General features: G+C 44.4%; 90 protein-coding genes, 1 other RNA gene and 2 other annotated features. Of the genes, 74 read left to right on the plus strand and 17 right to left on the minus strand.

Annotated features, from left to right (window positions below):
• Window positions 1–291 (plus strand): hypothetical protein (locus AE2B122_RS01370; protein WP_217468063.1); only part of this gene is annotated, 291 nt, incomplete at its 5' end.
• Window positions 292–330: 39 nt separating this feature from the next.
• Here the strand turns inward: AE2B122_RS01370 and AE2B122_RS01375 are convergent.
• Window positions 331–540: a hypothetical protein gene (locus AE2B122_RS01375; RefSeq protein WP_095218199.1), complete on the minus strand. Its 210-nt coding sequence runs from the start codon at window positions 538–540 to the stop codon at window positions 331–333.
• A 164-nt stretch (window positions 541–704) separates the two neighbouring features.
• Between AE2B122_RS01375 and AE2B122_RS01380 the strand changes: the two genes are divergently transcribed.
• From AE2B122_RS01380 to yajC, 7 genes are all read left to right on the plus strand, one after another.
• A complete protein-coding gene (locus tag AE2B122_RS01380; RefSeq protein ID WP_095218198.1) occupies window positions 705–1,190 on the plus strand; it encodes a BofC C-terminal domain-containing protein in 486 nt (161 codons plus the stop codon).
• 125 nt (window positions 1,191–1,315) lie between these two features.
• Entirely contained in the window at window positions 1,316–1,930 is a 615-nt protein-coding gene (gene ruvA / locus AE2B122_RS01385; RefSeq protein WP_038561628.1) for a Holliday junction branch migration protein RuvA, read from the plus strand.
• Between the two features lie 12 nt (window positions 1,931–1,942).
• Complete coding sequence (ruvB, locus tag AE2B122_RS01390; protein ID WP_095218197.1) at window positions 1,943–2,944, plus strand: Holliday junction branch migration DNA helicase RuvB; 1,002 nt, start codon at window positions 1,943–1,945, stop codon at window positions 2,942–2,944.
• The gene (locus AE2B122_RS01395) at window positions 2,941–3,141 is read left to right on the plus strand and encodes a DUF2905 domain-containing protein (protein ID WP_095218196.1); all 201 of its coding nucleotides are present in this window, start codon (window positions 2,941–2,943) and stop codon (window positions 3,139–3,141) included. The genes ruvB and AE2B122_RS01395 overlap by 4 nt, the downstream gene beginning before the upstream one ends.
• A 22-nt stretch (window positions 3,142–3,163) precedes the next feature.
• Complete coding sequence (gene queA, locus AE2B122_RS01400) at window positions 3,164–4,192, plus strand: tRNA preQ1(34) S-adenosylmethionine ribosyltransferase-isomerase QueA (protein ID WP_175072909.1); 1,029 nt, start codon at window positions 3,164–3,166, stop codon at window positions 4,190–4,192.
• A 29-nt stretch (window positions 4,193–4,221) separates the two neighbouring features.
• The gene (gene tgt, locus AE2B122_RS01405; protein ID WP_093879536.1) at window positions 4,222–5,358 is read left to right on the plus strand and encodes a tRNA guanosine(34) transglycosylase Tgt; all 1,137 of its coding nucleotides are present in this window, start codon (window positions 4,222–4,224) and stop codon (window positions 5,356–5,358) included.
• 16 nt (window positions 5,359–5,374) lie between these two features.
• Complete coding sequence (yajC, locus tag AE2B122_RS01410) at window positions 5,375–5,638, plus strand: preprotein translocase subunit YajC (protein ID WP_095218194.1); 264 nt, start codon at window positions 5,375–5,377, stop codon at window positions 5,636–5,638.
• Between the two features lie 34 nt (window positions 5,639–5,672).
• Here yajC and AE2B122_RS01415 read toward each other — a convergent pair whose 3' ends face one another.
• The gene (locus AE2B122_RS01415) at window positions 5,673–6,044 is read right to left on the minus strand and encodes a TIGR04086 family membrane protein (protein ID WP_095268658.1); all 372 of its coding nucleotides are present in this window, start codon (window positions 6,042–6,044) and stop codon (window positions 5,673–5,675) included.
• 113 nt (window positions 6,045–6,157) lie between these two features.
• On the opposite strand from AE2B122_RS01415, the gene AE2B122_RS01420 reads away from it, so the two are divergent.
• Window positions 6,158–6,817, plus strand: a complete 660-nt coding sequence (locus tag AE2B122_RS01420; RefSeq protein WP_245840315.1) for a DUF421 domain-containing protein — start codon at window positions 6,158–6,160, stop codon at window positions 6,815–6,817.
• A gap of 6 nt (window positions 6,818–6,823) precedes the next feature.
• Here the strand turns inward: AE2B122_RS01420 and spoVB are convergent, their stop codons facing one another.
• Window positions 6,824–8,371: a stage V sporulation protein B gene (gene spoVB / locus AE2B122_RS01425; RefSeq protein ID WP_095218192.1), complete on the minus strand. Its 1,548-nt coding sequence runs from the start codon at window positions 8,369–8,371 to the stop codon at window positions 6,824–6,826.
• Window positions 8,372–8,490: 119 nt separating this feature from the next.
• Between spoVB and AE2B122_RS01430 the strand changes: the two genes are divergently transcribed.
• The 11 genes from AE2B122_RS01430 to ssrS all read left to right on the plus strand — a co-directional run bounded on the left by AE2B122_RS01430 (window position 8,491) and on the right by ssrS (window position 21,345).
• Window positions 8,491–8,787 carry a post-transcriptional regulator gene (locus AE2B122_RS01430; RefSeq protein WP_245840314.1) on the plus strand — a complete coding sequence of 99 codons (297 nt, stop codon included), beginning with the start codon at window positions 8,491–8,493 and terminating at the stop codon, window positions 8,785–8,787.
• Window positions 8,788–8,941: 154 nt separating this feature from the next.
• Window positions 8,942–11,200 (plus strand): protein translocase subunit SecDF, encoded by a 2,259-nt coding sequence (gene secDF, locus AE2B122_RS01435; protein WP_175072910.1) that lies wholly within the window; start codon window positions 8,942–8,944, stop codon window positions 11,198–11,200.
• A gap of 86 nt (window positions 11,201–11,286) precedes the next feature.
• Window positions 11,287–11,670 (plus strand): lipopolysaccharide assembly LapA domain-containing protein, encoded by a 384-nt coding sequence (locus tag AE2B122_RS01440; protein ID WP_175072911.1) that lies wholly within the window; start codon window positions 11,287–11,289, stop codon window positions 11,668–11,670.
• Window positions 11,671–11,727: 57 nt separating this feature from the next.
• Window positions 11,728–14,073, plus strand: a complete 2,346-nt coding sequence (gene recJ, locus AE2B122_RS01445; RefSeq protein WP_175072912.1) for a single-stranded-DNA-specific exonuclease RecJ — start codon at window positions 11,728–11,730, stop codon at window positions 14,071–14,073.
• Complete coding sequence (locus AE2B122_RS01450) at window positions 14,063–14,578, plus strand: adenine phosphoribosyltransferase (protein ID WP_095218187.1); 516 nt, start codon at window positions 14,063–14,065, stop codon at window positions 14,576–14,578. Before recJ ends, AE2B122_RS01450 begins: the two co-directional genes overlap by 11 nt.
• A gap of 166 nt (window positions 14,579–14,744) precedes the next feature.
• Entirely contained in the window at window positions 14,745–16,961 is a 2,217-nt protein-coding gene (locus tag AE2B122_RS01455) for a bifunctional (p)ppGpp synthetase/guanosine-3',5'-bis(diphosphate) 3'-pyrophosphohydrolase (RefSeq protein WP_095218186.1), read from the plus strand.
• 18 nt (window positions 16,962–16,979) lie between these two features.
• Window positions 16,980–17,441 carry a D-aminoacyl-tRNA deacylase gene (dtd, locus tag AE2B122_RS01460; protein ID WP_095268663.1) on the plus strand — a complete coding sequence of 154 codons (462 nt, stop codon included), beginning with the start codon at window positions 16,980–16,982 and terminating at the stop codon, window positions 17,439–17,441.
• Window positions 17,442–17,522: 81 nt separating this feature from the next.
• Window positions 17,523–17,693: a hypothetical protein gene (locus AE2B122_RS01465; RefSeq protein ID WP_175072913.1), complete on the plus strand. Its 171-nt coding sequence runs from the start codon at window positions 17,523–17,525 to the stop codon at window positions 17,691–17,693.
• 46 nt (window positions 17,694–17,739) lie between these two features.
• Window positions 17,740–17,958, plus strand: a binding site (T-box leader).
• A gap of 76 nt (window positions 17,959–18,034) precedes the next feature.
• On the plus strand, window positions 18,035–19,327 hold the full coding sequence (gene hisS / locus AE2B122_RS01470) for a histidine--tRNA ligase (protein WP_175072914.1): 1,293 nt from the start codon (window positions 18,035–18,037) through the stop codon (window positions 19,325–19,327).
• Window positions 19,320–21,104 carry an aspartate--tRNA ligase gene (gene aspS, locus AE2B122_RS01475; protein WP_175072915.1) on the plus strand — a complete coding sequence of 595 codons (1,785 nt, stop codon included), beginning with the start codon at window positions 19,320–19,322 and terminating at the stop codon, window positions 21,102–21,104. The genes hisS and aspS overlap by 8 nt, the downstream gene beginning before the upstream one ends.
• Before the next feature lie 62 nt (window positions 21,105–21,166).
• Window positions 21,167–21,345, plus strand: a non-coding RNA gene (gene ssrS / locus AE2B122_RS01480) — 6S RNA.
• Between the two features lie 57 nt (window positions 21,346–21,402).
• On the opposite strand, the gene AE2B122_RS01485 is transcribed toward ssrS, so the two are convergent.
• Together AE2B122_RS01485 and AE2B122_RS01490 are read right to left on the minus strand one after the other, a co-directional pair.
• The gene (locus AE2B122_RS01485) at window positions 21,403–22,143 is read right to left on the minus strand and encodes an RsfA family transcriptional regulator (protein ID WP_175072916.1); all 741 of its coding nucleotides are present in this window, start codon (window positions 22,141–22,143) and stop codon (window positions 21,403–21,405) included.
• 105 nt (window positions 22,144–22,248) lie between these two features.
• Complete coding sequence (locus AE2B122_RS01490) at window positions 22,249–23,517, minus strand: replication-associated recombination protein A (protein WP_175072917.1); 1,269 nt, start codon at window positions 23,515–23,517, stop codon at window positions 22,249–22,251.
• Between the two features lie 158 nt (window positions 23,518–23,675).
• Here AE2B122_RS01490 and cymR point away from each other — a divergent pair, with 158 nt between their 5' ends.
• The 15 genes from cymR (at window position 23,676) to greA (ending at window position 37,969) form a co-directional block, all read left to right on the plus strand.
• On the plus strand, window positions 23,676–24,095 hold the full coding sequence (gene cymR / locus AE2B122_RS01495; protein ID WP_095268668.1) for a cysteine metabolism transcriptional regulator CymR: 420 nt from the start codon (window positions 23,676–23,678) through the stop codon (window positions 24,093–24,095).
• 15 nt (window positions 24,096–24,110) lie between these two features.
• Window positions 24,111–25,259, plus strand: a complete 1,149-nt coding sequence (locus tag AE2B122_RS01500) for a cysteine desulfurase family protein (RefSeq protein ID WP_175072918.1) — start codon at window positions 24,111–24,113, stop codon at window positions 25,257–25,259.
• A 5-nt stretch (window positions 25,260–25,264) separates the two neighbouring features.
• Window positions 25,265–26,377, plus strand: coding sequence for a tRNA 2-thiouridine(34) synthase MnmA (mnmA, locus tag AE2B122_RS01505; RefSeq protein WP_175072919.1), 1,113 nt, complete (start codon window positions 25,265–25,267; stop codon window positions 26,375–26,377).
• A 54-nt stretch (window positions 26,378–26,431) separates the two neighbouring features.
• Window positions 26,432–27,106 (plus strand): lipopolysaccharide assembly protein LapB, encoded by a 675-nt coding sequence (locus tag AE2B122_RS01510; protein ID WP_175072920.1) that lies wholly within the window; start codon window positions 26,432–26,434, stop codon window positions 27,104–27,106.
• Window positions 27,107–27,119: 13 nt separating this feature from the next.
• A complete protein-coding gene (locus AE2B122_RS01515) occupies window positions 27,120–29,456 on the plus strand; it encodes an ATP-dependent RecD-like DNA helicase (RefSeq protein ID WP_175072921.1) in 2,337 nt (778 codons plus the stop codon).
• 59 nt (window positions 29,457–29,515) lie between these two features.
• Window positions 29,516–29,716, plus strand: coding sequence for a hypothetical protein (locus AE2B122_RS01520; RefSeq protein WP_175072922.1), 201 nt, complete (start codon window positions 29,516–29,518; stop codon window positions 29,714–29,716).
• Window positions 29,682–30,782, plus strand: a complete 1,101-nt coding sequence (locus tag AE2B122_RS01525; protein ID WP_175072923.1) for an AI-2E family transporter — start codon at window positions 29,682–29,684, stop codon at window positions 30,780–30,782. Before AE2B122_RS01520 ends, AE2B122_RS01525 begins: the two co-directional genes overlap by 35 nt.
• A gap of 42 nt (window positions 30,783–30,824) precedes the next feature.
• Window positions 30,825–31,037: a binding site (T-box leader), on the plus strand.
• 53 nt (window positions 31,038–31,090) lie between these two features.
• A complete protein-coding gene (alaS, locus tag AE2B122_RS01530) occupies window positions 31,091–33,727 on the plus strand; it encodes an alanine--tRNA ligase (RefSeq protein WP_175072924.1) in 2,637 nt (878 codons plus the stop codon).
• A 67-nt stretch (window positions 33,728–33,794) separates the two neighbouring features.
• A complete protein-coding gene (locus tag AE2B122_RS01535) occupies window positions 33,795–34,058 on the plus strand; it encodes an IreB family regulatory phosphoprotein (protein WP_038561551.1) in 264 nt (87 codons plus the stop codon).
• The gene (ruvX, locus tag AE2B122_RS01540) at window positions 34,055–34,483 is read left to right on the plus strand and encodes a Holliday junction resolvase RuvX (RefSeq protein WP_095218173.1); all 429 of its coding nucleotides are present in this window, start codon (window positions 34,055–34,057) and stop codon (window positions 34,481–34,483) included. The genes AE2B122_RS01535 and ruvX overlap by 4 nt, the downstream gene beginning before the upstream one ends.
• 13 nt (window positions 34,484–34,496) lie before the next feature.
• Complete coding sequence (locus tag AE2B122_RS01545) at window positions 34,497–34,784, plus strand: DUF1292 domain-containing protein (protein ID WP_038561545.1); 288 nt, start codon at window positions 34,497–34,499, stop codon at window positions 34,782–34,784.
• Window positions 34,785–34,922: 138 nt separating this feature from the next.
• Window positions 34,923–36,050 carry an endolytic transglycosylase MltG gene (gene mltG / locus AE2B122_RS01550; protein WP_254593388.1) on the plus strand — a complete coding sequence of 376 codons (1,128 nt, stop codon included), beginning with the start codon at window positions 34,923–34,925 and terminating at the stop codon, window positions 36,048–36,050.
• 22 nt (window positions 36,051–36,072) lie between these two features.
• On the plus strand, window positions 36,073–36,711 hold the full coding sequence (locus AE2B122_RS01555; protein WP_175072925.1) for an O-methyltransferase: 639 nt from the start codon (window positions 36,073–36,075) through the stop codon (window positions 36,709–36,711).
• Between the two features lie 29 nt (window positions 36,712–36,740).
• Complete coding sequence (gene udk, locus AE2B122_RS01560; protein ID WP_175072926.1) at window positions 36,741–37,373, plus strand: uridine kinase; 633 nt, start codon at window positions 36,741–36,743, stop codon at window positions 37,371–37,373.
• A 119-nt stretch (window positions 37,374–37,492) separates the two neighbouring features.
• The gene (gene greA / locus AE2B122_RS01565; RefSeq protein WP_095218169.1) at window positions 37,493–37,969 is read left to right on the plus strand and encodes a transcription elongation factor GreA; all 477 of its coding nucleotides are present in this window, start codon (window positions 37,493–37,495) and stop codon (window positions 37,967–37,969) included.
• A gap of 45 nt (window positions 37,970–38,014) precedes the next feature.
• On the opposite strand, the gene AE2B122_RS01570 is transcribed toward greA, so the two are convergent.
• Window positions 38,015–38,269 (minus strand): hypothetical protein, encoded by a 255-nt coding sequence (locus tag AE2B122_RS01570; protein ID WP_123921897.1) that lies wholly within the window; start codon window positions 38,267–38,269, stop codon window positions 38,015–38,017.
• Window positions 38,270–38,488: 219 nt separating this feature from the next.
• On the opposite strand from AE2B122_RS01570, the gene AE2B122_RS01575 reads away from it, so the two are divergent.
• The 3 genes from AE2B122_RS01575 (at window position 38,489) to AE2B122_RS01585 (ending at window position 40,135) form a co-directional block, all read left to right on the plus strand.
• Window positions 38,489–39,121, plus strand: a complete 633-nt coding sequence (locus AE2B122_RS01575) for a YrrS family protein (RefSeq protein WP_175072927.1) — start codon at window positions 38,489–38,491, stop codon at window positions 39,119–39,121.
• A gap of 13 nt (window positions 39,122–39,134) precedes the next feature.
• Entirely contained in the window at window positions 39,135–39,827 is a 693-nt protein-coding gene (gene mtnN, locus AE2B122_RS01580) for a 5'-methylthioadenosine/S-adenosylhomocysteine nucleosidase (protein WP_175072928.1), read from the plus strand.
• A gap of 80 nt (window positions 39,828–39,907) precedes the next feature.
• Complete coding sequence (locus AE2B122_RS01585; protein WP_095218166.1) at window positions 39,908–40,135, plus strand: YrhC family protein; 228 nt, start codon at window positions 39,908–39,910, stop codon at window positions 40,133–40,135.
• A 27-nt stretch (window positions 40,136–40,162) separates the two neighbouring features.
• Here the strand turns inward: AE2B122_RS01585 and AE2B122_RS19350 are convergent, their stop codons facing one another.
• The 9 genes from AE2B122_RS19350 to AE2B122_RS01625 form a co-directional block, all read right to left on the minus strand.
• A complete protein-coding gene (locus tag AE2B122_RS19350; protein WP_256366454.1) occupies window positions 40,163–40,288 on the minus strand; it encodes a hypothetical protein in 126 nt (41 codons plus the stop codon).
• Between the two features lie 48 nt (window positions 40,289–40,336).
• Window positions 40,337–41,035 (minus strand): RNA polymerase sporulation sigma factor SigK, encoded by a 699-nt coding sequence (gene sigK / locus AE2B122_RS01590; protein ID WP_095218165.1) that lies wholly within the window; start codon window positions 41,033–41,035, stop codon window positions 40,337–40,339.
• Between the two features lie 113 nt (window positions 41,036–41,148).
• Complete coding sequence (mnhG, locus tag AE2B122_RS01595) at window positions 41,149–41,541, minus strand: monovalent cation/H(+) antiporter subunit G (RefSeq protein WP_245840312.1); 393 nt, start codon at window positions 41,539–41,541, stop codon at window positions 41,149–41,151.
• Window positions 41,522–41,833: a Na(+)/H(+) antiporter subunit F1 gene (locus AE2B122_RS01600; RefSeq protein WP_095218164.1), complete on the minus strand. Its 312-nt coding sequence runs from the start codon at window positions 41,831–41,833 to the stop codon at window positions 41,522–41,524. Before AE2B122_RS01600 ends, mnhG begins: the two co-directional genes overlap by 20 nt.
• Window positions 41,830–42,306: a Na+/H+ antiporter subunit E gene (locus AE2B122_RS01605; RefSeq protein ID WP_095218163.1), complete on the minus strand. Its 477-nt coding sequence runs from the start codon at window positions 42,304–42,306 to the stop codon at window positions 41,830–41,832. Before AE2B122_RS01605 ends, AE2B122_RS01600 begins: the two co-directional genes overlap by 4 nt.
• Entirely contained in the window at window positions 42,307–43,791 is a 1,485-nt protein-coding gene (locus AE2B122_RS01610; RefSeq protein WP_175072929.1) for a Na+/H+ antiporter subunit D, read from the minus strand.
• On the minus strand, window positions 43,784–44,122 hold the full coding sequence (locus AE2B122_RS01615; protein WP_175072930.1) for a Na(+)/H(+) antiporter subunit C: 339 nt from the start codon (window positions 44,120–44,122) through the stop codon (window positions 43,784–43,786). The genes AE2B122_RS01610 and AE2B122_RS01615 overlap by 8 nt, the downstream gene beginning before the upstream one ends.
• Window positions 44,122–46,479, minus strand: a complete 2,358-nt coding sequence (gene mbhE / locus AE2B122_RS01620) for a hydrogen gas-evolving membrane-bound hydrogenase subunit E (protein ID WP_175072931.1) — start codon at window positions 46,477–46,479, stop codon at window positions 44,122–44,124. Before mbhE ends, AE2B122_RS01615 begins: the two co-directional genes overlap by 1 nt.
• A 173-nt stretch (window positions 46,480–46,652) precedes the next feature.
• The gene (locus tag AE2B122_RS01625; protein WP_038561505.1) at window positions 46,653–46,793 is read right to left on the minus strand and encodes a sporulation histidine kinase inhibitor Sda; all 141 of its coding nucleotides are present in this window, start codon (window positions 46,791–46,793) and stop codon (window positions 46,653–46,655) included.
• A gap of 389 nt (window positions 46,794–47,182) precedes the next feature.
• Between AE2B122_RS01625 and AE2B122_RS01630 the strand changes: the two genes are divergently transcribed.
• Genes AE2B122_RS01630 through AE2B122_RS01665 form a run of 8 tightly spaced genes read left to right on the plus strand, consistent with a single transcriptional unit; the run spans window position 47,183 to window position 52,202 of the window.
• Window positions 47,183–47,698 (plus strand): YqeG family HAD IIIA-type phosphatase, encoded by a 516-nt coding sequence (locus tag AE2B122_RS01630; protein WP_038561502.1) that lies wholly within the window; start codon window positions 47,183–47,185, stop codon window positions 47,696–47,698.
• A 2-nt stretch (window positions 47,699–47,700) separates the two neighbouring features.
• Window positions 47,701–48,804 (plus strand): ribosome biogenesis GTPase YqeH, encoded by a 1,104-nt coding sequence (gene yqeH, locus AE2B122_RS01635; protein WP_095268704.1) that lies wholly within the window; start codon window positions 47,701–47,703, stop codon window positions 48,802–48,804.
• A 14-nt stretch (window positions 48,805–48,818) separates the two neighbouring features.
• Window positions 48,819–49,655, plus strand: a complete 837-nt coding sequence (gene aroE / locus AE2B122_RS01640; protein WP_095268677.1) for a shikimate dehydrogenase — start codon at window positions 48,819–48,821, stop codon at window positions 49,653–49,655.
• 1 nt (window position 49,656) lies between these two features.
• Entirely contained in the window at window positions 49,657–49,947 is a 291-nt protein-coding gene (yhbY, locus tag AE2B122_RS01645; protein WP_095218158.1) for a ribosome assembly RNA-binding protein YhbY, read from the plus strand.
• Between the two features lie 11 nt (window positions 49,948–49,958).
• Window positions 49,959–50,528 carry a nicotinate-nucleotide adenylyltransferase gene (locus tag AE2B122_RS01650; protein WP_175072932.1) on the plus strand — a complete coding sequence of 190 codons (570 nt, stop codon included), beginning with the start codon at window positions 49,959–49,961 and terminating at the stop codon, window positions 50,526–50,528.
• Window positions 50,515–51,087: a bis(5'-nucleosyl)-tetraphosphatase (symmetrical) YqeK gene (gene yqeK / locus AE2B122_RS01655; RefSeq protein WP_175072933.1), complete on the plus strand. Its 573-nt coding sequence runs from the start codon at window positions 50,515–50,517 to the stop codon at window positions 51,085–51,087. The genes AE2B122_RS01650 and yqeK overlap by 14 nt, the downstream gene beginning before the upstream one ends.
• On the plus strand, window positions 51,088–51,444 hold the full coding sequence (rsfS, locus tag AE2B122_RS01660; protein ID WP_175072934.1) for a ribosome silencing factor: 357 nt from the start codon (window positions 51,088–51,090) through the stop codon (window positions 51,442–51,444).
• Window positions 51,444–52,202 carry a class I SAM-dependent methyltransferase gene (locus AE2B122_RS01665; RefSeq protein WP_175072935.1) on the plus strand — a complete coding sequence of 253 codons (759 nt, stop codon included), beginning with the start codon at window positions 51,444–51,446 and terminating at the stop codon, window positions 52,200–52,202. The genes rsfS and AE2B122_RS01665 overlap by 1 nt, the downstream gene beginning before the upstream one ends.
• A gap of 50 nt (window positions 52,203–52,252) precedes the next feature.
• Here the strand turns inward: AE2B122_RS01665 and comER are convergent, their stop codons facing one another.
• Complete coding sequence (gene comER, locus AE2B122_RS01670) at window positions 52,253–53,077, minus strand: late competence protein ComER (protein ID WP_095218153.1); 825 nt, start codon at window positions 53,075–53,077, stop codon at window positions 52,253–52,255.
• Window positions 53,078–53,173: 96 nt separating this feature from the next.
• On the opposite strand from comER, the gene AE2B122_RS01675 reads away from it, so the two are divergent.
• The 4 genes from AE2B122_RS01675 (at window position 53,174) to holA (ending at window position 57,979) form a co-directional block, all read left to right on the plus strand.
• Window positions 53,174–53,782 (plus strand): ComEA family DNA-binding protein, encoded by a 609-nt coding sequence (locus AE2B122_RS01675; RefSeq protein WP_175072936.1) that lies wholly within the window; start codon window positions 53,174–53,176, stop codon window positions 53,780–53,782.
• A 66-nt stretch (window positions 53,783–53,848) separates the two neighbouring features.
• Window positions 53,849–54,424, plus strand: a complete 576-nt coding sequence (locus tag AE2B122_RS01680; RefSeq protein WP_095218151.1) for a ComE operon protein 2 — start codon at window positions 53,849–53,851, stop codon at window positions 54,422–54,424.
• Complete coding sequence (locus AE2B122_RS01685) at window positions 54,421–56,673, plus strand: DNA internalization-related competence protein ComEC/Rec2 (RefSeq protein ID WP_175072937.1); 2,253 nt, start codon at window positions 54,421–54,423, stop codon at window positions 56,671–56,673. The genes AE2B122_RS01680 and AE2B122_RS01685 overlap by 4 nt, the downstream gene beginning before the upstream one ends.
• 268 nt (window positions 56,674–56,941) lie before the next feature.
• Window positions 56,942–57,979 carry a DNA polymerase III subunit delta gene (holA, locus tag AE2B122_RS01690; protein ID WP_095218149.1) on the plus strand — a complete coding sequence of 346 codons (1,038 nt, stop codon included), beginning with the start codon at window positions 56,942–56,944 and terminating at the stop codon, window positions 57,977–57,979.
• A 65-nt stretch (window positions 57,980–58,044) separates the two neighbouring features.
• Here holA and rpsT read toward each other — a convergent pair whose 3' ends face one another.
• Window positions 58,045–58,311: a 30S ribosomal protein S20 gene (gene rpsT / locus AE2B122_RS01695; protein ID WP_095218148.1), complete on the minus strand. Its 267-nt coding sequence runs from the start codon at window positions 58,309–58,311 to the stop codon at window positions 58,045–58,047.
• A gap of 158 nt (window positions 58,312–58,469) precedes the next feature.
• On the opposite strand from rpsT, the gene gpr reads away from it, so the two are divergent.
• From gpr to AE2B122_RS01815, 24 genes are all read left to right on the plus strand, one after another.
• Window positions 58,470–59,561: a GPR endopeptidase gene (gene gpr / locus AE2B122_RS01700; RefSeq protein ID WP_095218147.1), complete on the plus strand. Its 1,092-nt coding sequence runs from the start codon at window positions 58,470–58,472 to the stop codon at window positions 59,559–59,561.
• An 85-nt stretch (window positions 59,562–59,646) separates the two neighbouring features.
• Window positions 59,647–60,852 (plus strand): stage II sporulation protein P, encoded by a 1,206-nt coding sequence (gene spoIIP, locus AE2B122_RS01705; RefSeq protein ID WP_175072938.1) that lies wholly within the window; start codon window positions 59,647–59,649, stop codon window positions 60,850–60,852.
• Window positions 60,849–61,166: a hypothetical protein gene (locus AE2B122_RS01710; protein ID WP_095218145.1), complete on the plus strand. Its 318-nt coding sequence runs from the start codon at window positions 60,849–60,851 to the stop codon at window positions 61,164–61,166. Before spoIIP ends, AE2B122_RS01710 begins: the two co-directional genes overlap by 4 nt.
• Window positions 61,167–61,281: 115 nt before the next feature.
• A complete protein-coding gene (lepA, locus tag AE2B122_RS01715) occupies window positions 61,282–63,102 on the plus strand; it encodes a translation elongation factor 4 (protein ID WP_095268684.1) in 1,821 nt (606 codons plus the stop codon).
• A 62-nt stretch (window positions 63,103–63,164) separates the two neighbouring features.
• Window positions 63,165–64,325 (plus strand): radical SAM family heme chaperone HemW, encoded by a 1,161-nt coding sequence (hemW, locus tag AE2B122_RS01720; protein ID WP_095268685.1) that lies wholly within the window; start codon window positions 63,165–63,167, stop codon window positions 64,323–64,325.
• A gap of 76 nt (window positions 64,326–64,401) precedes the next feature.
• Entirely contained in the window at window positions 64,402–65,430 is a 1,029-nt protein-coding gene (gene hrcA / locus AE2B122_RS01725) for a heat-inducible transcriptional repressor HrcA (RefSeq protein ID WP_095218142.1), read from the plus strand.
• 65 nt (window positions 65,431–65,495) lie between these two features.
• The gene (grpE, locus tag AE2B122_RS01730) at window positions 65,496–66,056 is read left to right on the plus strand and encodes a nucleotide exchange factor GrpE (RefSeq protein ID WP_095218141.1); all 561 of its coding nucleotides are present in this window, start codon (window positions 65,496–65,498) and stop codon (window positions 66,054–66,056) included.
• A gap of 36 nt (window positions 66,057–66,092) precedes the next feature.
• On the plus strand, window positions 66,093–67,922 hold the full coding sequence (dnaK, locus tag AE2B122_RS01735) for a molecular chaperone DnaK (RefSeq protein ID WP_095218140.1): 1,830 nt from the start codon (window positions 66,093–66,095) through the stop codon (window positions 67,920–67,922).
• Window positions 67,923–68,071: 149 nt separating this feature from the next.
• Window positions 68,072–69,196, plus strand: a complete 1,125-nt coding sequence (gene dnaJ, locus AE2B122_RS01740; protein WP_095218139.1) for a molecular chaperone DnaJ — start codon at window positions 68,072–68,074, stop codon at window positions 69,194–69,196.
• Between the two features lie 19 nt (window positions 69,197–69,215).
• Window positions 69,216–70,154, plus strand: a complete 939-nt coding sequence (prmA, locus tag AE2B122_RS01745; RefSeq protein ID WP_095218138.1) for a 50S ribosomal protein L11 methyltransferase — start codon at window positions 69,216–69,218, stop codon at window positions 70,152–70,154.
• Between the two features lie 15 nt (window positions 70,155–70,169).
• Window positions 70,170–70,916, plus strand: coding sequence for a 16S rRNA (uracil(1498)-N(3))-methyltransferase (locus AE2B122_RS01750; RefSeq protein ID WP_095268686.1), 747 nt, complete (start codon window positions 70,170–70,172; stop codon window positions 70,914–70,916).
• Between the two features lie 11 nt (window positions 70,917–70,927).
• Window positions 70,928–72,274, plus strand: coding sequence for a tRNA (N(6)-L-threonylcarbamoyladenosine(37)-C(2))-methylthiotransferase MtaB (mtaB, locus tag AE2B122_RS01755; RefSeq protein ID WP_095218136.1), 1,347 nt, complete (start codon window positions 70,928–70,930; stop codon window positions 72,272–72,274).
• Window positions 72,275–72,300: 26 nt separating this feature from the next.
• A complete protein-coding gene (deoC, locus tag AE2B122_RS01760) occupies window positions 72,301–72,966 on the plus strand; it encodes a deoxyribose-phosphate aldolase (protein WP_095268687.1) in 666 nt (221 codons plus the stop codon).
• A 139-nt stretch (window positions 72,967–73,105) separates the two neighbouring features.
• Window positions 73,106–73,279: a 30S ribosomal protein S21 gene (gene rpsU, locus AE2B122_RS01765; RefSeq protein ID WP_077308578.1), complete on the plus strand. Its 174-nt coding sequence runs from the start codon at window positions 73,106–73,108 to the stop codon at window positions 73,277–73,279.
• Window positions 73,280–73,300: 21 nt separating this feature from the next.
• Complete coding sequence (locus AE2B122_RS01770) at window positions 73,301–73,747, plus strand: GatB/YqeY domain-containing protein (protein ID WP_038561434.1); 447 nt, start codon at window positions 73,301–73,303, stop codon at window positions 73,745–73,747.
• A gap of 165 nt (window positions 73,748–73,912) precedes the next feature.
• Complete coding sequence (locus AE2B122_RS01775) at window positions 73,913–74,614, plus strand: NfeD family protein (protein ID WP_095268688.1); 702 nt, start codon at window positions 73,913–73,915, stop codon at window positions 74,612–74,614.
• Window positions 74,611–75,597: a flotillin-like protein FloA gene (gene floA, locus AE2B122_RS01780; RefSeq protein WP_095218133.1), complete on the plus strand. Its 987-nt coding sequence runs from the start codon at window positions 74,611–74,613 to the stop codon at window positions 75,595–75,597. Before AE2B122_RS01775 ends, floA begins: the two co-directional genes overlap by 4 nt.
• Window positions 75,598–75,619: 22 nt before the next feature.
• Window positions 75,620–76,060, plus strand: coding sequence for a hypothetical protein (locus AE2B122_RS01785; RefSeq protein WP_095218132.1), 441 nt, complete (start codon window positions 75,620–75,622; stop codon window positions 76,058–76,060).
• Between the two features lie 81 nt (window positions 76,061–76,141).
• Complete coding sequence (gene yqfC, locus AE2B122_RS01790; RefSeq protein WP_038561424.1) at window positions 76,142–76,423, plus strand: sporulation protein YqfC; 282 nt, start codon at window positions 76,142–76,144, stop codon at window positions 76,421–76,423.
• A 24-nt stretch (window positions 76,424–76,447) separates the two neighbouring features.
• Entirely contained in the window at window positions 76,448–77,686 is a 1,239-nt protein-coding gene (gene yqfD, locus AE2B122_RS01795; RefSeq protein WP_175072939.1) for a sporulation protein YqfD, read from the plus strand.
• Window positions 77,687–77,688: 2 nt separating this feature from the next.
• Window positions 77,689–78,645, plus strand: coding sequence for a PhoH family protein (locus AE2B122_RS01800; RefSeq protein ID WP_038561419.1), 957 nt, complete (start codon window positions 77,689–77,691; stop codon window positions 78,643–78,645).
• Window positions 78,646–78,701: 56 nt separating this feature from the next.
• A complete protein-coding gene (locus AE2B122_RS01805; RefSeq protein ID WP_095268691.1) occupies window positions 78,702–80,816 on the plus strand; it encodes an HD family phosphohydrolase in 2,115 nt (704 codons plus the stop codon).
• A complete protein-coding gene (gene ybeY, locus AE2B122_RS01810; RefSeq protein ID WP_095218129.1) occupies window positions 80,816–81,289 on the plus strand; it encodes an rRNA maturation RNase YbeY in 474 nt (157 codons plus the stop codon). Before AE2B122_RS01805 ends, ybeY begins: the two co-directional genes overlap by 1 nt.
• Window positions 81,258–81,638 carry a diacylglycerol kinase family protein gene (locus tag AE2B122_RS01815; RefSeq protein WP_095218128.1) on the plus strand — a complete coding sequence of 127 codons (381 nt, stop codon included), beginning with the start codon at window positions 81,258–81,260 and terminating at the stop codon, window positions 81,636–81,638. Before ybeY ends, AE2B122_RS01815 begins: the two co-directional genes overlap by 32 nt.
• Window positions 81,639–81,830: the final 192 nt, after the last annotated feature.

The following is an 81,830-nucleotide window of genomic DNA, read 5'->3' on the forward strand; positions in this document are numbered from 1 at the left end:
TCAGGTCAGCAGATGCAAGGAGATTGGGGTATGCAAGGAAGCCAGCCAGGTCAGCCGAACCAGCAAAGGGACGTACCTTTTAACCCTCAAAATCAAGCAGCGCCTTATTCCTACCCGCCTACGACGATGCGCTCTTGTTGCGGTCCAGACATTCCTTTTCCAGCGGCACCAGAATTTACGCAAGCACTGCCGGAATATAGAGATCCTTACGGCGTGCAACAGCCGCTTGCCGATTTCTATGAGCCTTCACCTGCCCAAGATCTGCCAGGAGATGAACAAGAAAATAAGTGAAACAAAAAAAGCCCCTTTTTCCGTTGAAGGGGCTTTCATTTATAATATACCATGCTCTTCGAAAATGCGGTGCATATCCTGGCGATACTTATCTTCCATAGCAAGTACTTCTGCTTTGGACAAACCGGCGTGCTGAATGTGATCTCTAAGTATCAAGGTTGCTCTTTCTTCTGAGAAAACGTTCGCCATGTTTGCTTCGCTTTTCGCTTCCACGTAGTGGAGGTACTTTTGCTGCGTAGTGTTTCTCACTATTATCCCGCCTTTGTTTTCAACTTTCTAATCCTTTACCACATATAATCGAAAAGAAAACCAAAAAAGTGTCGGTCAAATCAATATTTTTTCAAAAAAAACGGATAAAGAAGCGCTAACAGGAAAAAATGAAGGCAAAAGCAACGGAATAGGGGTGGAAGATCATGAGGCGTTTCTTAGGCTTTTGTTTGCTTTTCCTTTTAGTAGTTCCAAGTATAACAGCGGAAGCTGCGGATCCAGTTGAAGTGAAGGTCGTACTGCAGCGTCAATATATTGATGGCAAGCAGACAGAAGTAACCCATCAAGAGAAAATCTATGCAATGGAAGATTTCTGGTCAACCTATCATGATTGGCAGCTTGTTTCCCAGAAAGAAGGTTTGGTTGTATTCAAACAGGAAGTAATGGATATTTCACCCTCGTTAAAGAAGAATGGCTATTTCGGTATTTACAAAGGGAAGCTGACCATATTCGAAGGTCGTCCAATAGATCAGCAGGCAATCCAATCGTTCTATCAGATAAATAAAGGCAAGTTGGAAAGTCATCAAGCGGAAGAGCTCGAAGAAGGGATCAAGATCCAATCAAGAGAAGTTTATGAAGATGTCCTGGAAGCGCTCCGCTCCAAAAACGATGTAGCACCACTGCCAAGCTAAAAAGGATCGTTCCTCAGGAGAGGGAGGTCCTTTTCCTGTTTTTCACCTTTTACCTTATACGAACATACGCTTGTGTGGTAAAATAGATAGAAGGAAGTTATTGATTCAGGTAGGAGAGAAACAGCATGATAGCGTATGTTAAAGGCAAGATTACAGGAATTACAGAAGAAGCGGTGCTTGTAGAGGCACATGGTGTAGGTTATGAAATCATTTGCCCGAATCCTTTTCAATTCCAAATGGAAGAAGGCAAGGAGGCGCTTGTCCATACATATCATTATGTTAGGGAAGATGCCCAGACTTTGTTCGGGTTTAAAAATACAGAGGACAAGTTTTTGTTCCAAAAACTGCTAGGGGTTTCAGGTATCGGGCCGAAAAACGCCTTGCAGATCCTAGCAGGTGTCAACGTCGAGGAATTTGTCGCAGCAATCGAGCGAGAAGATGATAAGTTCCTGACAAGCTTCCAGGGTGTTGGGAAGAAGACTGCTCGTCAAATGGTGCTCGATTTGAAAGGTAAGCTCGTTTATATGGTATCGCTTACTGCAATCGAAGCATCTGCAGGTACAGAAAGCAACACTTCTAAGAAACGTCTTGCATTAGCAGATGCAGAAGATGCAATGCGGGCTCTAGGATATCAGGAGCGGGAAATCAAAGCTGTCTTGCCTCAGCTGAAAAAAGAAGACAGTGACAGTGCTGATCACCTGATCAAGAAAGGCTTGGCTTTATTAAGTCAAAAGAAATAAAGGAGTGCGAAGATGGAAGATCGCATGATTACGAACGAATTGAAACAGGAAGACGAAGTGATCGAGCTCAGTCTGCGCCCGTCCACCTTAAAGCAGTACATCGGCCAGCATAAAGCAAAGGAAAATCTGGCTATCTTCATAGAGGCAGCAAAGATGCGTGATGAGCCGCTTGACCATGTATTGCTTTACGGACCACCAGGATTAGGAAAAACAACGATGGCATCGATCATTGCCAATGAAATGGGTGTGTCATTCCGGGCAACGAGCGGACCCGCAATTGAAAAAGCAGGGGATTTGGCAGCGATTTTAAGCTCTCTGGAAGCAGGCGATGTGTTGTTCATCGATGAAATTCATCGATTGCCAAGAGCTGTTGAAGAGATACTGTATCCAGCTATGGAAGATTTCTTTCTGGACATTGTCATTGGAACCGGACCTAGCGCGCGCAGCGTCCGTCTTGATTTGCCGCCATTCACATTGGTTGGCGCGACAACGAGAGCTGGATTGCTATCTGCACCTCTAAGAGACCGGTTTGGTGTGCTGAGTCGACTTGAATTTTATAATACAGAAGATTTGGCCAGCATCGTCGAGCGGACAGCAGTCATTTTCGATGTCGAGATTGAACCTTCTGCTGCAAACGAGGTAGCATTACGTTCGAGGGGAACACCCCGTATTGCCAATCGGCTCCTTAAACGGGTACGCGATATATCCCAGGTCAGAGGGGAAGACTACATTACGCAGGAGACAACTCATGCGGCACTTAATCAGCTGCAAGTAGATGAAAAAGGCCTTGATCATATCGATCATAAGCTGCTGACAACTATCATGGACCAATTCCGAGGAGGTCCGGTCGGACTTGATACAATCAGTGCGACAATCGGGGAAGAGTCCCAGACGATTGAGGATGTATATGAACCGTATTTGCTGCAGATTGGTTTCATACAACGAACACCTCGCGGTCGGGTTGTGACACATCTTGCCTATGCCCATTTCAACCGGGAGGTGCCAGGGGCTTGACCGGCATTGGAAAAATCTTTATTCTTATAGGCGTTGTGTGTATTATAATCGGTATTATTATGTCGTTTATTGGCAGACTGCCAGGAGATATCGTTTTTAAGAAGGGGAACACGACAGTCTACTTTCCGATCGTAACATCGATTGTAGTAAGTATTGTACTGTCGCTCATTTTGTTCCTCTTCAACAAATTTCGCTGATACAGACTAGGAGTTAACAGGTATGGATATACAGGACTACGATTTTCATTTACCAGAAGAACTAATTGCCCAGACGCCGCTTCAGGATCGGACTGCGTCAAGGCTGCTTGTGTTAAATAAAGAAGAGAAGACAATGGAACACTGTCATTTCGCTGATATCGGTGACTATTTTAAATCCGGCGATTGTCTTGTCCTGAATGATACACGTGTGCTTCCGGCACGGTTATATGGTATTAAGAAGGACACACAGGCAAAAGTAGAGATTCTCTTACTGAAGCAAGTGGAAGGTGACAGCTGGGAAGTATTAGTTAAACCAGCCAAGAAAGTAAAAGTCGGTACAGAGCTTAGCTTTGGTGACGGAAAACTAACTGCTGTATGTAAGGAATTGCTTGAGCATGGCGGTCGGATTGTAGAGTTCCGTTATGACGGCATTTTCTATGAGGTGCTCGAGCAGCTAGGTGAAATGCCTTTGCCACCTTATATTAAGGAACAGCTGCCTGATCAAGAGCGTTATCAGACTGTTTATGCCAAGGAACAAGGATCGGCTGCAGCACCTACAGCAGGACTGCACTTTACGAAGGAGCTGCTTGCTAGTCTCCAGGAAAAAGGTGTGGAAATCGCATTCATCACACTTCATGTTGGATTGGGAACATTTCGCCCTGTTAGTGTGGATTCAATAGAGGAACATGAAATGCATGCTGAATTCTATCAAATGTCACAGGAAACAGCAGATCAGCTGACTCGGATCCGTGAAAACGGCGGACGGATCATCTCAGTTGGAACGACATCCACACGTACGTTGGAAACAATCACACGTGACCATGATGGGAAATTTGTGGCAGCAAGCGGTTGGACGGATATTTTCATATATCCAGGCTTCACCTATCGAGCTATAGATGGCTTGATCACTAATTTCCATTTGCCGAAATCCACATTGATTATGCTAGTCAGTGCATTTGCAGGACGGGACTTCATCCTGGATGCGTACCGGACAGCTGTAGAAGAACGCTATCGTTTCTTCAGCTTCGGCGATGCAATGCTGCTGGTATAGATTGATAATAGAAAGGGAACTACTATAATATGGCAATTCGTTATGAATTCATTAAACAAGATAAGCAGACAGGCGCTAGGCTCGGTATCGTACATACACCTCACGGGAGCTTTGAGACGCCGACATTCATGCCGGTAGGAACACTGGCAACGGTAAAGACGATGAGTCCGGAGGAATTAACCGAACTTAACGCGAATATTATTCTATCAAACACCTATCACCTTTGGCTCCGTCCAGGACATGAAATTATCCGCGAAGCGGGCGGCTTGCATAAATTCATGAACTGGGATGGTGCTATTCTGACAGATTCAGGCGGCTTCCAGGTTTTCAGTCTGAGTGATCTTCGTGATATTCAGGAAGAAGGCGTGCATTTCCGTAATCATATAAGTGGGGAAAAGTTATTCCTTTCACCTGAAAAAGCGATGGATATCCAGAACGCGCTTGGCAGTGACATTATGATGGCATTTGATGAATGTCCGCCTTATCCAGCAACATATGATTATATGAAGGCATCGGTAGAGCGGACAAGCCGTTGGGCGGAGCGCTGCTTAACAGCTCATGCTCGTCCGGATGTACAAGGGCTATTCGGAATTGTACAAGGCGGCGAGTTTGAAGACCTTCGTAAACAGAGTGCGCAGGATCTTGTTAGTATGGACTTCCCTGGCTACGCTGTCGGCGGTCTGTCTGTAGGCGAACCGAAGGATGTCATGAACCGAGTGCTGGAATTCACCACTCCATGGCTTCCACAGGATAAACCACGTTACTTGATGGGTGTTGGCTCACCAGATTCCTTGATTGACGGTGCAATCCGAGGGATTGATATGTTTGATTGTGTGCTTCCGACTCGAATTGCGCGTAATGGAACATGTATGACATCCAAGGGCCGTCTTGTTGTCCGTAATGCACAATACGCCCGTGACTTCGGTCCGATTGATGAGAACTGTGATTGTAAGGTGTGCAAAAATTATTCACGCGCTTACATTCGTCACCTTATCAAATGTAATGAAACTTTCGGATTTAGGCTTACTACTTACCATAACTTGCATTTTCTGATAGAATTGATGAGGAAAGTCAGAGAAGCGATCAAAGAGGATCGACTTGGCGATTTTCGAGATGAATTCTTCGAAAGTTATGGATTCAACAAGCCGAACGCGAAGAATTTCTAGAAAGGGGGAGCAGTGAATGAATATTCAAAGTTTAATACTGATCGTATTAATGTTTGTTATCTTCTACTTCCTGTTGATTCGTCCGCAGCAGAAGCGTCAGAAACAGGTTAGACAAATGCAGTCTAACTTGAAAAAAGGAGACAGCATCGTTACCATCGGTGGTTTACATGGGAAGGTGCATGCTATAGACGAGGCATCTGTAGTCCTGACTACGGATGACGGCAGTAAATTGACGTTCGATCGTAACGCGATCCGTGACGTTAAACCTTTAGAAGCGTAAAGATAAAAGACAGGAGATTTCTCTCCTGTCTTTTTTATGTGCTCGTTTTAATGTTGACACCGATCATGCCCCCGACTAGCGCAGCTGCTAGAAAACCGCCATGCGTCAGTAGCTGTGTTCCAGAGAATCCTACTTGATAACCTAGATACTGATAGAGAAGAATGAAAAGGGAAAATCCGATTGCGGTCATACCGCCGAGCATCCAACCTTTATCTTCGCCTTTCACCCCGGCAATGAAACCACCGATGAATAAACTGAGGACTCCAGCTCCGAGGGTTGTCCAGTCCAGCATACCTTTCCCCATCTCCGAGAAGCGAAGCAATAAAGCCAGTGTGAAGCTGATGAATAACAGCAGTGCAAAGACAGTAATCCAGCCATACAATATCGCTTGTACATTCTTTTTCACAAAGATCCCTCCAGCAAGTCTATATGGCTACTGTATGCTCGTCCATCCAAATTAAGAACGAATAGAACGATTACTCTTACACAAAATAAACAAAAAAGGAGGCGGGCATTTTGCTGGATACACTGGAATGGTCGATTATAGGAAGAACGATTCTTTCTTATATTGTCATCGTCATTATTTTCCGCCTTATGGGAAAACGTGAGATTGGTGAACTGAGTATCATCGATTTAGTTGTTTATTTGATGTTAGCTGAAATAGCTGTGTTTTCCATCGAAGACCCTAGCAGTCATTTGCTTCACTTTATCGTGCCGATGGTAATACTCCTGATAATACAGAGAGGTACAGCATTAATTTCCTTAAAGTTTCCTAAGATGCGTGATTTTATGGAAGGAAAACCATCAGTCATTATTTCACGCGGTAAGATAGATGAGCATGAAATGCGCAAGCAGCGTTACAGCTTTTCTGATCTTCAGCAGCAGCTGAGAGAAAAGGGTACGAAAAGTGTACAGGATGTCGATTTTGCGATCTTAGAGACATCCGGTGAATTGTCTGTATTTGAAAAGCAGGATACAGAAGATGGCAGCAGCGGGTTTGTCCAGCCATTGATCATCGACGGCGAGATTCAGCAAGAGGCGTTAGATAATATCGATAAATCTGATTCTTGGCTTCGCGGTGAGATGAAGCGTCATGGCCATCCTAATATTGCGCGTATCTCGTATTGCACACTCGACCAAGACCATAATTGGTATATTGACCGAAAAGATGAACGTTAACAGTGATTAACGTTTCTTTCTGGACAGAAACTGCTCCACTTCCGCTCTCGTTATAAACCCGAAACTGAGCATGAACAATAGATAGAGGACAGTTAGAATTAAAAGTAATAATAGAAAAGCTGGAAGGTTATATAGCGAACTGGCGAATATACCCTTCAACAGATGGGCAGAAAATACTGTTAACCCCAGCAAACCAAGCATTTGACCGAGTTCCTTCCACGATAGTCTGAAACCAGCAACGCGTGCTAGTGAGATCAAATGCAATAAAGTGATTAAAACTACTGTGACAATCATACTGATGGCAACTCCGATAATTCCAAACTTCGCATTGGAAGCTAGTGAAACGAGCAAAATTATTTTTACGCCTGCACCGATGATCGTATTCCACATCGCAGATTTGGCTGCGTCGAGCGCTTGCAGTGCAGTGCTGAGCGGCATTTGAATATACATCATAAGATAGAAAGGTGCCATGAGCAGTATGAATCGCTCCGCGCTCTCGCTTCCGTACATATAATGAAGAATCGGACCTGCAAATACTGTTAGAATTACCGTTGCTATTGCACCTGAGGCAAAACTTAGCCGGATTGCCTGGTGAATTCGATAATGAACGAACTGGTGTCTATTCTGTTCATTTGCCTCGCTGATAGAGGGCAGTAAAGCCGTTGCGAGAGAATTCGTAATGAAAGTCGGCAGGAACAAAAGAGGCAGTGCATAGCCTGTAAGTTCACCGTATTGCCTTGTTGCCATTGCCGTTCCGACCCCGGCTAGAGCAAGACTTTGAGCAGTAAGTATTGGCTCCAGGAAATGAGTGCCGCTAGCAACCAGCCTGCTGCCAGTGGCGGGTAAGGCAATCGAGAACAGACGATCTAATGTTTGTTTGCCCCCCTTTAAGGCTGTAACGAATTGAGATCGTATTTTTACGGTCTTTTTTCGTTTAAATTGATAGAACATATAAAGCAAAGAAATAAATTCTCCGATTAAAACCGAAATCATCGCCCCTAAAGCAGCGAATTCCACTCCGTAAGGCAGAAAGAATTTTACGAGGAAGACTGTACAGCTAATCCGGACGATCTGTTCGATCACTTGGGAAAAGCTCTGCGGCTTCATATTCTGTTTCCCTTGGAAATACCCCCGAAGTACTGCTGCAACTGCCAAAATCGGTATGACTGGTCCGATTGCCAGCAATGGATAGATGACACGCGCATCTTTCAGGAGCTTGTCCGCAAGAAACGGAGCTGCCAGATAAAGAACTCCGACAAAAACGATGCTGATGCTCAGTGTTACCGTTAGAGAAACAACAACGATTTTTTTGATTTGGTCGTTGTCTCCACGCACATCTGCTTCTGCTACCCGTTTGGAAATAGCGGTGGGCAGACCGAACTGGGTGATGGCAGTCGCCAGGAATAATGTCGGCATGGCCATCATGTATAGACCAATCCCTTCTTCCCCCATGACACGTGCAACGACAATTCGGTTCACGAATCCTAGGAAGCGGGTGATCAAGCTGGCAGCAATCAGAATGAGTGCCCCTTTTAGGAAAGTCTGCTTCGTCACATCGACAACCTGCCTTCTCAAATATTAGTTTTTCGGCTACAATTATATGTATGCATGAGATATGGCCAAGCATGACTAGCCTGAACAGAACAAGGCAAGTTGTTTTAGGAGGTAAAAACGTGTACGAAACAAAGACAGTAAATGAATGGAAGTCGGAAGTGATGCCTGCAGTGATCAGCAAGAAGGAAGAATTTCACCTGCTTGGATATAATAAAGCTTCTGCTGCAGATATTTGGAGCTGTATGGAGAAAAAGGTATGGAAAAAAGAGAAAGACAAACAAAAACGATTATATGAAGTAGTAGCTGATATTATGTCGCTGAATGTATCGGTTTATATGGGCTACTTGACAATGTCAGTGTATGAGGAAGATGAGGATCTGATGGCTTCCATCGCCGCCATCAATGGTCAATCCTGATCAGGGTAATGTTGACAGTGCTTGCTCATGTTTTCTATACTATGTGAGTATTTGACGGACGAGCACAGCATGTACATACATGTGATTTTATTGCAGACAAAGTCTGCAGCATATTAGGTTTCCGTTTGAACGGAAAATGGGAGGCAGTTGCATCATGGTGAAAAGAGGCAGAATAGTTGCCTTCTTCTTGATCGTCCTATTGCTTTTGGGAGCGATGGGAACGACAGTTAAAGGAATCGCAAATGATTTAAATTTAGGACTCGATCTGCAGGGCGGATTCGAAGTACTTTATGAAGTAAGCCCGCTCGAGGAAGGGGACAAGGTGGATACGGCAACGCTGAATGCTACTGCACAAGCATTGAATGAGCGCGTCGATTCCCTTGGTGTTAGTGAGACAAGCATAGACATTGAGCAGCCGAATCGAATCCGCGTCCAGCTTGCTGGAGTTAAAGATCAGGATCAAGCTCGTGAGATGCTATCGACGACTGCCAATCTATCATTCCGTGACACAGCAGATAAAGAGTATTTGAACGGTACAGATATCGAGGCAGGCAGTGCGAAGCAGGCATTCGATCCGCAAACAAATCAGCCACTCGTTACAGTGGAGATGAAAGATGCTTCCAAATTCGGTGAAGTGACGAGTGAACTCTCCCAGCGAGCATACCCAGAAAACAGACTGGTTATCTGGCTGGATTATGAGGATGGAGAATCCTTTGAAGAGGAATCACAAAAGCCTGAGGATGAACAAAAGTTTATTTCTGCACCTGCTGTTTCTCAGACTATCAACAGTAAATCAGTTCAGATTGAAGGTAACTTCACAGTAGAAAGTGCACAAGAGCTTGCAGATCTCCTGAATGCTGGATCACTCCCAGTGAAAATGGATGAAGTGTATTCAAACTCAGTTGGAGCTCAATTCGGACAGGAAGCCCTGGATCAGACGATGCTTGCAGGGTATATTGCATTCGCGCTTATTCTGTTGTTCATGATTGTATATTATAGACTTCCAGGTTTCATTGCTGCCATAACATTAGCAGTTTTTGCTTATTTGAACATACTTGTATTCGATTTGCTTGGTGTTGTTCTGACACTTCCTGGCATTGCAGCACTAATTCTAGGTGTGGGGATGGCAGTTGACGCCAACATCATCACATATGAACGGATAAAAGATGAACTAAAAACAGGTAAGTCACTCAAAGCTGCTTATAAAGCTGGTAATAAAAACTCATTGGCAACTATTACCGATGCCAACGTGACTACGATGATTGCAGGGATTGTCCTGTTCATTTTCGGTACGAGCTCTATTAAAGGTTTCGCAACGACGCTAATCATCAGTATTCTATTGAGCTTCATCACAGCTGTATATGGATCACGTGCCTTGCTTAGTTTGATGGTGAAAAGCCGTGCGTTCGATAAGAAGCCAGGCTGGTTCGGTGTATCGAAGAAAAATATCCGCAAACTGAGTGACAAAGAAGAACGTGACGTCACTTTCTATGGTTTGAAGCTGAACCTAGTCAAGCACAGAAAAGCTTATTTCGCTTTCTCTATCGCGCTTACAATTGCCGGGATCATCTGCTTGAGTGTATTTAAGCTGAACCTTGGTATCGACTTTACCAGTGGATCTCGTGTTGAATTCGATTCCAACCAAGCTCTAACGACAGAACAAGTAGAGCAGAAGATAGATGATTTCGGGTTCGAGTCGAGAGAAACACAGCTTTCAGCTGATGGCACACATGCCTCCGTCCGACTTGAAAGCACGCTCACAAATAACCAAGAAAATGAGTTGAAGAGCAGTATTCAAGATGAATATGGAGATGCCCCTAGTATCAGTACCGTATCGCCAATAATCGGAAAAGAACTAGCTAAAAATGCTTTGTATGCTGTCATTTTTGCTTCTATTGGTATCATATTGTACGCGACGATCCGGTTTGAATTCAAATTTGCAGTTACAGCCATAGTGGCCTTGTTACATGACGCCTTCTTCATTCTGGCAGTATTCAGTATTACCAGACTGGAATTCGACATTACGATCATTGCCGCAATCCTGACGATAATCGGTTATTCGATCAATGATACGATAGTCACCTTTGACCGGATTAAAGAGAATATTCGAATCAAACGGAAAGTCAAAACGTTCGATGAGCTGGCCAAGATTGTGAATGACAGCTTGCTGCAAACACTTGTACGAAGTGTGAACACAGTACTAACAGTAATAGCAGCAGCGATTATTCTCTGGATCTTCGGTGCTTCATCGATTGCTAACTTCTCAATCGCGCTTGTGATTGGTTTAGCAGCAGGGACATATTCATCCCTATTCATTGCTTCTCAGCTGTGGCTCGTTTGGCGCGGCAGAAATATTGAAAAAAACCCAATCATCCATGAAGAGAAAAAGAAAGTAGAAGGACCGCAAGTCTGATTGGAGAACCCTCGTAATAATTACGGGGGTTATTTTTTTTAGAATGGGGAATGTATAGAGTAGCCGCATTAGAAAGGAGCCAGCAAATGAAGGCACAATGGTATATCATTCTAGCAGTCATCTTTGCAGTACTTATTGCAATATTCGCAGTTATTAACGTAGACAGCGTACAGGTGGACTATTTATTCGGAACAGGTTCCGCCCCGCTAATCCTGATCATTCTGTTCTCCGTTTTGATGGGCGTCTTGATTACAGCATCTGTAGGAGGGTTGCGTATGTTCAAGTTAAATAGGGAAGTACGCGCTTTACGTAAGGATAGCGATAAAAAAGCAGCTGAAATTACTGAACTACAAGAGAAACGTGCGGAACAGGGACAGGAAGAACTGGAGAGGCCAACGACAAATATATCCGATCCGACTACGAATACGTACCCTACATCCGAACGGATAAGAGATGAATACAGACAATAACCGATTGCTCCCTTGACCAGGCTCTAGTATAATAGCTTGGTTAGGGGGTCTTTTTTTATGTTGGAAAGTAGAATGAGATGGAAGGATAATAGCAGCCGCCATTCAGCTCAAGAGCCGATGGGATTAGGTGTTTCTCCGCTTGTGGAGCAGTTGCTCATACAGCGTGGAATCACGTCAGAAGAGGCTGCAAAACGGTTCCTTCATCCGTCTCTTGAGGACCTACACAGCCCGGAACTTATTTCTGATATAGATGTTGCAGCGCAACGGATCCATGCTGCAGTGGAGCAGGGTGAAAAAATTCTGGTTTTCGGAGATTATGATGCAGATGGAGTTTCATCCACTGTTGTTTTATTAGAAGCATTACGGGAGCTTGGGGCGGACTGTGATTATTATATTCCGAATCGGTTTACGGAAGGATACGGACCAAATGAGGCAGCTTTCCGAGCTGCAAAGGACAACGGCTATCAACTGATTGTAACAGTAGATACCGGTATTGCTGCAAACCACGAAGCGGAAGTAGCAAAACAAATCGGAATCGATCTTATCATCACTGATCACCATGAAGTCCAGGAAGCAGTCCCGGAAGCTCTCGCAGTTGTACATCCAAAATGTTCGCCAAATTATCCTTTCCATGAGCTTGCTGGAGTAGGAGTCGCTTTCAAGCTGGCTCATTATTTACTTGGTTATTTCCCAAAACAGCTGCTTGATCTTGTTGTGATCGGAACGATTGCTGATTTGGTCCCGCTTGTTGATGAGAACAGGATACTTGCTGCAGAAGGATTAAAGGCAATTGCGTCGTCGACAAGACCTGGTATTCGCGCGCTGAGAGATAGCTGTGGACTAGATGGAATCGTAACGGAAGAGGATATTGGCTTTAAGATCGGTCCGCGTATCAACGCTGTCGGACGATTGCAAGATGCCAACCTTGCTGTCGAGCTGCTGCTTGCAGCTTCGTATGAGGAAGCAGCAGAAATGGCAGAGGAAATACAATCACTCAATACAGAAAGACAGAATATCGTAGCTAAAATAGCTAAAGAAGCAGAAGCAATGGTTAGAGAACAGTCTGAGGAAGACAGCAGTCATGTCATCATTGTTGCAAAGGAAGGCTGGAACGAAGGGGTACTTGGAATTGTGGCCTCTAAATTGGTGCGTACCTTCGACCGTCCGGCAATTGTGCTGGCAATTCATCCAGAAAAAGGCACGGCTAAAGGTTCAGCCCGCAGCATTGATGCTTTTGATTTATTCCATCATTGTATGCAGGTTCGTGATCATTTCGTCTCTTTCGGCGGACATGCCCAAGCAGCTGGGATGACATTGGAATTGGAACAATTGGAAACCTTGAGAAAAACATTGAATCAAATGGCAGCAGAATCGCTTTCAGCCGAAGATTTCAAGCAAACTCTTGCTATCGACTTGTCGGTTACCGTTGGTGATGTATCAATCGATTTGATCCGAGACATGGCCCAGCTCTCGCCTTTTGGAATGCAAAATCCAAAACCGCTCGTTAAGCTGACGTCACAAATGCGGGAAGTGAAGCTCATCGGAGCAAATAAAAACCATCTTAAGTTTGTATTCACAGAGGATAGCGTACAATTAGATGGTGTATGTTTCGGTCAGGGAGAGCTTTACCCATTCCTCACCCCGGCAGATAATTTGGAAGTTGTTGGAGAATTGTCTATCAATGAATGGAACGGCAGGCAAAAACCGCAGATTTTAATTGACGATGTAGCAATTCGTTCCTGGCAGCTATTCGATCATAGGGGAAGCAAACAGCTTCAAAAAGTCGTGCAAGTCAAAGAGGAAGAAGAAACAGCTGTCGTGCGGTTCAGACCTAATACAGATCTAAGCTGGCTGTCAGATGAAATTCGCGTTCTTGATTTTGAAACAGAAGGTCTTGCAAATGCGGCCGGTAATATTAAGGCAGTCATACTTGCCGATCTGCCCCGCCGTATGACGGATATCACGTATGTATTGCAGCATATACAGCCAGATTTAATATATGCGTGCTATGACGTCAAGGAGAACGCCTATCTGCAAGGTTTCCCGGATCGTGACCAATTTAAGCTATTCTATGCGATTGTGCTGAAGCAAAAGACGATTAATTATCGCCAGCTCGAAGATTATCTGAAAAACAGCCGTGGCTGGAGTCCGGAAAGGACCAAGTTTATTTCCGACGTGTTTTTTGAGCTGGAATTTGTTAAACTAGATAAGGATCAAATTTCAATCAACCAAAATCCTTCCAAACGTGATCTGGCTGACTCTGAAGTCTACCAGGGATTGAAGGAAGCGATAGAAGTCGAGAAGATCTTATATTATTCCGGCTATAAGGAATTGAGAGCGTGGCTGGAACGCGTACTTGAACGCGGGGAAGTTATCGAGGAGGAAGCAGTAAATGGATTATAAAAAATATATTACAGTCGTAGAGGACTGGCCGAAACCAGGTATCAGATTCAAGGATATCACTACATTGATGGATAATGGTCCGGCATATAAATCAGCGGTAAATGAAATCGTGGAATTCGCTAAAGATAAAAATGTGGACTTGATCGTCGGTCCTGAAGCCCGCGGCTTCATCGTTGGCTGCCCAGTATCTTATGCGCTGGATATCGGCTTTGCCCCTGTCCGTAAGGAAGGCAAGCTTCCTCGTGAAGTTATCAAAGTCGCTTATGGACTTGAATACGGCGAGAATGTTTTGACAATCCATAAAGATGCAATCAAACCAGGACAGCGTGTCCTTATTACGGATGACTTGCTGGCAACTGGTGGTACAATCGAAGCGACAATCAATCTTGTTGAACAGCTAGGTGGTATTGTTGTCGGATGTGCGTTCTTCGTTGAACTGTCATATCTTGACGGCAGAGACAAGCTGGACGGATATGACGTGCTTACTCTGACTAGCTACGAATAATATTGAACATAACTAGAGTGCCTCTTTTGGGGCACTCTTTGTTTCATTTTAAGAAACAGATACTTGTCGAATAGATTGGATATTTGTTAAGCTTATAAAAATAACATGTGACAGTTTAGAACCCTCGTCGCTTATGCAGACGATGAGAAGGAGTTTAACTAAAGAGATGCCAAAGGAAAAAGTTCTCACGGCCGAAGAGGTCATACAAGAAGCAACCCGATATCTGTCGGACGAGCATATAGATTTTATCCGGAAAGCGTATGAGTTCGCCGAAAAAGCGCATGAAGGACAATTCCGCCGTTCCGGGGAAGCTTATATAATCCACCCTGTTCAAGTGGCTGGAATTCTTGTTCATCTGGAACTCGATGCTGAAACAATCGCAGGCGGCTTCCTGCACGATGTAGTGGAGGATACACCTGTTACAGTCGAAGAATTGGAAGCAGCTTTTAATGCCGAAGTAGCCATGCTAGTCGACGGTGTTTCCAAGCTTGGGAAAATTAAATATAAATCTAAACAGGCGCAGCAGGCTGAAAATCACCGGAAGATGTTCGTTGCAATGGCAAAGGATATACGGGTTATTTTAATTAAGCTTGCTGACCGGTTGCATAATATGCGTACGCTGAAGCATCTGTCACCTGAAAAGCAACGCCGAATTTCCAATGAGACACTGGAAATCTTTGCGCCACTAGCGCACAGACTCGGAATCAGCACGATCAAGTGGGAACTAGAGGATACGGCTCTTCGCTACATGAATCCGCAGCAATATTACCGTATTGTCCACTTGATGAAGCAAAAGCGCGATGAACGGGAAAGCTATATTGGTGACGTGATGGACCAAATTCGAAATCAGCTTAGCGATATTCATATCGATGCCGATATATTCGGACGGCCAAAGCACTTGTACAGCATTTACCGAAAGATGGAGTATCAGCATAAGCAGTTCAATGAAATTTACGACCTGCTTGCAGTTCGGGTGATTGTGAAAAGCATCAAAGACTGTTATGCCGTTCTTGGTGTGATTCATACTTGCTGGAAACCGATGCCTGGCAGATTCAAGGATTATATTGCGATGCCGAAGCTTAACCTATACCAATCCCTGCATACAACTGTCATCGGACCAAAGGGCGATCCGCTTGAAGTGCAAATTCGTACAGAAGAAATGCATGAGATCGCTGAATATGGTATCGCAGCCCATTGGGCGTATAAGGAAGGTAAACAGCTTAATACTAGCACGCAGAAAAAATCATTTGAAGAGAAGCTGACGTGGTTCCGAGAGATACTTGATTTCCAGAATGAATCCGAGAATGCGGAGGAGTTCATGGAATCTCTTAAGCTTGACCTTTTCAGTGACATGGTTTATGTGTTCACACCAAAAGGCGATGTTATCGAACTTCCTTCTGGTTCCGTTCCGATTGATTTCGCTTATCGCGTCCATACAGAAGTGGGGAATCATACGGTCGGAGCGAAGATAAACGGCAAGATGGAGCCGCTTGAGTATAAACTGAAGAATGGCGATATTGTCGAGATGATGACTTCCAAGCATTCCTATGGACCATCTCAGGACTGGGTTAAGCTTGCACAGACAACTCATGCACGTAATAAGATCAAACAGTTCTTCAAGAAACAGCGCCGCGAAGAGAATGTAGCCAAAGGCAAGGAGCTTGTGGAAGAAGAAGTGAAACAGTCTGGCTTCGATTTGAAGCTTGTATTTACGCCGGACAACCTTCGCAAAGTAGTCGAGAAGTTTAACTTCACGTCAGAGGAAGATATGTATGCAGCTGTAGGCTATCAAGGTATCACAGCAGCACAGATCACGACTAGACTGACCGAGAGCCTGCGTCGTCAGTATGAAAAAGAAGAAGTGATGGAGAAGACGATTGAAACAGCGAAGATGGCAAGTGCGTCTAAATCCGCTGCCTCAAGCCGCAAGCGGGATTCCGGTGTGCGCGTCGAGGGTGTCGATAATATGCTTGTTCGCCTTTCTAAATGCTGCAACCCTGTACCGGGCGACGAAATTGTCGGTTATATAACAAAGGGAAGAGGAGTCTCTGTCCATCGTTCCGACTGTCCTAATATGCAGACGGAAGACGCTCAAACGCGTAAGCTTCAAGTCGACTGGGAAAACAATGCAACCATTTCCAAGCAATATCATGTGGATCTGGAAATCACTGCTTTTGACAGACATGGATTGATGAATGAAGTGCTGCAGGCAGTCAATGAGACTCGCACGCAGATTACTGCTGTCGATGGCAAGTCTGATCGGAATAAGCTTGCAACAATCCATTTGACCATTTTAATTCACAATACCGGCCATCTTCGGAAGATTGTAGAGCGGATCAAACAAATAAAAGATATTTATACCGTTACGAGAATGCTGCAATAGAGAAATGAGGCGCAAGAGATGAAAGTAGTAGCACAGCTTTCAAAAGAAGCCTCCGTCACTGTACGTGAAGAGGTTATCGGAAAAATTGGCAAAGGATTTATGCTGCTTGTTGGCATCACACATGATGATACAGAAGCGGATCTTGATTATATCGTGAATAAGCTGATTCACCTCCGCGTCTTTGAAGATGCTGACGGTAAGATGAATGAGTCGCTCCTTCAAATCGGCGGGGAAATTCTGTCCATTTCCCAATTTACACTGTATGCTGATACTCGGAAAGGACGCCGGCCCAGCTTCACTGACGCTGCTAAGCCGGATGTGGCTAGTAAGCTTTATGAACAATTCAATCAAAAGCTTACCGAAGCTGGCATTCACGTGGAAACTGGAGAATTCGGTGCACATATGGACGTACAGCTCATCAATGAAGGTCCAATTACTATTATCCTAGACAGCGCGGATCGACCGAACAAGGAAGCATGATGCTTTCTTGTTTTTTTGTATAAAAAACGGATGAATCGTCGAGAATACTAGTGATGAATAATCCGTAAAGGTGTGATCAGCTTGCGAGGCAGTGATGCACAGCAGCATGTATTCGCCGCAGCTCGGCTGGATGCTATCCGGCTTAGAAGTGAACCGGCTTCTCTTATCGACGATCCGTTTGTACCGGACTTCATAGGATCGCCAAACAGTATTGAACGAAAAAAATTACAAGAACGGCTAAAACAATCTTGACAATCTTTCTTACAAACATGTACTATTATTACAATCTAAAGAAACCGGAAATCCGATGAGGGAAAGAGTAAGTCGAAATCACTGTGAACAGAGATCAGGCGTCATTGGCTGTAAGCGCCTGGCACAGCTTCGAACTGAAAGACATTCCTTAGGATCACTGTCGAACAACGCAGTAGACAGTGACGTAGCAGGCGTTAACTGACCAAGGTGGGATACAGCTGTATCCAACTAGGGTGGCAACGCGGGAAAAACTCCCGTCCCTTGTGTTATAAGGGACGGGGGTTTTTTGTCGTTATTTTTAGGAATCCGGGGATTGGGTCATTAGTCGAGGAGGTTATCTCATGGAGATGAAAGCGCCAAGAGGTACACAGGATATCTTACCTGGTACATCAGAAAAGTGGCAGTACGTAGAAAAAGTATTGACAGATTTGGCAAGTAAATTCAACTACAAAGAAATCAGGGTGCCGATTTTTGAACACACAGAGTTGTTCCTTCGCGGTGTAGGGGAAACAACCGATATTGTGCAAAAAGAAATGTACACATTCAAGGACAAAGGTGACCGCAGTTTGACTCTGAGACCAGAAGGAACAGCTTCTGTCGTTCGCGCATATGTGCAAAACAAGCTCTATGGGCTGCCGGAGCAGCCGACGAAGCTGTTTTATTACGGACCGATGTTCCGCTATGAGCGACCGCAGCAAGGACGCATGCGCCAGTTCGTTCAATTCGGTGTAGAAGCTTTGGGTAGTGAAGATCCAGCAATCGATGCGGAAGTAATCAGCTTGGCGATGAGCGGTTATCAGCAGTTAGGCTTGAAATCATTGAAACTGATTATCAACACACTTGGAGATAAAGAAAGCCGTGAAGCACACCGAACAGCTCTGATCGAACACTTCACACCTGTCAAAGATGAGCTATGCAGTGACTGTCAGAATCGTCTGGAAAAGAACCCATTGCGCATACTTGATTGTAAGAAGGACCGAGAGCATCCGAAAGTCAAGAGCGCACCATCCATCCATGATTATCTCAATGACGAATCCAAAGCATACTTCGACGGAGTTAAAGCGAATCTGGATGCAATCGGTATTCCTTATGAAGTAGATCCGAATCTTGTCAGAGGCTTGGATTATTACAATCACACAGCATTTGAGATCATGAGTAATGCAGAAGGTTTCGGTGCTCTTACGACTCTCACAGGCGGGGGACGTTATAACGGTCTTGTCGAAGAAATTGGCGGACCATCCACACCAGGTATCGGTTATGCACTGAGCATAGAACGTCTATTATTTGCTTTAGAAGCAGAAGGTATTGAACTGCCTGTTGAAGCTGGAACTGATGTTTATGTGGTTGCACTTGGTGACGAAGCTGTCCAAAAAGAAGCCGCAAAGCTGACATATCAGCTGCGCTTAGCTGGAGTAACAGCCGATAAGGATTACCTTGGTAAGAAAATGAAGGGCCAATTCAAAGCAGCCGATCGTCAGCAGGCGAAGTTTGTTGTTGTACTCGGTGAAGATGAGCTGGAAAAAGGTGTCATTTCCTTGCGTAATATGCAAGATGGACAGCAGAACGAAGTAGCAATCAAAGAAGCTGTTGATACAATCAAACAAAAGCTGGATGGAGGAAAAGCGGATGAGTGAAAGACAAAAGGCGGGGCTGCTGCGAACGAGCCATGCAGGCGAGACAGTAACAATCAAAGGATGGGTACAGAAAAGACGTGATTTAGGCGGATTGATTTTTGCTGATATTCGGGATCGTTCCGGAATCGTACAAGTCGTCTTTAATCCTGATGTATCCAAAGAAGCATTAGAAACTGCTGAACAAATCCGCTCTGAATTCGTCGTTAGTGTGACTGGTAAAGTTGTGGAGCGTGAAGATGCAACTAAAAATCCAAACATGGCAACTGGTGAAATCGAAGTTGTCGCAGAAGAAATTGGTATCTTGAACAAAGCGAAGAGTCCAGCATTTCAAATCGAGGATGATGTAGATGCATCCGAGGATGTCCGCTTGAAATACCGCTATCTTGATTTGCGCAGAAAACCGCTGCAGGAGACATTCCGTCTTCGCCATCAAGCAACGCAAGCAATCCGCAACTTCTTGAACGAGGAAGAATTTTACGAGATGGAAACGCCGATGCTGACGAAAAGCACACCAGAAGGAGCACGCGACTATCTAGTACCGAGCCGGGTGCATCCAGGTGAGTTCTATGCGCTTCCGCAATCTCCGCAGCTTTTCAAACAGCTGCTGATGATTTCAGGCTTCGAGAAGTATTATCAGATTGCCCGCTGTTTCCGTGATGAAGATCTGCGTGCCGACCGTCAGCCAGAGTTCACTCAAATCGATATCGAGACATCTTTCATGTCTACAGAAGATATCATCGGCATGACAGAACGTATGATGAAGCGTGTCATGAAAGAAGTGAAGGACGTTGAAGTTCAAGTCCCATTCCCGCGTCTGCCTTATGCAGAAGCAATGGAGCGTTTCGGTTCTGATAAGCCAGATACACGTTTCGGACTCGAATTGGTAGATGTGAGAGAAGCGGTGAAATCTGCTGACTTCAAAGTATTCCAAGATGCAATACAGAACGGTGGCCGCGTCAGCGCGATTAATGTGAAAGGTCAAGCAGCGAATTTCTCTCGTAAGGATATCGATGCATTGACTGATTTCGTTAAAATTTACGGTGCAAAAGGACTTGCATGGGTCAAAGCAGAAGCTGATGGTAGTTTGAAAGGGCCAATTGCGAAATTCCTTGATGAAACTGTCCAGAGCCAGCTGAAAGAGGTTCTTTCTGCAGAAGCGGGTGACTTGTTAGTGTTTGTTGCAGATAAGACAAAAGTGGTCTTTGATAGCTTAGGAGCATTACGGAATAAACTTGGCCGTGAGCTTGGACTGATTGATGAAACCAAATTCAACTTCCTTTGGGTGACGGATTGGCCATTATTCGAATATGACGAAGAAGAAGGCCGCTATTACGCAGCTCATCATCCATTTACGATGCCGGCAGCAGCAGATATCGATAAGCTGGAAACAGATCCTTCCGCTGTCAAAGCAGAAGCGTATGACATTGTTCTTAATGGTTATGAGCTAGGAGGCGGTTCACAGCGTATCTACCAAATGGATCTGCAAAACCGGATGTTCGAAGTTCTTGGCTTCACGAAGGAAGAAGCACAGGAGCAATTTGGCTTCCTATTGGATGCATTAGAATCAGGAGCTCCTCCACACGGCGGAATTGCACTTGGCTACGACCGTTTCATCATGCTATTGTCAAACAGTACAAACCTTCGGGATACAATACTGTTCCCGAAAACTGCATCTGCGACGGATCCATTGACAGATGCTCCGGATCCTGTAAGCAAAAAGCAGCTGGATGAGCTGTATTTAGATATTCAAAAAAAATCAGCAGGGCAGGAAGCATAATAGACAGAGTTACCAGTTGAAATCTCTGTTTATCCATGCTAATATAGTTCCATAAACAAATAGTAATCCTGATGTGTACGTTCTTCATATGTTTTGACCGATTACAGTGAAGTACGGGAGCCCGAAAGTCTTCGCGCGGCGTGCAAGCCTCCATGGAGTGGACGCATAAAGTGCGAATCAGGGCACCCACCTGCGGAGAGCGGGTTCAAAACTTCAATAGGACGGCACGATCGGGATTGCTATTTTTCCGTTAAAATTAACAAAGCAGCACACACCCTACTAGGGTATGTGCTGCTTTTTATTTTGCGACTTGTTCTAGGTTTCCATTTTTGTCCATCCGGAAAGCTGGGGGTGCAAAGGCATCCTGGTCGTCGAAGATAACCATTTTCCTAGCACGATCCATGATCTGGATGAGCACTTGATAATCAGCTTTCATCGTTTTCAGCTGATTTTTTAAGCTCTCGCATTCTTCTGTAAGCTGTTCGTTTACATGGCGGAGGTTATGGTTCTCAGCTTCCAGCTGATGAATGGTATGCCGGCTCGTTTCACTAGTTTGATAACCTTGCTCCAATGATTGCAAGTAGCCGATTACTTGAGACATGTTCAGCTCATCCGCTTGCATATCGCTATCTGTTTTAGTTTCAGTATGTTCACCAACAATGAATGTCTCTTGTGCAATCTCTGCTTCGAAACGGGCTGTTTCTTCATCCATTGTAATCGGGAAAGCTTGTTGTGTTTCCATCACGGACATTACCGGTACTGGCTGATGAACGGGTGCAGCAACGGGTTTTTGTGCTCTTTGTTCTGCGCGTTTTTTCTCCTTGCGCTGTCGTTTGGCAATTGCAACGGCCTGTTCGTAGCGGTTGCGAATTTCTGCGTTCCAGCGGAAGCCGCAAGCTGCAGAGGTGCGATTCAGTTTGTCGCCGACTTCATCGAAGGCTCTCAGCTGGGTGCTTCCTTCCCGAATATGCCGAAGCACGGTTTCGGCCAGCAATAAGTCGTCTTCATGACTCCATGCATCTTGTCTTACTTTAACCATATGGGCTAACACTCCATTTCTTATCTGTTAATCTACAAACATAGAAAGTAATAAAAACTGTTAGCCCTATTGTTACCGCAGACTGCTGCTTGTATACCTATAACCTCATTTTCTTTTTGTCACGCGTTCATAGACTTGTTTGAGAGCTTGTTCAAATTTGCCAGTGTCTACTGGTTCATAATATCGTCTGTTCTTAAGCAGGTCGGGCAGGTATTGCTGCTCCACCCAAGCACCTGGATAATCATGCGGATATTGATAGTTAACGCCGCGTCCCAAATCTTTTGCCCCTTGATAATGGGCATCCTTAAGATGAGCAGGCACTTCGCCGACTTTGCCTGAACGGATATCCGACAGCGCAGCATTAATACCCATATAAGCGCTGTTTGATTTAGGAGATAAACAGAGTTCTACGATTGCGTTAGCCAAAGGAATACGTGCCTCAGGGAAACCTACACGTTCAGCTGCTTCTATTGCAGCTAAAGCCCGAGGTCCGGCTTGCGGATTGGCAAGCCCAATATCTTCGTAGGCACACACAATCATGCGGCGACCAATACTGTCAAGGTCACCTGCTTCTATTAAACGAGCCAGATAATGTAAGGCTGCATTTACGTCGCTGCCGCGTATCGATTTTTGGAAAGCGCTCAGTACATCATAATGGGCGTCGCCGTCTTTATCATGAGAAAAGCTTTTCTTTTGCATACAAGCTTCTGCTACTTCCAAATCAATTTGGACATTTCCATCTTGTGCTGGGGTAGAATAGGCGGCAAGTTCTAGACCGTTCAATGCTGCCCGCAAATCGCCGCCTGATGCACTTGCAAAATGCTCCAATGCATCTTTCGTTATGTCCAGCTGCATTGCGCCCAGTCCTTGGTCAGAATTATCTACTGCGCGTTGGAGTGCTTCTTTTACATCCGCTGGTTCCAGGCTATTCAACTCGAACAAATGGCATCGACTCCGAATTGCCGGATTTATAGAATGATAGGGATTGCTCGTTGTGCAACCAATCAATGTTATCAAATTGCTCTCAACATGCGGAAGAAGGAAATCCTGCTTCGCTTTATCCAGACGATGCACCTCATCTAGTATAAGAACGAGCTGACCGCTCATCTTCGCTTCTTCTACCGCAATCTCCATATCCTTTTTCTTGTCCACTACTGCATTCAGCAGTTTGTACCGAATCTGAACACTGGAAGCAAGCGCGATGGCCATCGACGTTTTCCCCGTCCCCGGCGGGCCGTAAAGAATCATCGAGCTCAATCGATCTGCCTCCACCATCCGTCTGATCATTTTACCTTCTCCTACGAGATGTTTTTGGCCGATGATCTGGCTGATATCCTTCGGCCGCATGCGGTAAGCTAATGGTTGTCTGGCCATAATTATTCCTCCATCCTGTTTCTGCTTGTCTTAGCGTATCCAGCGACCGGGGAAAATGCAAGCCACTTGCTATCCATGGTATAATAATTTCTGGTATAATAATCGTTATTGTTTTGAAAACCGAACATTATTGAGGCAGTTATGAGGAGTTTTAAGAGATGAAAATATCGACTAAAGGACGATATGGATTGACTATCATGATCGCATTAGGAAAGCATTATGGAGAAGGACCAGTCTCCTTGAAGACTATTGCGACAGAAAATAAATTGTCCGAGCATTATTTGGAGCAGCTCGCTGCACCGCTCAGGAATGCCTGTCTGGTCAAGAGTATCCGCGGCGCCAAGGGAGGCTACATGTTAGCATCACCGCCATCAGAGATTACGGCTGGAGATATCATCCGTACGCTCGAAGGCCCGATTACACCTGTCGAGGGAATCGAAGAGGAGGAGCCGGCTAAGCAGCAGCTTTGGCTACGCATCCGTGATGCCGTCAGGGACGTATTGGATACGACAACTTTAGAGGATCTTTGCCGTCATGGAGATGATGAGAGCACGGATCCGTATATGTTTTATATTTAATGGAGGCAAGCAGTTATGAAACCAATCTATCTTGATCACGCCGCAACATCTCCAATGCACCCGGACGTCATTCAGGCGATGATTCCGGTGATGGAGGGCACGTTCGGCAATCCATCCAGTGTTCATGCATTCGGCAGGGAAGCACGGCATATCGTGGATGTTGCACGTGAGAAGGTTGCAGCAAGCATCGGTGCAACGGATAAACAGATCATTTTCACGAGCGGAGGCACAGAAGCCGATAATATGGCACTCATTGGTGTGGCGAATGCTTGCCGTGAACAAGGTAAGCATATTATTACGACTGCAATCGAGCATCATGCTACACTACATGCAGCCAACTATCTGGAAAGCCAAGGCTTTGAGGTGACGTACCTGCAAGCAGATGCGTCAGGAGCAATTAAGCTTGCTGATCTGCAAGCAGCACTTCGACCGGACACGGTACTTGTATCTGTGATGATGATCAATAACGAAACAGGTATCATGCAGCCGATCCAAGCAATTGGGGACCTGCTTCAATCCCATCCTGCATATTTCCATACTGATGCTGTCCAAGCTTATGGAACCGAGGAGATTGATGTCAATACACTTGGAGTCGACCTTTTGAGTGTATCAGCACATAAAATCAACGGTCCAAAAGGAATTGGCGCTTTGTATCTAGCTGATGGTGTGCGTATAAAACCGATCACTTACGGCGGGGAACAGGAGCGCAAACGCCGTGCAGGAACAGAAAATGTTGCCTCTATTGCAGGTTTTGGCAAAGCAGCAGAACTTGCGATGCAAAAACGGACAGAACATAAAGCAACGTATCAGTTGCTTCAGGATACTTTCATTTCTGAGCTTAAGATTGCTGGAATCGACTTTTCCATTAATGGAGAATCAGGTCAGCGTTCTTCTGGAATAGTGAATATCAGTTTTCCGGGCACGAATGTAGAATCTCTGCTGATGAATTTTGATTTATCCGGTGTTACTGTATCCAGCGGCAGTGCCTGTACAGCAGGTTCCGTTGATCCATCACATGTATTGAAAACAATGTATGGTGATGATGAACGTGTAACGAACAGTATCCGTTTCAGTTTCGGATATGGCAACACAGCTGAATCCGTCACAGAGGCTGCCCAGACAGTCGCTGCTATTATAAAACGTCTAACAAAAGGAAAGGAGTGACAAAGATGAAAGAAAACAAAGATATTCGTGTTGTCGTCGGTATGAGCGGCGGTGTCGATTCTTCCGTTGCTGCCCTATTGCTTAAACAGCAAGGGTACGACGTAGTCGGCATCTTCATGAAAAACTGGGATGATACGGATGAAAATGGCTTCTGTACCGCTACAGAAGATTATGAAGATGTTAAAAAAGTTGCAAACCAAATCGGTATTCCATATTACGGGGTGAACTTCGAAAAGCAGTATTGGGATAAAGTATTCACATACTTCCTTGACGAATACAAAGCTGGACGCACACCGAACCCGGACGTAATGTGCAACAAAGAAATCAAATTCAAAGCTTTCATGGACCACGCTATGTCTCTTGGAGCCGACTATTTGGCAACAGGACATTATGCACAAGTTGAAGAGCGTGATGGCAAGACAGTTATGCTGCGCGGTCTGGATGAAAATAAGGATCAAACATATTTCCTAAACCAGCTGACAGAATCAACTCTTTCTAAAGTTATGTTCCCACTAGGCGGAATGGACAAGAAAGAAGTACGCCGTATCGCAGCTGAAAACAATCTTGCTACTGCAACGAAAAAAGATTCCACTGGTATCTGCTTCATCGGAGAGCGCAATTTCAAGAGCTTCCTAAGCGAGTACCTGCCAGCACAGCCTGGCGTCATGGCCACGCTGGACGGAGTGGTAAAAGGTAAACACGACGGTCTTATGTATTATACAATCGGACAGCGTCAAGGACTTGGTATTGGCGGAGAAGGCGAACCATGGTTCGTTGTCGGGAAAAACCTGAAGGAAAACATCCTGTATGTAGAACAAGGCTTTAATCATGACAGTTTGTATTCTGATGCGCTAATTGCTGCGGATATGAGCTGGGTTTCCGAAACAGAACTGACTGAACCGATTACCGTAACTGCTAAATTCCGTTACCGTCAAAAAGACAGTAAAGTGACAGTTACACCAATCGGTGATAACAAAGTACGAGTCGATTTCCATGAACCGCAGCGCGCGATAACACCAGGACAAGCTGTCGTCTTCTATGACGATGATGTATGTCTTGGCGGCGGTACAATCGATGATATCATCAAGAACGAACAACAGCTTGAATACGTCGGTTAAAACAGAAACCCTTGTCTTATGGCAAGGGTTTCCCTTACATAGAGGAGTGGAAAGATGGATCATATTAAATCAGGAATAGAAGCATTGCAGAAACAGGATCTTGAGGAAGCTGCCAAGCATTTTAATATAGCTATCGAAGAAAATCCAAACGATCCAGTTGGATATGTCAATTTCGGTAATCTGCTGATGCGGATGAATGAATTGGAAAAAGCAGAGCGCTTCTTCCAGCGTGCCATCGAGCTTGATGAGAAAGCTGCGACAGCTTATTACGGTCTCGGAAGTATGTATTACACGGGAGAAATGTATGAGAAAGCCATTCAGCAGCTGATGGAAGCAGTTAAACTTGGTTTGGATGAAGGAGACGTCCACTATCTGCTTGGTATGTCGTTACAGCAAACTGGACAAGAAAAGCTTGCACTTCCTTATTTGCAGCGTGCTGCGGAGCTAGAGGACCGCGATGCAGCTATCGTTTTCCAATATGGTTTGGCATTAGCGAACGCAGGAGAAGTCGATACAGCGCAGCAGGTGCTGCTTGACCTTCTGGAATGGAGTCCAAATCATAGTGATGCTCTTTATAATATAGGTGTCGCTTACCTGTACCAGCAGCAGTTTGAAAAAGCGCTCGCTTATATGGATAAAGCGCTTGAAGCACAGCCTGATCATGAAATGGCCATGCATGGAAAGGCGCAAATTGAACTAATCATGGAGCAAATCGAGAACGAAGAGTAAGGAGCACAGGCGTATGGAATATGGGGAGACTGCCGAAAGCCCAAAAGGCTTTGTGAAAGGTGAATTATTGCATACGATTTTCCGGAAAGAAGAAGAACAGTTTTCCATTATCCGGATCAAGGTATTGGAAACCAATGAGACGATCGAGGAAAAAGATATCGTCATCAAAGGGTATATCGGGGAACTGGACCAAGGCGAACCTTATCTGTTTTATGGTTCGATGGTCAATCATAAACGATTCGGTGAACAGTATGAAGTAACGGAATACAAGCGGTATGTACCAGAAACGAAGGATGGGCTCATTCAGTATCTTTCCGGTGATCTGTTCTATGGTATCGGAAAACGGATTGCGGAAAGAATTGTAGCGAAGCTGGGCGAGAATGCGATAGCGGATGTTCTATCGAATGCAGAATTGCTGGATGGTATTCAAGGATTAAACGATGAGAAGAAAGAACGGTTCCTTCACGATCTCCGTACGCATCAGGGCTTCGATCACGTGATGGTGCATCTATCGAAGTACGGTATCGGGCTGAAGCTTGCACAGAAAATCTATAAAGTGTACCGGGATGAAGCAATCCAAGTATTGGAGAAGGATCCGTACCAATATGTATTTGATATTGAGGGATTTGGTTTCCATCGGGCAGATGAAGCTGCCCGTCAGAATAACCTGGCAATGGACCATGACAGTCGGCTTCAAGCCGCGTGCTTGATGGTGCTGCAAGATAGCATGCAGGCAGGTCATGTTTATTTGCCGAATGAAGAAGTGCTAAAACAAGCAGCTGCTCTTTTGCGCAGTGCACAATTTGGAATCGGGACAGACCAGATTGAAGAACAGCTTGGTGTGTTGCATGCTCAGAAAAAGGTTGTTAAACAGGAAGACCGGGTTTACCATCCGATGCTTTACTTTGCAGAGACTGGCTTTTGCAGTCATATGCAGCGGTTAACCGAGAAAGAAACCGAGACCGAAATTGTCCAGGCAGAGCTTCTGAAGATAATCGGTAAGCTAGAGGAAGCGGAGACGATCAGCTACGGGAAAGAACAATTCGAAGCAATCGAGCAGGCGCTGCAATCAAAGGTAATGATTTTGACCGGGGGACCGGGAACTGGTAAAACGACGGTTATCAAAGGATTTATCAAAGCGTATGCGGAAATACATGAACTTTCCCTCGATCCAAAAGACTATAAAGATAAAGATGAGAGTTATCCATTCGTCTTGACAGCTCCAACTGGAAGGGCAGCCAAGCGCATGAATGAATCAACGAATATACCAGCCAGCACAATCCATCGTTTGTTAGGATGGGACGGTAACGACTCATTCGAGCGGGATGAAGATAATCCGCTAGCTGGAAAGCTGCTGATCGTTGATGAATTTTCGATGGTTGATATTTGGCTTGCAAACCGATTATTCAAAGCCATTCCAGATGATATGCAAGTACTGCTTGTCGGTGATGAGGATCAATTGCCTTCTGTCGGTCCTGGACAGGTGCTGTCGGACTTACTTCGTTCAGAGGCTGTACCCCGTGTGATGCTGAAAGATGTGTATCGACAAAAAGAAGGATCAAAAATAATCACGATTGCCCATGCTATCAAGAATGGGACACTATCACAAAACGAACTCGAAAAGGACAAAGATTTCAACTTTATTCCTTGCCGGGAGCATCAAGTAGTCGATGTGATCACGCAGATTGTTGGCAGGGCCGTCGAAAAAGGCTGGGATTTGCGCGATGTGCAGCTACTGGCTCCGATGTATCGCTCACAAGCTGGTATTCATGAATTGAATAAGCAGCTCCAGCAGCTGGTCAATCCAAAGGACAAGCAGAAGCGAGAGATGGCAGCAAAAGATGTTATCTTCCGTAAGGGTGACAAAGTCATTCAGCTAGTCAATGACCCGGAGGAAGGCGTCTTCAATGGAGACATCGGTGAAGTAGTCGCTTTGTTTCGTGAAGAAGAGAATATTGAGCAGAAGGAGCAGCTTGTCGTTGCCTTTGAGGAAAAGGAAGTTGTCTATGAAAGCAAGGATTTATCGAATTTGATGCATGCGTATTGTATCTCGATCCATAAATCCCAGGGCAGTGAATTTCCAATCGTTATCTTGCCTGTCGTGCCAGGTTATCGCAGGATGCTTCGTAAAAATCTGCTGTACACCGGCATAACGAGAGCACAGCGTTCCTTGATCCTTGTCGGGGAAAAACAGGCATTTCTTCAAGGTATTCAAACGGAAGATACGAACCAGCGCTATACTTCCCTTGTGGAGCATCTTGGTTTCCATGAAGAGGGAGATGACATCGATCAGATGCTGCGTGAGGCAGAAGCCGAGCAGGAAGATATCTCTCCATACGATTTCATGTAGTATATACGAGGGAATAATTGGACATTCTAACATGTAAAAAGGATTTGGAGTGATCCAACATGTTGAAATGTCCGAACTGCAGCAGTAAGGATATCGGAAAAATAGGACCTGAACAGTATTATTGCTGGGGCTGTTTTATCGAACTGTCGTATAAAGATGAGATGCTCTCCCTGCATCAAGTAGAGGAAGATGGCTCGTTGAGTTCCCTTGATGATTTGTTCACAGATGAAGAACGGAATTGCGACGGCGCATCTTTCTAGTAATATGAAAGAGGCATCCCGTCTTTATCGTGTTCTCCTATGGATGGTGACGATTGTTGTCGCCTTGCTGCTCTGTTTTCTGCTGATAAAGCTATACCCATATTATCGTTCGTTTCTGCTATTTTTAGGCGGACTATTCCTGCCTTTCATCATTGCAGGCTTGATTGCATATTTGCTTCATCCTGTCATCGATTTTCTTGCTGCGTGGCGACTGCCGCGCTGGCTGTCAATCCTGATTATATATACGCTGTTTTTCGGTCTTACCGGGTTCCTGCTTTACAAAGGCTTTCCGGTTCTGATCAGTCAGGTAAAGGAATTCAGCCATAATCTGCCGGCGTTGACACAACGTTATGATCATTATGTGCAATTCATGTATGAACGGACAGCGTTCCTGCCGGAAACAGTGCATGATCAAATGGATAGCATACTGCATGGCTTAGAACAGCGCGCAGAAGGATTTCTAAAAGATCTCTTGCATATATGGAACAAGCTGCCGCAAGTAGTCATTTTTCTTGTCGTTACGCCAGTTATCGTCTTTTATATGCTGAAAGATACGGATAAAATCGGCAATGCAGGTCTCATGTTGCTGCCTCGGCGTTTTCGGAGCAGGATCAAAAGCTTAGTGCTTCGGATTGATAGTAATCTAGGCTACTATATTCGCGGCGTGCTGCTTGTTAGCAGCATTGTCAGTCTTCTGACTTGGACAGCGTTCACGCTTATTAAGCTACCGTATTCTTTGGTTTTAGCTTTACTGGTAGGGGCAACGAATATCATTCCTTATTTCGGTCCGATCATCGGGGCCGTTCCTGCTATTCTCGTTGGAATAACTATCAGCCCGAAAACGGCTCTCCTTGCAGGAATCATGGTTTTTATTATTCAATTGATCGAAGGGAACCTGCTTTCTCCCTTTATCGTCGGGAAAAGCATCCATATCCATCCGCTTCTGATCATTTTCGCCTTGCTTGTAGGCGGGGAACTTGGGGGTATTATTGGTATGATCGCAGCTGTTCCGTGTCTGACGATTATCAAAGCCTGCTTGGATACAGCAAAGGAGGCGGATGTTTGACAAAATCCGCTTTTTTATCTATACTAACGCTTAGATTTATAGCTAGAAGCGATGAAGGTACAAGTACATGACGTCCTTTTATTAAGAGAGGAGATTCCTTGGCTGGAAGAATCTCCATAAAAGTGTGATGGAAAGCTACACCGGAGCTCTGAGTTAATCCTTATCGGCTGCGCACCGTTATCCGCGCCTAAAGGTGATAGACCAATTTCCGGTCTATAATCAGGGTGGTACCGCGATCATACTCTCGTCCCTGCATATGGCAGGATCGGGAGTTTTTTGTGTGTTTACATAATAAAGGAGGCATTTTTATGGAAAGATTAACGTCTGCTGAAGTAAGACAGAAATTCCTCGATTTCTTCAAGGAGAAAGGACATAGCGTCGAGCCAAGTGCTTCACTTGTGCCGATTGAAGATCCTTCCTTGCTATGGATCAACAGTGGCGTTGCAACGCTGAAGAAATATTTTGACGGACGAGTTGTGCCTGAGAACCCACGCATCGTGAATGCACAAAAAAGCATCCGTACAAATGATATTGAAAATGTAGGCTTTACTGCCCGCCATCATACGTTTTTCGAAATGCTTGGAAACTTCTCTATTGGGGACTATTTCAAAAAAGAAGCTATCCTTTGGGCATGGGAGTTCCTAACAGATAAAAAATGGATCGGTTTTGATCCGGAACGATTATCCGTAACGGTTCACCCAGAAGATGAAGAAGCCTATCAGATGTGGCGTGATCTAGTTAAATTGCCAGAAGAGCGAATCATTCGTACGGAAGAAAACTTCTGGGATATCGGTGAAGGCCCGAGTGGTCCAAACTCTGAAATTTTCTATGATCGCGGAGAAGAATACGGTAATGATTCATCTGATCCAGAACTTTACCCAGGTGGTGAGAACGAGCGCTATCTGGAGATTTGGAACCTTGTATTCAGCGAGTTCAACCATAATCCAGATCACACATATACACCGCTTCCGAAACAGAACATTGATACAGGGATGGGTCTGGAGCGAATGGTATGTGTTATTCAGGACACGAAAACCAACTTCGAAACAGATCTATTCATGCCGATCATTGAGAAGACGGCTACGTTTGCGAAAAAAGCATATGGTGAAACAGCAGCAGATGATACGGCATTCAAAGTTATTGCCGATCATATCCGTACTGTATCATTCGCCATCAGTGATGGAGCGCTTCCTTCCAATGAAGGTCGAGGCTATGTACTCCGTCGTCTGATTCGTCGCGCAGTACGTTATGCGAAGAATATTGGCATCGAAAAGGCGTTCATGAAGGAGCTTGTGCCGGTTGTAGGTGAAATTATGGATGCTTTCTACCCGCAAATCCTTGAAAAACGTGAATTCATCGAGACAGTCATTCAGACAGAGGAAGAACGTTTCCATGAAACACTTGCAGATGGGCTGACTATCCTGAACCGGATCGTAGCAGAAGAAAAGGAGAAAGGAAGTAATGTCTTCCCTGGAACAGAAGTATTCCGTCTTTATGATACGTATGGTTTCCCGAAAGAACTGACAGAGGAATATGTCAGTGAAGAAGGCTTCACGATTGATGAAGCAGGTTTTGAGGAAGAAATGAAGCAGCAGCGTGAACGTGCTCGTGATGCACGCCAGAAAGTGAACAGTATGCACGTACAGGATAGCGTTCTGCAGGAAGTGGAAGCAGAAAGCACGTATGTCGGTTATGACCGTACAGAAACAGATACAGCGATCCTTGCAATTGTAAAAGATAAGCAGCTTGCTGATGTTGCCGTTGAGGGAGACGAAATCTTCTTCATCCTGGAAGAAACGCCATTCTACGCAGAAAGCGGCGGACAAGTAGCAGACGAGGGCTGGGTGACGACAGAGACAGCGGCAGTCTTCGTTCAAGCAGTCAAGAAAGCTCCAAAAGGTCAAAATCTGCATCAAGCAGTAGTGAAGCAAGGGCAGATTCAAGTGAAGGAAATTGTCCGTGCTAAAGTTGATACAAGCAGACGTCAGCATGTAGTCAAGAACCATACAGCGACGCATCTATTGCATCAAGCATTGAAGGACGTACTAGGTACACATGTCAATCAGGCTGGTTCTTTAGTTGCTCCAGATCGACTTCGATTCGACTTCTCTCATTTCAGTGCAGTAACAAAAGAAGAATTGGAGAAGATAGAAGAAATCGTTAATAAAAAAATCTGGGATGAGCTTGCTGTCAGCACTTCCTATCAAAGCCTAAGTGATGCGAAAGAAATGGGGGCTATGGCGTTATTCGGAGAGAAATACGGCGATGTTGTACGTGTGGTTCAAATCGGTGACTACAGCCTGGAGCTATGTGGCGGTGTGCATGTTCGAAACACATCCCAAATCGGCCTATTCAAAATTGTTTCCGAAAGCGGCATTGGTGCTGGTACACGCCGAATTGAAGCAGTCACTTCTAAAGAAGCTTATCGATTCACGATTCAGCAGCAGCAGATTCTTTCTCAAGCTGCAGCTGAACTGAAAACAACTAACGAGCAAGTGCCTTCCCGAATCGAAGCAGTATTTGCGGATATGAAGGAAGTGCAGCGGGAACGTGATAGCCTGCGCAGCAAACTGTCTCAGCTAGAAGCGGGCAATATCCTTGATAAGGTGAAAGAAGTGAAGGGTGTTAAAGTTCTTGCAGAACAAGTTGATGTAGCAGACATGAACCAGCTTCGCGGTATGGTCGATGATTTGAAACAGAAGCTTGAAAGCGGCGTTATCCTTTTGGCAGCAACAGCTGAAGGCAAGGTACAGCTTGCAGCTGGAGTATCCAAAGACTTAATCGGTCGCGGACTGCATGCTGGTAACCTTATTAAAGAAACTGCGAAACGCTGCGGAGGCGGCGGAGGCGGCCGACCAGATATGGCGCAGGCTGGTGGTAAAAATCCAGAGCAGGTGCCGGATGCACTCGCATATGCGGCAGTATATGTAGAAGAACAGCTATGATTTTCCAAATCCGACAGAAAAGTATATACTGAAAAAAAGACTGGCAAATAAAGCGAGGTGGCTTCACTTGAGTTCGATGGATAAAACGATGAAATTCAACTTTCCGGAAGAACCTATGGACGAGAATGTCCGGGAAGTACTAATGTCCGTATACGAAGCATTGCGGGAAAAAGGATACAATCCGATTAATCAGATTGTCGGCTATTTACTGTCTGGAGACCCAGCTTATATTCCCCGTCACAAGGATGCTAGAAATCTGATCCGCCGTATGGAGCGGGATGAGATTGTGGAACAACTGGTAAAATTTTATTTGGAACAGAACAAATCATGACTGACATACTAAAGACGATTGGATTGGATGTCGGATCCAAAACGATCGGCGTGGCAATCAGCGATGGACTTGGCTGGACTGCCCAAGGTCTGACTACGATTCATTGGAATGAAGAAGATTATGAAACAGCAAGAAATGAACTGGAGCAGATCATTCAGCAGCATGATGTACAGAGAGCTGTCATTGGCTTGCCAAAGAATATGAATGGTACAATTGGTCCGAGGGGAGAAGCTTCACAGGTTTTCTCCCAATGGATCAAAGATGAATTTAAGCTCGAGACCGTGCTTTGGGACGAGCGTCTGACTACGATGGCAGCTGAACGAGTGCTGCTTGAAGCGGACCTCAGCCGTAAGAAACGAAAAAAAGTAATCGATAAGATGGCAGCAGTCATGATTCTGCAAGGCTTTCTGAATTCGAAACAATAAGGAGTGTAGCCATATGGCATTGGAAGAAAAAGAACGTATCATCATCCCAGACGAAAACGGAGAAGAACATTTATTTGAGGTCTTGTTCAATTTCGACGTGGATGAAACAGGACACTCATATATCGCTGTTGTACCGGCTGAACAAGCTGATGCGGATGATGAAGTTGAAGTGTTCGCTTTCCGCTATGAAGAAAAAGGCGATGACAAAGATCTTACATTATTCCAGATCGACAGTGAGGAAGAATGGGAAATGGTCGAAGAAATGCTTAATACACTTACTGATGAGGAAGACGGCATCTAATTTTGTAAAGGCAGTCCTCTCTTTCCGATAAGGCAGAGAGGATTTTTTCTTGTAGCTTTATCCGCATAAATTGTCGGACGGGTGGAGACCTGCTTGACGTTTGTTGTATAATAAGGCGGATAAAGGAGGAAAGATAGCTTGACTGCCTCGAATGAAGATCTTTTTCAACAGAATCGGGACAGAAGAATGGAGGAAGCAAGCGTCGTGCGGAAAATAGTTTTGATGATCATATCCGTAATAATCGTACTTCTATTGATTGGTGCACTCGGAACCTTTATCTACGTGAATGCCAGTATGAAAGCTGTCGATTCAGACAATGATACGACACAAGTTGTCGAAGTTCCTATGGGAGCTACTGCTAGCTCAATTGGTCAATCCCTGGAGGAGCAAGGTCTGATTAAAAATGCTTTCATTTTCAGGCTGTATGTGAAGTTTTCTGGTGAAGCCAACTTCCGCGCGGGGAATTATGAGCTTTCTCCTTCTATGTCCATGCAGCAGGTCGTCGATGAACTGAACGATCCAGAGGCGGGGAATACCCCCTCTGAATCTGCTGCTGTTCCGGAAGGATCTGATATTGAGGAAATAGGCGTAATACTGTCTGGGTCACTGGGTATAGACCAGCAGGCTTTCCTGGATAAAATGAAAGATGAAGATTATATCAAACAGTTGATTGATGAATATCCGGATATTCTGACTGAGGATATCTTAAATAAAGATATACGTTATCCGCTCGAAGGCTACTTATTTGCGGCCACTTATAACTTTACATCCTCAGATGATATCACTGTAGATAAGGTTGTTCATATGATGCTGGATAAGTCCCAGCAAATTATTTCACCATATTTGGATGGATTTAAACAGAAGGAATTGAGCGTGCATGAAGCACTAACATTCGCTTCGCTCGTCGAGAACGAAGCAAGGAATGAAGATGAGCGCAAGAAGATTGCCGGAATCTTTTATAACCGTTTGGCAGATGATATGAGGCTGCAGACGGATCCTACTGTGCTGTATGCATTAGGAGAGCATAAACCTCGCGTGTATTACAAGGATCTAGAAGTGGATTCTCCTTACAATACATATCGTAACAAGGGGCTTCCTGTCGGCCCGATTAGCAACTTCTCAGAGAATGCGCTTGAAGCCGTCATCCAGCCGGAAGAATCCGATTATTTGTATTTCCTTGCCGGAGATGATGGAGAAATTTATTATGCGCGGACATTCGATGAACATGAAGAACTGATTGAGAAGCATATGCACTTGGATGAGTAAGCAGGTAAAGTGAGGAAATGATATGTTACAAGCAATAATGGGATACTTGGAGGAGCATGTTGAGTCTTCTCCAGAATGGGCAAAGAAATTGGAAGAGCTTGCTGCAGAGAATCGTGTACCGATAATGGAGCCGCTTGGTATCCAGTTTTTGATGCAGCTTATTCGGCTGCAACAGCCAGATAATATATTAGAGATCGGGACAGCAATCGGCTATTCAGCACTTATGATGCGCCATGCAAAACCAGATGTCAGTATCGTGACCGTCGAACGTGATGATATCCGCTATGATCAGGCAGTTACACATATCCAAGCGCAAGGAGCTCAGGATGATATCTTGATTCTAAAAGGCGATGCATTCGATTTAGAAGAGACAATCAGAGCGCATGCTCCATACGATTTCGTCTTTATTGATGCAGCAAAAGGTCAATATCAGCGTTTCTTCGAATCTTATAGCGAGATGCTGAGTGAGCGCGGAGTCATAGTTAGTGACAACGTTCTGTTTAAAGGTTATGTGGCTGACGACAGTGAGGCAACACCACGCAAAGCTAATATCGCAAAGAAAATCCGTAAATATAACGACTGGTTATTCGAGCATAAAGCGTTCCACACGACGATCTTGCCGGTAGGCGATGGAGTGGCTGTCAGTGTGAAGAAGAAATGAACGAGGCAGTAGGAAGAGGAGTAGGAGCAATGGCAAAGAAACCTATCATTATCGGTGTTGCAGGAGGATCGGGATCAGGGAAGACGTCTGTCACAAGATCCATCTACAAACGGTTTACAGATAAGACAATTCTAGTGATCGAGCAGGACTCGTATTACAAAGACCAATCTCATCTTCCGTTCGAAAAACGACTCAATACGAACTATGATCATCCATTCGCCTTCGATAATGAATTGTTAATGCAGCATTTACAGGCGCTTGGCGAACAGAAGTCTATTGAGAAGCCGATTTATGATTACAAAATCCATACGCGTTCTGAAGAGACAATACCAGTCGAACCAAAAGACGTTATTATTCTGGAAGGAATACTGATTCTCGAGGACGAACGACTGCGTGATATGATGGATATAAAGGTATTCGTCGATACAGATGCAGATCTTCGGATTATCCGCCGTTTGCTGCGTGACATTAAGGAACGCGGACGGACAATTGATTCCGTGATTGAGCAGTATGTGAATGTAGTACGTCCGATGCATTTGCAATTCATTGAACCAACGAAGCGGTATGCAGACATTATCATTCCAGAAGGCGGAGAAAATCACGTAGCCATCGATTTGATGTCTGCGAAGATTGAAACGATCCTCTCTGGCCGCACAACATGACTTGTACAGATAAGTATTGAATTTTCGGCGGGAATCTGCCATAGTATGGAATATGCATGAAAACGCTATAGAAGTTAGGCAATGGGAAAGAATCTTTTAGAGCTCAAGGGGTGGTTGAATTGGCTACAGAAAAACAATATTACATGACGAATGAAGGTTTGGCGAAGCTGGAGGAGGAGTTGGAGTATCTGAAGACAACTCGTCGTCAAGAAGTTGTCGAGCGTATTAAAATCGCACGAGGCTTCGGTGACTTGTCCGAGAACTCCGAATATGATGCGGCGAAGGATGAGCAAGCATTCGTCGAGTCCAAAATCGCTACAACAGAAAACATGATCCGCAATGCAGTGATCATTGAAAGTGATACAGATAATCCTGATATGGTAGGAATGGGTAAAACAGTTACCTTCATTGAGTTGCCGGACGGAGAAGAAGAAAGTTATACTATCGTCGGAAGTGCAGAAGCAGATCCGTTCGAAGGCAAAATTTCAAACGATTCTCCGATAGCTAAAAGCCTGATTGGCCATGAAGTCGGTGAAGAATTGAGTGTCTCCACACCAGGTGGCGACATCCAGGTCAAAATTACTAAAGTAGAATAGACATAAAACAAAAGCTGCTTCCGAATGCTATGGAAGCAGCTTGTTTTATTGAGCCTGATGAAATGACTGTGCAGAAGATTTCTCAAACGGGAAAAAGGGTATAAGTTTTTGCAGGATAAAACTTTCTTTGTCGAGTGCAAGCAGAAATGAAAAGACGACTTGTTCTTTCACACTAGTAAAAGATAAACAGCATTCTTCCGGTAAGAAGATAGAGAAGGTCTCGGCTTCCTTGTCGTAGCCGACATACTCGAACGATTCGTGCCCCCAAAGGTTCGTATCCATTCTTGTCACTTTCATCACGTTTATCTTCCTCCCCTTCCACAGGAACCATGATGACTGATCAAAGTAGTCCTACCTGCTTTTCTAATTTATATAGTTAGATATATATGCAAAGAATCCTTCCAGTATGTCAAAATTAGAGATGCTTCAACAAAATCATCGAAAGAAAAAGACCTTATAATATGACTTTGGCTTCGCTCCAGTTCATAGTATAATAGAGACCAATGAGGAGGGATGAGCATGGCGGATGATAATCAGGATTTTTCCAGATTGAATAATAGAAACAGACGCAGAAAACCTAGGAAGTGGCTTAGTTTAGTCCTGGCAATTGCGGGTGTCGCCCTAGTCGTCGTGCTGCTCGTAGCAGTTTTGAATGATAAACCGACAATGGAGAATCAGACAGCTGACGAACAGAACCAAAAATCCATCGCAGAGCAACTTCAAGGCAATAATGATTCCAGCAATGGCGAAGATACAGAGCAAGCTGACGAAGAGAAGCAGGATGACGACGAAAAAGAAAAGGAAGACAAAAAAGAAGCCGAACCTTCAGATGATAATGTGAAGGAAGCATACTCGAAGGACTGGGAGCCGGTAGGTACCGATCAGTCTGGAACACATACAACAACTTTTGAAAAAGGCACGCAGGACTGGAATGAAATGATGCAGGCAGTCGGAGGAGCTGTTGGATTGGATCCAACCTCAATGACAGCTTGGTGGGTAGAGAATAATGGCAATGGCGGCAATGATGTTATTGCAACGGTCTCTGCACCTGATGCAGATGAGACATTCCGAGTATTTGCAAGCTGGGTTGAGGGAGAAGGCTGGCAGGCAACAAAAGTGGAAGTACTGAAAGAAAACGACAGGAAGAGTTAAAGGAGCATACAGAATGACAATCGGCATCATTGGAGCAATGGACGAAGAAGTAGCATTATTGAAAGAAACTATGGCAAACAAAAAGGAAGTAGTTGTAGCAGGTTATGAAATTACAGAAGGCACACTGTCCGATAAACAGGTTGTCCTGCTAAAATCAGGAATCGGTAAAGTGAATGCAGCACTCGCTACAGCCATGCTGATTGAACGATACGCACCAGAAGCGATCATCAATACTGGATCTGCTGGCGGCTTTGCAGCGAATTTGGAAGTAGGGGATATCGTCATCTCTGATTCTGTTGTTCATCATGACGTGGATGTTACAGCTTTTGATTATGCTTATGGTCAGGTACCGCAGATGCCACCAGCTTTCCAAGCGGATCAGGAGCTAGTACAGCTAGCTAAGAGTGTTATTGACCAGTTCCCTGATACAAACGCAGAAATCGGTCTTATTGCGACTGGCGATAGCTTTATGTCTGATCCTGAACGGGTTGCATTTGTCCGCGACAAGTTCCCTGCCATGCTGGCAGCGGAGATGGAGGCAGCTGCAGTGGCTCAAGTTGCGTATCACTACGGAACACCTTTCGTTATTGTACGGGCATTGTCCGATATAGCAGGTAAGGAATCTTCGGTTTCATTTGATGCTTTCCTTGACCAAGCTGCTCGTAATGCAGCTACACTGATCATGAAAATGGTTGAACGCCACTAATAAAAAAGACAGCAATTACCAGGTAATTGCTGTCTTTTTTTATGTTACAATATTGCTAGATTAGAAGAGGAGGCGACAAGATGAATAAAAGACAACAGCAGTTGATTGACAAGATTGCAGATTACCGTCGATTTGCATTGGCGCTTCTGATTCTTGGCAGTTATTTATACATCGGTTCGGTTATTAATGTTTATTTAGCACCTACAGATAAAGCAGATATTCTGTTTGCAATGACTGGCGGATGCGTAATTACAAGCATACTTATCTGGTTTGCGATAGAACGGTGGAAAAAACAACTAGAAAGCTAAAAACTCCGGTATAATACCGGAGTTTTTTTAATTCCATATATTCTCCCAAGCATAAGCTCCTCCTACAAAAAGCAGGACAAGGAAGGCAGCAATAAGCACGCCGGTGCTGGTTCGCTGCTGATAGTGACTAGGTGAATAGCTGTTTGCATACATATTGGTAACCTCCTTTTAAAAAGCATACTATAGTAATTAATTCATATATTAAGTGCGATGCTGGCGGTAATATTCATGGAAGATCTTCATTAAAGCCCGTTTTTCAATGCGGGAAACATAACTGCGGGAGATGTTTAACTTTTTCGCAATTTCACGCTGTGTCATATCTTCTTCGTTATTTAGCCCATAACGACTTATGATTACTTCTTTTTCACGTCCGTCCAGGATGTCAATGTATTCCTTGATTTTTTCCACTTCCATATTCAACTGGATATATTCAATGATATCTTCATTATCTGCTTGAAGAATGTCAATGAGACTGATTTCGTTTCCTTCCTTATCTTGACCAATGGGATCATGAAGAGAAATATCTTTTTTGGTCTTCTTAAGGGCCCGCAAATGCATAAGAATTTCATTTTCGATACACCTAGCTGCGTATGTAGCGAGTTTGGTGCCTTTATCACTCGAGTAACTTTCGATTCCTTTAATTAGCCCGATTGTACCGATAGAAATGAGATCCTCCGCATCTTCACCAGTATTTTCGAATTTCTTTACGATGTGAGCAACCAGACGCAGGTTATGTTCGATTAACTTGTTACGGCTCGTTTCGTCCCCCTGCTGCATTCTTTCGATATGCAATGCTTCTTCCTCGGGAGGGAGAGGCTGAGGGAATGCATGATTCTTTACATAGGAAACAAAAAACATTGCTTCCTTTACTAGAAGTCCTATAGCACCAATAATACTCATTTCATTGCACCTCCTGTACACTCTCAAAGATCGCCTATACACTAACTTTATGTGAAGGAGACTCTGAACGTGTCTGTCCAGCAGAAAAAGAAAAAGTGAATGCCAGATGGCATTCACTTTGATTTTTGTTGTTGTTTTTGTCTTCGCTTTTCTTTATCAATCGCTTCTTGGTATTGATCCTTCAATGTTCCATATGGCTTTGCACCCCGAAGGTGAGCCGCTCTGGATATTAGATGACTGGCAACAGGGGCAGTAAGAAAGATGAACAGAACACCAAGGATTAGTTTTCCGCTTATGATTCCATATTGTGTGTAATGGAAGATAAAAGCACCGATGAGGATCCCGGCGACACCAAGCGTTGAGCCTTTACTTGCTGCGTGAAGCCTTGTATAGATATCCGGAAACCGCAGGACGCCAACAGATGCAGTGAACATGATGAATGCACCTCCTGCCAAGAATATGATTACAAGTATATCCAGGATGATTTCAATCGCGTTCTGTATCAATTAAATCACCCTTTTCCAAATAGATTGCGATTGCTACTGTTCCGATAAATAACAGGATACCGATCAACAGTACGATATCATTGAAATTCGGTGTAATCAGGATGATGGCAAGCAGGGCAGCAAATGCCATTATATTCACACCTATGGCATCCAAAGCAACTGCTCGGTCAGCATTAGTCGGTCCTTTCATTACACGGATGATCAATAAGAGAATGGAGACACTCAGTACAATCAGGCAAATGATGGAGACAATCTGGACAATCGCAGCAAAATTATCTTGCAAAGCACTCATCTTGTCACCTCCATAATGTGTTTCTCAAAGCTATCTTTGATAGAGTGAACTGCTTCTTTCATGTCTACGATATCCATGGCGTGAATATAGAGCTCCTTCTTATCGGGGGAAACAGCAATGGTGACAGTTCCAGGTGTCAGTGTAATCAAGCTTGCTAATAATGTGATTTCCCAATCTGATTCCAATTCTGTTTCCAGTGTGAAAATGCCAGGATTGATATCCAGCCGCCTTGCATAGACAAGCTTTGTGATTTCTAAATTAGAAAGTAATAGCTCTTTGATAAATATCAACGCCAAAACCAGAATCTTGTAAACTCTACGTAAGTAGAACGGACCTTTCAGGAATCTGCGCAGCAGGAATAATAAGACGATACCGACAATATAACCGGTTACGAAGCCGGAAATGGTATATGATTCTCCGAGGAACATCCACATAAAGGCAATCAATACGTTTATACAAACTTGAAAAGCCATCTAACGTCCCCCTTTCAATACAAGATCGATATATTCCTGCGGATTAAGAAGATAGTCGGAAATCTGCTGAACAGTCGGCAGGATTGCTTCTGCACCGATCCCGAGAAATACAGTGAACAGCATCAGGAGTCCAGCTGGTAAAAGACTGCGTGCACTGTGACGTGTTTGTTGTTTTATTGCTTCTCCTTCTCCCCAGAAGATGCGGATAAAAGCTCTCACGATGGAAAGCAATATGAGTAAACTCGTTAGCAGCATAATGATGACTGTAGTTGTTTCACCTTTTTCAAAAGCACCTCGCACTAGGAGCAGCTTTCCGATAAAACCGCTGAACGGCGGCACACCTGCAAGCACAAGACCGGCTATGAAGAACATCCAGCCAAGGACAGGGTGTGAGCGTATCATGCCGCCCATTTTATTGATATCCGACGTGCCGGCGACAGCTGCAATAGTGCCAGCCAGCAGGAAGAGCGCTGCCTTTACGATCATATCCTGGAGCAGATAATAGATGCTTCCGCTAAGTCCATCATGATTGAAAATCCCGATTCCAACCAGCATGAAACCGATAGCAGGTATGATATTATAAGCGACTATTAATTTTATATTACGGGATGCCAAGGCGCCAATTACACCGAATAGCATGGTAAGATTACCGACCCAGATGAACAACTGATTCATAATTTCAGGCTGCTGATGGAAGATAAGTGTAAATGTTCGAATGAGAGAATATACACCTACCTTAGTCAAAAGTGCGCCGAATAAAGCAGAAACAACTGGATTCGGTACGATGTAGGAGTGCGGCATCCAGTAATAAAGCGGAAATGCGGCACCCTTGGTCGCAAAGACAAAGAATAGCAGTATGGCGACTGTCGTGATAATGCCTGTCTGATCCGTGGCTGCTGCCCGTTCTGCCAGCTGTGCCATATTAACTGTTCCTAGTACAGCATATATGTAGGAGACAGCAGTTACGAATAACATGGAAGAAAACAGATTGATCAATACATACTTAATTGATTCACGCAGCTGCACTTTCTTTCCACCATGAGTGATCAAGGCATAGGATGCCATCAGCAGTACTTCGAAGAATACGAACAGGTTGAACAAATCTCCTGTTATAAAAGCACCCGATACACCAGTTACAAGTAAAAATACGAATGTATAAAAATAGAAGCCTTCCTGTTCTTCTGAAACTGATGCTGGTGCGTACCAGACGACAGCCAGAAGAATGATAGAAGAAGTTAAAACAAGTAAAGTACTCAAAGGATCCAGTACAAGGATGATACCGTACGGAGCGCTCCAATCTCCAGCCTCCAATACTATGCTGCCGTCAACAAGGACTTTGTATAGAAGGAATGCCATTGTCATCAAATGGACAATGGCAAACAGCATTGCCAACCGTCTCGTAAGCAAGATCCGGTTATGGGTGAAAGCCAGTAATATACCAGCTATGAATGGAATCAGTATTGGTAAAATAGCAAAATTAGTCATGATCATTACCTCTTAATTCTTCCATATTATCTGTGCCGTTCGTTTTGACTGCCCGATAAGCCAGCACAAGAAGCAAACTGGTGACACCAAAGCTGATAACGATGGATGTCAGGATCAGTGCTTGGGGCAGCGGATCACTATAATTCTCTGTGCCTTCTGTTAGAACGGGAGAAGAGCCGCGTTTTAATTTCCCCATCGTCAAGATGAACAAATGTGCTGCGTGTGACAAAAGAGCTGTGCCAATGATAATTCGCAGTAGTTGTTTTTGCAAAATATTATAAACGGCAAACCCGAAGAGGATACCTGCTAGTACGATCATGATGATTTCCATTAGCGATCCCCCCCTTTTTGGCGCAGTTTGATAAGAGAATAAATTCCAAGAGCAGCAATTGCTAATACAGTGATTTCAAATAATGTATCCAGACCCCGGAAGTCGACAAGGATGACATTGACGATATTATCTCCGCCTCCCAGTTTGTAGGAATACTTGACAAAGTAATCTGAGATGGAAGGGAATAGACGCTGACTGTAAGCAGCTAAGCCGACCAGCATCATCATTAGACCGCAAAGAGAGGCGATGATGATATTGGTTATTTTTTTGGAAAGTTTCTCTTTCCTTTCTCTTTTTATTTCCGGCAGATGTCGGAAGCATAGCAGGAACAGGACGACGGTGATTGTCTCGATACTAAGCTGCGTCAAAGCCAGATCGGGTGCGCGGAACAGGACAAACAAAATGGATAGCCCATACCCAACAACGCCCAAAATGATGACTGCTGTAAGCTTCTTCTGTGATACTGTGCTTCCGAATGCTGCAGCGATCATGATCAGTGCTACGGCAAGCTCCGGAAGGCTTTGAGGGAGTGAGACTGGTGAAGTATCAATGTTCCTCAAATCGAAAGAGTTTGTCCCGAATAAGATCAGCAAGGTCACAATCGAGATAACACTAATGATGATTGCATTGTACTGCCGGATAGAGCCACTGACGATACGGTCATTGAGTCTCTTAGTCTGATTTTCACTAGCTGATAGAAGCGAAGCATAAACAATATTTCCAGATAGCTTTCCAGGCAATACGTTGTATAGCCCTATCCAATATTTTCGAGTGATATAAAATAAAACACCTAAAACTACGACGATCAGAGACATAATCAATGCTGGTACGAAACCATGCCAGAAATGGATGGTATGCTCTTTCATTGCGTCCCCATAAACAGCATTTGCTGCCGGCTGAAGCAAATGGCGGCTGAACCAGTTAGGGAAGATACTGATTAATAAGACTCCTGACACGAGCAGGACAGGTGCTGCTAACATCCCGAATTTTGGATCATGGGCTTTTTCAGCAGTAGTTTTCTCTGCTTTCCCTGTAAATGTACGGAAGTAAAAGTACATGCTGTACACAAATGTGAAGATGCTGCCAGCAACTGCTGCATACGGTACGATATTGGCTAGTAAAGCTGCAAAATCTGATCCGAATGCACGATCGGCTGACAAATCCCAGGAGCTTGAGAAGAATTCCTCTTTACTATAAAATCCGTTCAAAATTGGTAGCGGCACACCCGCCATAGAGAAAGATGCAAGTATGCTGATTATGCCAGTGACCGGCATGAGCTTCCAAAGTCCGCCGAGCTTTCGGATATTGCGAGTTCCTGTTTCGTGGTCGATGATGCCCACCGCCATGAACAAACTTCCTTTGAATGTTGCGTGGTTAAGAATATGGAACATAGCAGCGAAGATAGCAGCTTCGGTTCCGTAACCAATCATGGCCATAATCATACCAAGCTGACTGATCGTGGAGTAAGCTAATATGCCCTTGAGATCTGTCTGCCTTACTGCCATATAAGATCCCCAGAACAAAGTGACCAGACCGATTATAGATACAGCAATGAAAAATGCTTCGCTTTCTTTAAATACAGGTGTGAAGCGGAGCAGCAGGAAAAGGCCGGCTTTAACCATTGTAGCGGAATGCAAGTATGCACTTACTGGTGTCGGAGCTTCCATTGCGTCTGGCAGCCAGATGTGGAAAGGGAACTGAGCAGATTTCGTACAGGCTGCTAGTAGTAACAGCACGACAATCAGCGGGAACCAATCACTTGCTAGTATAAGGTCACCTTGTGTTAGTATTTCCCGAATGCTCGTAGAACCGGTTACCAGGTGGAGAAGCACCAATCCACCGAGTAACGAGAAACCACCAAGAAAAGTGATTAGCATTGATTTGAGAGCGCCGTCTGTGGAAGCTTTTCTAGTGAACCAGAAACTGATCAAAAGGAAAGAAGATACAGAAGTGAGCTCCCAGAAGGTGTAAAGGGCATAAATATTATCAGAAGTGACAATACCGAGCATAGCTCCCATGAACAACAGCAAATAAACATAGAAGGAGCCTAGCCGTTCCTCAAGATTAAGATAAAAGATGGAATAAAATGCTACAAGAGCGCCGATTCCGCTAATTAGCAAGGCAAAGAAAAGTGCCAATCCATCAGTATAGAATGTTAAATCCAATCCAAGTGACGGTATCCAACTGTAACGATATAGTGTTTCGGTTTCCCCGCTAATCAGCAGAACGAGAAAATATAGAAAGATGGAGAGCGATGTAGCAAACACCGCATATCCGGTATGTATTCTGTATTTGAATTTGGCGATGAATGGGATGCACATTGCGATTAAAAATGGCATCAGAATGGCAACGATCATATTATGGCAGTCCTCCTCTTTAATATAAGGTTTAAATAGTTTCTACTATTTTATGCAATCACTAAAAATTCCTATACCCAATTGTAAAGTAATATAACCATACACTGCAACAAACATAGTTTACTTTAAGAAAAAAAGCCTTGCCGGAGCGGCAAGACTGAGGGAGACGATGTTTAGCTGGTATAACGGATCTTATGCGATAAGCCCCGTGACTGGATTTCTTTCTCTATTAGATGAATAAACTCTTGACTCAAGTGGAGTTCGTTCGCCTTGTGGTAAGATTCGATCAGCAATTCATCAGACAGATGTTCCATCTTGCATTCCTCCTGATTGGAGTTATCTTACTATCTTGCAGATCTTCTATGCGTGGGTTGGGGAGTTGATAAGTTATTAATAATGTATCACGAAAAAAATAGAGGGACAAGACGAGAGTTATCTACAGAAAACTGTTCATAACCTGTAGATAAAGTGTTTATAAATGTGCAAAATTGTTTCATGTTGCGGTTAATAATGTGGACATAGTTATCCACAGAAAAAAGTATGTAGAGATTTGTCGAAAGGTTTTGCTTCTGATTTCACGTCTAATGCATAAAAGATAGTCGAAAAAAAGAAGAACAATGAAAGATTTTTTTGAAACCGTAGCAAAAATGTCTTATGATGGGTAAGTAACTGTTGAAGTGTACGAGATCGGAGGAAATCCACAATGCTAAAGAAGTTCTTGCCGAACGAGCATGTGAAAAGCATTTTTGATATAAAGCCAGAGAAATTGAAAGCGCAAGGAATCAAAGGTATCATTACGGATCTGGATAATACCCTGGTTGCATGGGATGTTGCAGATGCTACGCCGGAAGTGACCAATTGGTTCAAGGAAATGCGCGCACATGATATTAAAATTACGATTATATCTAATAATAATGAGCAACGAGTGAAACTGTTTTCTGAACCTTTAGAGATTCCTTTCGTCTATAGCGCAAGAAAGCCGCTGGGACGTGCCTTCAAGCAGGCTGTCAAGCAGATGAACCTTCAGAAGGATCAGATTGTTATGATTGGTGATCAGCTCCTTACAGATGTATTAGGGGGCAATCTGGCCGGTTTCTATACGATCGTTGTGGTGCCAATCGTTAAAACAGACGGAAAAATCACCAGAATCAATCGGATGATCGAACGACGGATACTCAACTATTTCAGAAGAAAAGGAAAGATTACATGGGAGGAATGAATGTGGAAGAATTGATTTGCCAAGGCTGCGGAGCGCCGATTCAAACAGAGGACGCATCCTTGCCGGGCTATATCCCTGCATCAGCATTAGGGAAAAGCGATGAGGTCATCTGTAAGCGCTGCTTCCGGCTCAAGCATTACAATGAGGTCCAGGATGTTGCAGTGACTGACGATGACTTCTTTACGTTGATTAGTGAAATCAATAACAAAGATGGTATTGTCATCAAGCTCGTGGATATATTTGATTTTAACGGCAGTTTCATTTCCAGCATCAAACGGCTTGTCGGAGACAAACCGATTATTCTTGTTGGGAACAAAGTGGACTTGCTTCCAAAATCGACGAACCACGAACGTGTTAAACAGTGGCTGCGCGGAGCGGCTAAAGAATATGGTATTCAAGTGGCGGATGTACATTTGATTTCTGCAAAACGGGGAATCGGAATGTCGGAGCTTGAAGATAGCATTCAAGAATTGCGTGATGGACAGGATGTATACGTTGTCGGCAGTACAAACGTCGGCAAATCAACATTCATTAACGCCTTGATCAAGCATTCAACAGGTATAAACGATGCTATCACTACTTCTTATTTTCCTGGTACGACGCTTGGATTCATTGATATTCCGCTTGATGATACAAGCTCCCTTTATGATACACCGGGGATTGTCAACCGCCAGCAGATTGCCCATTATGTGACGGATAAGGACTTGAAAACCATCACTCCGAATAAAGAAATTAAAGCACGCATCTTCCAATTGAACGATAAGCAAACGTTGTTCATCGGTGGTTTAGCGCGTATCGATTTCGAAAAAGGGGAACGCCAGTCATTTGTCTGCTATTTCTCCAACGCGCTCGATATCCATCGTACGAAGCTTGAGAATGCGGATTCGCTGTACGACCGCCAAAAAGGAGAATTACTTACACCGCCATATCAGGAGCAGCTTGAGCACTTTCCACCTTTAAAGAAGGCAGCATTCAGGATAAAAGATCAAAAAACGGATATTGTCATTCCAGGATTAGGTTGGATAACGCTGTCAGGTGAGCCTGCTTCGGTTACAGTCCATACACCAGAAGGAGTGCCGGCAACTATCCGCAGATCATTAATCTAAGGGGGAGCGAGAAGATGAAAATATTGAAGTTAGGCCTGATCGGCCATCCAGTGGAGCACTCTTTATCACCATGGATACACACACAATTCATGGAACAGTCTGGAGTCGAAGGGGAGTACAAGCTATATCCTATCGAACCAGATGTTTTTGATGAAAAAATTACAGCATTACTGCAAAGCGGGATTGATGGCTTCAATATTACGGTTCCATATAAACAGCGCATCATCCCATTTCTTGATGAGCTCGATCCAGACGCATCGAAAATCGGAGCTGTGAATACCGCAGTACGAAAGAACGGCAAATGGATCGGGTATAATACGGATGGATCTGGCTATGTGCGTGCATTGGAACAGGTGATTCCCTCGCAAGAATCCTTGCATGTGCTCATGCTTGGCGCAGGAGGAGCAGCTCGCGGAATATATCGTGCGCTGGTTGCAAATGGTTTCCGCTATGTTGATATCGCCAATCGTACAGTTTCTAAAGCAGAACAGCTGCTGCAGATACAGGAACCAGAAACGATTACGGAGATTTTGTCATATGAGGAAGCGCAACAGAAATTGGATAGCTATGATATCATCATACACACGTCAAGTGTTGGGATGAGTCCGTGTGATTGTGAGCAAATCATCCCGTTAGCCAATTTAAAATCTAATGCAGTGGTTAGCGATATCGTCTATAAACCGATTGAAACGATGCTGCTAAGGTCTGCCAAGCAGCAAGGAGCTACCATTCATCATGGCCATAGCATGCTTTTATATCAAGCACAGTACGCATTTGAAATCTGGTCAGGCGAACAAGTCGTGATCGGTGAATTATTGAATCAGCTGGAACAAAGATTAACGGAGGCATAATATGTTAACAGGTAAACAAAAAAGATATCTTCGCGCTCAAGCGCATCATTTGAAACCAATTTTCCAGGTAGGAAAAATCGGTGTGAACGATAACATGCTCGTACAGATTGGCGAAGCATTGGAAAAACGGGAACTAATCAAAGTGAGTTTGCTTCAGAATTGTTTGGATGAGAAAGAGGATGTTGCTGTAACAATTGAAGAGGGTACAGGTGCATCTGTCGTCCAAATCATCGGAAGTACGATCATCCTTTATCGAGAATCAGAAGATAATAAACAGATCAAGCTGCCGTAAAGGAGTAAGACATGAGAAAAGTCGGATTATTGGGAGGGACATTCGATCCGCCCCATCTCGGACATTTGTTTATTGCGCAGGAAGTCCAGCACAGACTTGGATTGGATGAAGTCTGGTTCATTCCTGCCCATGAAGCACCGCATAAACAGAAGTCTCAAACAGATGCGGTTCTTCGTCTCGAGATGGTGCAGGCGGCAATTGCGGAAAATCCTATTTTCCGTATGAATCCGATTGAGGTGGATCGTTTAGGCAAATCCTATACATTTGATACAATAAAGCTGTTGCAGGAAATGCATCCGAATACTGCATTCCATTTCATCATTGGTGCTGATCTGGTGGAGAGTCTGCACACATGGCATCGTATTGATGATTTGATTGAAATGCTGACATTCGTAGGTGTCGGCCGGCCTGGATATGATCTGGAGACAACATACCCTGTCACTTATGTGGATATCCCGGAGCTTGAGATATCCTCGAGCATGATCCGGGAACGCGTTGAACAGGGAGCTCCTGTACACTATCTTATTTCAGGCGCAGTGTTCGATATTATAAAGGAGCAAAAGCTGTATGCAGAGAGATAAGGCATTGGCGATCGTTGAAAAACAATTAAAGAAACCTCGGTATGAACATACTATCCGTGTAATGGATACTAGCATCAGACTGGCAAAACAGTATGGTGCAGATGAAAAGAAAGCTGAGCTGGCTGCTATTTTTCATGACTATGCGAAGTATCGGCCACTCGAGGAAATGAAACGCTGGATCGAATCGGAACGGCTGCCGAAAGACTTGCTGGATTATCACCATGAATTATGGCATGGTCCAGTAGGAGCGCTTATGGTAAAACGTGAAGTCGGCATTAGCGACCCGGAGATACTGCATGCAATCACTGTACACACCACTGGATGTGTTGGTATGTCTGTACTTGATAAAGTCGTATTTCTTGCAGATTATATTGAACCAGGCCGTGCTTTTCCCGGCGTGGATGATGTACGAAAAGTAAGTGAGAACAATTTGGATAAGGCGTGCTGGATGGCTTCCCGGAATACGATCAATATGCTCATTTCGTTAAACCGGAAAGTATACCCGGACACTTTCCATGCTTATAATGATTTATTAAACTCTACTGGAGGTAACAAATAAATGGAAACTATTGATATAGCACAAATAGCAGCAAATGCCGCAGATGCGGTAAGAGGGGAAGACGTTGTCCTATTGGAAATGAAGGAAGTCTCCTTGATTGCTGATTACTTCATGATTTGTCATGGAACGAGTGAGCGTCAAGTGCAAGCTATCGCTAGACGAATTAAAGAGAAAGCTGAAGAAGCTGGTGTAGAAGTGAAGCGCCTGGAAGGAATGGAGCAGTCAAGATGGGTTCTTGTCGATCTTGGAGATGTTGTTTGCCATGTATTCCATATCGATGAACGCAGATATTATAATTTAGAACGCCTGTGGGGAGACGCGCCGCAAGTGGAACCGGTATTCTCCCAAGAAAGCTGATGGCCGCATACGAGCGGCTTGCCGCCGTATATGAACGTTTGATGCAGGATGCGCCTTATGAGCCATGGCAGCAGTTCATGCAGGGAATTTTTCATAAACATGCTCAAATCGAGATCAAAGAGATTGCCGATTTGGGTTGCGGAACGGGATATGTCACCAGGCAGCTGGCAAAGGCAGGATATCATATGACAGGTATTGATCAATCTGAAAATATGCTTGCTTATGCTGCTTCCCGCGATACAAAACAGCAAGTGCGCTGGGTACAACAGGATCTGCGGAAGCTGGAGACAATTAAAGCAGATGCTGCAATTAGTATGTTTGATGTAATCAACTATATTACGTCACCAGATGATGTGCAGCAAGCTTTCACCCGGATATGGCAGATGCTTGCTCCTGGTGGAGTGTTCCTGTTCGATGTCCATAGCATACGGCATATTGAAGAGGACTTGGCTGGTGAGGTTTTTGCTGAAATTCATGACGACCTTTCTTATACATGGTTCTGTGAGGCCGGCGAGGAAAAGGGAGAAGTATTTCACGACCTTACTTTCTTTACGAAAGAAACAGACTCGGATAAATACGATCGTTTTGATGAATATCATCATCAGCGTACATATTCAGTTGATACGTATATCTCCTGGCTTGAAGAAGCAGGCTTTCGCGTGTGCGGAGTATACGGTGATTTTGATATAGAACGGACGGAGCACTTGGAACAAGCAGATAGGCTGTTCTTTGCATGTGTGAAAAACCAGGAGGCATAATCTGCTACCTGGTTTTTTTATGCAGGAAAAGCTAAGTATGTGTCGAATTTTTAGTTGTACAATCCCTTTTGAATTGCTTCCTTTTCCTCCCCGAACTTCCGGTGTGTTGCTTGAAACACCTGTGAAAACATCTCAGTTGTTTCCTTTTCGAGCACTGCAATACCTTCTCCTGTAATACCGCCCTTTACACAAACCTTTTTTATCAATTCATCCAACGTATAATGGCCATTTGCTAACAAAGTCCCGAGTCCAATTAGCATCTCTGAAGTTAAATGAGTGGCTTGTTCTTTACTGATTGCTGTTTCTGCCACTGCACCATCGATAAAGCGCTGCGCGAGGTAGCTGAAGAAAGCTGGTCCGCAGGAAACGATATCTGAGGCTACCCTCGTTATATCCTCTGGTATATAAAGCGGATTTGAATAGCTGCTAACTAAATCGATAAGTGCAGCTTTATTACGATTTGACAGGCTCGTTCCGAATGTCAGGAGAGTCGTGCCTGCTGCAGCTCTGTTCGTAATACTTGGAATTGCCCGAGCAACCTGACAAGGTACAAGTACTTCGAGGTCTTCGATTGAATACGGACTAGTGATGGAGACTAATACTTGGTCCGGCTGCAATAGAGAGTGGAGCTCGTGACATACGCCTGGCAAATGCGGCGGCCGTACACACAGAAACAATATATCAGCGTAATCCGCAATTCGGCTGGTGGAATCTGCTACATGTATTGAAGGGAATTTTTTCTTCAATTGTACAGCTTTATCAGCAGAACGGTTCAAAATCATAATATCTTCTTGAGAGATCGATCCGGAGTTTACCCATGTTTCCAGTAGCATGCCTCCCATATTGCCAACTCCGATTATTCCCCATTTCGTCATTCTAAACTCCTCCTCTGCTCATTTTCTGCTTGTTTCCCAGTTACGCTGTTACCCATTTTATGTTTAAAGGATATGAAATATGAAAGGAGGTTCAAGGTGCAAATAATTAAACAATATAGCTGGGCTATCATACTGGCTGCTGTAGCATGTGTTTTTTTAGTCATGTGGATTAGGGAGCCTAAAGGTGATGCTGCAGTGCAGCAGCTGGAAGAAGCTGAAATTCCTTCTGAGACGCAGTTGCTCACAGAAACACCAGCTGAAAATGAGTCTGTATCGGCTAATGCGTTGGTCATGGTAGATATAAAAGGAGAGGTACAGAATCCCGGTGTATACGAGCTTGCTCCAGACAGTAGAGTGGAAGAGGCGTTAGATGCAGCGGGCGGACTAACAGAGAATGCAGAGGAGCGAAGTATTAATCTTGCTCAGCGAGTGGCAGATGAACAGGTTATCTATGTTGCGGCTATCGGTGAAGAGGATGTACCTGTTCAAACAGCGGGTTCGAGTACTTCTTCAGCGAAAATAAATATTAATCAAGCAGACAGCAATGAACTTACAGAACTGAACGGCATTGGGGAAGCAAAGGCACAGGCTATCATTACCTTCCGTGAGGAAAATGGTCCTTTCACTTCTATCGAGCAGCTTACAGAAGTACCTGGCATTGGGGAGAAATCGTTAGAGAATATGAAGGAGCAGATCAGCTTGTAGAGCTGGTTGACGGATTAGAAGGGGGATTGTACACTAACTTTAGAAAAGGAAAGGTGGCGAAGCGTCATGGAACGAATCGCATGGAATCAATATTTTATGGCGCAAAGCCACTTACTGGCGCTGCGCAGCACCTGCCAGCGGCTGATGGTCGGTGCGACTGTTGTCCGCGATAAACGTATTATCGCCGGCGGTTACAATGGCAGTGTCACAGGCAGCAAGCACTGTGTTGATGAAGGATGTTATGTAATCGATGGTCATTGCGTACGAACAGTGCACGCAGAAATGAATGCTCTTTTGCAATGTGCGAAATTCGGTGTGCCGACCGAAGGGGCTGAAATTTACGTGACGCATTTTCCGTGTCTGCAATGCTGTAAAGCTCTGATACAAGCTGGCATCAGAACGGTTTATTATGCAAGTGATTATAAAAATCATCCATATGCTGTTGATCTCTTTGCTGAAGCTGGTGTCACAACAGAACAGGTGGAGCTTGATGCAGTCGTAGTGGATACGAAGCCACAAGAGACACGCAGTCTGATGGAAAAAGTCGTGGACAAGCTCAAGCAGTTGGACGATACAGAAAGTCAACAGCTCGCTGAAGAAGCTGCGTCTCGTTATCAACTCCCAAACAAAGAACAAATATGATTGGTAGATGGCATATTGTTGCGCTGGCAGCCCTTGGCGGGATGCTGGCGCATTCCTTACATTTTTCGGTACTGCTAGTCATACTTGTTTGGCTGAGCCTGTTATATTACACAAAACGTATCCAATTTCCGCTCCTGCTTCTGTCTTCGATTGCTTCTCTTTTATTTTTCGCCAACAGTATCCTCGGACAAGAGATGCCTCCCCAACTGCCGCGCGATGAGCCGATTCAGCTTACTTCCTCTATATCAGATCTCTCCGAAACAAAAGAACGAATTCAATTCACTGCAAAAGATGCTTCTGGTTCGGCCTCTATCCTGGTGACATATTTCAAACAAGAAGAACATGAAACTGTATCTGGTTTATCTGCTGGAGCTCAATGTGTCATTAATGGCAGTCTTGCACAGCCTGAATCTGCCACTAATCCAGGACAATTTAACTTTCAACACTATTTACGAAAGCAAGGTATCTTCTATGAGCTAGAACTTCAGAATCTGGGGGATATCTCTTGTACTGGAACATCACAACTCGGTCAGTTGCTAAAGGCGCGAACTTCGTTTTTGCATAAAACTGATAAGATCCTTGATTCTCATACCGCTGCGTGGGTACAGGCGATGATAGCGGGGGAAGATAGCAATTTAGATGAGGAAACGGTGGAGCTGTTCAACCGCTGGAGCTTATCTCATATCCTTGCTATCAGCGGCATGCATATAGCATTATTTTCTGCGATCCTCTTCTTTCTCCTCACAAAACTACAAATTCTCACGATTGAAAAGACCTATTGGTTTTTATTTGTCTTCCTGGCTGTTTATCCTGTATTTGCGGGTGGTGAGCCTTCGGTATGGCGTTCTGCTTTAATGGTAATGCTCATTATGCTGCTTATGCGATTTAAGGTTAAGCTGCCGATTATTGATAGTATCAGTATAGTTTTCATACTTCTACTCGTACTCGATCCACATTATCTGTACCATATTGGTTTCCAATTTTCGTTTCTAGTCAGCTTGGCACTTTTATTGTCAGCCCGGTTATACACTGGTTCCTTTATCAGCGCACTGCTGGAAACAAGCCTATTAAGCCAGCTTGTCATCCTTCCTCTGCAGGTCTCCCAATTTTATTTCCTAAATCCATTGTCTGTTTTGATGAACCTTTTTGCTATTCCATTTTATACCTTTATTGCCATTCCGCTTTTATTACTAATCAGTATTCTGCTGTATCCTTTGCCACGATTTGCTGCTATCCTCGGAGAAAGTTTTCGATTTATCAATGAATTAGTGATTTGCATTATCGAATGGATAGATAGTATAGCCTTTTATCCTTGGGTGACAGGGGAGCTTCCGATGGGTATCTCCCTGCTATATTTTTTAGTTCTTATTTTATTTTGTTCTGCATGGGAAGAAGGAAGGCGAAGAAAGGCTCTTTGGTATGGGGCTTTGCTCACCTCAATTCCGCTTGCGGCAGTATTGTTGCCGTATACAAGCAGTACAGGATATGTAACTATGCTTGATATCGGGCAAGGAGATGCGTTTGTCATTGAATTGCCTTATCGAAGAGGTGTTTATTTAATTGATGCTGCTGGCAGTATCGGAATGGACTTTCAGCCAACTGATAAGAATTTCGAACAAGTTATCAAACCATATCTGTATGAGCGAGGGATTGTTAAAGTGGATGGCATCTTTGCAACGCATGCAGATCATGATCATATCGGGAGTATCGGCAAGCTGACAAAGGAGTTGCATGTGGAATGGGTGCGTACATCGGTCTATTTTGACCGTTCAAAGGCTAACCTATGGAATTCGGATACAAAGATAATTCCTTGGAAAGCTGGAGAGATGATCCGTCTACCAGGCTGGGAAATTCAGCTACTGGCTCCTTTCCGCGATAAAAAGGATCCAAACAAGAATTCGCTTGTCATGTATACGATGCTAGGCGGGAAGAGCTGGCTTTTTACCGGGGATATTGGTAAAGAGGAAGAAAAGGAAATCATCCGGCGATATCCGTCTTTACGAGCAGATGTGTTGAAGGTTGGACATCATGGCAGCGATACATCGACTGACCGAGTATTTCTTCAGCATTTGAAGCCGGAGACAGCGCTAGTTTCTGCTGGAAGGAACAACCGATATGGTCATCCGTCTCCAGAGGTGGTGGATAGCTTGTTACAACAAAACATCCGTATCTGGCGTACAGATACGGATGGGGCGGTCGTCTATGCCTTCTCAGGAAAGACAGGCACATTTAGCCCGTTCCTTCCATAAGATACGGTAGTTATAAATGAGGCAAATGAACTTACCAAAGGCAACAGTTACTTACCTCGATTAGCAAGAGTTGTCACCTATAACCTGAGTGCTATCAGGATAACCTAGAGGTAAGAAAACACCGCTTAGCGTTACAGCCTCCGGAGCTGGCTAACAAGAGCGTTCATATAGATTGGGGGGGAACATTCAATTGTTCTCCTCTGTTTCACCTTGCGTTAATTCCTATTTGCCGATACGATAAACAGTAGGATTACGTAGGAGTGAGAACATGTCATATACTGACGCTTTAAAAGCAATCAAGAAAAAGGATTTTTCACCTATATACTTACTATATGGTACGGAGTCTTATTTCATGCAGGATATAAAGGAAAAAATAGAGAAACAGTTCGCCCTTTCCGATGGAACAAATGTTTCCGTCTATGATTTGGAGGAAACCCCAATCCAGGAAGTCATTGCCGATGCAGAGGAATATCCTTTTTTCAGTGAACAAAAATTAATACTTGCTTATCATCCTTTCTTTCTGAAAGCAAAGCCGGATAAGTCCGCAGTGGACCATCGTTTGGAAAGCTTGGAGCAGTATGTAGAAAATCCAGCAGCATGGACGACACTCGTTTTGTTAGCTCCATATGAGAAGGTGGATGAGCGCAAGAAAATCATTAAAAGCATTAAAAAGACAGGACAAGCTGTCGCCTGTCTGCCGGTAAAAGAATGGGATTTATCAGATTGGATCGTTACGTTAAGCAAGGAGCATCAAATTGTGCTGGAGGATGAAGTCGCGGATTTGCTCATCCAGGAGGCTGGAACCGATCTTTCTATGCTGCGCGGAGAAATTGAGAAGCTTGCGCTCTATGCGGGTGAAGGAAGTAAAATAACTTTGGAGATTGCGGAATCACTTGTTTCCCATCAGCAGACAAGCTCTGGATTAAAGCTGGTTGACAGCCTAATGGCTGGTGACCTGGCGAAGGCGATTTACATCTTCCATGATTTGATCAAATTGAAGGAAGAACCGATTGCCTTGATAGCACTGCTTGCTTCCCAGTTCAGGACAATTCTGCATGTAAAGCTTCTGAAGCATAAAGGGTATAATCAAGCGAAGATGGCAGAAGTAACAAAGGTTCATCCATTTGTGATTAAGCTTGCTTTAAAGCGGGAAGCGCACTTCTCAGAAGAAGAATTGAAACATATTCTATTTCTAGCTGCCGAAACGGATGCAGATTTGAAGCAGGGACGTATGGAAAAGAACCTAGCGTTTGAACTTTTACTTCAGCAAATAGTGACAATACGAAAAAAAGCCCGGATGATTTAATAAACCGCCGGGCTTTTTTCTATTAAAAAACGATTCCTTCTAAAGGAATCGTTCTTCTAAGCATATTATGCGCCAATAGCGTTAACTTTTTTAGTCAAGTTAGACTTCTGACGGTTAGCTTTGTTGCGGTGGATAACACCACTTTGTGCAGCTTTATCAATTTTGCTTGAAGCTGTTAGAAGAGCTGTTTTAGCAGTTGCAGCATCGTTGTTGGAAACAGCTGTTTCCACGTGTTTCACTGCAGTACGCAAGTCGCTTTTCAAAGCTTGGTTTCTTAGACGGCTATCGTTGTTTACACGAACGCGTTTAATCGCTGATTTAATATTTGCCATGTTTGTTTCACCTCCGGCACATTTCATCTTACAACAAAAGCCATTGTACCAAAGCGGAGCGATGTTTTCAACAATTCTTTTCGCTGAAGGTGTCACTTTTCGTATGATTTGCTGTTAATCTGCTTATGCTAATGCTGACATTTGTGAAAAGTGGAGGGATGGTTTTGATTAAGCAGCTGCAAGTACGGACGGATTTAGCTATTGAAGCAAAGGATCTATATACATCGAGTGAACAGAAACAGGGAACGGCAGCAGGTATCTCTGTGACAGAGAAAAAAACAGAAGGTATCACCGTTAATTATGTACAAGTGAACGAAGAAGGATCAAAGCAGATAGGGAAGAAACCAGGTATCTATATTACGATTCATACGGATGCAATAAAGAATCAGGATACAAAACAGGAAGAAGAGACAGCGCTTGTACTTGCCAAGGAGCTGGAACAAATGCTGGCTGAAAACAACATTCCTACGGATGCGACTGGTTTGATAGTCGGACTGGGAAACTGGAATGTAACACCGGATGCTTTAGGACCGGAAGTGATTGAGAAAATCATGGTCACTAATCATTTATTCAAGCTGCAGCCTGAATCAGTGGAAGAAGGTTACCGGCCGGTTTCTGCAGTATCGCCGGGCGTAATGGGTACTACTGGAATCGAAACAAGCACCCTTATCCATGGGATTATCGAAAAAACGAAGCCAGACTTTGTGATAGCGGTGGATGCTTTAGCTGCTCGTTCGGTCAGTCGCGTGAATAGTACAATCCAGTTATCCGACACAGGCATCCATCCAGGCTCAGGTGTGGGCAATAAACGGAAAGAGCTGAGCAAAGAAACACTTGGTATTCCTGTTTTCAGTATTGGCGTTCCTACAGTTGTCGATGCGGTGACAATTACGAGTGATACTATCGATTACCTCTTCAAGCATTTCGGCAGAGAGTGGAATGAGAAGGATAAGCCTTCTAAAGCACTTGTACCTGCAGGTATGCGATTTGGGAAAAAGGAACTTACAGAAGAAGATCTGCCGAACGAGGAGCAGCGGCAGGCGATATTCGGAATGGTTGGCGGTCTTGCTGAAGAAGAGAAACGTCAGCTAATTCATGAAGTGCTGACGCCGCTTGGGTCTAACCTTATGGTAACACCGAAGGAAGTAGATGGGTTTATTGCCGATATGGCTCATGTCATTGCAGCTGGCATTAATGGCGCTCTTCATGAAAAGGTTAATCCGGCAAATCTCTCGGATTACACACGCTGATTTCTTTCAGAGGTTCTACTTCAAGCTTCTCTCTCATAGATTCTAGTAGAGTTCAACTAGATTCAAAAAGAGAGGAGCTTCTTTCTTGGGAAAAAAGAAGAACAGCTATAAGCGAAAGCGTTCAGGCGTACTTTTCATATATAAGCGGACACTCATACTTGTCGGCTCCATCCTTTTTCTATTAACTGGTATAGCGGCGCTAACTTCCGCTGGGCCGGCATACCGGCTGTCTTCTCAAGCGATTACAGAATGGACAAGGCAGCTAGACAGCAGCATTTATCTGCATATACTCGGTAACGAAAACAAGATTTTCGAAAGTGTTAGACCAGAAGAAGCTCCTTCAATCCAACTTTCAGCCGTTCTTATGCAAATGCTGACAACAATTAAACCGGATGACCCGCGCACATTGCTCGGTTCCGAGATTCCAGGCTTCTCTTTATATGAAAACCAGATCGTCATTGCGGGAGAAGGGACAAACTATACGAACCTGCCAATTGAGTCGGCTCAGCCAGATCATGTTATCGAGGAAGAGCCAACAGAAGATAAGGAAGAAGAGACACCGCCAGAAGAAGCTCAGAATCCACCTGAGGATAGTCAAGAACAAAAAGATGAGGAGCCTGCACCTTCAACGGGTGATAAAGATGTTGTTTATATCTATTACACGCATAATCAGGAGTCTTATTTGCCGTCGTTGGATGCAGACCAGAAAGACAATGCTTATAACAAAAATGCTAATGTCACCGATGCTGGTGAGGCGATGGCGAAACGACTGGAAGAGCTCGGTATCGGTACGATAGCTGACCAGACAGATATAGGAGCTATTCTAAATGAAAATGGCATGGCTTATCACCAATCCTATGATGCTTCAAGAGGAGTAGTTGAAGCTGCTGTAGCTGAAAATAAAGATGTTTCCTTTGTTTTCGATATTCATCGGGATAGCTTGCAACGGAAAGACACCACCAAGGAGATCGACGGTAAAACATATGCAAAGGTCGTATTCGTCGTCGGTGCGGAGAATAAAGAATATGAAAAGAACTTGAAGCTGGCATCGGATCTGCACAAGAAGATTGAAGAGAACTATCCCGGCTTAAGTAGGGGTGTCATCACGAAAAAAGGTGCAGGGGTCGACGGCGTTTATAATCAGGATGTTTCTGACAAAGCAGCTCTTCTGGAAATAGGGGGAGTGGAGAATACATTGGATGAAGCAACACGGACAGCAGAATTGTTTGCGGAGATATTTGCGGATTATTACTGGGAAGCAGAAAAAGTTCAAGGAGGACAAGCGGAATGAAATATGTAGTGGTTGTTCTGACGATGCTGACATTGTTCTTTGGCGGTATTTTAATCGGGATGGAAAAAGAGGATGCGCAGCTGGCAGAGCAGCCGCCCGCTGTGCAGCAGCAGGAAGGACAGTTGACTGCATCTTCCTCATTTGAGGGTGTAAAAAGTGAACCGGTGCTTGAAAATACAGCACCTGTTTCGGATGAAGGAGCAGATAGCTCCATCGTCCAGCAGCTGGCAAGCGGACTTGGAAGTCTATTCACAGGTATCTGCTCTGTCATCATTACAGCGATTGAACAGCTTTCCGTTGCTTTGTTCGGCTGAGGCAAAAGCGCTTAAAAACATTGAATAAACAGGGCGCAATTGCTATAATCAATGCTAGTTATTGTTACGGTTGCTTCTTAATAGGCAGCTTCGGACAATTTAGGAGTGATTTTGATTGGTAGAGACAAACAGACGAAATCAGCAGCATGTGCGGAATTTCTCGATCATTGCACACATCGATCACGGGAAGTCTACACTGGCTGACCGTATTCTGGAGAAGACGAAAGCTCTTACTGCGCGTGAAATGAAGGCGCAGTATTTGGATGCGATGGATTTGGAAAGAGAGCGCGGCATTACAATCAAGCTGAATGCAGTGCAACTTGAATACGAACGGGAAAATGGTGAGACATATATATTCCATTTGATAGATACACCGGGACATGTCGATTTTACATATGAGGTATCCCGGAGTTTGGCAGCCTGTGAAGGTGCCATCCTTGTAGTGGATGCTGCTCAGGGTATCGAAGCCCAAACATTGGCCAATGTTTACTTGGCGATGGATAATGACTTGGAAATCATACCGGTCATCAATAAAATCGATTTACCGAGTGCCGACCCAGATCGGGTTAAACAGGAAATCGAGGATGTTATTGGAATCGATGCGAGTGATGCAATTCTAGCATCAGCTAAAGCAGGAATCGGTATAGAAGAGATTTTAGAGGCAATTGTCGACCGGATTCCGCCACCGAAAGGGAATCAGGAAGCGCCGTTAAAAGGGCTGATCTTTGACTCTTTGTATGATTCCTATCGCGGTGTTGTAGCTTATACGTGTATAAAAGAGGGTTCAGTAAAAGTAGGCGACAAGATCCACATGATGGCTACAGGCAAGGAATTTGAAGTCAATGAGGTCGGTGTGTTTAATCCGTCACCAGTTAAAAAGGACGAGCTAGTCGTTGGTGATGTCGGCTATTTAACTGCCTCTATTAAAAACGTAAGTGATACGCGAGTAGGGGATACCATTACATTAGCTGATAATCCAGCCAGTGAGGCACTTCCCGGCTATCGCCGCTTGAATCCGATGGTTTATTGCGGCTTGTTCCCAGTTGATGCGAGCAACTACAATGATTTGCGTGAAGCACTGGAGCGATTGGAGCTGAACGATAGTTCCTTGCAATATGAAGCTGAGACATCCCAGGCACTTGGCTTCGGATTCCGCTGTGGTTTCCTTGGTCTTTTGCACATGGAGATCATCCAAGAACGGATCGAACGTGAATTCAATATTGATTTGATCACGACAGCACCAAGTGTTATCTACAATGTCGTCATGACTGATGGCAGCGAAGTTCGAGTCGACAACCCGGCGGCTTTGCCAGATGCACAATCACGTACGGAAGTGCAAGAGCCATATGTAAAAGCGACAATCATGGTACCGAATGATTATGTTGGTACAGTCATGGAGCTATGCCAGAAGAAACGCGGTGATTTCCAGGACATGCAATACTTGGACGATGTCCGTGTAAATGTTGTATACGAAATCCCGCTTTCTGAGATCGTGTATGACTTCTTCGATCAGCTGAAATCCCAAACTAAAGGATATGCAAGCTTCGATTATGAACTGGTAGGTTACAAGGCATCTGATCTGCAGAAGATGGATATTCTTTTGAATGGCGACACGATAGATGCTCTATCCTTCATCGTACACCGTGATTTTGCTTTCGACCGCGGTAAAGCAATAGTAGAAAAACTGAAGGCGTTAATTCCGCGTCAGCAGTTCGAAGTACCAGTCCAGGCTGCAATTGGAAATAAAATTGTTGCCCGTTCTAATATTAAAGCGATGCGTAAGAATGTCTTGTCCAAGTGTTATGGAGGAGATATATCCCGTAAACGTAAATTACTTGAAAAGCAAAAAGAAGGTAAGAAACGGATGAAGATGGTCGGTTCCGTGGAAGTTCCACAAGAAGCGTTCATGGCCATCCTGCAAATGGACGACGAATAAATAACAGACAACCCTTGTCCTTAATCAGACAAGGGTTTGTCATTGCGGAAGGAGGCAGCATGATGAACGAAGTGAAATCCGCTTATATTCATATACCTTTCTGTGAACAACTTTGTCATTACTGTGACTTTACGAAGTTTTTCTATCGTGAAGATAGTGCAGATGAATATGTAGAAGCATTACGGAAGGAAATAGAGCATTATATTCCGAATAGACAGCAAATGAACACGATTTTCGTTGGCGGAGGTACACCTACGGCATTAAATATGCAGCAGCTGGAACATGTACTGAAGAGTGTTGATAGTGCATTTGATGTTCACGCAGCTAGAGAATATACATTCGAAGCAAACCCCGGGGACTTATCATTAGAGAAGGCAAAGCTGCTTAAGCATTACGGGGTGGATCGAATCTCCCTTGGCGTTCAAGTGTTTGATGATAAACTGCTGGAGGCCATCGGCCGTGTCCATCGAGTCAAACATGTATATGAAAGTCTTGATCTGTTAAAACAGGCTGGCTTTGACAATATTAGTATCGACTTGATATATGCACTGCCGGGACAAACTTTGGAGCAGTTTGGGCATACTGTGGAAGAAGCCCTGCAGTTCGATTTGCCGCACTATTCTTCTTACTCACTTCAGATTGAACCAAAAACAGTATTTTATCAGCGTTACAAAAAGGGTACATTGAAAAAGGCGCCGGAAGAATTAGAAGCAAATATGTACAATCTGCTGCGCGATGAAATGAAGGCGCATGGCAGAGAACAATATGAGGTAAGTAATTTCGCACTGCCGGGCAAGGAAAGCCAGCATAATCTTGCATACTGGAATAATGATTTCTACTATGGACTTGGTGCAGGGGCTCATGGATACTTGCCAGGACGTCGCGTTATCAACATTCGTCCACTCCCTGCTTATCTGAAGCAAGCGAATGAAAATGGTATTCCTGTTTTACATGAGGAGCCGATTGGCCGTAAAGAGCGCATCGAGGAAGAACTTTTCCTTGGACTTCGGAAGAAAACCGGAGTGAATAAAGTAAGTTTCCGTAACAAATTCGGTATCGAGCTCACAGATGTTTATCGTAAACCATTGGATCTGCTGATTAGCAAAGGCTGGCTCATAGAGGATGCTGAACATGTTGCCATGACCGAAGATGGATTCTTGTTCGGAAACGATGTATTTCAAGAGTTCCTTTTAGAAGAAGAACCGGCAAGCGTTTCGAATTGACAATTTTTCTAGGCTTTGTTACCTTATATGTATATTTAGCACTCCCCATAAACGAGTGCTAATCGAGGTGATGATCATGCTGACAGAAAGACAGCTGCGTATCCTTCAGGTTATAGTCGATGATTTCATTCAAACGGCGCAGCCGATCGGTTCGCGTGCTATCTCCAATAAGCAGGATGTTGCCTATAGTGCAGCAACGATTCGTAATGATATGGCTGAATTGGAGCAGTTTGGCTTGATCGAGAAGACGCATACCTCATCCGGAAGAATACCTTCCGAAAAGGGCTATCGCTTCTACGTGGATCATCTGCTGACACCGTTTCATTTATCGCGCCAGGATACGTCAGCAATCAAACAGACATTTTCGACGAATATTCGTCAGATGGAAGAAGTCGTACAGCAATCCGCCGCTCTGCTTTCAGAGCTGACCAACTACACTAGTATCATCTTGGGACCGGAAATGCTGGAGACAAAGCTTAAGCATATCCAGATTCTGACTTTGTCCGACTTTAGTGCTGTCATGATTTTAGTAACAGACACTGGTCATGTGGAACATAAATCCTTCCGAATACCGGATGGGATGGACCATGCTGAAATGGAAAAGGTAGTGAATATCCTGAATGACCGTTTAGCTGGGGTACCGCTTATGATGGTGCCTGGCAGACTCAAGTCGGAAGTACAGGAACTGCTTAAGCAGCACACCGTCCATTTTGATACAATGTTCGCCTATCTGCGCTCGTTCATGGAAACGGAACAGCCGCTCAAGCTATATTTCGGCGGCAAAACAAACATTCTGATGCAGCCCGATTTTCAGGATTTGAATAAGCTGCGAAGCCTATATACAATGATTGAGGAAGAAGGCGAGACGATTGCACGTCTACTCAAGGGAGAACAGAATGGTCTGCATGTTTCCATCGGCACAGAGAACAAGCTGAGTGCGATGCAGGATTGCAGTTTTGTCACTGCGAGTTACACAGCTGATGGCATACACATGGGAACCGTTGCCTTGCTGGGTCCAACCAGAATGGAATATTCCCGGGTAATGTCGTTGATGCACGTATTAACGAACAAACTGACCAGCGCTTATCAGGACTGGCAGAAATGAGTTGAATATGGCTTGCTTCACAGCAAGCCTTTCATATAAGCAATGCTTTTCAGGAGGTGACCATCATGGCAAATGAAGAAAAAGAAAAAGTGAATGAAACCGAAGAGCAGGAAGCTGTTGAAGCAGAAGTGATTGATGCAGCCCCATCTGAGGAATCCGAAACTAACAATGAAGGTAGCGAACAACTAGCACAGCTCGAGCAAGAAAAAAACGAGATGTACGACCGTCTGCTTCGCTTGCAGGCTGAGTATGATAACTTCCGCAAGCGTACACAGAAGGAAAAAGAAGCTGCCAGCAAATATAGATCTCAGGATTTGGCGGAAGCTTTGCTTCCAGTTGTCGACAACTTGGATCGTGCCCTTCAAACTGTTCAGGATGAAGAAGCGAACAAAGGTTTCGTCGATGGTATCCGCATGGTACATCGTCAATTATTAGATGCTTTCGAAAACCAAGGTATCGAAACTATCGAAACAGTTGGACAGACTTTCGATCCGCATTTGCACCAAGCAGTCATGCAGGTGGAAAATGACGAATACGAACCAAATACTGTCGTACAGGAATTGCAAAAAGGCTATAAGCTGAAAGACCGTGTCATTCGACCGGCTATGGTTCAAGTGAATCAATAAAGCACTACATATGCTGTAGAGGAGGAAAAATACAAAATGGGTAAAATCATTGGTATTGACTTAGGTACAACAAACTCTTGTGTGTCCGTAATGGAAGGTGGAGAAGCTCGCGTTATCCCGAACCCGGAAGGTAACCGAACAACTCCATCCGTTGTAGCATTCAAAAACGGAGAAAGACAAATTGGTGAAGTGGCGAAGCGTCAGGCAATCACGAACCCGAACACAATCCAATCCATTAAACGTCATATGGGTACAGATTACAAAGTGGAAATCGAAGGCAAATCTTACACACCTCAAGAAATTTCTGCAATCATCTTGCAGTACATTAAATCTTTCGCTGAAGATTATCTAGGTGAAACTGTTGATAAAGCAGTTATCACAGTTCCGGCATACTTCAACGATGCAGAGCGACAAGCAACGAAAGATGCTGGTAAAATTGCAGGTCTTGAAGTAGAACGTATCATCAACGAACCGACAGCAGCAGCGCTTGCTTACGGTATCAATACAGAAGAAGATCAAACAATCCTTGTATATGACCTTGGCGGCGGTACATTCGACGTTTCCATCCTTGATATTGGCGATGGTACTTTCGAAGTAGTTTCTACTGCAGGTGACAACCGTCTTGGCGGTGATGATTTCGACCAAGTGATTATTGATCATCTTGTAGCGGAATTCAAAAAAGAGAACGGCATCGACCTTTCTAAAGATAAAATGGCAATGCAACGTTTGAAAGATGCCGCTGAAAAAGCGAAGAAAGATCTTTCAGGCGTTACGCAAACACAAATTTCCCTTCCGTTCATCACGGCTGGTGCAGAAGGTCCGCTTCACTTGGAGCTTGCTCTATCTCGTGCTAAATTCGATGAGATTTCTGCTGATTTGGTTGAGCGTACAATGGGACCTACTCGCCAAGCGCTTCGTGATGCAGACCTTTCTGCAAGCGAAATTGACAAAGTTATCCTAGTTGGTGGTTCTACTCGTATCCCAGCTGTTGTAGAAGCAATCAAAAAGGAAACTGGTAAAGATCCTTCTAAAGGAGTTAACCCGGATGAAGTAGTTGCACTTGGTGCAGCAATTCAGGGTGGTGTCCTTCAAGGTGATGTGAAAGACGTCGTACTTCTTGACGTTACTCCACTTTCCCTAGGTATCGAAACAATGGGCGGCGTGTTCACGAAATTGATCGAACGCAACACGACAATTCCGACAAGCCACTCCCAAGTATTCTCTACTGCTGCTGATAATCAGACAGCTGTTGATATCCATGTTCTTCAAGGTGAGCGTGAAATGGCTTCTTACAATAAAACACTTGGCCGTTTCCAATTGACGGATATTCCGCCAGCACCACGTGGTGTACCGCAAGTTGAAGTATCTTTTGATATCGACTCCAACGGTATTGTAAACGTACGTGCGAAAGATCTTGGCACAAACAAAGAACAATCCATTACAATCAAGTCTTCTTCAGGTCTTTCTGATGAGGAAGTAGAAAAAATGGTAAAAGAAGCAGAAGATAATGCTGAGGAAGATAAAAAACGCCGCGAAGAAGTAGATCTTCGCAACGAAGCTGATCAGCTTGTCTTCCAAACAGATAAAACATTGAAAGATCTTGCTGAAAATGTTTCTGAAGAAGATAAACAAAAAGCAGAAGCAGCAAAAGAGGAACTTAAGAAAGCATTGGAAGGTTCCGACTATGAAGACATCAAAGTGAAAAAAGATGCGCTTTCCGAGCAAGTTCAAGCATTGTCTGTAAAATTGTATGAGCAAGCAGCACAGGCTCAGCAAGCACAGCAAGAGCAAGGCGGAGAAAAAGCAGACGACGATGTCGTAGATGCTGATTTCGAAGAAGTAAACGACGATAAAGACAAAAAGTAAGACGATAAGTAAAATTTAGTATCACCCGACAAGTCAAAGCCGCTTTTAAGCAGCTTTGACTTGTTACATGTTTAGCGCATTTGCTGCCTTTATGGCTTAATGGTATGATAAAATTTATGTATAAGAGAGAGTCGGGAGAGTGATTGTCAGTGAGTAAGCGGGATTACTACGATGTGCTTGGTGTCGGTAAAGAGGCCTCGAAGGAAGAAATAAAAAAAGCATATCGCAAACTTGCGCGCCAATACCACCCAGATGTGAATAAGGCGGAAGATGCAGCCGATAAGTTCAAAGAGGCAAAAGAAGCCTATGAAGTACTCGGCAATGAACAAAAACGTACCCAGTATGATCAGTTTGGGCATGCCGGACCGCAGAGCCAAGGCTTCGGCGGAGCTGGAGCTCAAGATTTCGGCGGATTTGGCGACATATTCGATATGTTCTTCGGTGGCGGCGGACGCCGCAGTGATCCGAATGCGCCTCGTCAAGGTGCTGATTTACAATACACTATGACACTTAGCTTTGAGGAAGCAATCTTCGGAAAAGAAACCGATATTGAGATTCCTAAAGAAGAGGAATGTGATACATGTCACGGTTCAGGAGCTAAACCAGGTACCAAGCCGAAGACTTGTACGCACTGTAACGGAAGCGGACAGCTTAATGTGGAACAAAATACACCATTTGGCCGTGTTGTGAACCGTCGTGTATGTAACACATGTAATGGAACAGGTAAAATAATTCCGGATAAGTGTAAGACATGCAGTGGTTCAGGACGAGTACGCAAACGCAACAAAATCCATATCAAAGTCCCAGCAGGTATCGACGATGGTCAGCAGATCCGTGTATCTGGTAAAGGAGAAGCCGGTGTTAATGGAGGGCCTCCAGGAGATCTTTATGTAGTTATTCAAGTCCGCAGTCATGAGTTCTTTGACCGGGAAGGCGACAATATTTATTGTGAAATGCCGATTACATTTGCTCAAGCAGCACTTGGTGATGAAATTGAAGTACCGACAGTTCATGGTGCAGTGAGTCTTAAAGTTCCTGCAGGTACTCAAACAGGCCGCACATTCCGCCTTAAAGGCAAAGGTTCGCCAAACGTACGCGGATATGGTCAAGGAGATCAGCATGTGAAAATTCGTGTTGTAACACCAACGAATTTATCAGACCGTCAGAAGGAGCTATTGCGTGAGCTCAACGATATTAGCGGTAATGACCCAACTGATGAACAGCATGACAGCATTTTTACACGTATGAGACGTGCGTTCAAAGGTGAGTCTTAATAAAAGGAGTGACGTGTACGTGAAATGGGCGGAGCTGTGTATCCATACAACGAATGAAGCGATTGAGCCGATTTCTAATATCCTGCATGAAGCAGGTGCCAGTGGTGTTGTGATCCAAGATCCAGAAGATTTGGTTAAGGATCACAAAACAACTTTTGGTGAAATCTATGCGCTGGATCCAAATGATTACCCGGCAGAAGGCATCTTTGTGAAAGCATATTTGCCTCTTAACAGTTTCTTGAACGAATCTGTGAATGAGATCAAGTCTGCAATCACGAATCTAAAAGAATATCAGATTGACATCGGAGCAAACGAAGTATCAGTCAGTGAAGTGGATGAAGAAGATTGGTCTACAGCCTGGAAGAAATACTACAAACCAGTGAAGATCTCCGAAAAGTTCACTATCATACCAACTTGGGAAGAGTATACCCCAGTAGCAAGTGATGAAGTGATCATGGAACTTGATCCAGGCATGGCTTTTGGTACAGGAACTCATCCGACGACAGTACTAAGTGTACAGGCAATTGAGCGTTATATAAATAAAGGCGACATTGTGATTGATGTTGGTTCTGGTTCTGGTGTGCTGAGCATCGCTGCCGTACTGCTTGGTGCTGAGCATGTACATGCATTTGATTTAGATGATGTAGCTGTCAACAGTACCAAGATAAATGCAGAGCTGAATCAAGCAGCTGACCGTATTACGGCAAGTGCGAATAATTTGCTTGAAGGCGTTGAGGTTGAAGCGGATGTTATCGTATCGAATATCCTTGCTGAAATCATCCTGAAATTCACAGATGACGCATTCAAATTGATTAAACCAGGCGGTTTGTTCATTACGAGTGGCATTATTAGCCAGAAGAAAGGCGACGTTAAAGACGCCTTGATCGCATCTGGTTTCGATATTGTTGAAGTCAATGAAATGGAAGATTGGGTCGCCATCATTGCAAAGAAGAATTAAGGCAGAGGTGAGCGTATGCAGCGCTATTTCGTAGAACCTGCCAATTGGCAGGATAACCGAATTATATTGCGTGGACAGGATGCCCATCACATTATTCGCGTGATGCGGATGAAAACAGGTGAAACAATTATCTGTGTTCATCCGGATGGGCATGCAGCAAAATGTGAGATTGACGAATTGGCGTCAGATTATGTTGCTGTATCCGTAGTAGAAAAAGTCGATATGAATACGGAAATGCCAGTATCAGTGTCGATTGCCCAAGGACTTCCCAAGGGTGACAAACTGGAATGGATCGTGCAGAAAGGAACGGAATTGGGTGCAGCTGCATTTCTCCCTTTCCAAGCTGCTCGATCCGTTGTAAAATGGGACGAGAAAAAGAAGGACAAGAAGCGGCAGCGGCTCGAAAAGATTGCCAAAGAAGCTGCAGAGCAGTCCAGCCGCTTGATTATCCCAGCGATCGAAGATGTGCAATCCTTCCAAATGCTGCTTGATAGCAGCGATACATATAAGCACAAATTGTTCGCTTATGAAGAGGCGGCAAAAGGATTGAAGGCAGAGCCGCTTCGCTCTGTTTTCCAGCACATTTCACCATCAGATAATGTGCTTGTTGTAATCGGTCCAGAGGGCGGATTCAGTGAATCAGAAGCAGATGCGCTTCAAGATGCAGGCTTTGCACCTATCAGGCTCGGGCCTCGTATTTTACGCACGGAAACCGCACCATTGTATATGTTGGCAAGTCTATCGTACCATTTTGAAGAATGAGGTGTTTTACCATGCCTACAGTGGCATTCCACACATTAGGTTGTAAAGTAAACCATTATGAGACGGAAGGTATTTGGCAGAAGTTCAAAGCTCAGGGCTATGAAAGGGTGGATTTTGATCACCAGTCTGACGTGTATGTTGTCAACACATGCACCGTTACGAACACTGGGGATAAGAAAAGCCGCCAAGTCATCCGCCGGGCTGTACGAAAAAATCCTGAAGGTGTCATTTGTGTTACCGGTTGTTATGCGCAGACTTCACCTGGTGAGATCATGGAGATTCCGGGAGTGGACATCGTTGTAGGTACACAGGGCCGGGACAAGATGATTGAGCATATCGAGGAATTCAAGGTGAAGAAAGAGCCGATCAACGGAGTTTCAAACATCATGAAAAACCGTGTCTTCGAGGAAATGGATGTACCTGCCTTTACTGATCGTACGCGTGCGTCATTGAAAATTCAGGAAGGCTGCAATAACTTCTGTACCTTCTGTATCATACCTTGGTCCCGCGGATTGCTGCGTTCTCGTAACCCGGAGGATGTCATGAAACAGGCCCAGCAGCTTGTGGATGCTGGATACAAGGAAATCGTCCTTACTGGAATCCATACCGCAGGATACGGTGAAGATATGCAGGATTACAATTTTGCGAAATTGCTCCGGGAATTGGAAAATAACGTTCGCGGATTGAAACGGATTCGTATTTCATCCATTGAAGCGAGTCAGATTACGGATGAAGTCATCCAAGTACTGGATGAATCTGAGAAGATCGTACGTCACTTGCATATTCCGCTTCAATCTGGTTCTGATTCCGTTTTGAAACGCATGCGCCGAAAATATTCTTCAGACTTCTATCGCAGCAAAATTGATAAAGTGAAGAAAGCTTTGCCTAACCTTGCCATTACGAGTGATGTAATTGTCGGATTCCCAGGTGAGACAGAAGAGGAATTCATGGAAACATATCGTTTCATCCAGGAAATCGGCTATAGCGAGCTTCACGTGTTCCCCTATTCTAAACGTACAGGAACGCCTGCTGCACGTATGACGGATCAAGTGGATGACGAGACAAAGAATGAGCGTGTCCATCGTCTTATTACTCTATCGGATCAGCAAGCGAAAGAATATGCTTCTCAGTTCGAGAATGAAGTTTTGGAAGTCATTCCGGAAGAACTTTATGATGAAAAAGAATCCGACACGTTATATGTTGGCTATACGGATAACTATTTGAAAGTGAAATTTGAAGCAACACCGGACATGGTTGGTAAGATTGTCCGAGTGAAGCTGACAAAAGCTGGCTATCCGTATAATGAAGGTCAATTCGTCCGGGTAATGGATGATGAGGAAGCAAGCGTAACTATCTAACTTGACTATAAAAGGAGTTATTTCTCTTGGAAAATATCGCTGCATATATTGATCACACACTACTAAAGCCGGATGCGACAAAGGAACAGATCGACGTGATTGTCCAGGAAGCGGCAACACACAAATTCGCTTCTGTCTGTGTTAATCCATACTGGGTTTCCCATTGTGCCCAGCAGCTAAAAGATACGGATGTAAAGGTTTGTACTGTCATTGGATTCCCGCTTGGTGCTTCGACTAGCGCCGTAAAAGCTTTGGAAACAAAGGATGCTATTGAAAAAGGTGCTGGTGAGATCGATATGGTCATCAACGTTGGTGCTTTGAAATCTGGCGACTTAGTGACAGTTGAGTCTGACATCCGTGCAGTTGTGGAAGCAGCAGCAGGTGTACTGACGAAAGTGATTATTGAGACATCCTTGCTGACTGAAGAAGAAAAAGTAACCGCTTGTGAGCTTGCTGTGAAAGCAGGAGCTGATTTCGTCAAGACATCTACTGGATTCTCCGGTGGCGGTGCGACAGTAGAAGATATTAAATTGATGCGTAAGACTGTTGGTCCGGACATCGGTGTAAAGGCTTCCGGTGGCGTACGTGATCGCGAAGCTACGCTTGCTATGATCGAAGCGGGCGCTACTCGTATCGGTGCCAGCGCGGGTGTTCAGATCATCGCAGGCGTTACTGGAAGCAGCGATTACTAAGAACAATTGTGAAATGTGCATGAATCCTGCACCTTTCTATTGACCAGGATTTAGCATTATATTATAATGAGCAAAGACATATGCAGCAGTGCATATGAGTTAGCACATTGTTGTATGCTTCGGAGGGAGGGAAATTAGCATGTCAAACACTACTCGCGTTCGCAAAAACGAGTCTCTTGAAGATGCTCTTCGTCGCTTTAAGCGCACTGTTTCTAAAAGCGGTACTCTATCTGAATACCGTAAGCGTGAATTTTACGAAAAACCTAGTGTTCGTCGCAAGAAAAAATCTGAGGCGGCTAGAAAGCGTAAGTAAGCAAAGAGGGTGCAAAGAGATATGTCATTAACAGAACGTCTGAACCAGGATATGAAGACTGCGATGAAAGCAAGGGATAAGGAAACGCTCAGCGTAATCCGTATGGTGAAAGCTGCCCTGCAGAATGAAGCAATTCGTACTGGAAATGACACGCTGTCAGAAGATGAAGAACTTACCGTTTTATCTCGTGAGGTAAAACAACGAAAAGATTCCCTCCAAGAATTCCAAGAAGCTGGACGCGATGATCTTGCTCAGAAGCTTGAAGCTGAGCTTCAAGTTCTAAAAGATTATATGCCAGAACAGCTTTCGGAAGAAGAACTTGAAGACATTATTAAACAGACCATCACGGAGGTAGGAGCTACTTCCAAGAAAGACATGGGCTCAGTCATGAGCGCTGTTATGCCGAAAGTCAAAGGCAAAACCGATGGTTCTTTAGTTAATAAACTCGTGAATAAGCACTTGTCTTAACTGATAGTTATATGAATATCTAATGGAAATCCCAATCATTGAATGATTGGGATTTCTGCTTTTTTACGAAAGTTTATTTACATATGAAACCTTTTATTAATCCAAGCGTATAAGTTACTGTACATAACAACTGAAACGAAACCAGTCGGGGTCAGGAGGATTTCTATGCTGCAATATATCACGCTTCCAAGCCTTCAAACTGCGATGCACAGCTTCAGCGAAACGATGCAGACGTGGATCACTTCTCCAGTTCTTGTAACAATCCTGCTTTCTATAGCTTTTGCTGGATTGGCTGTCGAGATGTTCACGCCGGGTTTTGGAGCGGGCGGAATACTAGGGATCGCTGCTGGAGGGATTTTTCTGTACGGACACATTGCGGCAGGACTAGTGACAAATATGGATATTCTGCTTTTGACTGCGGCTATCATTTTACTTGTCTTGGAATTATTCGTACCTGGAGGCATAGTGGGCATACTTGGAATGATAGGGTTGCTTTGGGCGTTGTTCCGTATGTCGGCAGACAGAGCCGATATGATGATTAGCGTCAGTATTGCTTTTATTGTTACAATTGTAGCTGTCATCTATGTGATTCGTATCGTCGGTTTCGAAAAGGGTATGTTCAAGCCGATGATCCTCCAGGAAACTCTTAGGCCTGATACGCTTCCGATTTTAACGTCTATCATCGGGAAACGTGGTGTGGCAAAAACACCGCTGCGACCGTCAGGTGTCGCTGAAATCGAGAGTGGGGTAATGGATGTCATCACAGAGGGCAGGTATGTTGCTAAAGGGTCTGAAATAGTTGTTATCCGTACTGAAGGCAAGAAAATCATCGTCAGTCCTGTGACGAACAAGGAGGAAACAGAATGAATCAAGATATTATTGTACCGATTATTATTGCTGCAGTCATTTTGATTGCTTTGATTATCCTATTTACTTTCGTACCAGTTGCATTGTGGATCAGTGCTCTGGCAGCAGGTGTCCGTATCAGCATCTTCACATTGGTAGGGATGCGTTTAAGACGTGTTATCCCATCACGTGTAATCAATCCATTGATTAAAGCCCACAAAGCAGGCTTGAAGGTCGATACAAACCAGCTGGAGAGTCATTACCTGGCAGGCGGTAATGTCGACCGTGTCGTCAATGCACTTATTGCGGCACACCGTGCGAATATCGAATTGCCATTTGAACGCTCAGCAGCAATCGATCTTGCTGGTCGTGATGTATTAGAAGCTGTACAAATGAGCGTCAATCCGAAAGTAATTGAAACACCGTTCATTTCAGGTGTGGCGATTGATGGTATCGAAGTGAAGGCGAAAGCTCGTATAACCGTGCGTGCCAATATCGACCGACTTGTGGGTGGTGCCGGAGAGGATACCATCATTGCACGTGTAGGGGAAGGTATTGTCAGTACCATCGGTAGCTCCAAAAACCATAAGAATGTATTGGAAAACCCGGACAAAATCTCACACAATGTGTTGGAGCGTGGTTTGGACTCCGGTACGGCATTTGAAATTCTGTCCATCGATATCGCAGACATTGATATCGGTAAAAACATCGGGGCGATGCTTCAAACGGATCAGGCGGAGGCAGATAAGAATATCGCCCAAGCCAAAGCTGAGGAACGTCGTGCGATGGCTGTAGCACAAGAGCAGGAAAACTTAGCGCGCGTACAAGAAATGCGTGCGAAGGTAGTAGAAGCAGAAGCAGAAGTCCCGCTTGCGCTTGCTGAGGCACTACGTTCAGGTAATATGGGCGTAATGGATTATATGAACTATCAGAACATCAATGCAGATACAACGATGCGCGATAGCATTGGAGACTTATCTAATGGTGAAGAAGAAGAACGTTAAGATATAGAAAGGTGGCAGGTGCATGTTTGATATGTTGCAATTTCTCGTGCCGTTAGCAATTGCTGCCATTGCTTTCTTTTTTAACGCAGCAGCCAAAAAAGGGGATAAAGAAAATAACGATCCCCGACGGACGCAGCCTCCGGTCAAGAACTGGCAGGAGAAGCAGCCGCGCACAAACAAAGAACAGCGTCAGCAGAAGCAAGTAAAGGCACCAGAACTAATTCAAGCGGAGCAAAAGGCCGATGAATTTAGAAAGCAGGCAACTGAGGCAATTCAACAAGTTGTGGAAGTACGTAGTGCCTCTTCTGTCCGTCAGGGTAAAAAAGGTCAACAGATAACCAAGCCAATCAGGCTGAAACGGCTGACCAGCAAACAATTAGCGGAACAAGTGCTCTGGTCGGAGATACTCGGAGAACCACGTGCAAAGAAACCGCATCGTACCTTCAACAAGCGAGTCCAATAATGGACTCGCTTTTTTTCGTTCATCAGTCTGTTCTTACTTCACCCTTCGCATCATAGAATGTGCAGAGGGGAGCTGGTGGAAATGAAAAAATGGCAGCAGCGGATCGGAAATTGGTTCACCGAGCATTTGGATATGCCTGCTGATGTGGTGCTTGAACTCCCTCGCATTACGACGATTGGCCATTTTCATGCCTATATCGAAAATCACAGAGGTCTCGTGCTATTTTCGGATAACGAACTTAGGCTGCGGCTTAACACAGGTTTTCTTCGTATAACAGGGGAATCCTTCGTATTGAAAGTCATGCTGCCAGAGGAGATTCTGCTCGAAGGCAAAATGAAGGAATTTAAATTCATTGATTCATAAGGCAAGCGGATCGGGGAGGTACGTATGAAAAAGCACACACAGGATATTTATTTTACTGGATATGTGACCGTTCTGATTAAAGGCGACAGACCGGAGCTTTTTTTCAATCAGCTTGTGCAGGAGAAAGTCTTAGTCTGGGATATCATCAAAAAGGACAGCCAGACATGTGAAGCGAAAATCAGGAAACAGGATATAAGTAAGCTTCGCATGCAGCGAAGAGGGACAGGCTACAAAATACAGTTTCGCAGCAAGCATGGATTTCCTTTCCTCTTCACTGCATTACTGCATAAGAAACCGTTGCTGCTGGGTATTGCCATCAGTATACTGTCCATCTTTTTCCTGTCAAATACAGTATGGAAAATTGAAGTAAGAGGCGTAAGTCCGGAATTGGAACACCAAATTGAAACGCGGCTGGACGAATATGGGGTACGCTTAGGTGCATTCAAGCTGACTCTGGGTGCTCCAGTCGATATTCAACAGCGTCTTTTACAGGATATTCCGGATCTTCTCTGGATAGGAGTGCAAGAGAAAGGGACAACCTATTCATTGGAAGGTGTGCCGAAAACAATTGTAAAAGAAGAGGAACAGCCAGGCCCCCGTCACCTTGTCGCGAAGAAAAAAGGTGTTATCGTCGATATGTTTGTATCAGAGGGAGTAGCGCAAGTTGGGGTACATGATTATGTAGAGCCTGGAGATGTGCTCGTTTCTGGTTTAATCGGCAATGAACCACCTCCTGTAAACAAGGATGAAAAGGATAAGACAGAGCAAAAGGATACACGGAAGCATGTTGCAGCAACCGGTAATGTCATCGCTAGGACGTGGTATAATGTGTCTGCAGAAGTTCCGCTTGAAGAAACATATACCGTTCTCAGTGGTAAACAGGACAATAAATATGCGATTCAGTTCGGAGACAGCTTCCAGCTGCCAGTTTGGGGGTTCGGAGAAACTGAGTTCAAGGATTCCCAAGAACAGACATCTGTCCGTCATCTCCGGTTCCTTCGCTGGGAGTTGCCGATCGGAATGAGGAAGACGACCGAATATGAGCGGGTTACTAAACAAGTGAAGCGGACAAAAGAAGAAGCAACTGCACAGGCTGAAAAATTGGCTAAACAGGATTTACAGCTCCAAGTTGGTGCTGATGCTGACATTATTTCTCAAAAAATTTTACATGAGACTATCGAGAATGGTAAAGTTAAATTAATCTTATACTTTCAAGTAAATGAAGATATTGCAACATCTCAACCTATATCTCAAGGAGATTGATTATGCCTGAAGACGTAAAACGTGTGAACCTGCAATTAAAAGATACCAATGAAACATTAGCTCTGTTCGGCACGGAAGATCGCAATCTAAAGCAAATAGAAGAACATTTCCGTGTATCCATTGTTACACGAGGGGAAGAAGTTCGCGTAACTGGTCCAGAAGAAGAAGTCCGGACTACAGAGGAGCTGCTGCAAGCGTTGGCTGCTGTCATTCGACGTGGCATTCCAATCGGAGAACGTGATGTGGTATACGCTATTGAATTAGCCAAAAAAGATAAGTTGGATCAATTCGAAACATTATTTGACGATGAAATAACGAAAAATGCAAAAGGTAAATCAATCCGGGTCAAAACGCTTGGTCAGCGGAATTATATCAATGGCATCAAGTCCAATGACTTGGTTTTCGGTATCGGGCCTGCCGGTACAGGTAAAACCTATCTGGCAGTCGTTATGGCCGTAAATGCCTTGAAAAAAGGTATTGTCAAGCGCATCATCCTGACACGGCCAGCAGTGGAAGCAGGCGAAAGCCTCGGATTCTTGCCTGGTGATTTGAAGGAGAAGGTGGATCCGTATCTGCGCCCGTTATACGACGCCTTACATGATGTTCTCGGTTTAGAACAGACGACCCGCTTAATTGAGCGTGGTACGATAGAGATCGCTCCGTTGGCTTATATGCGTGGGCGTACACTGGATGATGCTTTTGTTATCCTAGACGAAGCACAGAACACGACAAACGCACAGATGAAGATGTTTCTTACCAGACTCGGTTTCGGATCCAAGATGGTCATCACCGGCGATTTGACTCAGATTGACTTACCAAAAGGTGCCCTATCTGGTCTGCGTTCTATTGAAACAAAGCTGAGTAATGTAAAAGGTATCTATTTCACGTACTTAAAACAAACAGACGTAGTGCGCCACCCGCTCGTGCAGCGGATTATCGAAGCATACGAATCAGAGTAAAAGGACAGGGCCCGGCTTCGGGTCTTTTTCGGTTCAAGCGGATAGGAGGGTAGAGTGTGGCTAGAAAGAAGTTCAAGGACCTGTTTAGAAGGAATTCTAGAGCTGGCGAACGTGCATTCATCCTGATAGGAGCAGTATTGCTAGGTTGCTTCCTCTTCATTACGACAGCTTCTAATGTGACGACAAAGAATTATGACGTCCAGATTTATGATGCGGCAAATGAAACGATTCGTTCGCCGATTACGATCGAGAATGAAGCCCAAACGGAAAGACAAAGGCAGGAAGCCAGCCAGCAAATAGATGACCGTTACACAGTATCATCTGAAATTACCGAAGCGAAAACAGATGCAGTAGAAGAGATTTTTACTGCAATCGAACAAGCAGATGATGCCGATCAACCTATCGATCAAAGGGTCGAGTCAGTCAAAAATCTGCTTTCTGTATCTGTTAAGGAAGATTTGACGGATAGACAGTTGGAACAGTTAATCCAAATACCATCAGACGAACGGGAAATTAGTGAAAAAGTATTTGTTGATACCATGACTGGATATCTTGAAGATGGGGTAAAACGGGATGAGGTACAGCAGACGCAGGAAGAGATGGGAGAAAGAATTGATTATGCGGATGTGTCCGATGGAGCCAAGCAAGCGCTCCGTTCGCTGACTAGCTTTGCCATTGTTCAAAATGCATCCTTTGACGCGCCGGATACAGCTTCAGCAAGAGCAGAAGCCCAGCAGAGTGTGGCACCTGTCATGATTCGTGCAGGCCAAATCATCGTTCAAGAAGGTCAGACGATCACGAACGATGTATATGAAGAACTGGAGCTCGTAGGTCTTTTAAGCAATACAAGGAATGTCCTGCCGCTTGTTGGTCTGGTGCTATTTATGTCTCTCTTAGTCGGTGTTTTAGCATATGAAACAATACATACATTAAAAAAACAGACTAGGCCGAGTAAGTCTGTCCTGATGTTTTCGTTTTTGCTTACTTGTATGTCTGTTCTATTATTGAAGTTAATCAGTGCCCTTGGAACAACAGATCAGCATTATTATTTGCTGCTTCCTGCTGCATTTGCGGCAGTTTTATTCCGGCATCTGCTTAGCGAACGGTTCGCTATCGGATATTCAATCGTGTACAGTATATTGGCTGGAATCATCTTGAATGATGAAATACCTGGATCTTTGAATATGGAGGCAACACTTTACTTCTTGTTTGCCCAGCTCGCAGCGGTCTATTCGATTCGAAATGTAAAGGATAAGACTGCGATGGCAAAAGCGCTGCTATTGCTGGCAATTGTGCAAGTAATTAGTGTATTGTTATTCTTATTCTTTGCATTTGAAAAATATGCTTGGGAATCGGTGTTACTTTATGTTGGTTTTGCCGTCTTGTCTGCTATATTGACAGTCATACTTGTAGCAGGTATTCTGCCGTTTGTCGAAGCTGGATTTGGTGTACTTTCCGAAACGAAGCTTTTGGAATTATCGAAACCAAACCACCCGCTGCTGAAAAAAATCCTTACTGATGCACCTGGGACATATCATCACAGCATTATGGTAGCCAATTTGTGTGAAGCTGCATGCGAAGCAATCGGAGCAGACGGACTGCTCGCCAGAGTCGGTGCATATTACCACGATCTTGGCAAAACACGGCAACCGCAGCTTTTCATTGAGAACCAAATGGGTCGAAACAACCCGCATGACAAGCTATCACCGCGGCAAAGTGCAGAAATCATTATCCGCCATCCATATGATGGAGCACAAATGCTGCAAAACAACCATTTTCCAAAAGAAATTGTCGATATGGCCAAACAGCATCATGGCACATCGCTTTTGAAGTTTTTTTACTACAAGGAAAAGGAATATAATAAAGAAGTAAAGGAAGAAACTTACCGTTATCCTGGTCCAAGACCGTCTACACAAGAGGCCGCGGTCCTATCGATTTGTGATTCTGTTGAAGCGGCGGTTCGTTCCATGAAAGAGCCGACTCAGGAAAAAATCAGCAGCTTGGTAGACAGTATCATCAAGGATAAGCTGATGGATGGACAACTGGATTGTGCACCGTTAACTTTGCAGGATTTGCAAGTAATCAAAGAAGCGATTTGTCAGGCTCTTACGGGAATATTTCATTCCCGTATCGAATACCCGGATGAAGAGAAAGTGAAGGAGGCAAACTAATGCATATTGATTTTCATGATAAAACAAATAGCGTGACAGCAGATTACGTTGATCTGATTGATCGACTGATCCAATACGCAGCAGATGCAGAAGAAATAACAGAGGAAGCGGAGATGTCCATCACTTTTGTGGACAATACTGAAATACAGATAATCAACCGTAATTATCGACAAAAGGATGCGCCTACAGACGTCATATCCTTCGCCATGCAAGAAGAAGGGGAAGGGGAACAGCAAATCATCGGAGAAGAAATTCCCATTGTTTACGGTGATATCATTATCTCTGTCGACAAAGCCAAGGAACAGGCAGAAGAGTATGAGCATAGCGTAGAGAGAGAGCTTGGATTCCTAGCTCTGCATGGCTTCCTGCATCTCTTAGGATATGATCATATGAATGACGCAGATGAGAAGAAGATGTTCGGTCGACAAGAGGAGATTTTGAATGGCTTCGGACTCAAACGGGAAGAAAACTAAATCCGGCATCGGATTTCGCTATGCGTGGAATGGGTTACGCTGGACTTTCCTTGAGGAGAGGAACTTCCGCATCCATACGATCGCAGCAATAATTGCGCTAGCAACAGGTGTGATTTTTCGAATCGACCCGGCAGAATGGGCGGCTGTCCTTTTAAGTATTGGGTTCGTCATTGTGACGGAAATGATCAATACAGTCGTCGAGCTCATGATGGACCATCTTTCGCCTGAGCAAAGCAAGGCAGCAGGTCTCATCAAAGATATTGCAGCAGGTGCTGTCCTCATTGCAGCCATCACTGCTATTTGTGTCGGTATGGTCGTTTTCGTTCCAGAAATCATTTCTGTACTGTGAGGAAAACCGTCCATGTAGATGGGCGGTTTTTTCTTGGTTTAGTTTGCGACTAGGAGAGCCAGGGACTGCGCCGTAAGCGATTAATCCCGCCGTGGGGAAAACACCTACTCCGGGCCTTCTCACTTACCACTTCGTTTCTAACCGGTCTTCTACGCTTTTGGTTTGTCGTCTAGCTCCGAAGACCAGAAACTG

This window comes from Terribacillus sp. AE2B 122, assembly GCF_902497585.1.
Classification (GTDB): Bacteria; Bacillota; Bacilli; order Bacillales; family Amphibacillaceae; genus Terribacillus; species Terribacillus saccharophilus_A.

Excerpts from the sequence above, each read along its gene's own strand:
- AE2B122_RS01575 (WP_175072927.1), top strand. The coding sequence starts at position 38,489 with ATGGCGGATGATAATCAGGATTTTTCCAGATTGAATAATAGAAACAGA.
- secDF (WP_175072910.1), top strand. The coding sequence starts at position 8,942 with ATGGTGAAAAGAGGCAGAATAGTTGCCTTCTTCTTGATCGTCCTATTG.
- AE2B122_RS01555 (WP_175072925.1), top strand. The coding sequence starts at position 36,073 with ATGTTACAAGCAATAATGGGATACTTGGAGGAGCATGTTGAGTCTTCT.
- AE2B122_RS01610 (WP_175072929.1), bottom strand. The coding sequence starts at position 43,791 with ATGACTAATTTTGCTATTTTACCAATACTGATTCCATTCATAGCTGGT.
- floA (WP_095218133.1), top strand. The coding sequence starts at position 74,611 with ATGAATCAAGATATTATTGTACCGATTATTATTGCTGCAGTCATTTTG.
- ruvB (WP_095218197.1), top strand. The coding sequence starts at position 1,943 with ATGGAAGATCGCATGATTACGAACGAATTGAAACAGGAAGACGAAGTG.
- AE2B122_RS01775 (WP_095268688.1), top strand. The coding sequence starts at position 73,913 with ATGCTGCAATATATCACGCTTCCAAGCCTTCAAACTGCGATGCACAGC.
- ruvA (WP_038561628.1), top strand. The coding sequence starts at position 1,316 with ATGATAGCGTATGTTAAAGGCAAGATTACAGGAATTACAGAAGAAGCG.
- yqfD (WP_175072939.1), top strand. The coding sequence starts at position 76,448 with ATGAAAAAGCACACACAGGATATTTATTTTACTGGATATGTGACCGTT.
- AE2B122_RS01650 (WP_175072932.1), top strand. The coding sequence starts at position 49,959 with ATGAGAAAAGTCGGATTATTGGGAGGGACATTCGATCCGCCCCATCTC.
- aroE (WP_095268677.1), top strand. The coding sequence starts at position 48,819 with ATGAAAATATTGAAGTTAGGCCTGATCGGCCATCCAGTGGAGCACTCT.
- AE2B122_RS01485 (WP_175072916.1), bottom strand. The coding sequence starts at position 22,143 with ATGGTTAAAGTAAGACAAGATGCATGGAGTCATGAAGACGACTTATTG.
- AE2B122_RS01770 (WP_038561434.1), top strand. The coding sequence starts at position 73,301 with ATGTCATTAACAGAACGTCTGAACCAGGATATGAAGACTGCGATGAAA.
- AE2B122_RS01750 (WP_095268686.1), top strand. The coding sequence starts at position 70,170 with ATGCAGCGCTATTTCGTAGAACCTGCCAATTGGCAGGATAACCGAATT.
- AE2B122_RS01585 (WP_095218166.1), top strand. The coding sequence starts at position 39,908 with ATGAATAAAAGACAACAGCAGTTGATTGACAAGATTGCAGATTACCGT.
- yajC (WP_095218194.1), top strand. The coding sequence starts at position 5,375 with ATGAATATTCAAAGTTTAATACTGATCGTATTAATGTTTGTTATCTTC.
- AE2B122_RS01455 (WP_095218186.1), top strand. The coding sequence starts at position 14,745 with ATGCCAAAGGAAAAAGTTCTCACGGCCGAAGAGGTCATACAAGAAGCA.
- AE2B122_RS01710 (WP_095218145.1), top strand. The coding sequence starts at position 60,849 with ATGAAATATGTAGTGGTTGTTCTGACGATGCTGACATTGTTCTTTGGC.
- queA (WP_175072909.1), top strand. The coding sequence starts at position 3,164 with ATGGATATACAGGACTACGATTTTCATTTACCAGAAGAACTAATTGCC.
- AE2B122_RS01380 (WP_095218198.1), top strand. The coding sequence starts at position 705 with ATGAGGCGTTTCTTAGGCTTTTGTTTGCTTTTCCTTTTAGTAGTTCCA.
- rpsT (WP_095218148.1), bottom strand. The coding sequence starts at position 58,311 with ATGGCAAATATTAAATCAGCGATTAAACGCGTTCGTGTAAACAACGAT.
- rpsU (WP_077308578.1), top strand. The coding sequence starts at position 73,106 with ATGTCAAACACTACTCGCGTTCGCAAAAACGAGTCTCTTGAAGATGCT.
- hisS (WP_175072914.1), top strand. The coding sequence starts at position 18,035 with ATGGAGATGAAAGCGCCAAGAGGTACACAGGATATCTTACCTGGTACA.
- AE2B122_RS01615 (WP_175072930.1), bottom strand. The coding sequence starts at position 44,122 with ATGGAAATCATCATGATCGTACTAGCAGGTATCCTCTTCGGGTTTGCC.
- ruvX (WP_095218173.1), top strand. The coding sequence starts at position 34,055 with ATGACTGACATACTAAAGACGATTGGATTGGATGTCGGATCCAAAACG.
- gpr (WP_095218147.1), top strand. The coding sequence starts at position 58,470 with ATGGTTTTGATTAAGCAGCTGCAAGTACGGACGGATTTAGCTATTGAA.
- ybeY (WP_095218129.1), top strand. The coding sequence starts at position 80,816 with ATGCATATTGATTTTCATGATAAAACAAATAGCGTGACAGCAGATTAC.
- hemW (WP_095268685.1), top strand. The coding sequence starts at position 63,165 with ATGAACGAAGTGAAATCCGCTTATATTCATATACCTTTCTGTGAACAA.
- AE2B122_RS01625 (WP_038561505.1), bottom strand. The coding sequence starts at position 46,793 with ATGGAACATCTGTCTGATGAATTGCTGATCGAATCTTACCACAAGGCG.
- sigK (WP_095218165.1), bottom strand. The coding sequence starts at position 41,035 with ATGAGTATTATTGGTGCTATAGGACTTCTAGTAAAGGAAGCAATGTTT.
- AE2B122_RS01605 (WP_095218163.1), bottom strand. The coding sequence starts at position 42,306 with ATGGCTTTTCAAGTTTGTATAAACGTATTGATTGCCTTTATGTGGATG.
- dtd (WP_095268663.1), top strand. The coding sequence starts at position 16,980 with ATGAAAGTAGTAGCACAGCTTTCAAAAGAAGCCTCCGTCACTGTACGT.
- AE2B122_RS19350 (WP_256366454.1), bottom strand. The coding sequence starts at position 40,288 with ATGTATGCAAACAGCTATTCACCTAGTCACTATCAGCAGCGAACCAGC.
- hrcA (WP_095218142.1), top strand. The coding sequence starts at position 64,402 with ATGCTGACAGAAAGACAGCTGCGTATCCTTCAGGTTATAGTCGATGAT.
- AE2B122_RS01520 (WP_175072922.1), top strand. The coding sequence starts at position 29,516 with ATGTTGAAATGTCCGAACTGCAGCAGTAAGGATATCGGAAAAATAGGA.
- AE2B122_RS01545 (WP_038561545.1), top strand. The coding sequence starts at position 34,497 with ATGGCATTGGAAGAAAAAGAACGTATCATCATCCCAGACGAAAACGGA.
- rsfS (WP_175072934.1), top strand. The coding sequence starts at position 51,088 with ATGGAAACTATTGATATAGCACAAATAGCAGCAAATGCCGCAGATGCG.
- AE2B122_RS01490 (WP_175072917.1), bottom strand. The coding sequence starts at position 23,517 with ATGGCCAGACAACCATTAGCTTACCGCATGCGGCCGAAGGATATCAGC.
- cymR (WP_095268668.1), top strand. The coding sequence starts at position 23,676 with ATGAAAATATCGACTAAAGGACGATATGGATTGACTATCATGATCGCA.
- AE2B122_RS01785 (WP_095218132.1), top strand. The coding sequence starts at position 75,620 with ATGTTTGATATGTTGCAATTTCTCGTGCCGTTAGCAATTGCTGCCATT.
- mtaB (WP_095218136.1), top strand. The coding sequence starts at position 70,928 with ATGCCTACAGTGGCATTCCACACATTAGGTTGTAAAGTAAACCATTAT.
- AE2B122_RS01500 (WP_175072918.1), top strand. The coding sequence starts at position 24,111 with ATGAAACCAATCTATCTTGATCACGCCGCAACATCTCCAATGCACCCG.
- holA (WP_095218149.1), top strand. The coding sequence starts at position 56,942 with ATGTCATATACTGACGCTTTAAAAGCAATCAAGAAAAAGGATTTTTCA.
- alaS (WP_175072924.1), top strand. The coding sequence starts at position 31,091 with ATGGAAAGATTAACGTCTGCTGAAGTAAGACAGAAATTCCTCGATTTC.
- mbhE (WP_175072931.1), bottom strand. The coding sequence starts at position 46,479 with ATGATCGTTGCCATTCTGATGCCATTTTTAATCGCAATGTGCATCCCA.
- AE2B122_RS01515 (WP_175072921.1), top strand. The coding sequence starts at position 27,120 with ATGGAATATGGGGAGACTGCCGAAAGCCCAAAAGGCTTTGTGAAAGGT.
- AE2B122_RS01680 (WP_095218151.1), top strand. The coding sequence starts at position 53,849 with ATGGAACGAATCGCATGGAATCAATATTTTATGGCGCAAAGCCACTTA.
- tgt (WP_093879536.1), top strand. The coding sequence starts at position 4,222 with ATGGCAATTCGTTATGAATTCATTAAACAAGATAAGCAGACAGGCGCT.
- recJ (WP_175072912.1), top strand. The coding sequence starts at position 11,728 with ATGTTGGAAAGTAGAATGAGATGGAAGGATAATAGCAGCCGCCATTCA.
- AE2B122_RS01685 (WP_175072937.1), top strand. The coding sequence starts at position 54,421 with ATGATTGGTAGATGGCATATTGTTGCGCTGGCAGCCCTTGGCGGGATG.
- grpE (WP_095218141.1), top strand. The coding sequence starts at position 65,496 with ATGGCAAATGAAGAAAAAGAAAAAGTGAATGAAACCGAAGAGCAGGAA.
- AE2B122_RS01510 (WP_175072920.1), top strand. The coding sequence starts at position 26,432 with ATGGATCATATTAAATCAGGAATAGAAGCATTGCAGAAACAGGATCTT.
- AE2B122_RS01600 (WP_095218164.1), bottom strand. The coding sequence starts at position 41,833 with ATGAGTGCTTTGCAAGATAATTTTGCTGCGATTGTCCAGATTGTCTCC.
- aspS (WP_175072915.1), top strand. The coding sequence starts at position 19,320 with ATGAGTGAAAGACAAAAGGCGGGGCTGCTGCGAACGAGCCATGCAGGC.
- AE2B122_RS01440 (WP_175072911.1), top strand. The coding sequence starts at position 11,287 with ATGAAGGCACAATGGTATATCATTCTAGCAGTCATCTTTGCAGTACTT.
- yqfC (WP_038561424.1), top strand. The coding sequence starts at position 76,142 with ATGAAAAAATGGCAGCAGCGGATCGGAAATTGGTTCACCGAGCATTTG.
- mnmA (WP_175072919.1), top strand. The coding sequence starts at position 25,265 with ATGAAAGAAAACAAAGATATTCGTGTTGTCGTCGGTATGAGCGGCGGT.
- AE2B122_RS01450 (WP_095218187.1), top strand. The coding sequence starts at position 14,063 with ATGGATTATAAAAAATATATTACAGTCGTAGAGGACTGGCCGAAACCA.
- comER (WP_095218153.1), bottom strand. The coding sequence starts at position 53,077 with ATGACGAAATGGGGAATAATCGGAGTTGGCAATATGGGAGGCATGCTA.
- yhbY (WP_095218158.1), top strand. The coding sequence starts at position 49,657 with ATGTTAACAGGTAAACAAAAAAGATATCTTCGCGCTCAAGCGCATCAT.
- dnaK (WP_095218140.1), top strand. The coding sequence starts at position 66,093 with ATGGGTAAAATCATTGGTATTGACTTAGGTACAACAAACTCTTGTGTG.
- AE2B122_RS01525 (WP_175072923.1), top strand. The coding sequence starts at position 29,682 with ATGAAGAACGGAATTGCGACGGCGCATCTTTCTAGTAATATGAAAGAG.
- AE2B122_RS01800 (WP_038561419.1), top strand. The coding sequence starts at position 77,689 with ATGCCTGAAGACGTAAAACGTGTGAACCTGCAATTAAAAGATACCAAT.
- mtnN (WP_175072928.1), top strand. The coding sequence starts at position 39,135 with ATGACAATCGGCATCATTGGAGCAATGGACGAAGAAGTAGCATTATTG.
- AE2B122_RS01665 (WP_175072935.1), top strand. The coding sequence starts at position 51,444 with ATGGCCGCATACGAGCGGCTTGCCGCCGTATATGAACGTTTGATGCAG.
- yqeK (WP_175072933.1), top strand. The coding sequence starts at position 50,515 with ATGCAGAGAGATAAGGCATTGGCGATCGTTGAAAAACAATTAAAGAAA.
- AE2B122_RS01630 (WP_038561502.1), top strand. The coding sequence starts at position 47,183 with ATGCTAAAGAAGTTCTTGCCGAACGAGCATGTGAAAAGCATTTTTGAT.
- udk (WP_175072926.1), top strand. The coding sequence starts at position 36,741 with ATGGCAAAGAAACCTATCATTATCGGTGTTGCAGGAGGATCGGGATCA.
- AE2B122_RS01815 (WP_095218128.1), top strand. The coding sequence starts at position 81,258 with ATGGCTTCGGACTCAAACGGGAAGAAAACTAAATCCGGCATCGGATTT.